107 protein-coding genes, 1 tRNA gene and 2 riboswitches (2 of these 110 only partly in view) are annotated in these 113,353 nt (G+C 61.3%); of the genes, 48 read left to right on the top strand and 60 right to left on the bottom strand.

The genetic code is table 11. From position 1 onward, the window contains the following. The 6 genes in view from cutD to ACB032_RS14160 are tightly spaced (at most 19 nt apart) and all read left to right on the top strand, a layout consistent with a single transcriptional unit that may run on beyond the window. Nucleotides 1-231 carry the final stretch of a choline TMA-lyase-activating enzyme gene (cutD, locus tag ACB032_RS14185; RefSeq protein WP_371138149.1) on the top strand. The gene continues 717 nt to the left of window position 1, outside the view, so the window shows 231 of its 948 coding nt (coding positions 718-948); its start codon lies off the left edge, out of view; it ends in the stop codon at nt 229-231. 12 nt (nt 232-243) lie between these two features. Continuing rightward, complete coding sequence (locus ACB032_RS14180; RefSeq protein ID WP_371138148.1) at nt 244-696, top strand: BMC domain-containing protein; 453 nt, start codon at nt 244-246, stop codon at nt 694-696. After that, nucleotides 693-1,313 carry a phosphate propanoyltransferase gene (locus ACB032_RS14175; RefSeq protein ID WP_371138147.1) on the top strand — a complete coding sequence of 207 codons (621 nt, stop codon included), beginning with the start codon at nt 693-695 and terminating at the stop codon, nt 1,311-1,313. The genes ACB032_RS14180 and ACB032_RS14175 overlap by 4 nt, the downstream gene beginning before the upstream one ends. An 11-nt stretch (nt 1,314-1,324) precedes the next feature. Then, entirely contained in the window at nt 1,325-2,017 is a 693-nt protein-coding gene (locus tag ACB032_RS14170; RefSeq protein ID WP_371138146.1) for a hypothetical protein, read from the top strand. Between the two features lie 19 nt (nt 2,018-2,036). Beyond that, nucleotides 2,037-2,450, top strand: coding sequence for a multidrug efflux SMR transporter (locus ACB032_RS14165; protein ID WP_016350021.1), 414 nt, complete (start codon nt 2,037-2,039; stop codon nt 2,448-2,450). A gap of 17 nt (nt 2,451-2,467) precedes the next feature. Continuing rightward, complete coding sequence (locus tag ACB032_RS14160) at nt 2,468-2,797, top strand: multidrug efflux SMR transporter (protein WP_011705235.1); 330 nt, start codon at nt 2,468-2,470, stop codon at nt 2,795-2,797. Between the two features lie 107 nt (nt 2,798-2,904). On the opposite strand, the gene ACB032_RS14155 is transcribed toward ACB032_RS14160, so the two are convergent. After that, nucleotides 2,905-2,994 (bottom strand) — tRNA-Ser (locus ACB032_RS14155). Nucleotides 2,995-3,415: 421 nt separating this feature from the next. Between ACB032_RS14155 and ACB032_RS14150 the strand changes: the two genes are divergently transcribed. Both ACB032_RS14150 and ACB032_RS14145 read left to right on the top strand, forming a co-directional pair. After that, nucleotides 3,416-4,333 carry a L,D-transpeptidase family protein gene (locus ACB032_RS14150; protein WP_371138145.1) on the top strand — a complete coding sequence of 306 codons (918 nt, stop codon included), beginning with the start codon at nt 3,416-3,418 and terminating at the stop codon, nt 4,331-4,333. 27 nt (nt 4,334-4,360) lie between these two features. Beyond that, nucleotides 4,361-5,359 carry a DUF481 domain-containing protein gene (locus tag ACB032_RS14145; RefSeq protein WP_371138144.1) on the top strand — a complete coding sequence of 333 codons (999 nt, stop codon included), beginning with the start codon at nt 4,361-4,363 and terminating at the stop codon, nt 5,357-5,359. A gap of 149 nt (nt 5,360-5,508) precedes the next feature. On the opposite strand, the gene ACB032_RS14140 is transcribed toward ACB032_RS14145, so the two are convergent. From ACB032_RS14140 to ACB032_RS14130, 3 genes are all read right to left on the bottom strand, one after another. Next, nucleotides 5,509-6,228, bottom strand: coding sequence for a MaoC family dehydratase (locus tag ACB032_RS14140; RefSeq protein WP_371138143.1), 720 nt, complete (start codon nt 6,226-6,228; stop codon nt 5,509-5,511). 270 nt (nt 6,229-6,498) lie between these two features. Then, on the bottom strand, nt 6,499-7,455 hold the full coding sequence (gene rlmF, locus ACB032_RS14135) for a 23S rRNA (adenine(1618)-N(6))-methyltransferase RlmF (protein ID WP_371138142.1): 957 nt from the start codon (nt 7,453-7,455) through the stop codon (nt 6,499-6,501). Nucleotides 7,456-7,603: 148 nt separating this feature from the next. Continuing rightward, on the bottom strand, nt 7,604-8,092 hold the full coding sequence (locus ACB032_RS14130; protein WP_005298673.1) for a C40 family peptidase: 489 nt from the start codon (nt 8,090-8,092) through the stop codon (nt 7,604-7,606). Nucleotides 8,093-8,367: 275 nt separating this feature from the next. On the opposite strand from ACB032_RS14130, the gene ACB032_RS14125 reads away from it, so the two are divergent. Continuing rightward, complete coding sequence (locus ACB032_RS14125) at nt 8,368-9,090, top strand: 4'-phosphopantetheinyl transferase superfamily protein (RefSeq protein ID WP_371138141.1); 723 nt, start codon at nt 8,368-8,370, stop codon at nt 9,088-9,090. Next, the gene (locus ACB032_RS14120; protein WP_371138140.1) at nt 9,087-9,935 is read left to right on the top strand and encodes a tetratricopeptide repeat protein; all 849 of its coding nucleotides are present in this window, start codon (nt 9,087-9,089) and stop codon (nt 9,933-9,935) included. Before ACB032_RS14125 ends, ACB032_RS14120 begins: the two co-directional genes overlap by 4 nt. A gap of 142 nt (nt 9,936-10,077) precedes the next feature. Here the strand turns inward: ACB032_RS14120 and ACB032_RS14115 are convergent, their stop codons facing one another. After that, nucleotides 10,078-10,320, bottom strand: a complete 243-nt coding sequence (locus ACB032_RS14115; RefSeq protein WP_010634682.1) for an Lpp/OprI family alanine-zipper lipoprotein — start codon at nt 10,318-10,320, stop codon at nt 10,078-10,080. A 224-nt stretch (nt 10,321-10,544) separates the two neighbouring features. Next, nucleotides 10,545-11,198, bottom strand: coding sequence for a 3,4-dihydroxy-2-butanone-4-phosphate synthase (ribB, locus tag ACB032_RS14110; RefSeq protein ID WP_011705223.1), 654 nt, complete (start codon nt 11,196-11,198; stop codon nt 10,545-10,547). A 102-nt stretch (nt 11,199-11,300) separates the two neighbouring features. Further along, nucleotides 11,301-11,458, bottom strand: a riboswitch (FMN riboswitch). A 198-nt stretch (nt 11,459-11,656) separates the two neighbouring features. On the opposite strand from ribB, the gene purU reads away from it, so the two are divergent. Then, nucleotides 11,657-12,493 (top strand): formyltetrahydrofolate deformylase, encoded by an 837-nt coding sequence (purU, locus tag ACB032_RS14105; RefSeq protein ID WP_011705222.1) that lies wholly within the window; start codon nt 11,657-11,659, stop codon nt 12,491-12,493. Nucleotides 12,494-12,562: 69 nt separating this feature from the next. Here the strand turns inward: purU and ACB032_RS14100 are convergent, their stop codons facing one another. Beyond that, the gene (locus ACB032_RS14100; RefSeq protein WP_371138139.1) at nt 12,563-13,825 is read right to left on the bottom strand and encodes a DUF945 family protein; all 1,263 of its coding nucleotides are present in this window, start codon (nt 13,823-13,825) and stop codon (nt 12,563-12,565) included. Nucleotides 13,826-13,920: 95 nt separating this feature from the next. Next, nucleotides 13,921-15,402: a cardiolipin synthase gene (cls, locus tag ACB032_RS14095; protein WP_139391041.1), complete on the bottom strand. Its 1,482-nt coding sequence runs from the start codon at nt 15,400-15,402 to the stop codon at nt 13,921-13,923. Nucleotides 15,403-15,499: 97 nt separating this feature from the next. Here cls and ACB032_RS14090 point away from each other — a divergent pair, with 97 nt between their 5' ends. After that, nucleotides 15,500-16,042, top strand: coding sequence for a DUF1439 domain-containing protein (locus tag ACB032_RS14090; RefSeq protein ID WP_026080151.1), 543 nt, complete (start codon nt 15,500-15,502; stop codon nt 16,040-16,042). Between the two features lie 4 nt (nt 16,043-16,046). Here the strand turns inward: ACB032_RS14090 and ACB032_RS14085 are convergent, their stop codons facing one another. Beyond that, on the bottom strand, nt 16,047-16,526 hold the full coding sequence (locus ACB032_RS14085) for a GNAT family N-acetyltransferase (protein WP_011705218.1): 480 nt from the start codon (nt 16,524-16,526) through the stop codon (nt 16,047-16,049). Between the two features lie 428 nt (nt 16,527-16,954). Between ACB032_RS14085 and ACB032_RS14080 the strand changes: the two genes are divergently transcribed. The 3 genes from ACB032_RS14080 to ACB032_RS14070 all read left to right on the top strand — a co-directional run bounded on the left by ACB032_RS14080 (nt 16,955) and on the right by ACB032_RS14070 (nt 20,647). Then, the gene (locus ACB032_RS14080; protein ID WP_371138138.1) at nt 16,955-18,118 is read left to right on the top strand and encodes a M23 family metallopeptidase; all 1,164 of its coding nucleotides are present in this window, start codon (nt 16,955-16,957) and stop codon (nt 18,116-18,118) included. Nucleotides 18,119-18,348: 230 nt separating this feature from the next. After that, complete coding sequence (locus tag ACB032_RS14075) at nt 18,349-19,710, top strand: alpha-amylase family protein (protein ID WP_371138137.1); 1,362 nt, start codon at nt 18,349-18,351, stop codon at nt 19,708-19,710. Nucleotides 19,711-19,897: 187 nt separating this feature from the next. Beyond that, nucleotides 19,898-20,647 carry a lytic transglycosylase domain-containing protein gene (locus ACB032_RS14070; protein ID WP_371138157.1) on the top strand — a complete coding sequence of 250 codons (750 nt, stop codon included), beginning with the start codon at nt 19,898-19,900 and terminating at the stop codon, nt 20,645-20,647. Between the two features lie 125 nt (nt 20,648-20,772). Here ACB032_RS14070 and aqpZ read toward each other — a convergent pair whose 3' ends face one another. The 3 genes from aqpZ to ACB032_RS14055 all read right to left on the bottom strand — a co-directional run bounded on the left by aqpZ (nt 20,773) and on the right by ACB032_RS14055 (nt 23,488). Then, complete coding sequence (gene aqpZ, locus ACB032_RS14065; RefSeq protein WP_371138136.1) at nt 20,773-21,459, bottom strand: aquaporin Z; 687 nt, start codon at nt 21,457-21,459, stop codon at nt 20,773-20,775. Between the two features lie 325 nt (nt 21,460-21,784). Continuing rightward, nucleotides 21,785-22,306: a crossover junction endodeoxyribonuclease RuvC gene (gene ruvC / locus ACB032_RS14060; RefSeq protein WP_005298649.1), complete on the bottom strand. Its 522-nt coding sequence runs from the start codon at nt 22,304-22,306 to the stop codon at nt 21,785-21,787. A gap of 273 nt (nt 22,307-22,579) precedes the next feature. Next, complete coding sequence (locus ACB032_RS14055; RefSeq protein ID WP_371138135.1) at nt 22,580-23,488, bottom strand: Gfo/Idh/MocA family protein; 909 nt, start codon at nt 23,486-23,488, stop codon at nt 22,580-22,582. 187 nt (nt 23,489-23,675) lie between these two features. Between ACB032_RS14055 and ACB032_RS14050 the strand changes: the two genes are divergently transcribed. Continuing rightward, nucleotides 23,676-24,209: a DinB family protein gene (locus ACB032_RS14050; RefSeq protein ID WP_371138134.1), complete on the top strand. Its 534-nt coding sequence runs from the start codon at nt 23,676-23,678 to the stop codon at nt 24,207-24,209. After that, a complete protein-coding gene (locus ACB032_RS14045) occupies nt 24,206-24,640 on the top strand; it encodes a hypothetical protein (RefSeq protein ID WP_371138133.1) in 435 nt (144 codons plus the stop codon). Before ACB032_RS14050 ends, ACB032_RS14045 begins: the two co-directional genes overlap by 4 nt. Nucleotides 24,641-24,716: 76 nt before the next feature. On the opposite strand, the gene ACB032_RS14040 is transcribed toward ACB032_RS14045, so the two are convergent. Next, nucleotides 24,717-24,932: a hypothetical protein gene (locus tag ACB032_RS14040; protein ID WP_371138132.1), complete on the bottom strand. Its 216-nt coding sequence runs from the start codon at nt 24,930-24,932 to the stop codon at nt 24,717-24,719. 309 nt (nt 24,933-25,241) lie between these two features. Between ACB032_RS14040 and ACB032_RS14035 the strand changes: the two genes are divergently transcribed. Continuing rightward, nucleotides 25,242-28,508, top strand: a complete 3,267-nt coding sequence (locus ACB032_RS14035; RefSeq protein ID WP_371138131.1) for a hypothetical protein — start codon at nt 25,242-25,244, stop codon at nt 28,506-28,508. 116 nt (nt 28,509-28,624) lie between these two features. On the opposite strand, the gene ACB032_RS14030 is transcribed toward ACB032_RS14035, so the two are convergent. The 4 genes from ACB032_RS14030 to ACB032_RS14015 form a co-directional block, all read right to left on the bottom strand. Then, on the bottom strand, nt 28,625-31,054 hold the full coding sequence (locus ACB032_RS14030; protein WP_371138130.1) for a YgiQ family radical SAM protein: 2,430 nt from the start codon (nt 31,052-31,054) through the stop codon (nt 28,625-28,627). Between the two features lie 137 nt (nt 31,055-31,191). Next, a complete protein-coding gene (locus ACB032_RS14025) occupies nt 31,192-31,560 on the bottom strand; it encodes a hypothetical protein (protein ID WP_011705202.1) in 369 nt (122 codons plus the stop codon). Between the two features lie 93 nt (nt 31,561-31,653). Then, the gene (locus tag ACB032_RS14020; RefSeq protein WP_371138129.1) at nt 31,654-34,773 is read right to left on the bottom strand and encodes an efflux RND transporter permease subunit; all 3,120 of its coding nucleotides are present in this window, start codon (nt 34,771-34,773) and stop codon (nt 31,654-31,656) included. Further along, complete coding sequence (locus ACB032_RS14015; protein ID WP_024944721.1) at nt 34,773-35,822, bottom strand: efflux RND transporter periplasmic adaptor subunit; 1,050 nt, start codon at nt 35,820-35,822, stop codon at nt 34,773-34,775. Before ACB032_RS14015 ends, ACB032_RS14020 begins: the two co-directional genes overlap by 1 nt. Before the next feature lie 208 nt (nt 35,823-36,030). Here ACB032_RS14015 and ACB032_RS14010 point away from each other — a divergent pair, with 208 nt between their 5' ends. Together ACB032_RS14010 and ACB032_RS14005 are read left to right on the top strand one after the other, a co-directional pair. Continuing rightward, nucleotides 36,031-37,584, top strand: coding sequence for a diguanylate cyclase (locus ACB032_RS14010; RefSeq protein WP_371138128.1), 1,554 nt, complete (start codon nt 36,031-36,033; stop codon nt 37,582-37,584). Nucleotides 37,585-37,617: 33 nt separating this feature from the next. Beyond that, on the top strand, nt 37,618-38,484 hold the full coding sequence (locus tag ACB032_RS14005; protein ID WP_371138127.1) for a patatin-like phospholipase family protein: 867 nt from the start codon (nt 37,618-37,620) through the stop codon (nt 38,482-38,484). An 86-nt stretch (nt 38,485-38,570) separates the two neighbouring features. On the opposite strand, the gene ACB032_RS14000 is transcribed toward ACB032_RS14005, so the two are convergent. Both ACB032_RS14000 and ACB032_RS13995 read right to left on the bottom strand, forming a co-directional pair. Then, nucleotides 38,571-39,932 (bottom strand): sodium-dependent transporter, encoded by a 1,362-nt coding sequence (locus tag ACB032_RS14000; RefSeq protein ID WP_044799479.1) that lies wholly within the window; start codon nt 39,930-39,932, stop codon nt 38,571-38,573. Between the two features lie 205 nt (nt 39,933-40,137). Beyond that, nucleotides 40,138-40,404, bottom strand: coding sequence for a DNA-binding transcriptional regulator (locus ACB032_RS13995; RefSeq protein WP_005298604.1), 267 nt, complete (start codon nt 40,402-40,404; stop codon nt 40,138-40,140). A 258-nt stretch (nt 40,405-40,662) separates the two neighbouring features. On the opposite strand from ACB032_RS13995, the gene ACB032_RS13990 reads away from it, so the two are divergent. The 4 genes from ACB032_RS13990 to ACB032_RS13975 all read left to right on the top strand — a co-directional run bounded on the left by ACB032_RS13990 (nt 40,663) and on the right by ACB032_RS13975 (nt 45,298). After that, nucleotides 40,663-41,259, top strand: coding sequence for a hypothetical protein (locus tag ACB032_RS13990; protein ID WP_323963373.1), 597 nt, complete (start codon nt 40,663-40,665; stop codon nt 41,257-41,259). Nucleotides 41,260-41,567: 308 nt separating this feature from the next. Beyond that, nucleotides 41,568-42,602 carry an OmpA family protein gene (locus ACB032_RS13985; protein WP_011705194.1) on the top strand — a complete coding sequence of 345 codons (1,035 nt, stop codon included), beginning with the start codon at nt 41,568-41,570 and terminating at the stop codon, nt 42,600-42,602. A 431-nt stretch (nt 42,603-43,033) separates the two neighbouring features. Next, nucleotides 43,034-44,035 (top strand): porin OmpA, encoded by a 1,002-nt coding sequence (gene ompA, locus ACB032_RS13980; RefSeq protein ID WP_016349943.1) that lies wholly within the window; start codon nt 43,034-43,036, stop codon nt 44,033-44,035. Between the two features lie 210 nt (nt 44,036-44,245). Next, complete coding sequence (locus tag ACB032_RS13975; protein WP_201354540.1) at nt 44,246-45,298, top strand: OmpA family protein; 1,053 nt, start codon at nt 44,246-44,248, stop codon at nt 45,296-45,298. 140 nt (nt 45,299-45,438) lie between these two features. Here ACB032_RS13975 and ACB032_RS13970 read toward each other — a convergent pair whose 3' ends face one another. Next, nucleotides 45,439-47,133 (bottom strand): NAD-dependent malic enzyme, encoded by a 1,695-nt coding sequence (locus ACB032_RS13970; RefSeq protein ID WP_371138126.1) that lies wholly within the window; start codon nt 47,131-47,133, stop codon nt 45,439-45,441. Between the two features lie 68 nt (nt 47,134-47,201). Beyond that, complete coding sequence (locus tag ACB032_RS13965; RefSeq protein WP_024944726.1) at nt 47,202-48,059, bottom strand: AraC family transcriptional regulator; 858 nt, start codon at nt 48,057-48,059, stop codon at nt 47,202-47,204. Nucleotides 48,060-48,179: 120 nt separating this feature from the next. Between ACB032_RS13965 and ACB032_RS13960 the strand changes: the two genes are divergently transcribed. Then, complete coding sequence (locus ACB032_RS13960; RefSeq protein WP_371138125.1) at nt 48,180-49,559, top strand: MATE family efflux transporter; 1,380 nt, start codon at nt 48,180-48,182, stop codon at nt 49,557-49,559. 150 nt (nt 49,560-49,709) lie between these two features. After that, nucleotides 49,710-49,958, top strand: a complete 249-nt coding sequence (locus ACB032_RS13955) for a YciN family protein (RefSeq protein WP_005298586.1) — start codon at nt 49,710-49,712, stop codon at nt 49,956-49,958. Nucleotides 49,959-49,992: 34 nt separating this feature from the next. Here ACB032_RS13955 and ACB032_RS13950 read toward each other — a convergent pair whose 3' ends face one another. Beyond that, on the bottom strand, nt 49,993-51,132 hold the full coding sequence (locus tag ACB032_RS13950; RefSeq protein ID WP_371138124.1) for a diguanylate cyclase: 1,140 nt from the start codon (nt 51,130-51,132) through the stop codon (nt 49,993-49,995). 246 nt (nt 51,133-51,378) lie between these two features. Here ACB032_RS13950 and ACB032_RS13945 point away from each other — a divergent pair, with 246 nt between their 5' ends. Together ACB032_RS13945 and ACB032_RS13940 are read left to right on the top strand one after the other, a co-directional pair. Beyond that, entirely contained in the window at nt 51,379-52,776 is a 1,398-nt protein-coding gene (locus ACB032_RS13945; protein ID WP_041218248.1) for a nucleobase:cation symporter-2 family protein, read from the top strand. Between the two features lie 99 nt (nt 52,777-52,875). Next, the gene (locus tag ACB032_RS13940; protein ID WP_076361161.1) at nt 52,876-53,577 is read left to right on the top strand and encodes a protein ligase; all 702 of its coding nucleotides are present in this window, start codon (nt 52,876-52,878) and stop codon (nt 53,575-53,577) included. A 109-nt stretch (nt 53,578-53,686) separates the two neighbouring features. Here the strand turns inward: ACB032_RS13940 and ACB032_RS13935 are convergent, their stop codons facing one another. After that, a complete protein-coding gene (locus ACB032_RS13935) occupies nt 53,687-55,063 on the bottom strand; it encodes an alanine/glycine:cation symporter family protein (protein ID WP_371138123.1) in 1,377 nt (458 codons plus the stop codon). Between the two features lie 249 nt (nt 55,064-55,312). Beyond that, nucleotides 55,313-55,423, bottom strand: a riboswitch (glycine riboswitch). Nucleotides 55,424-55,919: 496 nt separating this feature from the next. On the opposite strand from ACB032_RS13935, the gene ACB032_RS13930 reads away from it, so the two are divergent. Next, nucleotides 55,920-57,071 carry a type III PLP-dependent enzyme gene (locus ACB032_RS13930; protein WP_371138122.1) on the top strand — a complete coding sequence of 384 codons (1,152 nt, stop codon included), beginning with the start codon at nt 55,920-55,922 and terminating at the stop codon, nt 57,069-57,071. Nucleotides 57,072-57,140: 69 nt separating this feature from the next. Here the strand turns inward: ACB032_RS13930 and ACB032_RS13925 are convergent, their stop codons facing one another. Both ACB032_RS13925 and ACB032_RS13920 read right to left on the bottom strand, forming a co-directional pair. Continuing rightward, nucleotides 57,141-58,109, bottom strand: coding sequence for a calcium/sodium antiporter (locus ACB032_RS13925; RefSeq protein WP_371138121.1), 969 nt, complete (start codon nt 58,107-58,109; stop codon nt 57,141-57,143). A gap of 124 nt (nt 58,110-58,233) precedes the next feature. Further along, on the bottom strand, nt 58,234-58,707 hold the full coding sequence (locus ACB032_RS13920; protein WP_194760164.1) for a peroxiredoxin: 474 nt from the start codon (nt 58,705-58,707) through the stop codon (nt 58,234-58,236). Nucleotides 58,708-58,832: 125 nt separating this feature from the next. Here ACB032_RS13920 and ACB032_RS13915 point away from each other — a divergent pair, with 125 nt between their 5' ends. Next, the gene (locus ACB032_RS13915; protein ID WP_187268171.1) at nt 58,833-59,759 is read left to right on the top strand and encodes a phenylacetate--CoA ligase family protein; all 927 of its coding nucleotides are present in this window, start codon (nt 58,833-58,835) and stop codon (nt 59,757-59,759) included. 60 nt (nt 59,760-59,819) lie between these two features. On the opposite strand, the gene yfcD is transcribed toward ACB032_RS13915, so the two are convergent. Then, nucleotides 59,820-60,323 (bottom strand): NUDIX hydrolase YfcD, encoded by a 504-nt coding sequence (gene yfcD, locus ACB032_RS13910; protein ID WP_029301531.1) that lies wholly within the window; start codon nt 60,321-60,323, stop codon nt 59,820-59,822. 188 nt (nt 60,324-60,511) lie between these two features. Here yfcD and ACB032_RS13905 point away from each other — a divergent pair, with 188 nt between their 5' ends. Then, entirely contained in the window at nt 60,512-60,727 is a 216-nt protein-coding gene (locus tag ACB032_RS13905) for a DUF1107 domain-containing protein (RefSeq protein WP_016349931.1), read from the top strand. A gap of 56 nt (nt 60,728-60,783) precedes the next feature. On the opposite strand, the gene ACB032_RS13900 is transcribed toward ACB032_RS13905, so the two are convergent. The 15 genes from ACB032_RS13900 to ACB032_RS13830 form a co-directional block, all read right to left on the bottom strand. Beyond that, nucleotides 60,784-61,110, bottom strand: a complete 327-nt coding sequence (locus tag ACB032_RS13900; protein WP_029303666.1) for a DUF2845 domain-containing protein — start codon at nt 61,108-61,110, stop codon at nt 60,784-60,786. Continuing rightward, nucleotides 61,095-62,108: an ABC transporter permease gene (locus ACB032_RS13895; protein ID WP_371138120.1), complete on the bottom strand. Its 1,014-nt coding sequence runs from the start codon at nt 62,106-62,108 to the stop codon at nt 61,095-61,097. The genes ACB032_RS13900 and ACB032_RS13895 overlap by 16 nt, the downstream gene beginning before the upstream one ends. Nucleotides 62,109-62,181: 73 nt before the next feature. Beyond that, nucleotides 62,182-63,063, bottom strand: a complete 882-nt coding sequence (locus ACB032_RS13890) for an ABC transporter ATP-binding protein (RefSeq protein ID WP_201974921.1) — start codon at nt 63,061-63,063, stop codon at nt 62,182-62,184. A 129-nt stretch (nt 63,064-63,192) separates the two neighbouring features. Then, nucleotides 63,193-63,804 carry an FKBP-type peptidyl-prolyl cis-trans isomerase gene (locus ACB032_RS13885; RefSeq protein ID WP_005298548.1) on the bottom strand — a complete coding sequence of 204 codons (612 nt, stop codon included), beginning with the start codon at nt 63,802-63,804 and terminating at the stop codon, nt 63,193-63,195. Nucleotides 63,805-64,005: 201 nt separating this feature from the next. Then, entirely contained in the window at nt 64,006-64,731 is a 726-nt protein-coding gene (locus ACB032_RS13880; RefSeq protein ID WP_371138119.1) for a copper homeostasis protein CutC, read from the bottom strand. A 42-nt stretch (nt 64,732-64,773) separates the two neighbouring features. Next, complete coding sequence (locus ACB032_RS13875; protein ID WP_017408554.1) at nt 64,774-65,676, bottom strand: ROK family protein; 903 nt, start codon at nt 65,674-65,676, stop codon at nt 64,774-64,776. Nucleotides 65,677-65,785: 109 nt separating this feature from the next. Further along, nucleotides 65,786-66,292 carry a GNAT family N-acetyltransferase gene (locus ACB032_RS13870; protein ID WP_011705172.1) on the bottom strand — a complete coding sequence of 169 codons (507 nt, stop codon included), beginning with the start codon at nt 66,290-66,292 and terminating at the stop codon, nt 65,786-65,788. Further along, nucleotides 66,280-67,086, bottom strand: coding sequence for a M48 family metallopeptidase (locus tag ACB032_RS13865; RefSeq protein ID WP_011705171.1), 807 nt, complete (start codon nt 67,084-67,086; stop codon nt 66,280-66,282). The genes ACB032_RS13870 and ACB032_RS13865 overlap by 13 nt, the downstream gene beginning before the upstream one ends. Nucleotides 67,087-67,249: 163 nt before the next feature. Next, entirely contained in the window at nt 67,250-68,224 is a 975-nt protein-coding gene (locus ACB032_RS13860) for a PstS family phosphate ABC transporter substrate-binding protein (RefSeq protein WP_011705170.1), read from the bottom strand. Between the two features lie 376 nt (nt 68,225-68,600). Next, nucleotides 68,601-69,896, bottom strand: a complete 1,296-nt coding sequence (gene phoR / locus ACB032_RS13855) for a phosphate regulon sensor histidine kinase PhoR (protein ID WP_011705169.1) — start codon at nt 69,894-69,896, stop codon at nt 68,601-68,603. A gap of 8 nt (nt 69,897-69,904) precedes the next feature. Beyond that, nucleotides 69,905-70,594 carry a phosphate regulon transcriptional regulator PhoB gene (gene phoB / locus ACB032_RS13850; RefSeq protein WP_005298527.1) on the bottom strand — a complete coding sequence of 230 codons (690 nt, stop codon included), beginning with the start codon at nt 70,592-70,594 and terminating at the stop codon, nt 69,905-69,907. Between the two features lie 102 nt (nt 70,595-70,696). Beyond that, a complete protein-coding gene (locus ACB032_RS13845) occupies nt 70,697-71,107 on the bottom strand; it encodes a VOC family protein (RefSeq protein ID WP_270799397.1) in 411 nt (136 codons plus the stop codon). A 126-nt stretch (nt 71,108-71,233) separates the two neighbouring features. Then, entirely contained in the window at nt 71,234-72,388 is a 1,155-nt protein-coding gene (locus ACB032_RS13840; protein WP_060388798.1) for a CaiB/BaiF CoA-transferase family protein, read from the bottom strand. Beyond that, entirely contained in the window at nt 72,388-73,563 is a 1,176-nt protein-coding gene (locus ACB032_RS13835; protein ID WP_371138118.1) for an acyl-CoA dehydrogenase, read from the bottom strand. Before ACB032_RS13835 ends, ACB032_RS13840 begins: the two co-directional genes overlap by 1 nt. Before the next feature lie 86 nt (nt 73,564-73,649). After that, nucleotides 73,650-75,326, bottom strand: a complete 1,677-nt coding sequence (locus ACB032_RS13830) for a sigma-54-dependent Fis family transcriptional regulator (protein ID WP_371138117.1) — start codon at nt 75,324-75,326, stop codon at nt 73,650-73,652. A gap of 236 nt (nt 75,327-75,562) precedes the next feature. Here ACB032_RS13830 and ACB032_RS13825 point away from each other — a divergent pair, with 236 nt between their 5' ends. Continuing rightward, nucleotides 75,563-77,080: an aldehyde dehydrogenase family protein gene (locus ACB032_RS13825; RefSeq protein WP_077096213.1), complete on the top strand. Its 1,518-nt coding sequence runs from the start codon at nt 75,563-75,565 to the stop codon at nt 77,078-77,080. A 60-nt stretch (nt 77,081-77,140) separates the two neighbouring features. On the opposite strand, the gene ACB032_RS13820 is transcribed toward ACB032_RS13825, so the two are convergent. Beyond that, a complete protein-coding gene (locus ACB032_RS13820; RefSeq protein WP_254200820.1) occupies nt 77,141-77,947 on the bottom strand; it encodes a helix-turn-helix transcriptional regulator in 807 nt (268 codons plus the stop codon). A gap of 103 nt (nt 77,948-78,050) precedes the next feature. On the opposite strand from ACB032_RS13820, the gene ACB032_RS13815 reads away from it, so the two are divergent. The 3 genes from ACB032_RS13815 to ACB032_RS13805 all read left to right on the top strand — a co-directional run bounded on the left by ACB032_RS13815 (nt 78,051) and on the right by ACB032_RS13805 (nt 80,380). Continuing rightward, complete coding sequence (locus ACB032_RS13815; RefSeq protein WP_219254606.1) at nt 78,051-78,950, top strand: DMT family transporter; 900 nt, start codon at nt 78,051-78,053, stop codon at nt 78,948-78,950. A 133-nt stretch (nt 78,951-79,083) separates the two neighbouring features. Further along, nucleotides 79,084-79,845 carry a hypothetical protein gene (locus ACB032_RS13810; RefSeq protein ID WP_371138116.1) on the top strand — a complete coding sequence of 254 codons (762 nt, stop codon included), beginning with the start codon at nt 79,084-79,086 and terminating at the stop codon, nt 79,843-79,845. Nucleotides 79,846-79,963: 118 nt separating this feature from the next. Continuing rightward, entirely contained in the window at nt 79,964-80,380 is a 417-nt protein-coding gene (locus tag ACB032_RS13805) for a hypothetical protein (protein ID WP_371138115.1), read from the top strand. A gap of 81 nt (nt 80,381-80,461) precedes the next feature. On the opposite strand, the gene ACB032_RS13800 is transcribed toward ACB032_RS13805, so the two are convergent. The 5 genes from ACB032_RS13800 to ACB032_RS13780 form a co-directional block, all read right to left on the bottom strand. Further along, a complete protein-coding gene (locus ACB032_RS13800) occupies nt 80,462-81,022 on the bottom strand; it encodes a hypothetical protein (protein ID WP_124252991.1) in 561 nt (186 codons plus the stop codon). 312 nt (nt 81,023-81,334) lie between these two features. Further along, complete coding sequence (locus ACB032_RS13795) at nt 81,335-82,027, bottom strand: response regulator (protein ID WP_011705161.1); 693 nt, start codon at nt 82,025-82,027, stop codon at nt 81,335-81,337. Nucleotides 82,028-82,030: 3 nt separating this feature from the next. Beyond that, entirely contained in the window at nt 82,031-83,599 is a 1,569-nt protein-coding gene (locus ACB032_RS13790) for a sensor histidine kinase (protein WP_042065405.1), read from the bottom strand. A gap of 17 nt (nt 83,600-83,616) precedes the next feature. Continuing rightward, a complete protein-coding gene (locus ACB032_RS13785; RefSeq protein WP_371138114.1) occupies nt 83,617-85,167 on the bottom strand; it encodes an NAD-dependent malic enzyme in 1,551 nt (516 codons plus the stop codon). A gap of 11 nt (nt 85,168-85,178) precedes the next feature. Continuing rightward, nucleotides 85,179-86,486, bottom strand: coding sequence for a 2-hydroxycarboxylate transporter family protein (locus ACB032_RS13780; RefSeq protein ID WP_039213362.1), 1,308 nt, complete (start codon nt 86,484-86,486; stop codon nt 85,179-85,181). A gap of 1,056 nt (nt 86,487-87,542) precedes the next feature. Here ACB032_RS13780 and slyA point away from each other — a divergent pair. From slyA to ACB032_RS13755, 5 genes are all read left to right on the top strand, one after another. After that, on the top strand, nt 87,543-88,016 hold the full coding sequence (gene slyA / locus ACB032_RS13775) for a transcriptional regulator SlyA (protein ID WP_010634735.1): 474 nt from the start codon (nt 87,543-87,545) through the stop codon (nt 88,014-88,016). Nucleotide 88,017: 1 nt separating this feature from the next. Then, the gene (locus tag ACB032_RS13770) at nt 88,018-89,073 is read left to right on the top strand and encodes an HlyD family secretion protein (RefSeq protein WP_371138113.1); all 1,056 of its coding nucleotides are present in this window, start codon (nt 88,018-88,020) and stop codon (nt 89,071-89,073) included. Nucleotides 89,074-89,083: 10 nt separating this feature from the next. Next, the gene (locus ACB032_RS13765; protein WP_011705154.1) at nt 89,084-90,112 is read left to right on the top strand and encodes a DUF2955 domain-containing protein; all 1,029 of its coding nucleotides are present in this window, start codon (nt 89,084-89,086) and stop codon (nt 90,110-90,112) included. 141 nt (nt 90,113-90,253) lie between these two features. Further along, on the top strand, nt 90,254-91,015 hold the full coding sequence (locus tag ACB032_RS13760) for an ABC transporter substrate-binding protein (RefSeq protein WP_029301550.1): 762 nt from the start codon (nt 90,254-90,256) through the stop codon (nt 91,013-91,015). A 127-nt stretch (nt 91,016-91,142) separates the two neighbouring features. Further along, the gene (locus ACB032_RS13755) at nt 91,143-91,502 is read left to right on the top strand and encodes an MliC family protein (protein WP_371138112.1); all 360 of its coding nucleotides are present in this window, start codon (nt 91,143-91,145) and stop codon (nt 91,500-91,502) included. Nucleotides 91,503-91,533: 31 nt separating this feature from the next. Here ACB032_RS13755 and ACB032_RS13750 read toward each other — a convergent pair whose 3' ends face one another. From ACB032_RS13750 to nrdD, 5 genes are all read right to left on the bottom strand, one after another. Then, nucleotides 91,534-91,926, bottom strand: coding sequence for an energy transducer TonB (locus ACB032_RS13750; protein ID WP_043161294.1), 393 nt, complete (start codon nt 91,924-91,926; stop codon nt 91,534-91,536). Nucleotides 91,927-92,070: 144 nt separating this feature from the next. Then, complete coding sequence (locus tag ACB032_RS13745; protein WP_005303354.1) at nt 92,071-92,241, bottom strand: YqaE/Pmp3 family membrane protein; 171 nt, start codon at nt 92,239-92,241, stop codon at nt 92,071-92,073. 64 nt (nt 92,242-92,305) lie between these two features. Next, nucleotides 92,306-92,815 carry an anaerobic ribonucleoside-triphosphate reductase-activating protein gene (gene nrdG / locus ACB032_RS13740; protein ID WP_371138111.1) on the bottom strand — a complete coding sequence of 170 codons (510 nt, stop codon included), beginning with the start codon at nt 92,813-92,815 and terminating at the stop codon, nt 92,306-92,308. Beyond that, nucleotides 92,816-93,130, bottom strand: coding sequence for a hypothetical protein (locus ACB032_RS13735; RefSeq protein WP_270799421.1), 315 nt, complete (start codon nt 93,128-93,130; stop codon nt 92,816-92,818). A 51-nt stretch (nt 93,131-93,181) separates the two neighbouring features. Further along, nucleotides 93,182-95,299, bottom strand: a complete 2,118-nt coding sequence (gene nrdD, locus ACB032_RS13730) for an anaerobic ribonucleoside-triphosphate reductase (RefSeq protein WP_371138110.1) — start codon at nt 95,297-95,299, stop codon at nt 93,182-93,184. Nucleotides 95,300-95,742: 443 nt separating this feature from the next. On the opposite strand from nrdD, the gene ACB032_RS13725 reads away from it, so the two are divergent. Beyond that, nucleotides 95,743-96,720: an ABC transporter substrate-binding protein gene (locus tag ACB032_RS13725; RefSeq protein WP_017787821.1), complete on the top strand. Its 978-nt coding sequence runs from the start codon at nt 95,743-95,745 to the stop codon at nt 96,718-96,720. A 63-nt stretch (nt 96,721-96,783) separates the two neighbouring features. Here the strand turns inward: ACB032_RS13725 and ACB032_RS13720 are convergent, their stop codons facing one another. From ACB032_RS13720 to ACB032_RS13705, 4 genes are all read right to left on the bottom strand, one after another. Continuing rightward, nucleotides 96,784-97,095, bottom strand: coding sequence for a hypothetical protein (locus tag ACB032_RS13720; protein WP_279699910.1), 312 nt, complete (start codon nt 97,093-97,095; stop codon nt 96,784-96,786). Further along, entirely contained in the window at nt 97,085-99,448 is a 2,364-nt protein-coding gene (gene ligA / locus ACB032_RS13715) for an NAD-dependent DNA ligase LigA (protein ID WP_371138109.1), read from the bottom strand. The genes ACB032_RS13720 and ligA overlap by 11 nt, the downstream gene beginning before the upstream one ends. 99 nt (nt 99,449-99,547) lie before the next feature. Then, entirely contained in the window at nt 99,548-100,660 is a 1,113-nt protein-coding gene (zipA, locus tag ACB032_RS13710) for a cell division protein ZipA (RefSeq protein WP_011705144.1), read from the bottom strand. 15 nt (nt 100,661-100,675) lie between these two features. Beyond that, entirely contained in the window at nt 100,676-104,050 is a 3,375-nt protein-coding gene (locus ACB032_RS13705) for an AAA family ATPase (protein ID WP_371138108.1), read from the bottom strand. 109 nt (nt 104,051-104,159) lie between these two features. Between ACB032_RS13705 and cysZ the strand changes: the two genes are divergently transcribed. Together cysZ and ACB032_RS13695 are read left to right on the top strand one after the other, a co-directional pair. Beyond that, nucleotides 104,160-104,924: a sulfate transporter CysZ gene (cysZ, locus tag ACB032_RS13700; protein WP_011705142.1), complete on the top strand. Its 765-nt coding sequence runs from the start codon at nt 104,160-104,162 to the stop codon at nt 104,922-104,924. A 142-nt stretch (nt 104,925-105,066) separates the two neighbouring features. Beyond that, a complete protein-coding gene (locus tag ACB032_RS13695) occupies nt 105,067-105,681 on the top strand; it encodes a trimeric intracellular cation channel family protein (protein WP_011705141.1) in 615 nt (204 codons plus the stop codon). A 94-nt stretch (nt 105,682-105,775) separates the two neighbouring features. Here ACB032_RS13695 and ACB032_RS13690 read toward each other — a convergent pair whose 3' ends face one another. From ACB032_RS13690 to ACB032_RS13675, 4 genes are all read right to left on the bottom strand, one after another. Beyond that, the gene (locus ACB032_RS13690; protein WP_206819552.1) at nt 105,776-106,027 is read right to left on the bottom strand and encodes a DUF3862 domain-containing protein; all 252 of its coding nucleotides are present in this window, start codon (nt 106,025-106,027) and stop codon (nt 105,776-105,778) included. Nucleotides 106,028-106,119: 92 nt separating this feature from the next. Further along, nucleotides 106,120-106,665 carry a DUF882 domain-containing protein gene (locus ACB032_RS13685; RefSeq protein ID WP_029301559.1) on the bottom strand — a complete coding sequence of 182 codons (546 nt, stop codon included), beginning with the start codon at nt 106,663-106,665 and terminating at the stop codon, nt 106,120-106,122. Nucleotides 106,666-106,815: 150 nt separating this feature from the next. Continuing rightward, nucleotides 106,816-108,300, bottom strand: a complete 1,485-nt coding sequence (locus tag ACB032_RS13680) for a murein L,D-transpeptidase (protein ID WP_017408576.1) — start codon at nt 108,298-108,300, stop codon at nt 106,816-106,818. An 81-nt stretch (nt 108,301-108,381) separates the two neighbouring features. Then, nucleotides 108,382-109,152, bottom strand: a complete 771-nt coding sequence (locus tag ACB032_RS13675) for an ABC transporter substrate-binding protein (protein WP_016349903.1) — start codon at nt 109,150-109,152, stop codon at nt 108,382-108,384. A gap of 326 nt (nt 109,153-109,478) precedes the next feature. Between ACB032_RS13675 and ACB032_RS13670 the strand changes: the two genes are divergently transcribed. From ACB032_RS13670 to ACB032_RS13650, 5 genes are all read left to right on the top strand, one after another. Beyond that, on the top strand, nt 109,479-110,024 hold the full coding sequence (locus ACB032_RS13670; protein WP_016349902.1) for a hypothetical protein: 546 nt from the start codon (nt 109,479-109,481) through the stop codon (nt 110,022-110,024). Nucleotides 110,025-110,080: 56 nt separating this feature from the next. Further along, entirely contained in the window at nt 110,081-111,142 is a 1,062-nt protein-coding gene (locus ACB032_RS13665; protein WP_029303690.1) for a glycosyltransferase family 2 protein, read from the top strand. Continuing rightward, nucleotides 111,139-111,510 (top strand): GtrA family protein, encoded by a 372-nt coding sequence (locus ACB032_RS13660; RefSeq protein ID WP_005303379.1) that lies wholly within the window; start codon nt 111,139-111,141, stop codon nt 111,508-111,510. Before ACB032_RS13665 ends, ACB032_RS13660 begins: the two co-directional genes overlap by 4 nt. Continuing rightward, entirely contained in the window at nt 111,510-112,673 is a 1,164-nt protein-coding gene (locus ACB032_RS13655) for a membrane protein (RefSeq protein WP_011705134.1), read from the top strand. The genes ACB032_RS13660 and ACB032_RS13655 overlap by 1 nt, the downstream gene beginning before the upstream one ends. Before the next feature lie 208 nt (nt 112,674-112,881). Next, nucleotides 112,882-113,353: the 5' end (the start) of an alpha-amylase gene (locus tag ACB032_RS13650; RefSeq protein ID WP_371138107.1), read on the top strand. The gene runs 1,640 nt beyond the window's last position; the window shows 472 of its 2,112 coding nt (coding positions 1-472); its start codon is at nt 112,882-112,884; its stop codon lies beyond the right edge, outside the window.

The following is a 113,353-nucleotide window of genomic DNA, read 5'->3' as shown; positions in this document are numbered from 1 at the left end:
TCATGGGATGCCATTACCGGCGCCATCGAATATGTACAGAAATTGGCAAAGCGGGGAAATATTCTGCGGATCGACATGCTGCCGTACCACCAGCTGGGCCGCAAGAAATATGAGCGGCTGGATATGCCCTACCCGATTGCGCAGGACCCCTCTTACACGCCGGACGAATTGGATCGGCTGGAGGCCTTCTTTGCACAATTTGATTTCGATATTCGCTTGGTCCGCCATTAACAGGAGTCGACGATGAAAAGTTTGGGCGTAATTGAAACGCGAGGGTGGGTCGCCGCCATTCAGGCGGTGGACGCCGCCTGCAAAGCGGCAGGCGTCAGCTGCATCGGCTATCGCAAGGTGGGTTCCGGGCTGGTGAGTGTCTGCTTCGAAGGGGAGATCAGCGCCATCCACACCGCCATCGAGCGTGGCGCCGCGGTGGCCGCCACCATCGACCAGCAGGTCCATTCCCTGGTGATTGCCCGTCCGGAGCCAAGCGCGGTAGCGGCGCTCGGCAACCTCAAGGGCTACCCGCCGCGCGCATCGGCCAGCACCAAGAAGGAGATGACTACCGCAACAAGCGCTGTGCCGGCCCTGTCACCGGAAAGCAGTGCCGATGCCGAACCGGCCACTCCATCGACCAGCCAGCCAGCCGCGGACCAGGCGGAAGACCGACAGGGCGCGGCAAGAAAAGGGAAGAAAGCATGATCGATCCCCAGCTGCATCAAAAGATCGCCGCCCGTCTGAGCCTGGTCAGCCCGGCGATCCCGGTCGGCATCTCGAATCGCCACGTCCACCTGGCACAACAGGATGTGGAGGCCCTGTTCGGCAAGGGCTACACCCTGACGCCGCTCAAACCGCTGCGCCAGCCGGGCCAGTTTGCCGCCGAAGAGTGCGTCACCGTGGTCGGCCCCAAGGGCTCGCTGACCCGGGTACGGGTACTCGGCCCGACCCGGCCGGTTTCACAGCTGGAGATCTCCCGCGCCGACTGCTTCACCCTCGGCATCAAGGCACCGGTCCGTGAGTCAGGCCAGCTGGAAAATACCGGCAGCGCCCTGCTCATCGGCCCCGCCGGCCACGTGGAGTTGTGCTCCCAGGTGATCTGCGCCTGGCGCCATATCCACCTCTCGCCACAAGACGCTCGCCAGCTGAACGTGACCCACGGCCAGAAGGTGAGCGTGCGCAGCGACGGTGAGCGCCAGTTGACCTTCGATGAGGTGGTGGTGCGGGTGCGCGACGATTTTGCGCTGGAATTTCACATCGATACCGAAGAGGCCAACGCCGCCGGCTTGAAAAACGGCGCGCAGGTCAGGCTGCTCGGCTAACGGAGATCCCCATGACCGACCAACAGATTGAACGCCTGGTCGAACAGATGCTCAGGCGCCTGCAGCCGCCACTGCTGGTGATGGTGACCGCGGCCCAGGGCTATCGGCAGGCCATTCGAAACCGTCTGGCCGGCTGTGGGCAGCTCCTGCAGCTTGCGCTGGCAGCAGACATCGAGGATGGCGCGCTCTGGCAACCGCTGGGGGAGACAGTGCCGGCCAGCATCTGGCAACAGGCCCTGCCGCCCGCCCCCTATCGCGCGCTGGTGCTGCCCTTTCTCGACTACCCGCTGGCGATGGACCTGCTGAGCGGCTCGCTGCAAAGCCCCGTCGCCCGGCGGCTGCACGACGCCCTGCTGAGCGGCTTGCCGGTGCTGGCGCTGCGCTATCACTGCGATCCCGCCAGCGAGCTGAACCAGCTGCTGGGGGCGCAACCGGGCACGCCATACGCCGGGCACATGCAGGCGGCGCTCAGCCGTCTGGGCGAGATCGGTGTGGTGCTGTGCACCATGAATGAACTGCTGGAGAAGCTGGCTCCGGCGAACGACGCGGCTACTGTGCCGGCGGGCACGGCGCGCCGTTATCTCACGGTCAGCGATGTAGAGAAGGATCCGGCGCTGGCACAGACGGCCGAGGCCCAACTGACCGATGCCGCCATCGATTTTTTGAAAAGCAGAAGAAAAGAAAAACAACCTTACCTTAAATAACAAACCCGGAGTTTAACTTATGTCTTCAAAAACAAAATGTTGGCTATGGATGCTGCTGGTGATCGTGTCCGAAACCTCGGCCACCTCCACCCTCAAGATGTTTGGCAGCAGTGAAGGAACCACCAAGATGCTGTTGCTCGGTCTGCTCGTGCTGCTCTATTGCACCTGCTACTACTCCCTCTCCCGCGCGGTAAAAGACATTCCCGTTGGGCTTGCCTACGCCACCTGGTCCGGCACCGGCATTCTGGTGGTCTCCACGCTGGGGATGGCGTTTTACGGCCAGCACCCGGACACCGCCGCCATGATCGGCATGGCCGTCATCGCCAGCGGCATCGTCATCATGAACCTGTTCTCCAAGATGGGCAGCGAAGAGGGCAGCGATGCCTCCGCCGAGCCACTCACTCCCCCCATGAACAACAACATCGCCAACTGACAAAAAAGGAATGACCCATGTTTAATTTCGGATTTTTATGGCTGGCGCTCTCTATCGGCTCTGAAATCACCGGCACCTCGATGATCAAGAAGACCAACGGTTTCAGCAGACTGGGGCCATCCATACTGGTCGTCTGCGCCTACAGCCTGTGCTACTTCGCCCTCACCCGCGCCATGAGCACCATTCCGGTCGGGGTGGCCTATTCGCTCTGGTGCGGCTTCGGCATCGTCGGGGTCACCATCTGTTCGATGATCCTCTACAAGCAAAAACCGGATCTGCCCGCCATCCTGGCGATGGCGCTGATCATCTCGGGCGGGGTGATCATGAATGTCTTCTCCAGCATGTAACACCGTGACAAGACCCTGGTAGTGGCGCTCTGCCCCTGCCACCGGCATGCCGGCAAACGTGCAAATAGAGAAAGGCCCAAGCTGCTTGGCAGCTTGGGCCTTGAAGATGGCGGAGAGACAGGGATTCGAACCCTGGGTGGCATTGCTGCCACAATTGATTTCGAGTCAATCCCGTTCGGCCACTCCGGCATCTCTCCACGGGGCATCATTGTTACCGGAGCCGCCTCTGGAAATCAACTTGAATCTCTTTAAAGATCAAACAACTGCACATAAAACAAGCAGATGAACGCATGCCCGGTGGCGAGATGTTCTCTGCTATCGTGCCTGCTGTCGATGCAGCACTCACGCCGATACACTCCCCCTACACCGGTGCTGCCAGCGTTACTCACCACTCATCCCCTCTCCCACAACCCGCCAAGCATGCTGTTCATTGCAGGTTATGCTGCCTTGCATTAAAAACGGGCAAGAAACAGTCAAAATGATGGATTGCCATGTCGGGACCCGGCTGTAACCCTGGCCGGCCAAGCTGGCAATCGTCACCCGTTTGACTGACAATTTCCCCCTTTTACTCAAGGCGGTCGCCTCGCGGCCCCCTCATCTCAATCAGACAGGAAGTACATGTTCATAGCACGAACCCTCTCATTGCTGGCGCTGGCCGCCAGTCTGCTGACGGCTCCCGTCCTCGCCACCACCTATCCACTGCCCCCGGCTGGCAGCCGCCTGATCGGCGAACTGGAGGACTACATAGTCCAGCCAGATGAACATCTTGAGCTCATCGGCAAGCACACCCAGATTGGTTTTTTGGCGCTGCTCGAAGCCAATCCGGGGGTCGATCCCTATTTGCCCAAGCCGGGCACCCGGCTGACCCTGCCGACCCAGATGCTGCTGCCGGACGTGCCTCGCGAGGGCATCGTCATCAATCTGCCGGAGCTGCGCCTCTACTACTTCCCGAAAGGCAAAAGCGAGGTGATGGTGCTGCCCATCGGGATCGGTGACATAGGGCGGGAGACGCCGGAGATGACCACCACCGTGATCGCCAAGAATCCCAATCCGACCTGGGTGCCCGGCCCCATGGTGCGCAAGTCCTGGCTGGAGCAAAAGGGGATCACCCTGCCGGCGGTGGTGCCACCCGGTCCCGACAATCCCCTCGGCAAATTCGCCATGCGCCTCGGTTATGGCAAGCAGGACTACCTCATCCACGGCACCAACAAGGATTTTGGCGTCGGTCTGCGGGTCAGCGCCGGCTGCATTCGGTTGCGCCCCGACGACATCGAGGCCCTGTTCAAGATTGTCCCCATCAGCACTCAGGTGCGGGTCATCAACCAGCCGGTCAAAACCGCCATCGAGCCTGATGGCCGCCACTGGCTGGAAGTGCACTCCCCGCTCTCCCGTACCGAACTGGAGCTGGAGCAGGGCGCCCCGCTGATCCTCTCCCCTGAGGTGGAAGCCTTCATCGCCAAACCGGAAGTCGATGGTGACAAAGCCGCCAGCGTGCTAAACAGCAAGAACGGTATCCCCCGTCCCGTCAGCGGCTGATGGCCAACCATGTTCACGAGGATCTTCATGAGCTACCGCATTTTTTGTCTGCTGGCCCTGCTGCTGAGCCCAGTGGTATCAGCCGACATCCTCTGGATGGACAACGGTGACCGGCTGACCGGCACCATAGAGGAGATAGGCGACCAGCAGGTGCGCATCGCGCTCCCTTACAGCGCCCCTGTCACCGTCAAGCGCGAAGCGGTCAAGCGCTGGCGCATCGAGAAGCAGGACAAACCCAAACCGACCGTCAAGACCGGCATTACCCTGCTGGCCCTGACGCCAGATGACCAGAAAGCCTGGTTGTGGAGCGGCAGCAGCGATCTGAACGTCAAGCTCAAGCACAGCGACAAGCAGACCAACAACGTCAACCTGAAAGCCTCCACCGAGGTGGCCAACCTCGACTGGCGCTATACGCTGGATGGGGAGTACATCTACGAGACCGCCAACAACGTCACCAACAGCCATGAGTACCGGCTCAAGCCCATGCTGGACTTCTTCTTCGATCAGCGCTGGTTTCTACGCTCCGCCGTCGACTTTGAATACCAGATGCTGAGCCCCGAATACATGGATGTGGGTTATGTGGCCGGACCTGGTTACCGGTTCTGGAACGACAAGCGGCGACGGCTGGAGCTGATCAGCCAGGCCGGACTGGAGCGTTCCTACTTCCGGCCGGATGACATCAACACCATCTTTATCATCGATCTGTTCAACGACAGGATCATCAACTATCCCCTGATGGGCCTTGGCTGGGACTACCGGCAACCCATCGCGCTCTGGTCGGAGCAACTGGAGCTGTTCAGCAAGGGTAACTACAAGCGCTATCTGGACCAGCCATCCCCCTACATCACCCGGGAGCAGGCCGTGCAGGGCAGCCTGGGGATGCGCTACTACTTCAACGATCACCTGCGCCTCTCCTGGTCGAGCGAGCTCGATTGGGAAGACTCCAGGTTGGACTATCAAGGTGTGCAAACACCCTTATCAGGCAAAGAGTGGCGGCATCTGATAAGCCTGGGGGCCAGCTTCTAGCCCTCGGGGCAAGCCATGGATGCGCGAGCGGCGCCTACATAGAGGCGACATAGGCAAGTGCAACAAACGCCATCAACAAAACAGGCTCACCGAGGTGAGCCTGTTTTTTTTCAATACGATTCGTGCCAGCAAGTGACACCGTCACCCCGTCAGAAGTAGATCCGGGTGACCGATTCAATGACGCAGCCTGGGCGGCGAATACCCTCGATCTCGACCTTGATCTCCTTGAGCAGCTCCAGCCCCCCCTTGATCGGGGTAACCCGAGCCAGCTTGGTGCGGGCGCGGATGTTGCTGTCCACCTTGATGGGGTACGGGAAACGCACCTGATCCAGGCCGAAGTTCACCACCATGCGGGCGGTCGGAAACTCGGGAGAGGCCTCGTTGATGCTGCCCGTCAACCGCGGCAACAACGCCAGGGTCAGGAAGCCATGGGCAATGGTGGTCTTGAACGGTGACTCGGCCGCTGCGCGCTCCGGATCGGTGTGGATCCACTGGTTGTCGCCAGTCACGGCGGCAAACTCATTGATCATCTGCTGGCTGACCATCAACCACTCACCGACATGGATCTCTTCGCCGATGCGCTCCTGCAAGGTGGAAAACAGAGCGGCTGCCTCGCCGCTGAGTTCGACGGCAGGGGTATCCAGCGGCATGGGCTGGCCGTTGACGGCTTGCGCCGCGCCCTGCTGTTGCTGCGTCGACTGGCTGTCGCTCTGCAAGTCCAGCACCCGGCCCAGCAGAGGGTGGAGGTGTGCCTTTTGCTGAAACTCACGCCAGTAGTCGCGGATCGCCGGAGAGAGCCAATCCTTGAGCTCAAAGGGGTGCTGCGCCAGTATTTCGCGCTTGCGCTTCAGAAAATCGACAACTTTCATGTACCGATCCCTATTCGATTCAAAGCCTGTAAAGAGGTCTAACCAGTCCTATTTTATGAAAGTTTCAACTGCAAGTGCAAAAAAATCTCAGCGTACAACTGTACCGAGGATGAAAGTGATCACTAACATGCAGGCGCCAGCCCATATGCCACAAGGGGAAAAACGATTGTCATGGGTGCCGGGTATCGACCCAGACTGGCCACTGACGCCCACCAAAAAACAGGGGCATACCATCGGTATGCCCCTTGTCGTCGTCCCGCTTCAGCCGGCTCAGGCGTTATCCTGCGCCATTGGCGACCACCACTGCCTGCTGGCCGCCTTGTCTTGGAAAGACCAGGCCAGGACCCGGCTGATCTTGTTGCCCTGGGTCATCTCAAGCACCCGCACCTGACGGGCCCCGACCCGGCTCAGCCCCTGCTTGGCCGCCGGCAGGTTCTCTTTTTTTGACACCAGCGAGCTGAACCAGAGGCACTGGCTGGCGAATGCCTTGCTCTGAGTGATCATGCTCGCCAGAAAGGCCGCCTCCCCCCCTTCACACCAGAGCTCGGCCTTCTGACCGCCGAAATTGAGCACCGGCTTGGCCGTCGCCTCCTTGCCCAGGTTGCGCAGCTTGCGCTCCGTTCCCTTGCTCGCCTCTGCCAGTGAAGCATGAAAGGGAGGATTGCAGAGGGTCAGCGCAAAACGCTCGCGCGGTGCCACAATCCCCTGAAAGATGTCACCAGCCTTGCCCTGCAGACGGCATTCGATCTGGCTGCCCAGCCCGTTGCTCTTGGCCAGCAGGGTAGCGGCCTTGACCGACACCGGATCGATGTCGGAGCCGACGAAGCGCCAGCCATATTCGCGGGCACCCAGCAGCGGATAGATGCAGTTAGCACCAACCCCGATATCCAGCACCCGCACGCCCTTGCCGGTCGGCACCTTGCCGGCACTCTCGGCCAGCAGATCGGCCACCCGATGCAGATAATCCACCCGCCCCGGAATGGGCGGGCAAAGATAGCCGGCCGGCAGATCCCAGTGCGCAATGCCATAGTGCAGCGCCAGCAACGCCTTGTTCAGCGCCTTGACGGCAGCCGGATCGGCAAAGTCCAGGGTCTGGGTGCCGTGCTCGTTGACGAACACGAAGGGTTGCAGCTCGGGGGTGCGCTGACAGAGCGCATCGAAATCATAGGGAGCCTGATGGCGATTGCGTGGATGCAATCCGGATTTGCGGTCGGAATGGGTCTTCATGCTGGGCCTGCCGAGGAAAACGGGCCCACACTATAGTGACTTGGCCCCGGAAAGTCTAAATGACGGCCATAAAAAACCGGGCTGTCGAGCCCGGTTCAAGTGAGGTTGGAAAAACAGTCCGTACTGCGAGCCGTTTGTCCAGCCTGACTCAGATGTCGATCCGGCGTGCCTGCCAGAATTTGCTGCGCCAGTAGGAGCTGTCGAGCTTGGAGCGCGTTACCCCGGCGCGGGTGGAGGCGTGAATGAATTCACCATTGCCCACATAGATGCCGACATGATTGAGACGGCGATTGATCTTGAAGAAGACCAGGTCACCTTCGACCAGATCCTGCTTGGAAACGCGGGTGCCTTCATGGACTTGGGAGCGGGTATCACGGGGAAGTTCGATGCCGACGGCGTTGCGGAACACTTCACGGGCGAAGGCGGAACAATCGATGCCACGCTGGCTGCTGCCGCCCATGCGGTAAGGAACACCGCGCCACTCTTTGTATACTGTCAGGATTTCGTTTACATCTGGGGTTTGCGAAGCTTCCGGTTCAATAACGGGTTCCATCATGGAAACTTCGATCTTGCTCGCGACCTCGGGCTGGGGTGCCGAGGCACAACCCACCATTCCGAGCGCGACCAGCAGTAGCATCAGGTGGCGCAATCCTTTATCCCCGCAAAATAGTAAAACTTGTTAAAATACGGCCCGAACGGGCAATTTATAAGGCAACAGCACCCGACTATATCCAAGAATTCTATCGAGGCAAGCGAAAATCCCTATCGACCTCACATTTCTGCAAGGAAATGCATTATTTTTCCTGATTAATGTGATCGTGGCCAAACAATATACAATCCCGAAAGGGCGCCTTGGGCTCATGGAAAACTGACTTTTATCGCTGCTTCGCCCTCTTTTTTAAGTGAAAAATTATGATCTATACGGATCTCTATTTGTTAAAACCGGCCAACACGGACGCCGACCAGCTGAGCCTGCTGCAAACCCTGCTCTCCCCCGAAGAACGGCAGACATGGCAGTCCATCGGTCAGCCGGCACGCCGCCAGGAGTACCTGCTCAGCCGTGGCTTGCTGCGACGGCTGCTGGCCGAGCGCCTGCAGTGCCGCCCCGATGCGCTGCAGTTTTGCAGCAACCCGCACGGCAAGCCGGTACTGAGCGACGGGCGCTGGCAGTTCAACCTCAGCCACAGCGGTGACTGGCTGGCGATCGCCCTCTGTGCCGCCGGCCCGCTCGGAGTGGACATAGAAATGGGCCAGCGGCGCCGCCAGATTCTGCCACTGGCCCGCCGTTTTTATGCGCAGAGTGAATATGAGTGGCTGCTCGCCCTGCCCGAGGCGGAGCAAGAGCCGGCTTTCTATCGGTTCTGGTCGCGCAAGGAGGCGGTATTGAAGGCCCAAGGCGCTGGCATCGCCGCCGGCCTCGACAAGGTGCGCTTCGTGCCAGAGGAAGCGTGGCAGCTCGACAACCAACTCGATGAACAGGATTACCAAGTACAGGATTGGCCCATCGGCCGAGGCTGGCTCAGCCTGGCGGCACCGACCCTCGCCGTCAACGGCTGGCTGCTCGACGGCAGCTTGAATTCTGTGCCCATCAACCCCATGTTAACTCACACCATTTTCCAAGAGTCAGCCTCATGATCGTCGACATCAATCCCCAGAATTTCCAAAGCGCCCTGATCGATGCTTCCATGAAAAAGCCGATCGTCATCTATTTCCACGCCCCCCAGATGCCGGAGTGTCAGGCCATGACCCCGCAGGTGGAAGCGCTGGTCGGCCCGGCCAATCCCCAGGTGACCCTGGCCAAAGTGGACATGAACGATCCGCAGCTGCAGCCGTTAGCTGGCCAGCTCGGCCTGAGCGCCCTGCCGGCGCTGGTGCTGTTCCATCAGGGCCGCCCTGACGAGCAGGCCATTCTGGAAGGCCCGCAGGACGAAGCCACCCTGCGCCACTACTTTGCCGCCTTCGCCCCCAAGGAGGAGGAGCTGCTGTTCGAACAGGGACAGCAGGCGCTGGCGGAGGGTCAGGCGGACCTTGCCTATGCCCGTCTCGGCAAGGCCCATCAGCTGGCACCGGAGCGCCACGACATCAGCCTGTGGCTCATTCAGGCGGCGCTCGATCTCAATCTGCTGGACGAAGCGCAGGAGCGGCTGGGCAAGATCCCGATGATCGCCCAGGACGATCACTACCAGACCCTGACATCCCGGCTGGCACTGGCCCAGCAGGCCGCCGACAGCCCGGAGCTGCGGGCGCTGGAAGCCCGTCACCAGCAGGAGCCGGACAACTTTGCCCTGGCCCAGGAGCTGGCGGTGCAATACAGCCAGGCCGGCCGGCAGGAAGAGGCGCTGATGCTGCTGTTTACCATCCTAAAACGGGATCTCGCCTTCGGTGATGCCAAGAAGACCTATCTCGACATCCTGACCACCATGGGCAGCAACCCGGCGGCGCAGAGCTACCGTCGCAAGCTCTACAGCCTGCTCTACTGATCGATACGGGAATGAAAAACGGGGTGATGCCGAGTGTTCGGCATTGCCTTGTCAGGCGGGTATCAGAGGGGAAAACGCGGGAATTTGACGAATTTCAGGCAAAAAAAAATGGCGCATAACTGCGCCATTTTTTTCGCATGGATTACTTCTTGTAGGAAGTAGCCATGTTGTCGATGCGCTGGTTAGCACGCATAGCTTCTTGCTTGGCTTCTGCAACATCAGCAGCGATCTTGGATTGATCAGCACGAACAGCGCTAACATCTTGAGCCAGTTGGTCAACTTTGTTAGACAGATTCTGAACGGAAGTTTCCAGTTCGCTGGTGTTTGCACAACCGCCCAGCAGAGCGGACAGACCAACAACACCTACCAACAACATTTTTTTCATTTTAAAAGCTCCCTTTAACTCGCCAGACGTTTAGCAAGCGGCGTGATTATGGCACAAAAAAATCAGAGTTTGGATAGGCCCCATCACAGATAAATGCATTAAAACCCTCATTTTTTTTTAAACGTACACTTTTTGTGCAAAGTTAAGCCAAAAATGAGGGTCTCTGGATGAGGTTCGCACAAAGCGTAACCAAATTTTGGGCTTATTACAATTTCGTATGAGGCTCAGGCTGAACGTTCTGACAGCAATTGACGATATTGCACCAGATCCTCGATGGTCAGCACCGGCATCTGATGCTGGCGACCGAATGCCACCAGATCCGGCAGCCGCGCCATGGAGCCATCTTCCTTGGTCAGTTCGCACAACACGCCGAACGGTTTGAGTCCGGCCAGCTGCATCAGATCGACCGTGGCTTCGGTGTGGCCGCGACGGGTCAACACCCCGCCGGTGCGAGCCCGCAGCGGGAAGACGTGGCCCGGACGGTGCAGGTCGGACGGTCTGGCGCCGTCGGCGATGGCGGCCCGGATGGTGGTGATGCGATCGGCCGCCGACACGCCGGTGGTCACCCCTTGCGCCGCTTCGATGGTCACGGTGAAGGCGGTCTGATAATGGCTGGAGTTGGCCTCCACCATCATCGGCAGTTCGAGCTGGCGTACCCGCTCATCGGTCAGGCAGAGGCAGACGATGCCGGAACACTCGCGGATCATCATCGCCATCTGTTCGTTGGTCATGGATTCGGCGGCGAAGATGAGATCCCCTTCGTTCTCCCGATCTTCATCGTCGGCCACCAGCACGCCGCGGCCGGCGCGCAGAGCTGCCAGCGCCGCTTCGACACGGGCAATGGGATCACCAAATTCACTGAGAAGAGACTGATTCATGGTAAGACTCCTAAACAAGACAAGGACCAGAATCAGGGCATGGAAAGGCAGACAGAGATAGGTATGCAGCGGCCGGCCCATGGGGCTTGCCTGCAATATCTGTCTTATCCTCTTTCATCCGGACTATGACCGTCGGCTCCGGCATCTCACCGGATCTGCTGACCCCGACCCGGTGCAATACCGGGTCGGGCGCTCGCGGGCTCCCCGAGTCACATCGGGATACCGCCGGTGGGGAATTTCACCCCGCCCTGAGAATAAGCGCAGACAGCGTAAAGAAAAAAAACGCCGGATACCAGCCCAAAACCCATCAAAGATGAATAGCGTACCGCTTGTGGCCGCATTGCATCAGGGCGCACGGCGCACTGTCTTTTCTGATTTTGTTTGTGGCATAGTGCCTGAAAAAACGCGCAGCCTGCGCAGACTCAGGCGCCAACAACACAAACGGAATCATGACAGAGATGGAAAAGAAAATACTGCTGACGGACTGTCCGGACGCCAAGGGCCTCATCGCCAAGATCACCAACATCTGCTACAAGCACCAGCTCAACATCAACAAGAACGACGAGTTCGTGGATCACGAAAATGGCCGCTTCTTCATGCGCACCGAGCTGGAGGGACGCTTCAACGACGAGACCCTGCTGGCCGACCTCGATGATGCCCTGCCCGCCGGTGCCCAGCGCCGCCTGGTCAAAGCCGGCAAGAAGCGCATCGTCATCCTGGTGACCAAGGAGACCCACTGTCTCGGCGACATCCTGATGAAGAACTATGCCGGTGCGCTGGACATGGACATAGTCGCGGTGATCGGCAACTACGACACCCTCGCCGAGTTGACCGGCAAGTTCGACATTCCGTTCCACACCGTCAGCCACGAGGATCTGAGCCGCACCGAACACGAAGAGCAGGTGCGTGCCATCATCGACGGCTACCAGCCCGACTACGTGGTGCTGGCCAAGTACATGCGGGTGCTGACCCCGAGTTTCGTCGAGGCCTATCCGCGCAAGATCATCAACATTCACCACTCCTTCCTGCCCGCCTTCATCGGTGCCCGCCCCTATCGCCAGGCCTTCGATCGCGGGGTCAAGCTGATCGGCGCCACCGCCCACTTCGTCACCGACGATCTGGATGAGGGCCCCATCGTCGAGCAGGACGTGATCCACGTCGATCACACCTTCAGCGCCGACGACATGGCCAAGGCAGGCCGCGACGTGGAGAAATCGGTGCTGAGCCGGGCACTGGAGCTGGTGCTGAACGAGCGGGTGTTCGTCTACGGCAACAAGACGGTGGTATTCAAGTAATCCCGGCCACTGAAAACAACAAAGGCTCCCGCGGGAGCCTTTGTTTTATGTGCACGAAAGCAACGTCAATCAGAGCGGCAGACCGTTGACGGTCATGGCACCCTTGTCGAGCTTGAGCTCGGCCGTCAGTTGCTCCTTGTCCGCCTTGAGGTAACCCATGGCGGCGAACTGATCCAGCATGGGCGCCAGCTGCGGCACCGCCTTGCCCAGCTTGCCGCTCAGGTTGGCGTGCAGCAGGCCGGAGAGGGCGTGCATCCCCTCTTCGCTGTTGAACAGCTGCTCGAGCGAGGTAGCCGCCAGCTTGATGTCACCCTTCATGGCCACCGGCTCGCCATTGAGATGGGAGCTCAAGTCCACCAGCTCCAGCGTGGCGCCACGCTTGAGCATCTTGTCCAGCGCCTGCTGGATCGCTTCCTCTTCCACACCCTGGCCGCTGGAGGCCTGCAGCGCCTGATAGCCTTCCAGATCCAGCCCCTTCAGATTGAGGGCCAGCTTGCTCTGGGTCAGCGCCAGGTTGTCGGTCTCGTTCTCCAGATTGAGGGTGTCCACCTTCATCTGGTAGCTGCTGGAGAGGGTCTGGGCATCATCCCCCGCCAGCTGGGTTTCGGTGGTCAGCCCCTGCAGGGAGACCTTGACGCTGTCCGGCAGCTGTACCGACAGCGCGGAGAGAGTCATGTCGCTGCGGGGAGAGAGCCAGATGCCGCTAATTTCGGCCATGTCGGCACTGCCCTTGAGCTCGGCCAGCACCATGTCCATCTTGTTCTGCTCTTCATGCACCGTCATGCCCTGCCAGTGGAAGGTGACGTGACCATTGCCTTCCAGATCGCCGTGATAGTCGCCCTTCATCGGCAGGAAGTTCAACTCGTCGAGCCCCTGCTTGATCTTGAACTCGTTGGCCCAGAAGCGGCTGCTGTTGCTGGCGGTCCACAGGCTGCTGACCGACTCGATGCCGAACTGCCACTGCTCCATCTTGAAGGCGTTGAACACCGGCGCCAGCGAACCCTGCTTGGTGTCGAGCAGCATGTGGCTCTTGATGTAGAGCGGCAGGATGCGGCTGTTGACGATGAACTGCGCCTCGACCGGCTCGCTCCCCTCCAGCTGACCATCCAGGCTGGCCAGGGTCTGCGGGGTGACCACCACCTTCAGCACGCCATCGCGGGCAAACAGGTTGCTCGAGCTCGGCTGCCAGCTCAGTTCGACGCCGCTCTCCTGTTTCACCTTGGCGATCTGCTCGGCCATGATGCGATCGAACGTGTTGCCCGTGTACCAGCAGGCACCCAGCCCACCCACCACCAAGGCCGCCGTGACGGCCAGCGCTACTCGCTTCTTCATCTTCTTCTGTTTCTCCAGGGAGTGATTGCCGCACTCTACGGGGCCAGCTTGGGGCTAGGCAAGCGCAATTCGGCGCCTGCCGCAATTAAGTGATGTCACAACAAGGGGCTGAACAGGTAGAACATGTTCTCCATCATCTTCTTGTACCAGGGGCGGGCCCGCCACTTGGCCAGCGACATGGGGGTCGCCTCTATCATGTAGCCCTGCACCAGCTGGGTCATCTCGGCGACGAACACCGGGTTGTCGATGAGCAGGGTCACCTCGAAGTTGAGCCAGAGGCTGCGCCGGTCCAGGTTGACCGTGCCCACCAGGGCGAAGTCGTCATCCACCAGTACGCTCTTGGTGTGCAGCAGGCCGGCGTCGTAGCGATAGACCTCCACCCCCGCCTCCAGCAGTTCCTCCATGAAGGCGTTGCAGGCGTAATTGGCCATCAGGGAGTCGTTGCGCGCCGGCAGCACCAGTTGCACCTGCACGCCGCGGGCCGCCGCCGAGGAGAGCGCCGCCGCCAGCGGATCGTCCGGCACGAAGTAGGGGGTGGTCAGCACCAGATGGTGGCGGGCCTGGTAGATGGCCAGCAGCAGGCTCTGCTGGATGCAGTCGCCGCCGACGAAGGGGCCGGACGGAATGAGCTGGGCCCGGTAGTTGCTCTGGGGCCAGGCCTCCGGTTCGTGCTGCAGGCTGTCGAGCAGCCGCTCGCCGGTCTCCATCTCCCAATCCCAAACGAAGATGGACCACATCAGCGGCACCATGGGTCCCTGCACCCGGATCATGATGTCGACCCACTGGCCGACCCCGGCGTTCTGCTTGAAGAAGCGGGGATCCACCATGTTCATCGAGCCGGTGTAACCGACCCGGTCGTCGATCACCACCAGCTTGCGGTGCATGCGCAGGTCCTGGCGCTGGAACGGGATGCGCCAGGCACCGACCGGCAGCACCTCCACCAGCTTGACCCCGGCCTTGCGCAATTTTTTCGGCCAGGACGAGCGGAAGAAGGTCTTGCTGCCCATGGAATCGAGCAGCAAGCGACAATCCACGCCGCGCGCCGCCACTTCCATCAGCGCTTCGCACACCTCGTCGGTGTCACCGCCCGGGTGCCAGATATAGAACTCCAGGTAGCAGGACTGGGAGGATTGGCGGATGTCGCGCACTATCTCGCGCAGGATGGCTTCCGGCTTGCTCAGCAGCGTCATCCGGTTGCCGGAGAGCATGGGCATGGCCAACCGGCCCTGGATCAGATCGTGCAGCGGCTGGGCCTTCTCCCCCACCTCGCAGCAGTGTTGGGGGAAGAGCCTAGCCAGCTGGCGAATCCAGATGGCGTAAGGGCGGTACATGGCCTGCGCCCGCTCGGCGCGGCGCCGGCCGAGGCGGATCTCGCCGAACAGCACGTAGAAGCCGACACCGGCAAACGGGATGGCATAGATGAGGGCCAGCCAGGCCAGCGAGACCCCGATGGGGCGCCGCTTCATCACCACCCGAAAGGAGACCCCCGCCACGATCACGGTGTGAAACAGCAGCAGCAACCAGCCGAGGAACTGGGAAAACAGCAGTTGGATGTCGTGCTCCAGACCGTTGATCACGAGAACTCCTTTTACAGACGAGTGAAATGCGGTGGGCAGATCCCGCGAAGCCAGGATGGTATGCTGTAAAACACACCCATTCTATCAGGTCGTTAGCATGATCCTGCAATCTATGCTGCTCAGTCTGGCCATGCTAGGTCAAGGCTCATATGACATCAATGAGCAACAGATAAACCAGTACCTGCAATCCCAGGTGCAAGTGAACAAACAGCTGGAGCTCCCCGGCATCATCAAGGCCCATGTGCAGCTCGAGCAGAGCGACGTCCAGATCGGGCGCCAGAGCCCGGACACCGCCCGGGTCTATGGCAAGGGCAAGCTCAAGATCGCCCTGCCGGATCAGACCGAGTACGACGCGCGGCTGAACATGACCTATGAGGCGAGACCGCGTTACGACAAGGCGCAGAGCGCACTGTTCCTCGACAACATGAAATTGATTGAATACAAGCTGGAGCCGGAGGCGGCGCAGCAGAAGTTCGGCTTCATGCTCGGCATGCTGCTGCAGAGCATGGAGAAGCGGCTGGAGACCCAGCCGGTCTATCGGCTCAACGACAAGGATCCGAACCAGGCCTGGCTGAAGGAGAATCTGTTGGGGCTGGAGTTGTCACCGGGCAAGATCCATCTGTTGACCAAGCCCCAGTGAGTCGTCAGTTGTAGACCGGGGCCTTGGCCTGGCGCACCAGCAGCTCGATCTGGTAACCCTGTTCGCGCTGCTGGTCATACAGCGAGAAGAGCGGCCCCTCCAGTTCATGCAGGGGCAGGTCGGCGAAGCCGGCCTTGAGGTAGAACGGCTTTTCAAACGGCAAGGCCTGACACACCACAGGTTTGTCCTGCAGATCGTTGCAGGCGTGCTGCAACAGGCGCGAGCCCAGCCCCAGCGACTGGTAGTGGGGCAGCAGACGAAAACCGCACAGGTGGTAGTAATCCTGTTCGTCGCGCAGGCGCACGGCCCCCACCAGCCAGTGGGCGTCGCGTACCACGAAGATCCGCTCGGCCAGATCCGGCACATAGTGGGAGAAAGTGGTTTCGTAGTAATCCCTGATCAGGGAAAGGTCTGCATCACAGTACTCTTCGAACGTGAGTTCCATCGCCCGCTTGCCTATCACACCCGTTCCATCCATGGCCATTCGGCCCGGTCCTCATACATTGATGTCGGTCGCAGAGATCCGACCAGATTGACGATATCACGGCTTTTAATAACAAAAAAGCCAATAACCACACCGAGTTGCATAATTTTTAACATGCCGTCAGCCGGTCTGGCCAGTGGCGATCCTATCACGGCAAGCCAGTGGCAGACACTGTTTGCGCCTCTTCCCCGCCCTTTACGGCAGCCCGCCATTTCTTGGCCCGCAACTCACTGATTTGGCTCTACAAACCCTTTTTGTAAACATTTATTAACAAACAAATGCCGCTATCCTTCTGCATAAAAAGCCCCATTTGAATAGCAACTTTGGCATTTGCCCCTATGGTGAAGCCTTGGCATAGCCTCGCGCTGTTGTTGCCCGCGTGGGTCCATCCCCACACCGACACCTCACCACTTTGCCAAGGAGTTATCATGTCCAGACCGATCCCCTCCCTGCTGATGCTGGCCCTGCTTCCCGCCGCCGGCTGGGCTGGCGACATCCATGCCCCGCTTGCCCCCTATCACTTCACGGCGCAGCAGCTTGCCGCCAGTCAGACCCCGGTCCTCCCCCTGGATGAGGCCCACTTCGTGTTCGGCGAGGCAGCCATGGCCTTCGATCTGCACGACTTCTTGCTGCAACAGGCGCCCCACCTGCTGCCCAAGGAGGAGGTGATCCTGCACTGGAGCGGCATCACCAGCCTCAACCCCCAACTGCTGCTGGCCCTGATGGAGGCGAGCAGCCAGCTCATTTCGGCTCCCTCCGAGCAGGCCATGGCGGCGCCGTTCGCCAAACTGGTCAAGGCCAAAGGCTTTGACAATCAGCTGGAGCTGATGGCGCGCCAGCTCTCCGAGCGCTTCTATCAGGCTCGCGCCCAGCAAAAACTTATGCAGCGCAGCGCCCCCGCCCTGGCGCCGCAGGCCGCGCACCAGGCCGCCATTGCCAGTCTGCTGAGCACGTCGGTACAGCGCCAGCTCGGTGAGCAGTGGCGGACCCTGTTCGGCCAGGACACCATGACCTCCCCCAGGGGCGGCGCGGCCGCGCCCGCCGCGCCGCTGGCCGGCGGCCAGTTCCAACTGCCCTGGCGCCAGGGCTACAGCTGGAAGGCCAATGGCGCCCACTCCCATACCGGCTCCGGCTACCCCTACTCCTCCATCGATGTCTCCTACGACTGGCCGGGCTGGGGCGGCGCCACCTACACTGTCACCGCCGCCAACAGCGGCACCGTCACCGTCTTCTCCCGCTGCCAGGTGCGCGTCACCGCCCCCAACGGCTGGGCCACCAACTACTACCACATGAGCGGGATCTCGGTGCGCAGCGGCGACTACGTGGCCGCCGACACCCCCATCGGCACCTATGCCGGCAACCGCAACGAGGCGCTGTGCGAGGGCGGCTCCTCCACCGGCCCGCACCTGCACTTCTCCCTGCTCTACAACGGGGTGTTCCAGTCCCTGCAGGGGCAGAAGCTGAGCAGCTATGCCGTCAACGTCGGCGCCAGCAACTACGACGACAACTGCAACCGCTTCTGGCTCTACAACCAGCGCAATAGCCAGCGCTACTGCGCCTGGCAGCCGCTCTACAACAACGGGATTGACTGAGCCGAACACAGCCCGGTGAAGTGATTGAAAAGTCAGTAATGACGCGGCCTGCGCGGTTTTTTGCAAGCCGTCACAGATCCGCACAGTCCGCTTTGAAAGTGCTCACAAAATCGCCGCCCGGCGATTGCTGGCAAGACAGGCCGGTGTGAGGCTCTGGGTGCCCATCTGGGCACCCAAAACAAGGACTGACAATAATGAAACACACAGCGGGAATCTGGGCGATCGCAGGTATGTTGATCGCTCCTTTGGCACATGCCGACGTCATACTGCACGCCTTCAACTGGAAATACAGTGAAGTCACCGCCAAGGCCGATCTCATCAAGGCCGCCGGCTACAAACAGGTGCTCATCTCGCCGCCCCTCAAGTCATCGGGCAACGAGTGGTGGGCACGCTACCAACCCCAGGATCTGCGCCTCATCGACACCCCCCTTGGCAACAAGCAGGATCTCGAGCAGCTGATCGCCGCCATGCAGGCGCGGGGCATCGCCGTCTATGCGGACGTGGTGCTCAACCACATGGCCAACGAGAGCTGGAAGCGCAGCGATCTCAACTACCCCGGCAGCGAGCTGCTGCAAAGCTATGCCGCCAACCCCGGCTACTTCGAGCGGCAGAAGCTGTTTGGCGATCTGGGCCAGAACTTGCTCGCCGGCCAGGACTTCCACCCGGAAGGGTGCATCAGCGACTGGAACGATCCGGGCAACGTGCAGTACTGGCGGCTGTGCGGCGGCGCGGGTGACAAGGGTCTGCCGGATCTTGACCCCAACAACTGGGTGGTGAGCCAGCAGCAGGCCTACCTCAAGGCGCTCAAGGGGATGGGGATCAAGGGCTTTCGGGTCGATGCGGTCAAACACATGAGCGATTACCAGATCAACGCCGTGTTCACCCCCGAGATAAAGCAGGGGATGCACGTGTTCGGCGAGGTAATCACCACCGGCGGCGCCGGCAGCAGCGATTACGAACGCTTCCTCAAGCCCTACCTCGACAGCAGCGGCCAGGGCGCCTATGACTTCCCGCTGTTTGCCTCCCTGCGCGGAGCCCTTGGCTATGGCGGCAGCATGAACCAGCTGGCGGATCCGGGGGCCTACGGCCAGGCGCTGCCGGGCAGCCGGGCGGTCACCTTCGCCATCACCCACGACATCCCCACCAACGACGGCTTTCGCTACCAGATCCTGAACCCGACCGACGAGAAGCTGGCCTATGCCTACCTGCTCGGCCGCGACGGTGGCTCGCCGCTGGTCTATTCGGATCATGGCGAGACCCAGGCCAAGGACGGGCTGCGCTGGCAGGACTATTACCTGCGCAGCGACCTCAAGGGGATGATCCGCTTCCACAACGCGGTGCAGGGCCAGCCCATGCAGCTGGTCGGCAGCGGCGACTGCTTCGTGCTGTTCAAGCGTGGCAAACAGGGGCTGGTCGGCATCAACAAGTGCGACTACGAGCAGGAGTACTGGCTCGATACCGCCAAGTTCGAGATGAACTGGTATCGCAACTACCGGGATGTGCTCGACCAAAACGCCGTGGTCAACGTGCAGAGCCAGTGGGTGCGGGTCGCCATTCCCGCCCGCAGTGCCCGCCTCTGGCTGCAGGAGTAAACCGGCAGTTGCCACGCGAGGCCGCCACGGGGCGGCCTCTCTATTTGGTCTGCTGCTATTTTCTCGGCCGAGTGCACGGGTCGGTCAGGGCGGGCTTGTTCTGCCCGCGCCGTGATGCTTTACTCAACAAGGCTAACAAGGCTAACAAGGCTAACGAGGCTGAAGGAGCAAGCCGTTGAAAGCATGGATGTTGATTGGATTGATCCCGCTGTTTTCCGCACCCGGCTGGAGCCAGACACCCGCCCCGGCCGAGGTGGTGATCCTCACTGCCGAGCCGCCGGCACCGCCCCCCGCGGCGCCCCCCGTCACCATGCACACCCCGGGGGTGCTGCCGCCACCCGAGCCGGCCAGCCCTCCGCTGCCGCCCGGCACCCGCCAGATCCAGGTCTACAAGTCGGTGCAGAAAAATGGCGTGGTGCGCTACTCCGACATGATGCCGGAGCAGGGTCACTACGAGCTGCTGCTGTTCAACGACTGCTACGCCTGCGACCCCGACTCCAAGGTCAACTGGCACACCACGGGGCTGTTTCTCTATGACTACGCCAGCACCATCCAGGCGGCGGCCAAAGCCTATCAGGTGGAGCCGGCCCTTATCCGGGCGCTGATCCACGCCGAGTCCGCCTTCAACCCGCTGGCTGTGTCCCGCAAGGGGGCCATGGGGCTGACCCAGCTGATGCCGGCCACGGCGCGGGAGCTGGGGGTGGGCAACGCCCTGCTGGCGGAGCAGAACATCTTTGGCGGGGTGAAATACCTGGCGGGGCTGCTCAAGCAGTATGGCGGCAACGTGGCACTGGCCACCGCGGCCTACAACGCCGGTGCCGGCGCGGTGCAAAAGCATGGGGGCATCCCCCCTTATGCTGAAACTCGCGCCTACGTGGAGCGGGTGCAACTGCTGCGCCAGCGCTACAAAGACATGTTGAGCGCCAAGGGGTTGTAAGCCTCTCCCCTCTTGGCCAACGACCAAGCAACCCTGCGGGCCCTTGCGGCCCGTTTTCGTGCCCGCCAGAAACGAAAAAACACGCCCGGGGGCGTGTCGATACCACACTTTGTTGCCCTGACGGATCAGGCTTTAGTCGCGATCGCGCGATAGGCCAATGCACCCAGAATGGCACCGACGATGGGCGCAACCCAGAACAGCCACAGCTGGCCCAGTGCCCAGTCCCCTACGAAGAAGGCCACGCCCGTGCTGCGCGCCGGGTTGACCGAGGTGTTGGTCACCGGAATGCTGATGAGGTGAATGAGGGTCAGGCACAGGCCGATGGCGATGGGAGCAAAGCCGGCCGGGGCCCGGCTGTCGGTGGCGCCCATGATGACGAACAGGAAGAAACCGGTCATCACCACTTCACACACCAGCGCCGCCAGCATGCTGTAGCCGCCCGGGGAGTGCTCGCCATAGCCGTTGGAGGCAAAACCGGCGCTTAAGTCAAACCCGGCCTGACCGCTGGCGATCACATAGAGCACGGCCGCTGCCGCAATCCCGCCCAATACCTGAGCGACTATGTAGGGCAGCACGCCGGAGGCCGGGAAACGACCGCCGGCCCAGAGCCCCACGGTCACGGCCGGGTTCAGGTGGCAACCTGAAATGTGGCCTATGGCATAGGCCATGGTCAGCACGGTCAGACCGAACGCCAGCGCCACGCCGAGCAGGCCGATGCCGACGTTCGGAAAGGCGGCGGCCAGCACGGCGCTGCCGCAGCCCCCCAGCACCAGCCAGAAGGTGCCCATGAATTCAGCTGCAAAAGGTTTCACTTCTCAACTCTCCCAATGATGGATGAAGCGGGAGCCTGCGGCTCACCGGGCCGCACCACGCGGCCGGCGCACATTATGGGAGTCCCGTTCGGGCAAGCGAAGGGAAGCGATGAAGGCCAAAAAACGTGACCTTTGTCACAAGTCGTTGATTAACTGAGAGGATTGTCGGTAGCGCCCGAGTGGGCAGCAACATGGGGCGGAAAGGCTGTGCGACAGCTTGTGACTCTGTTGAGGCTTTTGCCGACAACCGCCGCTGCCAGAGGGGCAACCAGCCGGCACATGGCCGCTTGCCTGAGATTGCCGGTATCACACCGGCAATGTCGGCTCAGCGGTAACGACCGCGCACCGATCCCGTGCTGCGCCCGGCCATCTTGATCAGGATCTGGCGGGTATGGAAGTGGCAGAGCGCCACCCCGAGGGCATCCGCCGCATCCGCCTGGGGGGTGGCCGAGAGCTTGAGCAGGTGGGTCACCATGTGCTGCACCTGCTCCTTGGCGGCGCCGCCGGTGCCCACCACCGCCTGCTTGATCTGGGTGGCCGAGTATTCGCTCACCGGCAGCAGGGCATTGACCGCCGCCACGATGGCGCTGCCGCGAGCCTGGCCCAGCTTCAAAGCCGAATCCGCGTTGCGTGCCATAAAGACCCGCTCGATGGCGAACTCGTCCGGCTTGAACTGGGTGATGATCTCGCTCACCCCGTCATAGACCTGCTTGAGGCGCGACGGCAGCTCGCCCAGGTCGGTGCGGATGCAGCCCGAGCCCAGGTACTCCGCCTTGCCCGCCACGATGCGAATGACCCCGTAACCTGTGATGCGTGAACCCGGGTCTATCCCCAAAATGATGCTCATGGACGGGCCGCCCTGGCCATCATGGCGGGGATCCGCTCCCGTTTGGCAAGGGCAGCCAGCCGGCCACCCCGTTTCAATAGCTGGTTCATCACACTCTGTCGCTCTGCTGGCAGTTCATGGCCGCCAAGATAGCAAACAAGCGCCCGCTTGGCTTGCGCGGCAGCGCCCCCACCAATCAACTGCGCAGGGATGCGCCATCTCATACAGTGGTCCGGCGATTTTTTCGCCCACCGCTCCGCCCATGGCCCGGGCAAACCGGCGCGGCGATCCCCCTCACTCCCCCGCCAGTGTGACCAGTTGCTCTGCCAGCCGGTGGCCATGCAGGTAACTCTCAATCAGCGCCCCGTCGGCCCGCCCCGCCTCAATCTGCTGATACCAGTGGGTCAGCATGGCGGCAAAGCCCCGTTGGGTAAGCACCGACTGCCAGTCGTCGGGGGCCAGGGTCTGCACGGTTTTATCGCGGGCCAGGGTGCCCCGGGTGCAGTTCTCGATATGCAGGGAGAGGTTGTCGCCATAGGCATCGATACGCTCCTCGGTGAGGCCGGCGCTGCGGTTCATGCTGCCGCTCACCGCCACCTGCCCGCTCTGCCAGGCCACGCTCACCCCGGCCAGCAGCGCCGGCTGGCGGGCACAGCGCCGCAGTACCGCATGCAGATCCCCATCAGGTGCACCGCCGTAGTAGCAGAGGCTGTCGAGCACATGGATGAAGTCGTCGAACAGAAACGAGCGCGGCGCCCCCGGCAGGGCGTGGCGGTGTTTTTGCCAGTTGAGCTCGGTGAGCGGCTGGCCGCGGGCTTCGCTCATGGCGGGCAGATAGCGGCGGTTAAAGCCAACAAACAGAGGACGGTTCTGCGCCAGCGCCAGGTTGGCGAGCTCCTCTACCCCGGCAAGAGTGTCGCACAGCGGCTTGTCGACAAAGGTGGGGATGCCGGCGCGCAGGCACTGGGCAGCCAGATCCAGGTGCACCGCGGTGGCGGCGTGGATCATCACCGCATCCGGGCGGCTTGCCAACAAGTCGCCCAGCTCGGTGAAGCACTCGGCGATCCGGTACTGACGGGCCAGCTTGTCCAATACTGCCGAATTGCGGGTACAGAGCAGCGGGGTGATTCGCTCGTCACTGGCAAGCAGCGGCAGATAGGCTTTCTGGGCGATATCACCAAGACCTACGAGGGCAATGCGCATGGGGACTCCTTGTGGCGGCGGGTTATGGGCGCCGTTTTATCCGGCAACGGCTGACAGGGTAGCATCCCCGCCGACCCGGACACAGCCGATGACTGGCCCACCCCCGCCCTCTGCTCGGGGAGTGTCATTTTTGGCTCCATCTGGCTAAGATGCCCGCTTTTGGACACAAGAAGCGCCAAGGAGTGCCATGCCAAGCTCAACCCTCCTCTCGCTGTTTCGCTACAAGGCCTGGGCCGATGGCGAACTGCTCGATGCCCTCGCCACCCTGGATGCCGCACAAGATGGCGAGGCGCATCACACCGCCCTGCGCATCTTCAACCATATCCATGTGGTCGATGCCATCTTCAAGGCCAATCTGCTGGGGGAACGCCACGGCTTTACCGCCACCAATACCCCGGAAACGCCGACCCTGGCGATGCTGCGCAGCGCCATCGGCCAGCTGGATGCCTGGTATCTGGAGTACGTTGCCGGCCTGAGCCAGGCAGATGGCGAGGCCGTGCTCTCGTTCAACTTCGTGGATGGCGACCAGGGGCAGATGAGCCGCGCCGAGATGCTGCTGCATCTGGTGACCCACGGCGGTTATCACAGGGGGGCGATCGGCCGGATCCTGGTGCAGTGCAGCATCACGCCGCCACGCGATACCCTGACCACCTTTTTGCATCGCAGTGAACCTGGGCGGCGGGGCGATGCGCCCCAGGGGGATGGCAGGGCCCGTCCATGAAGCGCGCCTGTTTGCGGCTCACACCGCTGCTGCTGATTTGGCTGCTAAGCGGCTGCGCCGCCGCCATCGATCACTACTCGGGGCGCTTTCGCAACACCCTGGCCGCGGGGGAGACCCGCGCGGCCATTCGCGCCGAACTGGGCGAGCCCCAGCTCTGCCAGCAGGCCGCCTTTCTGACCGAGGATAAGGTGCAGAGCTGCGATCGCTTTACCGTGCTCGGCAAGATCCACAAGCGCGGTGACGGCAATGGTCAAGCCACGGCAAGCGCCGTGACCATGGGGCTGGGGGAGCTGATCCTGATACCCATGACGGTGGCCGGCGTGGCGGCGGATTACACCCAACGCCACACCCTCACCGTCTATTACGATCGGGACGATCACTATCTCTTTCACACCCTGCTCAACGCCAAGGGGCAGGAAGTGTGGCAATAAGGGGCGATAAAGCGGAACGCTTTGCTGCCCCATGGCAATGTGACAGCCGTTTGCTGGATGACTCTGGGAGATCCCGTCAAGATTGCTCCCGGCAATCCAGCCACTTGCCCACTCTGGCCCCCAGCTCGGAGCAGACCAGCGCCGTCACGGCGGCCCAGAGCATCTGGCTGCCATCAAAACCCGCCTGCTTTTCAAACAAAAAAGGCACCAGCAGATTGGAGCCGATGATCCCGAGCAGCAGCCCAAGGCCGCTGCCCACCTTCTCCCTGCGGGATCGCGTTTTTATTGCCATCTATTGCTCCTGTTGGAATGAGATAAAGGAGCGCCTATCGCCCCTGCCCACATTCCCGGCAAGATAACAAAGCCTCCCACAATAGGAACAGCCATCTTTTTTGGGGGGTGGTAAGAATAGCTACATATGCCCCTTATAAATCCATTTGCTGATCCAGCTCAAAAAAGCGATCAGATTTTGATGGTTACAGCATTTTAAGGCTCGCCTAGGCAGTTTCGTTTGGCTTACCATGGCTATCTGGATTTTAATACTGATTTTAATGCTAATGGTGTAGTGCAATGAGGCATATCTGGTGCTGGAGGTATTTAAGTGTTTTTGAAAATTGAGAGATTGTTAAATTCACTTGAGTATCAAGTACATAAAAACATTGATGAAACTCTTTATAAAAACAAAACTTTTTTATCTAGTAAATGGAGCTTCTTAGAATATAACGTATTACGTTGGTCTAAAAAGCATAGTTATTATATTCTATTGATGTTTATTCTTGCCACTTTATTAATCTCAAACTTATTACTTTGGAAAAGTCAGATTGCTCCTCTTGCTATCATTTATCTTCCTAATTGGAAAAATCTCATTGAATGGCAAGATGGGTTCCTAGCTGGACAGCTAACAATTGTTGGTGTTGTTTATCCCCTTGTTATAGGTTTAGTTGGCGTTTTATTTCAAAACAAATCGGCAAAAAAAATATTATTCCCTATATACCAAATGTACTCTGGCTTTATGTTTGCCGGTTTGAGTGGACTAAGCCTCTCTATTTTTATTATTGTTGGATATTTTTTAAAGGCTGGTGTTAATACATCAACCTATCTGGCAATATGTATAGCAACAGCTCTTTGGTTAACGTTCAATCTGCTGTTAACGTGTTGGTTTTTCGTTTCTACTTTTCTAATGCTTGATGAAACAAAACGGGACAGATTAGTTATCCGATTCACAATTCATGAGTTATGTGAAATTGATATTAGGAATAGAATGCGTGCCTTGCTATTAATTAATAGCATTAAAAATCCTCTCTTAGCAAACCCCAATGAAAACATCCTTAAAATTAGCACATATGACTATAATGATGATAAATATAGTGAAATTACATCATCTTCAAAAGATCAAGTCCATGTTAGCAATGTCTATTTTTCAATAATAAATAAAATCATTCAATACTATTACTATAAAATAAAGTTTTCTCACTTTATAAAAAACCATCACATTGGCAAATGGCTAACAAATAATATTGGTATCTCTTGGCCAGATATAGATTTAAACGTTGAAAGAAAATTTGTTCTGCAACCTATCTTCACTACTAAGAATAAGAGAAAACTTGTTCTTTTTAGATATACAGGAATGAAAATTGGATGGCTATCAAAAGCATTAATAAAACTCAGTTTTAAAACAAAAAAACACGATGAGAGCCTTGATAAAAGCCTTACATCGATGATGCTTGGTTTTGTTGGCACCACAAAAGATTCAATTAGAGAGAAAAATTTCAGTGAATTTAAAGATTCATTATCAAACATTGTAAAATGGCATATAGAAATAGCTTCCGCCTTAAGTTTTTTTTATGATGATAATAAAGATGACAATTGGATTTTATTGCCTACGGCAAGTTTTTTAAGTCGAAGCTATCTAGACGAAATAATGATTCAATACTATGAGGTCGCAAAATCAGCTGTTGAGTTAATACCAGATAACATTGATTTTTTTGATGAGATTATTTATCTACACAAACGTATATTCTGGGGTCGAGAAAAATTAGTAGATCGTGAAGGCCATTCCTTAATTCAAGGAAGTTACTATACTTGGTCGCTATTAATGGAATGGCGATCATACAGTTCATCATCATCAGATATTAGAATAGCTAATAAGTATGAGGATGTACTATTTCATTTTATGGGAGCATGGGAGTCCTGGCTTGATCATCTTGAGCCTAAAAACAAAAATCTCGATGACCTCAAAGATTCACTGCCCCTATTACTTACTCACCTAGAATTCACAGCTCATACGATCATATCAGCTTTGAGATATAACAATATTGAGGCTACAGGTTGGGGCGTTGATATGCTAAACAACTGGTATGAGAAGCTGTCGGTCAGATCTTATGATCAGAACTATTTAGAGTATACGTGGATCTCAGAATTGGTTACTCACAACTTTTTATTTAAGGACCAAGATGAAGAGCCATGGATAACAATTTTGAATAATCGTGATTTTAATCTTCAGTCAGCATTCTATATCGCACTTAAAAATGCAGCATTCGACCTTAGAATAATCACGGCTTGTTATATACTACTCAAGCCAAACTTGAATGACGATATTAAATTAAGGGGTTTTGTCAAAGCACTGCTTTCAGGTGATCCTATTCATCCAACAGGATCAATACGTAATAGGGAGAAGTCAATATCTAGTGCTAGTGATATCCTTATGGCCTATATTAGACATCGAGACTATCCAAATTATGGTGTTGATAGTTATGGATCATGGCTTTCTAAAAATCTTGAACTCTTCAGCCGCGTGAATGAGCAGCGAAGAGTATCAGGCCGTATCTATTCTGGCTGGGGGCGCGATGATGTTAATAGCATGACTAGTGCTTATGTAGAAATCGCTGTTTCATTATCAAATAACCAATGGCAACTAAGTCATAAATTCTTCGAAGTTGTTTTTTCAAATATATTTCGCCATCATGATAAAGACTCTCTTGTTCGTGACTTAAATAAGTGGATTAGTATTTCCGATACAATAGATAAAACATTTCTCATCTCTAAAGAAGAATTTAATAAAAATCTAGACAACTTTAAAGTATCAATTAAAAATGTCATTTCTCAAATAAATCAACGAAAAAATAAAATTGTCGCAGAAGCCGAAATTGATGAAGAACTGCTAATAAAATTAGGTTTAGTTTGTTCCGAAGTGATTATACATAAAGACTATGCCACAGAATTCCCGATGAATTTATTTGAATCTGTTAAATTCAATGGGAGTCGTTTAAATAACAACCTATTAAAATTGAATATAAATGGCTATTTAAAAGAAAATATCGCTAAGAACATCGATGCAAACAGAGTTATGAATGAGGAAGATTGGTTAAAAACATTAACCAACAATGATATAAAAACCAACATCTTAAGAAAGATACTACAATGCAAAATATCCAATTCAATATCTTATGATAGTGCAGATGACAATATAAGATATATTTTGGAACAGAGCAAAAGCATTAATAACCCCATATTGCTTTCAGGATGCTCAGAATTAAACAATTTAATTTTCGAAGCCAGATACAATAAAGAAACATCTGAAAAACTTAGTATCTCATTTGTTGATGGTTATGGAATGGATTATATATGCCATATAGGAAAAATTATTGTATATAGAATTCATTTCTCGGATTTAAATTGCAGTTTCCTGACATCCCATAACTCATTCAAATATATTGAGTTTGGGAAGGTAGATGAATCACAATATGTTGAAGTACATTACGAACCATCTGAAGTCGAGAATGTTGGAATTTTATCTATAAATTATTGGATGGATATTGTTTTCTCAGATAAATTGGAATTTATCCAAACAGAAATAAAAAACATTTAATAGAATGACATTAAATAAAATAACTTATTAGATAGTTATAGTTTAAATTTCCCTCCTAATAAAAAGGCGACCATCTGGTCGCCTTTTTATTTCTATCACTTCCCCAATCAGGAATATCACCGAGCCGGTCGCTTGGCGCCATTCCCTTTGGCCACAGGATTGCCGCCTTGAGTGGCAGGTTTAGCACCCGGCTTGGCAGAGCCGGCGCGGGTCGGGGCCTTGCCCTTGTGGGCGGGTTTGCCAACCGGTTTGCTCTTACCAGCACTCTGGCCTGCACCCTGACCTGCCCCTTGTGAACTGGGCTTGCCGTTGCCAGCCCCTTTCTGGAGCTGAGATCCCACCGGTTTACCATTGCCCGCCTTGCCGCCATTTCTGCTGGCTGCCGGGGCATTCCCTGCACCGGCCTCGCTGCGGGCGGCCTTGTTGCCAGCCCCATTGCTGCGCTGATGGGTGATGGCACTGTGGCGGGTCAGGGCAGGCTTGAGGCCCTTGCTGCGGCTGCGCTCGGCCTTGGCTTCGCCACGGCCTTCCGGCGGCACCAGGCAGTCGGGGCCGTTGCCGATCAGGTGACCTTTGCCCATCTCCAGCAGGGCTTCGCGGATCATCGGCCAGCCGGCCGGATCGTGATAGCGCAGCAGCGCCTTGTGCAGGCGACGGCGACGCTCCCCTTTCACCACGAACACGTCCCCGCCCTGGCGGCTCACCTTGTTGAGCGGGTTTTTCTCGGTGTAATACATGGTGGTGGCGTTGGCGAGCGGCGACGGGTAGAAGTTCTGCACCTGATCGAGCTTGAAGCGGTTGGACTTGATCCAGAGCGCCATGTTCACCATGTCTTCATCCGTGGTGCCCGGGTGGGCGGAGATGAAGTAGGGGATCAGGTACTGCTGCTTGCCCGCCTCTTTGGAGTACTTGTCGAACAGCTCCTTGAAGCTGTAGTAGCTGCCCATGCCCGGCTTCATCATCTTGGAGAGCGGGCCCTCCTCGGTGTGTTCCGGCGCGATCTTGAGGTAGCCACCGACGTGGTACTTGGCCAGCTCCTTGATGTAGCGCGGATCTTCCACCGCGATGTCGTAGCGCACCCCGGAGGCGATCAGGATCTTCTTGATGCCCTTGAGGTCGCGCGCCTTGCGATAGAGGTTGATGGTCGGGCTGTGGTCGGTATCCATGTGCGGGCAGATGGTCGGCCAGACGCAGGAGGCGCGCCGACAGGTCTGCTCGGCCTTGGGGCTCTTGCAGCGCAACTTGTACATGTTGGCGGTGGGGCCGCCCAGATCCGAGATGACGCCGGTAAAGCCCGGCACCTTGTCGCGGATCTCTTCGATTTCTTTCAAGATCGACTCTTCCGAGCGGCTCTGGATGATGCGCCCTTCGTGCTCGGTGATGGAGCAGAAGGAGCAGCCGCCGAAGCAGCCGCGCATGATGTTGACCGAGGTCTTGATCATGTCGTAGGCCGGGATCTTCTCGTTGCCATAGGCCGGGTGCGGCACCCGCTGGTACGGCAGGCCGAACACCCCGTCCATCTCGTCGGTTTCGAGCGGGAAGGCGGGCGGGTTGACCCAGATGATGCGATCGCCGTGCGCCTGAGAGAGCGCGCGGGCACAGCCCGGGTTGGTCTCGTGGTGCAGAATGCGGGACGCATGGGCGTAGAGCACCTTGTCTTCCTTCACCCGCTCGAACGCCGGCAGCTTGACGTAGGTCAGCTCCCACGGCTTTTGCTTAGGGGGCTGCACCAGGATGGGCTTGGCCTCCTGCTCCACCGGCGCGGTGCCCTCGTCATCGGAGCAGGGGGCCCCTTCCATATAGGGGTTGGGGATGGGATCGATGCGGCCAATCTGGTCGAGCTTGCTCGAATCCACCCCGCGCCAGCCCGGCAGCGGCTCCTTGCGGATGACGGCGGTGCCGCGAATGTCCTGCATGGTGTCGATGGTCTCGCCGCCTGCGATGCGGTGGGCCACCTCGATCAACGGCCGCTCGGCGTTGCCGTAGATGAGGATGTCGGCCTTGGCATCGATCAGGATGGAGCGACGGATGGTCTCGGACCAGTAGTCGTAGTGGGCGATGCGGCGCAGGGATGCCTCGATGCCGCCGATGACCACCGGGACCTCTTTATAGGCTTCTTTGCAGCGCTGGGTATAGACCAGGGTGGCGCGGTCCGGCCGCTTGCCGCCCACGTCCCCCGGGGTGTAGGCGTCGTCGTGGCGCAGCTTCTTGTCGGCGGTGTAGCGGTTGATCATGGAGTCCATGTTGCCCGCCGTCACCCCGTAGAAGAGGTTCGGCTTGCCCAGGCGCATGAAGTCATCCTTCGATGACCAGTCCGGCTGGGCGATGATGCCGACCCGAAAACCCTGGGATTCGAGCATGCGGCCGATCACCGCCATGCCGAAGCTCGGGTGATCCACGTAGGCGTCGCCTGTCACCAGCACGATGTCGCAGCTGTCCCAGCCGAGCTTGTCCATCTCCGCGCGGGACATGGGCAGGAAGGGCGCCGTGCCGTAGCACTCGGCCCAGTAACGGGGATAGGAGAAGAGGTTGGTAACCGGCTGCATTTTGACCACCTGGAACAATTCGGGTCGCGCATTATACCGGCAGAGCAAGGCGGGGGCGACGGCTTTTTGCCCCTACGATAGATGCGGAAAAGGCGAGCCAGCGGGGCTCGCCTGAAAAGTGCGAGTTGATTGTCGGCTCAGGCCAGGACCCGGGCCAGCACGATGCGGTTGTAGTGGCGCTGCAGCAACTGATAGCCGCCAAGCAGGCACCAGACCAAGGCGGGCGCCAGGAACACCGGGTGGGTGGCCAGGCGCAGCATCAGCAGGCCCAGCAGGATCAGCGCGAACGGCCGGCTCTCGTAGAGCCACAGCGGCCAGCCCTGCTTTCGCAGCTGCTGCTTGTCGGGCCGGCGATAGGCGCCACGTCGAAACCAGGCCAGCGAACCGGCCAGATAGAATGCCAACCCGGCCAGCAACAGCCCCGGCTGATCGGCAATCCCCAACAACAGCAAACCGCTGCCCATATAGGCAAAGGGCAGCGGTTCATAAATGGCTGATGGCAACATAGCTCACCTCAACGTTAAACTGGCTATATATTAACCCGCTTACCCGAGGATGCCATCAGCTTGCAGTGCTTTTCACCTATATGGGTGTAGGCATCAGGCCGCCGGTTTGTCCCGCTGCGAGGCGGCCTCGCTGGCCGCCAGCGCTTCATCCACCTGTTGATCCCGCGCCCCGGTCATGCCGGCCCGCTTGGCCAGCAGATGGTAGATGGCGGGCACCAGCAGCAGGGTCACCAGCGTCGCAAGCGATAACCCGAAGAAGACCACGGTCCCCACCGACATCCGGCTTTCATACCCCGCCCCCATGGAGAGCATCAGCGGCACGGCCCCTATGATGGCGGTGAGCGAGGTCATCAAGATCGGGCGCAAGCGGCGCACCGAACCTGCGATGATCGCCTCGTCGAACCCCTCGCCGCGCTGGCGCAACTGGTTGATGAACTCGACGATCAGAATGCCGTTCTTGGTCACCATGCCGATCAGCATGATCATGCCGATCTGGCTGTAGATGCTCATCTCCTGCCCCGTCAGCCAGAGGCCAAGCAGGCCGCCGAAGATACCGAGCGGCACCGTCACCATCACCACCGCCGGGGTCAGCATGCTCTCGAACTGGGCCACCAGCACCAGATAGACCACCAGCAGGGCCAGACCGAACACCATCACCATCTCGCCCTGGTTGTCGCGATAGTCCTTGGACTCGCCGGCATAATCCACCGTCATGCCGCTTGGCAGGTTGGCGCTGGCCCAGCCGTCGAGGTAATCCAACGCCTCGCCCAGGGTGTGGCCCGGCGCGAGATCCGCGGTCAGGGTCACTGCCTTCTGACGCTGGTAGTGGTTGAGCCGCTGCGGGCTCGCCACCTGCTTGACGGTAGCCAGGGTCGAGAGGGTCACCATCTCGCCGTTGGCCGCCTTGAGGTAGATGCGGCTCAAGTCGGAGACGCCGTTGAAGTCACGCTGGTTGGCGCGCAGGTAGACATCGTACTCCTCCCCTCTGTCGACATAGGTGGTCTGGCTGATGCCGCCGAGCAAGGCCTGCAGGGAACTCGCCACGGTGGAGACCGGGATGCCGAGCTGGTTGGCCCGATCCCGCTCTATGGTCACCTGCAGCTCCGGGGTCTTCTCGGCATAGTCGAGATCCGGCGTTTCCATCAGGCCACTCTGGGCTGCCGCCTCTTTCAGGGCCAGCCCTTGCTGATAGAGCTCGGCGTAATCGGAGCCCTGCAGCACGAACTGCACCGACGCGGTGGAGCCGCCGCGAAAGCCCGGCTGGAAGGTGCGGATCATCACGTCCGGAATGCCGGCCAGCCGCCCGCTCAGGGATTTGGCGAACTCGGTGGCGGTCTCATCCCGCTCGGCCCAGTCGGTGAGCTGGATGATCGCCATGCCGGTCTGATCGCCGCCGCGGCCGAAGGCCGGGGTGCTGAAGCTCATGGCCTGCACCACCCCCTTGCCGAGCAGCGGCATGATGGCCGCCTCCACCTGCTGCATGTTGCGCTTCATCCGCTCGATGCTGGTGCCCTCGGCCCCCTTGACGAACACGTAGAGCACGCCCCGATCCTCGGTCGGGGTCAGGCTGGTAGGCAACTGGGCAAACAGGGCGCCGATGCCGCCTAGGCAGAGCACCAGCACCAGCGGGGTCCAGCGCGAATGGTGCAGCATCCAGCCGAGCAGCCGGCGGTAGTGGGTCTCCACCCAGCCGAGGCCGCGATCGAGCGCCGCCGTCAGCCGGTTGGGCCGATCCACCGAGCGCATCAGCCAGGAGCCCATGGCCGGGGTCAGGGTGAGCGCGATCAGCGACGAGAAGAGCACCGCCAGCGACAGCAGGATGGCGAACTCGGTAAAGAGCCGGCCCACCATGCCATCCATGAAGGCGATGGGCACGAACACCATCACCAGCACGGCGGTGGTGGCGATCACCGCAAAGCCCACCTCGCGGGTGCCGTGCCAGGCGGCCAGCAGGGGCGGTTCGCCGCGCTGCAGATGGTGGTGAATGTTCTCCACCACCACGATGGCGTCATCCACTACCAGACCGATGGCGAGAATGAGCGCCAGCAAGGTGATGAGGTTGATGGAAAAGCCCAGATACCAGGCACCGATAAAGGCGGAGATAAGGGAGACCGGCACCGTGATGGCCGGAATGAGAGTGGTGCGTCCCTGTCCCAAGAACAGGTAGAGCACGGCCACCACCAGCACGGCGCAGATGGCGAGCGTTTCGTACACCTCGTCGATGGCCTGCTTGATGAAGATGGTGGAGTCGTAGTCGACCTCCAGCGTTGCCCCCTCCGGCAGGAAACGCTGCATCTCGGCCATCTTCTGCTCGACCCCCTGCGCCACCGCCAGCGGGTTGGCGGTGGACTGGGCGACGATGCCGATCCCCAAACTCTCACGACCGTTGCGCTGGTAGGCGCTGTCTTCGTTCTTGGCCCCCACCTCCACGTCGGCGATATCCGCCAAGTAGATGCTCTGGCCATTGGCGGCGGTGCGCACCTGCAGCGCCTGGAAATCGGCGGCGGTGTGATAGAGCCGGGCGATCTGCACCGCCATGGTCATGCTGTTGTTGCGGATCTCGCCGCCCGGCAGCTCGATGTTCTCGCGCTTGAGGGCGTCCTGCACGTCCGCCACCGTGACGCCGCGCGCCGCCATGTCGGATGGGCGCAGCCGCACGTACATCACCTGGGTCAGATCGCCGGAGAGCGACACCTCGCTCACCCCGTCCACCAGGCTTAGGGGATCCACCAGTACCCGGTTGGCGTAGTCGGTCATGGCGGTGCGGTCCATCTGGGTGCTGCTGAAGTTGAGCCAGACCGCCACGTCACCGTTGCCGTTGTCCTTGGTGACCAGGGGTTCATCCACCTCGTCCGGCAGCTTGGGGCGGGCGCGGGAAATGGCATCGCGCACATCGGAAATCCCCTCCACCATGTTCCAGCCGAGCTTGAACTCCACCGTGATGACAGAGCGCCCCTTGCGGGTCACCGAGTTGATGTTCTTGATGCCGCTGATGCCGGAGAGCTGATCCTCGATGGGCTTGGTGACCTGGCTCTCCATGACGGCGGGGGCGGCCCCCTCGTACATGGTGGTGATGGAGACGGACGGGGTCTGCACGTCCGGCATCTCCCGCACCGTCAGCTTGGAAAACGCCACCAGACCGAACACGGTGAGCAGCGCGCTCAGCACCACCGCCACCAGCGGGCGGCGGACAGAGATATCGGAGAGCCACATCAGCCTTTAACCTCCGCCAGATCGTGCACGCTGACGCCGTCACGCAGGTTGACCAGCCCCTCGACCACGATGCGATCGCCCACCTTGAGTCCTTCGGTCACCCACACCTCTTCGCCATGGGTATCCCCCAGCACCACCGGCACCCGCTTGACCTTGCCATTGGGTTCGAGACGATAGACGAAGCGCTGCTCGCCGGCATACTCCACCGACTGGGCGGGGATCAGGGTCATCTTCTGTGGCGGCAGGGAGAGCTCGACGTTGAGCAGCATGCCGGGGCGCAGCTGGCCGTCAGGATTGGGGATGATCACCCGCGCCTTGATGTTCTGGGTATCGTTGGAGACGCGGCTGTCCAGCGTCTCTAGCACGCCGCGGAAAGATTGATCCGGCCAGGCCGAACTGGTCGCCGTCACCGCCATGCCGGGGCGCAGCAGCGAGAGGTAGCGCTCAGGCACCGCCAGATCGAGCCGCAGCTTGGCCAGCTCGTCCAGGTGGAGCAGGGTGTCGCCGCTGTTGACCAGGGCCCCTTCGCTCAGATCGATGAGGCTGACCGAGCCGTCGAACGGCGCCAGCAGGGTGCGCAGGGAGAGCTCGTACTTGGCGGCATCGGCGCGGGCCTGAGCCTGGGCGACCGTGGCCTCCTGCCCTTCCAGCTCCGAGGTGGTGATGGCACCGCGCGCCACCAGCCGGCGCATGTCCCGCAGCTTGCGGCTCTCGTCGCGCACGCTGGCGCTCTGCTCGGCCAGCTCCGCCTGCTGCTTGCCGGCGTCGAGGGCGATCAGCACATCCCCCTGCTTGACCTGCTGGCCGGAGCGCACCGCGATCTTGACGATGCGGCCGGTCACCTCCGGGCTTATCACCACGGAGCGGTTGGCGGCCAGCTTGCTCACCAGCTTGATGGAGGGCTCGGCCAGGCTCTGGCTGACCGTCTGCGCCCTGATGTTGACCTGACGTGGCTGGGGTTTGCCGGCAGGGGCGGAGTGGCGGTAATACCAGCCGGCGGAAATCAGCAGAGAGAGGCAGGCAAGCACCAGCCATATACGCATTTTCATCAAGCAATCCATGAAATTAAGAGAAAAGAGGGCTCTTCATCAATGATGGTCACCATGTTACCCCCTGACTATGCCGTGACTATGTATAAATGTGACAAAACGTAACAGAAACGGCGATATTTGATTGAAATAGCAGTAGCAGAAGACGGGCTTCACGATTGTGCCCTAAACTGATGCTCCGAACCTGTCCGGATCCCGCCTAACGCCTATGCCTGAACCCAGATCTCATTTTGTTACCTATCGTCTGCAATGGCTGCTCTGCGCCTTCGTCGCCCTGCTGCTGGCCATCACGCTCAAGCTGACCCTGACCCAGGTCACCGACCATTATCAGAGCGACACCCTCAGCACTGCCTCCCGTCTGAAATCCCAGTTTCAGCAGATGGAAACCTTTCTCGAGGCCATGCGCGGTCAGGCAGAGGAGCGGCTGCGCAGCAACCCGCAATCCGCCCTCACCCAGCAGCTCTACGGCGCCCTGCGGGAGAATGGTGACCAGGGTTTTGCGCTGGATCGGGTGCCTGCCAATCTGCCCAAGGGGCTGAGCGGCAACCTGACCGGACTGGGGCCGCTGCCGGCCCCCGGCAGCCCACGTGCCGCCAGGTTGCACCTGGCGCTGAGCCTCTCCCCCCTGCTCTCCACCGCCAGCAAGCTGCTGGGGGACAAGGTCGGCTGGCTCTACTTCACCGGGGTCGATGATTTCGTCTATCTCTACCCCTGGGTCCCCGCCAGCCAGTTTCACTTTCAGCGCAACATCTATCTCAAGTCCTACTGGCAGGATGCCCTGAAACAGAAGGAGAAGAGCCTGCACGCCACCGTCTCGCGCCCCTACGAGGACTTTGCCGGCGCGGGCCAGATGATCACCCTGTCACAACCCATCGTGAAGGATCAGGTGCTGGTGGGCGTCATCAGCATCGACGTGCTGCTCTCCCGGCTGGAGCAGCTGCTGCGCGAATCTACTCCAGGTATCGGTACCCTGTTTCTGGTCAACCAGCATCAGCAGATCCTCGCCAGCAGCAATCAGGAGGTCGACTTCGTCCCAAAGCCGTCAAAGGCTCGGGATGGCTACCGCTGGCAGCAGGGGGCGTTTCAGTTCCAGTACGCCATTCCTGACACCGAGCTCACCCTGCTTCACCGCATCCCCCTGTCCTCGCTGCTGTGGGCCCTGCTCTGCCAGTCCGCCCCGACCCTGATCGCCCTGTTCTTCATGGCCTGGGCCGTGCTTGCCAATCTCAAGTCCCTCCGCCTGAACCGGCAGCTGGACTACCTCTCTCGCCACGATGCCCTGACCGGTGCCTTCAACCGCCACTACTTCGATGAGTTTGAGCGCCGCCATCAGCAGCGCGGGGGCAGCGTCGGGGTGATCATGTTCGACTGCGATCACTTCAAGCAGGTCAACGACCGCTTTGGCCACGAGGTGGGCGATCAGGTGCTGATCCAGCTGGTGCGCCTGTGCCAGCAGCACCTGCGCCGGGACGACGCCCTGATCCGCTGGGGCGGCGAGGAGTTTCTGCTGCTGGCGGCCAAAGGGGGCGAACCACTCGACCAGCTGACCGAGCAGCTGCGTCTGCGCATCGCCCGCCACCCCTGGCAGGAGCTGGCGCCGGCCCTGGCGGTGACCGTCAGCCTGGGTTACCACCACAGCACTACCGATACCCAGTTGCAGGAGGCCATTCGGCGGGCCGACGTGGCGCTCTATCAGGCCAAGGCCAACGGTCGCAATCGCAGCGAACGCTGGCAGGATGACGGCGCCGGCAACTGCGGGTAAGCTGGCGTTCTCACTCACTCCTGGAGAGACAAAGTGGCACGAAAACCCCGTGTGGGACTGGCTCTTGGCAGCGGCGCGGCCCGTGGATGGGCACACATCGGCATCATACGGGCGCTGGAGCGGCTCGGCGTCAAACCGGATCTGGTGGCGGGATGCTCCATCGGCAGCTTTGTCGGCGCCGCCTATGCCGCCGGTGAACTGGATAAATTGGAGAGCTGGGTACGCGGCTTCAGCCGCTTGCAGGTGGTCAGCCTGCTCGACCCGGCCCTCTCCGGCGGCCTGTTTCGCGGCGAGAAGGTGTTCGGCATCGCCGCCAACCACCTCGGCGATCCCGCCATCGAAACGCTGCCGCTCCCCTTTGCCTGCGTCGCCACCGAGCTCGATACCGGCCGCGAGATCTGGCTGCAGCAGGGGCCGCTGCGCCAGTGCGTGCGTGCCTCCTGCGGCATGCCCGGCATCCTGACCCCGACCCGGGTCGAGGATCGCTGGCTGGTGGACGGCGCCGTGGTCAACCCGGTGCCCATCTCGCTGGCCCGCGCCATGGGGGCCGAGGTGGTGATCGCCGTCAACCTCAACGCCGACATGCACCAGCCCTGGACCGACGAGCCGGATGAACCGAGCGGCGGCAACCGCTTCAGCCAGTGGTTCAACCGGGGCGACAGCCCCAACACGCCGGGCATGTGGAGCGTGATGACCGGCTCCATCAACATCATGCAGGAGCGCATCACCCGCGCCCGGATGGCCGGCGACCCGCCCGAAATCCAGCTATGCCCGCGCCTTGGCAGCTTCTCCATCATGGATTTCCACCGCGCCAGCGATGCCATCAACGAGGGCGAAGCCTGCGTCGAGCGCAGCCTCGACCAGCTCAAGGACGAACTCGGCCGCCTCGGTGTGCTCTAGTACGGTTCACCGGATCGTCATTACCAACAAAAAGAGCGCCTTGCGGCGCTCTTTTGCTGTGGGAACGGTGACCCCAGCACTGCTGGCTAGAACAGCCCCAACCCTTTGAGCATCACGATCAGGATCAGCAGCGGCGACACGTAACGGATGATGAAGAACAGCGGCTTGAGGATCGCCAGCTCCAGCTCGCCACCGTTGGTCAGCGCCTCCTTCATCCGCTCGAAGCCCCACACCCAGCCCACGAACAGGCAGAGGAAGATGCCGCCAAGAGGCATCAATACGTTGGAGGAGACGAAATCGAACAGGTCGAAGAAGGTCTTGCCGGCGATATGAACCTCCGCCAGCGAGCTGTTGGAGAGCGCACAGGTCGACCCCACCGCCCCCAGCACCAGCAGGTTGAGCAGGGTCGCCTTGGGGCGGCTCATGCCAAATCGCTCTGACACCACCGAGACTGGCACTTCCAGAATCGAGAGCATGGCGCCGGTGGCGGCGATGGCGGAGAGCACGAAGAACAGCACCATGAACAGGTGGCCGAACGGAATGCTGGCGAAGACCGCCGGAATGGTGATGAACAGCAGGGAGGGACCGGCAGTGGGCTCAAAACCGAAGGCGAATACCGCCGGGAAGATGGCGATGCCGGCCAGCATGGAGACGAACAGGTCGGCGCACATCACCCGGAAGGTGGTCAGCGGGATGTTCTGATCATCCCGAAAGTAGCTGCCATAGGTCATCATGCAACCCATGCCGATGGAGAGCTTGAAGAAGGCCAGCCCCATGGCGGTCAGCACCACCCCGGCCGTTATCTTGGAAAAATCCGGTGAGAACAGAAAATGCAGCCCCTGGCTCGCACCCGGCAGGGTCAGACTGCGGATGCCGATAACAAGCAACAGGATAAAGAGCACCGGCATCAACTTCTTGGTCACCGCCTCGATCCCCTTGGAGACCCCCATCAGCAGGATGCCGCCCATCAGGGCCAGCACCAGCCACTGCCAGAGCAGGCTCTGCAGCGGGTCGCTTATCAGCGCCCCGAAGGCCGCCCCGGTCACCTTGGGATCGGTCGACAGGATGGAGCCGTCAACGGCCTTGAAGATGTAGGCAAAGACCCAGGCCGCCACCTCGGAATAGAAGGACATGATAAGGAAGGCGGCCAGCACCCCCATTGCCGCGATCAACCACCAGGGCTGCCCCTTGGGGGCCAGCTTGCTGAGGGTGGTGACGGCATCGGACTTGCCTTTGCGCCCCAGCATGATCTCGGAGATCATCACCGGCAGGCCAACCAGCAGCGTCGCGATGACATAGACCAGCAGGAAACCGGCGCCGCCGTTTTCGCCCGTCAGGTAGGGAAACTTCCAGATATTTCCCAGCCCGACGGCTGAGCCCAGGGTGGCGGCAAGGACGCCGAATTTGCTGGTAAAGCCATCTCTGGCCTTGGGGGTGATTTGACTCATGCTTGTCTCACTGTGCGCATCATGCGAGGGATACCGCTAATTTTAGCGGTCAGAATTTTCTGAGGATTAATCCGGCTTGCCAAGGTATTTTCGTGAAAAGCCTTGGTGAGAGCACAATTGGCCAAATTTAATTAATTTAGTGGGTTATTTGATGGATAAAAAAATGCCGCCTCGATGGCGGCATTTTTGTCAAAGCTCAATCAAATCAAGCCTTGGCAATATCGTCCGGGCCGATCTGACCGATTTCGGCGACTTTTTTGTCAGCCAGCAGCCAGAGGGTGAACTTGTGCAGTTCCGGGTGATGAGCCAGTGCCACCAGGAAGGCGCCACCAACTTCACGATAACCCAGTTCGTAGTTCTTCAGGGTGGTCGGGGGAACGCCCAGCAGATCTGCAAACTTGGGACGGCTCAGGCCGACCGCTTCACGGATCTGACGGATCTTCTTGCCAACAGTTACGATATTTGAATTCATGTGTTCCATACTCCGTACGGCGGATTGACTCCACCTTTATTTTTCGCGACGACTCGTAGTCAAGTGTATCAGTTTTGAACGGACTCGTTATGGTCGAGCCTCTATCTTTAATCAGCGTCTTTCGACGACAACCCTTGCAAACATCGGGGATGGTAATCGCTCAACCGCCTCAGGTAAACAGTCTCGAAAAGAAACCTTTATTGTTGCCACAGGAATAACTCGTATAATTCGCCGGCTATCCCTTAAGAGTAAGAACTCATGGCGCTTCCCGGCATAATCTCCTGTTTACACCCTGTCACCACCCCCGCAGAACTCGCTCGTCAACTGCAGCAAGGCCAGCAGACTCGTGCCGAGGCCTTCTGGTTGCCCGCCGCACTGCACGATCAGGCGGCAGCAGTTTTGGCTGCGCTCGATGACAAGAGCAGCCTGTTTCTTGAGCGGCCCGCAACCGGGCTGCCATTGCGCAGTCACGATGGCGTCATGCAGGAAGATGGAACCCTGCTGCTTGGCAATGGCCAGCATCTGGCACTGGCCAAAGAGCCGGGTGATGGCGGCCTGGTCCCCGTCAACGGGCTGGCCGAGATGGCCGACTGGCTCGAAGCAGGCCACCTGCATTTTTGCTGTTCAGCTGCAGTACAGCCTGTGGCGCGGGCCATCCTCAACATCTGGCCGCTCGATCCCTACCTGGCCCGTCATTTTTTGTGCAGTTTTACACCCTTACTGTGCGAAGCAACCGAGGCCGATTACCTGGCCGTGTTCCAGGCGAGGGAATTTCCCGCCATGGCGCAATCTGACTGGGTTCAGGCCTATATGAAACTCGAGAAGAGACTGCACCGAGCCTATTTGGATCACTAATTAATTTGGATAAACAGCCAGTTATCCACACGACACAATTTGCCATATGGATTATGTGTGAGCTTGATCATGTTTTGAAATCGGCATAGAGTGCGCCACGTCATCGGAATGACATCGGCTGTTCGTGAAGGGTTGAAGGCATTGCTTACGCTGCCACCCGCTCGCTTGTGCACCAGGAATGTGTGCCTCCCGGATGGATCCGGGATCCCTGCCAGACTCAACGCTGTTGTTCGGCAGAGCCTGCAGCTTACATAAATTAAAAAGTGCGAAGCACGTGAACAACGTGCCATCTCAACGAGGATTTTTTTATGATGAAAATGGCTCCTTCCCTGATCGCCATCGCCATGGCTGCCATGGGTGCAACTGCAGCTCACGCCGCTGACGACATCTACTTCGGTGCCGGTGCCGGTGCTGCCCACTTCAACGGTCTGAACAAGATTGGTGGTGGCGGTTACGCTGGTACTGAAGACGCTGCTGCTGCCAACGCCTTCGTCGGTTACAACTTCACCGAAAACTTCGGTACCGAGTTCGGCTACCAGTACGCTGGCCGCGGCAACACCGACGGTCTGCGTTACGAGAACCAGGGTGCCACCCTGTCCGGTATCGCTCGTCTGCCGCTGGGCGGCGACTTCTCTGCCTTCGCTGAAGGCGGCGCCTACTGGGCTCACACCGACGGTCTGGGCACCAGCGACACCAAAGTATCCCCGCTGGCCGGCCTGGGCGTGACCTACAAGGTTAACGACGCGCTGGATCTGCAAGCTCGTTACCGCTACATGTGGGACGTGGCTGACCTGCACGCAGGCGATGCCCCGGACGACGTACGCTACAAGTCTAACCAGAGCGTTGCGACCCTGGAAGCCGTATACCACCCGTTCCGCACTTCCTACGTAGCCCCGGCTCCGGCCCCGGTTGTTGAAGAAGCGCCGGCTCCGGCTCCGCAGGTTGTCGAGAAGAACTTCGCCCTGAACTCCGACGTGCTGTTTGCCTTTGGCAAAGACAGCCTGAAGCCGGAAGGCGTTGCTGCCCTGAACGGTCTGTACCAGCAAATCGTTGAATTCCAGCCGAAAGATGGCAACGCTGTTGTCGTTGGTTACACCGACCGCATCGGTTCCGACGCTTACAACCAGAAGCTGTCCGAAGCCCGCGCTCGCACTGTTGCCAACTTCCTGGTCAGCAAAGGCATGGCCGCCAGCAAGGTTGCTGTTGAAGGTCGTGGCGAAGCCAACCCGGTCACCGGCACCAAGTGTAACGGCGTGAAAGCCAAAGCTCAGCTGATCTCCTGCCTGGCTCCGGACCGTCGCGTTGAAGTTCGCGTATCCGGCGTACAAGAAGTTCAGAAGTAATCTGACTCCGTTCAGATGATGCGAAAAGGGGATGCCACGGCATCCCCTTTTGTTTATCTCCCCGCCGCCAACTGACCAAAAACACAGCAAGACGCGTCACTTTCTGTCAAATCATTTCCCTCCGCCAGTTTTCTAGCCCCCCGTGCAGAGCCGCGCCAGCGCTGGATATCTGTACAGAAACTTGATCAACGCGAGTCAAAAGAATACAGTAACTCCGCTTGTAAGGCATTGGATGAACTATTAAAAGTGCTTCCGGCCCGGTTAGTTGTCCATGGAGCCAAGGCTTCGTGAGTATCCAGGAACCATCTCTTTTTTCATTCAGGCCAACCGTGGTTCACCATGGCGGTCGCAGCTGAATTGTCACTTGTGACCGGTATAACTGAAGAGTGCGCAGTACGCCCTAGCACGGCAAACTCAACGAGGATAAAACGATGAAAATGAAAATGGCACCCGCCCTGATTGCTCTGGCCATCGCGGCCATGGGGACTTCCACCGCTCAGGCTGCCAACGACTGGTACACAGGTATTGGTGCTGGTTGGGCTTATGGCCACGACCTGAACGACTTTGGCAAAGATGCCGACAAGGATGCCACCGCGCTTTCCCTGTTTGGCGGCTACAACTTCAACGATAACTTCGGCGCCGAGCTGGGTTATCTCTACGCCGGCAAGGGTGGCGTCGATGGCGTTGACTTCAAGACCCAGGGCGCAACCCTGTCCGGTCTGGCTCGTCTGCCGCTCGGCGACATCTTCTCCGTGTTTGCAGAAGGCGGCGCCTACTTCAACCACGTCAACGGCAACGGCAGCAGCGACAACGGCACCGCGCCGCTGGCCGGTCTGGGCGTGACCGCCAAGCTCTCTGACCTGATCGATCTGCAGGCCCGTTACCGCTACATGTGGAACCTGGGTGACGAGCAGAAGACCTGGGAAACCAACATGAGCGTCGCCACCCTGGAACTGGTGATGCACCCGAACCGTTCCACTTACGTGGCACCGGTAGCGGCACCGGCCCCCGAGCCGGTTCCTGAGCCGGTCGTGGTCGACAAGAACTTCGCCCTGAGTTCAGACGTGCTGTTTGCCTTCGGCAAATCCACCCTGAAACCGGAAGGCGTTGCCGCCCTGAACACCCTGTATCAGCAGATCGTCGACGTACAGCCGAAAGATGGCAGCGCCGTGGTCGTTGGTTACACCGACCGCATCGGCTCCGACGCCTACAACCTGAAGCTGTCTGAAGCCCGTGCCCGCACCGTGGCCGACTTCCTGGTCGGCAAGGGTCTGCCTGCCGGCAAGGTAGCCATCGAAGGTCGTGGCGAAGCCAACCCGGTTACCGGCACCCAGTGCAACGGCATCAAGGCCAAGGCCCAGCTGATCGCCTGCCTGGCCCCGGATCGTCGCGTAGAAGTGCGCGTCACCGGCGTACAGCAAGTCACCCAGTAAGTCACCTTGGTGACCGAAAAGGAGGCCGTCAGGCCTCCTTTTTTATTGCCTTGCGCTCACCCTGAGCCCCTCGGCTGACCCGCAGATCCCGCTCATTGCCATCCTCGATACCACCTAAGTGGTTAAAAACCCTGCATCGCCTATAAATAGTGGTGGTTGTACACAACAGGGCTTGCGCCCTACTACACCAGACATCGACGAGGATACGCGATGAACATAAGAGTAAAACCTGTTTGGATTGCATTGGCACTGGCAGCCACGGGCGTACAGGCGGCGCCGGACAACGACTGGTACGCCGGGGTGGGGGGTGGCTGGGCCATTGCTCACGATCTGGGTGACTTTGGCAAGGATGCGAGCAAGGACGCCACCGCACTCTCCCTGTTCGGCGGCTACAACTTCACCGAGAATCTGGGGGCTGAGCTCGGCTACCTGTCGACCGGTGACTGGGACGTGCAGGGCAACGACTTCAGCAGCCAGGGCGCCACCCTGTCGGTGATTGGTCGGTTGCCACTGGGGGATATCTTCTCGGTGTTCGCCGAGGGCGGCGGTTATGTCTACCACGTCAAGTCCATCAACGGCGGCGACAACAACCTGGCTCCGCTGGCCGGCCTCGGCCTCACCGCCAAGCTGCACGACTGGGTCGACATCCAGGCCCGCTACCGCTACATGGTCCGGGTCGGCGACGATCCCGACAATGACAAGGTGGGCAGCGGCACCCAGCGCTGGGTCAGCGACATCAGCACCGCCACCCTGGAGCTGGTGATCCACCCCAACCGCAGCAAACCGGTCGAGCCAGCCCCAGCCCCCATGGTCGTTCCCCCGCCACCACCCGCTCCCGAGCCGGTGGATCAGACCTTCAACCTGAGTTCGGACGTGCTGTTTGCGTTCGGCAAGGCGGAGCTGAAACCGGAGGGGATGCAGGCGCTGGAGTCGCTCTATCAGCAGATAGCCGACGTCAAGCCCAAGGATGGCAACGCCGTGGTGATGGGCTACACCGACCGCATCGGGTCGGATGCCAACAACCAGGCGCTGTCGGAAGCCCGCGCCAGCACGGTCGCCAACTTCCTGATCGGCAAGGGGCTGCCCGCCGACAAGGTGAGCATCCAGGGCAATGGCGAGAGCAACCCGGTCACCGGCAGCCAGTGTGATGCCATCAAGGCCAGGGCCGCCCTCATCGACTGCCTGGCACCGGATCGCCGGGTGGAAGTCAGGGTCACCGGTACTCAGGGTGCCCCCGAGGCCGCCGCCCCGGCCGAGCAGTAATTCCAGCTACGAAGAGAGCACAGCGCCAGACGTGTGAAGAGGTGCAGATAACAACAGGTGGTGAGCAAGCCCACCCACAACGCGATGCACAAAAAAGGGATGCCGAGGCATCCCTTTTGCTTTGCGTCTTCCCGCAGAGATCAGAAGGAGGTGCGGCGATAGCGACGATACTCGGGGCGCCAGAAATTGGCCTCGATGGATTGATCGATCACCTCGTCAGGAGTCTGTACCGCCTTGCCCTGCAGCATGGCGGTCTTGGCCACCATCTTGGCGATGTAGCGGGAGACCTGGTGAATATCCGCCAGATCCGGCAGCAAGGAGCCCTCCTCCCCTTTCACCAGCGGCGAGCACTCCGCCAGCGCGCGGCTGGCCGACATCAGCATGGCATCGGTCACCCGGGTGGCGCCGGCGGCGATGACGCCAAGGCCGATCCCCGGGAAGATGAAGGAGTTGTTGCACTGGGCAATGACGTAGCGCTTGCCCTTGAACTCCACTGGTGCAAACGGGCTGCCGGTGGCCACCAGCGCCTGACCGTCGGTCCAGCGGATGAGATCTGCCGGTGTCGCCTCGACCCGGGAGGTGGGGTTGGAGAGCGGGAAGATGATGGGACGGGCACAGTGCTTGTGCATGGTCTTGACCACCTCTTCGGTGAACAGCCCCGGCTGCCCGGAGACCCCGATCAGGATGTCCGGGCGACCGTGCTCCATCACCTCCAGCAGGGAGATGTTGTCCCCCACCGGCCAATCGGCGATGCGCTCCACCGGCTGGGAGAGGCGGCGCTGGAAGTCGAGCTGGTTGGGGATCTTGTCGGTGATGAGGCCGAAGCGGTCCACCATGAAGACCCGGCTGCGAGCCTGGGCATCGGTCAGCCCCTCGGCTTTCATCTGCGCCACGATCTGCTCGGCGATGCCGCAACCGGCGCTGCCGGCGCCGAGGAAGGCGACCCGCTTCTCGGAGAGCTTGGCGCCGGAGGCCTTGCAGGCGGCGATGAGGCTGCCCAGGGTCACGGCGGCGGTGCCCTGAATGTCATCGTTGAAGCAGCAGAGCTCGTTCTTGTAACGATTGAGCAGCGGCATGGCGTTGTTCTGGGCGAAGTCCTCGAACTGCAGCAGGATGTCGGGCCAGCGGCGCTTGACCGCCTGAATGAAGGCGTCGACGAACTCGGCATACTCTTCACCCGAGATGCGCGGATTGCGCCAACCCATGTAGAAGGGGTCATTCAGCAGCTGCTGGTTGTTGGTGCCCACGTCCAGCACCACCGGCAGGCAGTAGGCCGGCGAGATGCCGCCGCAAGCGGTGTAGAGCGACAGCTTGCCGATGGGAATGCCCATGCCGCCGATGCCCTGATCGCCGAGGCCCAGGATCCGCTCACCGTCGGTGACCACGATCACCTTGACGTTCTGCTTGGTGGCGTTTTGCAGCATGTCATCGATCCTGTCCTTGTCCGGATAGGAGATGAACAGACCGCGGGCACGACGATAGATGTTGGAGAACTCCTCGCACGCCTTGCCGACGGTCGGGGTGTAGATGACCGGCAGCATCTCGGTCAGGTGGTTGGTCAGCAGCCGGTAGAACAGCGTCTCATTGGTGTCCTGGATGTTGCGCAAATAGATGTGCTTGTCCATGTCGTTGCCGAACGCCATGAACTGACGGTAGGCCCGCTCGGCCTGCTCTTCGATGGTCTCGATATTCTGGGGCAGCAGGCCTTCGAGGTTGAAGTTGCTGCGCTCTTCGCTGGTGAAGGCACTGCCCTTGTTGAGCAGCGGGGTCTCCAGCAGGGCCGGACCGGCATAGGGGATGTAGAGGGGACGTTTCTGGTTATTATCTTCAAACATGGATCGGGTACCTAAACGATGACCTGGACGAAGGAGTCCGCCGATCCTATGGGCTTGCGCCATTAATTTCAAAGAGTTTGCACATCCGTTGCAAAAGGTTTGCGACCCAGGCGACGAAAGGCGCCGGGGGTCAGACCAGTGAGCCGGCGAAAGCGGTTGGCAAAGTTGGCGCCGTCGCTGTAACCGACCCGGCCGGCCAGCTCGCCCAGGGGCCAGTTGGTGTAGAGCAGCAGCTGGCGCGCCTTGTTCATTCTGAGTTCGGTCACCTTGGCCATGGGCCCCATGCCAAACGCCTGCTGGCAGAGCCGATGCAGATGGGGCACCGAGCAGGCCATCTGGTCGGCCAGCAACGCCACGCTCCAGGGCTCGTCGAGGCGCGCCTCCACCCGGCGAAACAGCGCCTGCAACCTGAGCTCCGGGGTGCCGCGCACCTCCCCCTGCAGGGTGCGCTCCAGGAGCGCCAGCAGCAGGCTCAGCAACTGGGGCTGCAGCGGGGAACGAGTGCCCTCCCCCTGCATCAGGCTGAGCAGGTGGTAGAGCTGCTCCCCTTCCTCCCCCTGCCAGATGCGGTGGCCGAGCCGGTGCAGGTGCTGCCAGCGCGGCACGTCATCCAGCAGGATCCAGCTGGTGCGCCACTGTGCCCCCACCAGCTTGAGACCACCGGGCACAGCCGCCGGCAGGAAGATGAGCGAACCGGCCGGAATGGGCTGCTCGCCACCATCGGTGAGCAGGGCGCCCCCCTCGTCGTGGCTCACCATCAGGATGTGAAACTCCGGCCGGTTGCGACGGATCAGGTAGTGATCGCGGATGCTCGAGAGCCCGGTCAGGAAGATGCCCGCCTCGCCGAGCAGCGGCAACCCTTCGCGCCCCAGCATTCGCTCCTCGCAGGCCGGGGCGATTTCCAGACACTCGCTGACAAACGGCATAACACCTCAACAGGATAGTTTTACACAAGAAAGCCGAGAGAGGCTCACAGTGAAGCCGCCCGCCACTCCCCCTATCATACCCATGACGAACCTTGCTTTTTATCTACCCGGTTAACATAAATGAATTATTGGCAAGCGATTTTAAAACAAACCACCGATCGTGAGTTCATGACCCGATTGTGGCGGCTGGCCCTGCCGGTCTCGCTGCAATCCATGATGTTCTCCCTGCTCGGCCTCATCGACATCATGATGGTGAGCCAGCTTGGCACCACGGCTGTGGCGGCGGTCGGCTTGGGTAACCGGGTCTTCTTCTTCAATCTGCTGGTGATAGCGGGACTCTCGGGCGGGGTCTCGGTCTTGGCGGCACAGTATTACGGTCGTGGCGAGATGGCCGGGGTGCGCCGCTCGCTGGCGCTGGCGCTGGTGGGGGCCCTGCTGGTGAGCCTGCCGTTTGCCCTCGTCTACGTGCTCTCACCAGGCAGCGTGCTCGGCTTTGCCAGCCAGGAGCCCGCGCTGCGCGAGCTGGCCGATCAGTTTCTGATGATCACCGGCGCCACCATCCTCTGCACCGCCGTGGTGGTGCCGCTGGAGTCGGCCCTGCGCTCGGTCGGCAATGCCGCCGCCCCCACCCGCATCGGCATCATCACCATCATCGCCAACGTCATCCTCAACTACGCCCTCATCTTCGGCCATTTCGGCTTCGAGGCGATGGGGGTGGCCGGCTCGGCCTGGGGCACCACCCTTTCACGGCTGCTGCAAACGACCCTGCTGCTGCTCTACGTGAGACGCTATGAGGCGCGCCTGATCCCGCGAAAAGATGACTGGCTGGCCGCCTTCAAGCGCAAGGAGGTGGTGCGCTTCACCCTGATCGCCCTGCCGCTCTTGTTCCACGACGGGCTCTGGGCCTTCGGCATGCTGCTCTACGGCTTTCTTTACGCGCACCTTGGCACCGACTCGCTGGCCATCATGACCACCCTCGGCACGCTGGAGAGCATCCTCATCTCCCTCTTCTTCGGGCTGGCGGTGGCCTGCTCCACCCTGCTCGGCCACCGGCTCGGGGCGGAAGAGTACGAGGTTGCCTGGCAGCACTCCCAGCTGTTCCTGCTGCTCGCCCCCATCGGTGCCCTGCTGGTGGGGATCGCGGTCTGGCTGCTGCAGACCCACCTGCTGCAGTGGGTCGGCAACCTGCCGGGCGAGCTGATGACGGAGGCCGGCCAGGTGCTCGCCATCATGTGTCTGGGCATGCTGCTCAAGGTGTTCAACATGGTGGGCATCATAGGAGTGCTGCGCTCGGGCGGGGATGTGAACTACAGCATCTTCATCGACATCGTCGGCATGTGGTGCATCGGCCTGCCGCTTGCCTGGGGTGCCGTCAACCTGCTCGGCTGGCCCCTCTCCTGGGTGGTGGCGGTGGTGTTGCTGGAAGAGCTCAGCAAGGTGTTGCTGGTGCAGCGTCGCATTCGCCAGCGCCGCTGGCTCAGAAATCTGGTGCTGGGATAAGGGGACAGAGCAAAGCGGGAAAATGCGGGGTCATATCAATGACAGAAAATCCCTGTTTGCAGTATGCTGGCCCCCTCTTCAATCAGAGGCAGGGCGCACCGCGTGCACCGACATTATGCCCCTGCCCAGTAGTCGTTTAAGGAGACGAGCATGCAACCACAAAAAGAGCTGATCACCGAGACTGCCCTGCTGGAGATGGCCAACAAGATCATCAAGGAACACGAAGACTTCATCCACGGCATGCGTGCCGACTCGGTGGAGCAGAAGGGGGAGATCCTGGTGTTCAAGGGGGAGTTCTTCCTGGCCGAAGATGGCACCCCGACCGGCAAGACCATGGCGGTGTTCAACATGTTCAAGCTGCTGGCCCAGCAGCTCTCCGGCAAGTACCAACTGGGCTGAGCTCGCTCAACCCCGCTCAAGCAAGATGCCGCCCTCAGGCGGCATCTGTCTGTATGACGGCAGGCTGTGCCGGCTTGCCACCCAGCTCCCCCACCACGCAGTTGCGCCCGGCCATCTTGGCCATGTAGAGACACTCGTCGGCCCGGTTGAGCAGATCCTCCACCCCCTCGCCGCGCAGGGCCAGGGTCAGGCCGATACTCACCGTCACCTCCAGCAATTCGTCCGAGGTGGGGCTCTTCACCAGCCGCGCCTCCACCGCCACCCGCAGCCGCTCGGCTACCCGCTTGGCCTGGGCCAGCTCGGCGCAGTTGGGCAGCAGGATGGCAAACTCCTCACCGCCGTAGCGGCCCAGCACCATGCCGGGCTCCAGCTGCTCCGCCAGGGTCGCCGCCACCTCCTTGAGCACCGCATCCCCCGCCAGATGGCCGAAGGTGTCGTTGATGCGCTTGAAGCGGTCCAGATCCAGCAGCAGCACCGCAAACGGCGCCTGCTTGCGGATCATGCTCATCCGCGCCTTCTCCAGCTGTTTCATCAGCAGCCGGCGGTTCATCATGCCGGTCAGCTCGTCGGTGGTGGACTCCCGGTAGAGCTGCAGCAACATGTTGAGCTGGCCGCACTGCACCCAGCTGCTGGCCAGGGCAAACAGCCCCAGCAGCCAGACCTGGTTGAGGGTCTGCACGCTCCAGAGCGGCTGCCCCACCAGCAGCCAGTTGCCGGCCAGCATGGTGACCAGGATGCCCCCCGCCAGTTGCAGGCCGAGGGAGAGCGGAATGGGGAAGATGGCGAACAGGCTGATGAGCAGGTAGGGGAAGGCCATGTAGCCCGCCTGCAGCTCCTGATCCGCGCCGAAGCTGTGCAGGCAGATGAGGGAGAAGAGCATCATTACCGCCATCAGATAGCCGAGCGCCAGCTTCATGCGTTCGCGTCTGAAGTGGATGAGGTAGGAAAAGGGAATCAGCGGGGAGAGGGCGAGCAGGCAGAAGATCCGGGCCTGAAACAGTTCATCGAACTGGGCGGAGGGCAAGGTCAGCCAGTCCACCACCGCCCAGGCGGGCAGGCCCACCATCAACAGACAGGTGAGCAGCCGAAGACGCACCGTCATAAAGCCCATGCGGGTCAGGGTAAAATCTTCGGAGTGGGCACGGGCACTCCAGAACTCCGACAGCTTCAGCATCCAGAGCCTCCAAATCGCAACAGAGGGCTCATTCTACGCCGTGCGGCGGCAAAATCCTATGCAACCGGCGCCATTTCCGGGCGAGCGCCGTCACACAAACCGGCGGATCATAATCGCCACGCGCAAACGTTTCAACCCATCGAAAAATAAACCCGTTGCAACCCGAATTAGCGCTGGTCAGCCCGCTCTCAATCACTAAAATAGCGCCCAATTTTCTGCCCCCTCCCCCACACATTCGAGGTATTTATGGAACAGGCTGCCGCCGTACGCGCAACCCGAGAGGCCCATCCCCCCAGGCGAGCCCATAGCGAACTGGTCTATGGCATAGAGGATGTCCCGCCCCTGCCCCAGACCCTGTTCGCCGCCCTGCAGCATATGCTCGCCATGTTTGTCGCCATCATCACCCCGCCCCTCATCATCGCCAACGCCCTCGGCCTCCCTGCCGCCGACACCCGCTATATCGTCTCCATGTCGCTGGTCATGTCCGGCATTGCCTCCTTCATCCAGACCCGCCGCTTCGGCCCCCTCGGTTCCGGCCTGCTCTCGGTACAGGGCACCAGCTTCAACTTCCTCGGCCCCATCATCGCCTCCGGCCTCGCCCTCAAGCAGGCGGCCATGCCCACCGAGGATCTGCTGGGCACCCTGTTTGGCACCATGCTGGCGGCCGCCCTCACCATCGTGGTGATGAGCCGCTTCCTCCATCTGGTCAAACGGATCATCACCCCGCTGGTGACCGGCATCGTCGTGCTGCTCATCGGCCTGACCCTCATCAAGGTGGGCCTCATCAGCATGGGGGGCGGCTACGGCGCCCTGTCAGACGGCAGCTTCGCCAGCCACACCAACCTCTTCCTCTCCCTGCTGGTGCTCGGTCTCATCGTGTTGTTGCAGCGCAGCCGCAACCCCTGGCTGCGCCTCTCCGCCATCATGATCGCCATGTTGGTGGGCTATGCGGTGGCGCTGCTGCTGGGCAAGGTCAACGCCCCCACCTTCGACGGCCCGCTGCTGATGGTGCCGATCCCGCTCCATTACGGGCTCGGCTTTGACTGGCAGCTGTTCGTGCCGCTCGCCATCATCTTCGTGGTGACGGCGCTCGAGGCCATCGGCGACATGACCGCCACCTCCGACATCTCCGGCGAGCCGCTGGAAGGGCCGGTCTACATGGAACGGATCAAGGGCGGCGTGCTGGCCGATGGCGCCAACTCCATGCTGGCGGCGGTCTTCTCCACCTTCCCCATGTCCACCTTCGCCCAGAACAACGGCGTCATCCAGCTGACCGGGGTGGCCAGCCGTCACGTCGGTCTGTTCATCGCCGCCATGCTCGCGCTGCTCGGCCTGTTCCCGGCGGTGGCGAGCCTGGTGCAGCAGATCCCCGAGCCCGTGCTGGGGGGCGCCACCATCGTCATGTTCGGCACCATCGCCGCCGCCGGCGTGCGCATCATCTCCCGTGAGGAGCTCGACCGCCGCGCCCTGATGATCCTGGCGGTATCGCTAGCCATGGGCCTCGGAGTGGCACAGGTGCCGGAAGTGCTGCAGCACCTGCCGGACCTGGCCAAGAGCGTGCTCTCCTACGGCGTCGCCACCGGCGGCCTCACCGCCATCATCATGAACCTGCTGCTGCCCAAGCGCGCCGCCGCACAGGCCTGACACTCCGCCATCCTTGCACCAAAGCCCCGCCATGCGGGGCTTTACCTCCTTCGCTGCCACGGGTAGTGTGCTGGGCAGCCTCTGCTCAGGATGCCTTTCATGCCCTATACCCTGCTTTCCCCCCTGCCCAGCAGCCACACCCCGGATCAGATCCTGGCCGAGGAGCAGCGCTGGCTGCGAGAGTGTGCCCATGACCGCCAGCCCCGCGCCCACCTCTGGCAGGCGCCCCAATGCCTCATCATCACCCGCAAGGACACCCGTTTGCCCCGCTACCAGGCCGCCTGCGAGCAGCTTGCCGCCGAGGGCTGGCCCGTGCATGTGCGCGACAGCGGCGGCACCGCCGTGCCCCATGGCGCCGGCATCCTCAATCTGTCGCTCATGCTGCCTCGCACCACCACGGATCTGGCTCACTACTACCGGCTGCTGGGGGCGCCGCTGCTCGCCCTGCTAGGGGAATATGGTCTTGAGGGCAGCTATGACTTCGTGCCCGGCTCGTTTTGCGATGGCCAGTACAATCTGGTGATCGGGGGTCGCAAGGTGACCGGCACTGCCCAGCGCTGGCTGGCACCGGGCCAGGATCACAGTGGTGCCGTACTGGCCCAGGCCATGCTGCTGGTGGCCGGCAACGTGGACGAAGGCACCCGGATGGCGAGCCGCTTCTACGAGCTGGCGGGCGGCGAGCTGCGCTTTCTCCCCAGCACCTCCACTACCATCGCGCAAGCCATCGCTTGGCAAGAGAGCGAGGACGAGCTGGTGGAGAGGGTGCGAACCCGACTCACCGCACTGCTGACCCAGGAGTGAACCCAGCGCCCTGCTGCCGGGCACCACAACCGGCCCCCTCATCAAAAACACCCATATAAAAAGCCACGACCCGGGTCGTGGCTTTTCGTTGGAATGGATGGTTGCGGCATCAGGCCGTCTGCGGCTCGGGCTCGGACTCCGTATCCCGGTCCCGGCTGAAGTAAGCGCGGGTCTCGGCAATCACCACGTGGCGCAGGCCGATGAGACCGATGAGGTTGGGCACCGCCATCAGGCCGTTGACGATGTCGGCCAACAGCCAGATCAGATCCAGATGCAGGAAGGCACCGCTCGCCACCAGCACCAGATAGATGAGGCGGTAGGGTTTGATTGCCTTCACCCCGAACAGGTACTCGGTGCAGCGCTCGCCGTAGTAGTTCCAGCCAAGGATGGTGGTAAAGGCGAAGAACAACAGGCCGATGCTCACCAGATACTGGCCGACATGGGCATCAAGCCCTTGGGCAAAGGCCAGACTGGTCATGGCAGCGCCGCTCGCATCGCCGCTCCACACCCCGGTGACCACCAGCGTCAGGCCGGTCATGGTGCAGATGATGATGGTATCGATGAAGGTACCGGTCATGGAGACCAGCCCCTGCTCCACGCACGAATCGGTCTTGGCCGCCGCCGCCGCGATGGGCGCCGAGCCCAGCCCCGACTCGTTGGAGAAGACCCCGCGCGCCACCCCGGACTGAATGGCCAGCATGATGCCGGCGCCGACGAAGCCGCCGGTGGCCGCATGGCCGGTGAAGGCGCTCCCGATCACCAGGGCGATCGCCTCCGGCAGAGCACTGGCATTGTTCACCAGCACGCCCAGACAGGCGACGATGTAGAAGATGGCCATGAAAGGCACCACCTTGCTCGACACGCTGGAGATGGACTGGATGCCCCCCAGGGTCACCAGCGCCACGATCAGGGTCAGCACCACGGCGGCCACTTCACGGGGTACCGAGAAGGAGAGGCTCATGGCGTCACTGATGGCGTTGACCTGCGGGAAGGTGCCGATGCCGAAGAAGGCGACGCCGATGCCGAACAGGGCGAACAGCTTGGCCAGTGGCTTGGAGCCGAGCCCCTTCTCCAGATAGTACATGGGGCCGCCGGCCATCTGGCCGTTGGCGTCCTGCTGGCGATATTTGACCGCTAGCAGGCACTCGGCGTACTTGGTGGCCATGCCGAACAGGGCAGCCATCCACATCCAGAACAGGGCGCCCGGCCCCCCCAGCTTGATGGCGGTGGCCACCCCGACGATGTTGCCGGTGCCGATGGTGGCGGAGAGGGCGGTGCAGAGCGCGCCGAAGCTGGAGACATCCCCCTGCTTGCCCTGACCCTGATCGCGGCCAAAGACCAGCCGCAGGGCAAGCGGCAAGCGCACCACCTGAAGCAGACCCAGACGCAGGGTAAGGTAGATACCGGTCCCGACCAGCAGGATCAGCAGGGGTGGACCCCAGATAAAGCTATCGATGGCGGCGAGCGCCGATTGAATTGATGACATGCATCCTCCTTAAGAAACAGAAATTAAGGAGGAGAAGGATGATCTTCCCATAGGTGTCGCGATCCCCAAAGGCGATCGGATGCAGGCAAAGAACGTGTTCACACTCTTGCTGCGAGGCCGTGATCAAGGCTCACGTGCGGTTCGGAAGCCTCATGTATTTACATACACTCCGGTTCCTGCGCTGCTCTTTGCCTTGCTGACGACCTCTCGCTACAGATCGTGAACAGTTCCAAGCTCAGGTACAACCATCCCATCCCCTCTGTCCTTTTGCCTGAGAGTTTCCGGCGCCAGATTGCGATGCAATCACGGTGCCTTGCTCCTTCGGCGCCCGATTAAACGGGTCTCTCCAGAGTATCGTCCAGTAGCAGTCCACACCGGTTGCCCGGTACCTGAAAGATTCACTTCTTCGGTGGATGGTTGCCCATCGCTCTCCTGCTACCTTCATCCGAACTAGTTTGGATTAGGAAGCGGGCATGGTAATCCAAAAAGTGTGAGCTGTCTCCCACTCGGCCACCCCGGCCGCCGTTTTTTTTCGTACCGAACCATCTGTTATTTGTTCGTTAACTATCAATAAGTTATTCCCACTTGCCACAGATGGCCCAGCTTCACTAGCCGATACGGCCGCCATATCAAGATGATATTTCGTCTCGACCAGAAAAACTTGCCGACATATCCAATCAAAAGGGTTGCACACAAACGCAATAAGCCGATAATCCCGCGCATAACTAAGCACTTTGTAATGGAGTTATGCAATGTGCCTGGTTGGTCCCTCCGGACCGCTCGCCTGAGCCGGCCGTCGCCGGTTCAACCCATATGGCTTGGGCATATCACGCCCCCTAAGGATGACCAAAAGAGAATGAACGAGACCCTGGTAGCACAAGATTACCGTCAGCTGGTTGAACAGTTCGGCTCCCCCCTGCTGCTGCTCGACAAGGCAGCCGTCCGCAAACAGTATCGGGCCCTGGCGGCCGCCCTGCCCGATGTACGATTGCACTATGCACTCAAGCCCCTGCCCCACGAGGCAGTGGTCTCTGTCTTGAAGGAAGAGGGGGCCTGTTTCGACCTGGCCACCAATGGCGAAGTGGATCTGGTGCGCAGTCAGGGTGTCCGCCCGGGACGCTGCATTCATACCCATCCCATCAAGCGCGACAGCGACATCCGCTATGCGCTGGAGTACGGCTGCACCGTGTTTGTCTACGACAACCCACTGGAGCTGGAGAAGTTCATCCCCTACAAGGACGAAGTGAAACTGCTGCTGCGGGTCAGCTTCCCCAACCCCGAGACCAAAGTCGATCTCTCCAAGAAGTTCGGCTGCACCCCGGAGCAGGCGCTGCCGCTGCTGCAACTGGCCCACGCCAAGGGCATCAAGGTGATGGGGCTGTCGTTCCACGTCGGCTCCCAGGTGCCCCACGCCCGTCGCCACGTGCAGGCCATCGACGCCTGCCGCGAGATCATGGAGCAGGCCTGGGCGCTCGGTCTCAAGCCCTGGGTACTGGATATCGGCGGTGGCTTCCCGGTGGACTATGACGGCGGTGAGTTCGACATCGACGGCTTCTGCGCGCCGATCCGCGAGGCACTGGCCAAGCTGCCGGCCACGGTGCAGAAGATTGCCGAGCCGGGCCGCTTCATCAGCGCGCCGGCCATGACCTCGGTCTCCAGCGTGATGGGCAAGGCCCATCGCGGCGACAAGATTTGGTACTACCTGGATGACGGTCTCTACGGCAGCTACAACGGCCAGCTCTACGACCACGTCACCTATCCGGTGAGCACCCCGCTGGCTCGCGGCGAACTGCACAACTCGGTGCTCTCTGGCCCCACCTGCGACAGCGTGGACGTGATCCGTGACGGCATCATGCTGCCGGATCTGGCCATCGGCGAGCTGGTGGTGGGCCGGGTGATGGGGGCCTACACCTGGGCCTCGGCCTCCACCTTCAACTTCTTCCCCAAGGCGAGCATCCTCATTCTGGACAGCAGCCAGAAGGGACAGAAGCTGGTGGCAGTCGCTTAAGCGCCATCAACAGAATGCAAAGAGGGGAAGCCATGGCTTCCCCTCTTTCGTTTCATCCAGCACAAACGGCTAGATGAACTGGCTGGCCAGCAACCAGCCGGTGTAGCCGACGAAGCAGGCGAGCAGCAGGCCCCCCTCCAGCCGGTTGATCCGCCCCTGCCCCTTGCGGCCCAGGCACATCAACAGCAGCAACAGAGTCAGCCCCATCATCACGCTCCAGTCGCGGGAGAGCACTTCCGGTGCCACGTCGAGCGGGTGGATCCCCGCCGCGATCCCCACCACCGCCAGGGTGTTGAACAGGTTGGAGCCGAGCACGTTGCCAAGGGCCAGGTCGTGCTCGTTCTTGCGAATGGCAATCAGCGAAGAGGCGAGCTCCGGCAGCGAGGTGCCGACGGCGACGATGGTGAGGCCAATCACCAGATCGCTGATGCCGAGCGCCTGGGCGATGGTCACCGCCCCCCACACCAGCAGGCGGGAGGCCGCAATCAGCAGCACCAGTCCGACGATGAGCCAGCAGATGGCCGCCTTGAGGGACATCCCCTCGCTGTCGATGCTCTCCTCGGTTTCCACATCCAGCGCATCCCCCTTGCCGCGCATGCCGGCCCGGATCGACCAGCCCATCAGGCCGACGAACACCACGCCGAGGATGACGGCGTCCGTGCGGTCCAGATGACCGTCCAGCAGCAGGGCGCCGGAGAGCAGGGTGATGCCGAGCAGGATGGGGATCTCCTTGCGCACCACCTGGGAGGCCACCGCGATGGGGCTGATCAGGGCGGTCAGCCCCAGGATCAGCGCAATATTGGTGATGTTGGAGCCATAGGCGTTGCCGAGCGCGAGGCCGGGGTTGCCCTGGGAGGCCGCCAGCGCCGAGACCACCATCTCGGGGGCCGAAGTACCAAAGCCGATGATCACCATGCCGATCAGCAGCGGCGGCATGCCGGCGTAACGGGCGGTGGCGGCGGCGCCATCGACAAACTTGTCCGCACTCCAGACCAGCAGCGCCAGTCCGGCAATCAGGGCAACAAAAGCCAAGGTCATATTGTTCTATCTCATCCACGGCAAACACGAGAGCCAGGCAAGTTGCCTGGCTCCATCCAAACGCGGCCTCAGTGTAACGGGGCCGCTTGCTATTTCAAGGTGTAATCAAACACCGATTGATATTTTACAGCGCCGCCAGCAGGCTCTGGGCATCCGACACCTCGAACTTGCCGGGCGCCTCCACGAACAGCTGCTCGACCACGCCATCGTTGGCGATAAGAGCAAAGCGCTGGGCGCGCACGCCACCGAAGGCCCCGGTCTCTTTGGCCAGACCCAGTGCCCGGGTCCAGCTGCCGTCGCCATCGGCCAGCATGGTGATGGCCTCGGCGTTCTGGGCATCCTGCCACGCCTTCATCACGAAGGCGTCGTTGACCGACAGACAGCAGATAGCATCGACGCCCTTGGCCTTGAACTTGTCCGCCAACACCACATAACCCGGCAGGTGGGCGTTGGAACAGGTGGGGGTGAAGGCGCCGGGCACCGCAAACAGCACCATCCGCTTGCCGCCAAACAGGCTTTGGCTATCCCGCTGCTGCTTGCCCTCGGCGGTGATGAAGGTGAATTCGCCCGCAGGCAGGGCTTGGCCAATCGCTATCATGATCTCTCGTCCTCAACTGGATGGCAGGGGCTCCAGTCTACCCCACTCCCGCCATGTGACACAGACCCCGATCCCGTCCGCCTTTTGGACTAACCTTGAGCAGGATCAGCGACCAAGGAGGCCTCATGCAGCACTATTACGATGGACTGGAAATTCGCCCCTCCGCCTTGCGAGAGCAGCAACAACTGGATCAAATCAATCACCTGCTTACCCATGTCGGCCAGTATTGCGCCGGTTATTCCAGTGCCTACCGCCAGCGTCGCCTGCAGGATCTGGGCGAGCTGACCAGCCTGCCCCTGCTCAATGCCAGCGAACTGTTCGCCGCCCAGCAGGCTCACCCGCCCTTTGCCGGCCTCACCGGCCGCCCCGCCAGCCAGGCGTTGCGGGTCTTTGCCTGCCCGGGTCAGCTGGCCATTCCCGAGTACGCCGGTGCCGACTGGTGGGGGGCGGCACGCGCCCTGTTCGCTGCCGGTTTCAAGGCCGGGGAGGTATTGCTCAACGGCCACGACTACCACATCAGCCCCACCGCCTTCATCTTCGACAACGGCGCCCGCCAGCTGGGTGCCCCCGTGGTGCCCTGCGGCCCCCACGATACCGGGCGCCAGCTGGAGGCACTGCAGCGCTATGAGCCGACCGGCTTCGTCGGGCCGCTGGCGGTGCTGCTGGATCTGCTGGAGGCGGCAGAGCGAGCCGAGGTACCGAGCAACAGCCTGCGCTGCGCCCTGCTGTGCGAATCCTCCCACCCCGATACCCGGCCGCTGCAGGCGGTGCACGGTATCCGGGCGCTCAACTGCCTGTTGCTGCAGGATGCGGGGGTGATCGCCTATGAGAGCCAGCCCGGCCAAGGCTTCATCGTCAACGAGAACTACATCATCGAGATCATCGATCTGGCCAGCGGCGAGCCGGTCATCGGCGATGGCGTCGGTCAGCTGGTGGTGACACGGCTCGATCTGGAATACCCGCTGCTGCGTCTGATCACCGAGTGGCAGGGCCACTGGCTCGCCGGCGCCAGTCCGTGCGGGCGCACCAACCGCCGACTCAGGCTGGTCTAACATCCCCCCTGAAACAAAACGGGCAGCCACTGGCTGCCCGTTTTACATGCTGGGTACGCGTCAGCGCCGCGCCTGCCAGGTGGCGATGGCGAGCAGGGAGTCGGGGGTAAATTCGGCGGCCCGCGCGGCGATCTCCGCCTGGCTCATCCAGCACACCTCGCTCACCTCTTCGGCCTGCAGTTGCAACGGCCCCTGATAGCGGCAGCTGAAGAGACCGCCCCAGACCCGATACCCCTCCCCTTCGGCATAGAAGTCACCGAATGCCTGCAGCGGCACATCGCGGATCCCCAGCTCCTCGGCCAGCTCGCGGCGAGCGGAGGGCTCCATCTGCTCGCCCGTGGTGACCACACCGCCGGCGCAGGCATCCAGCATGCCGGGGCAGAAGTCCTTGCTGAGGGTGCGGCGCTGTACCAGGATGCGGTCAGCCTCGTCGAGCACCAGGATATAGCTGGCGCGGTGGCAGAGGTTCTCCCGCCGCACCTTGGCACGCTCGGCAACCCCGACGACCTGATTGTTTCCATCCACCACATCCACCCATTCCACACGCAGACCCTTCTTGTTCATGGCGTTAAACTGCCCGCAGTATATCGGGGCAACGGCTTGTCATGGCAGCCTTTTTTCACTCCCGCCCCACATGGACGGCCAGTGCGGGCAGAGAACAAACTGGATTCATACAAACCTCCACAAACTGTCACATCCGTGTCACCTGGCAACGCCATAGTGTGCCCTGTCCACGCAACAGGTGTTTTGTGATGAAGGTGTTCAAGAACTTGTCTCCCCGCCAGATTGCCCGCTACATCAAGAGCTTCCATCACGGCAGCTTCATGGTGGAGGCCCACGGGCGGTTCGAGTTCAGCGGCGGCGAGATCAATCTGGAGAGCCTGACCTGCCGTCAGACCCTGAGTCTGGCCCGGCAGATCAATCTGGAGGTTCGCGGCCTGCGTCATACCACCCTGCTGTTGGGGTAACTTCCATAGTCCTTTCTGTTTTGTAGTCTGCGTCCATGCACGTCTTTGCCCGCCGGCTACTCGCCGCGCGGGCCGTTTTCGATGTCGGTGATCACCCCGTTGCGCACGGTGACGAAGCGCATGAACTCGTTCTTGCCGAAGTTGTAGGTCCAGCGCTCCCCATACTTCACCTGCATCAGGTTGCCGAACTGATTCTCCTCGTTGCGGGTCAGCTCCTCGCGCAGCATGGGTTCGCCGCACTTGAGCAGCATCTCGGCGGTGCTGTCCCCTTCGGTGATCAGCGCATTCTTGCAGCGCATGGCGCCGGCACTGGCCGGCAGACTCAACAGCAGGGCCAGCAGGGCCCCGCCAACCAGCGGTAGTGACTTCATCGGTGACTCCATTTGAACAGGGCACTGCCCAGGGTGATGCAGCAGAGCGTAAACAGCAGGACCCAGCCCAGTGGCGCCGCCACCTCGGCCCAGCCTGCCCCTTCCAGCATGACGGCACGGGCCGCCGCGATGATCTGGCTGAGCGGCAGCCAGGCCGCCAGCTGCTGCAGCCAGGCGGGGGCCCCTTCCAGCGAGAACCAGACGCCGGAGAGAAACATCATCGGCATGCTGATAACGTTGAGCAGCCCGCTCGCCAGCTCCTCGTTCTGGATGCGGGCCGCCACCAGCAGGCCGAGGGACGCCATGGACGCCCCGCCCAGCAGGGCGATCAACAGCAACAGCCAGCCCGAGCCCAGCAGCGGCACCCCGAGCAGGCCGTAGGCCACCAGAAACACCAGCAGGCTCACCACCAGGGTGATCAGGATGCGCGACAGCAGTTGGGCGCAGAGAAACTCGGCGGCCGAGAGCGGGGTGGCCCGCAGCCGCTTGAGCACCCCGTTCTTGCGGTAGCGGACGATGACGAAGCCCACCCCGAACAGGCCGGAGAACATCAGGTTCATGCCGATCACCCCGGGCAGCAGCCAGTCACCGTAGCGAATGGCGCGCCCGCTCAAGGTCTCTCGCGTGAGCGGCACCGGCACGGCCTGGCGCAGCAGGTACTCGGCCATGGCTCCCTGGGGGGCGTCCGGATTGATCCAGTAACGGCCCGTGCCGGGCGAGAGCAGCAGATCCAGCTGATGGTGGCGCACCTTGAGCCGGCCCTTCTCCTCCTCGTCATAGGGGATGATTTTGAGCAGCGGCACGGCGCGCAGCGGGGCATAGGCCGCGGGCAGCCCCCCCACCACCCCCATCTGCACCAGCGGCTTGGGCGGGCCGGAGAAGATGAGGGTGAACCCCAGCACCAGCAACAGCGGAAAGGCCAGGTTCCAGACAAGCGCGGCCCGATCTCGCACGAACTCCAGGTTGCGGGCATAGAAGAGCGCGCCGATGCGCTTGAGGGATCCCGTCATCTGGTGCTCCTTGGGCTGGCAGGCTGGGACGGCATGCCGGCAGGCACCGCTGCGGGGTGCCACGAGGCCGCGTTCATGAGCCGCTCCGCAGGCTGTGGCCGGTCAGGTGGAGGAAGAGATCCTCCAGATTGGGGGAGCGCACCTGCATGCCGGTCAGCGGCACGCCCAGGCTCAGCAGCCGTGGCAGCAAGTCCGCCACGTCGGGGCAGCTCAGCTCCACCTGCTCGCCAAGCGGGCGCAGGGGATAGCCGAGACTGGCGAGGGCCGGGTGAGCCGCAAGGCGCACCAGCACGCCGTCAAAATGCTGGGCCAGCAGGGCGACCGGGGTATCCAGGCTCAGCAGATGGCCGTGATCGACGATGGCAATCTGATCGCACAGCTGCTGGGCCTCGTCCATGTAGTGGGTGGTGAGCACCACCGTCTTGCCCTGCGCCTTGATCGCCTCGATGCGCTGCCAGAAGTGGTGGCGGGCCTGGGGATCGAGCCCCGTGGTAGGCTCGTCCAGAAACAGCAGCTCGGGGTCGCCGAGCAGCGCCAACGCCAGCAGCAGCCGTTGCCGCTGACCGCCGGAGAGCTTGCGACTGTCCCGATCGATAAATTCTCCCAGCGCACACAGCTCGATGAGCTGGGCCTGGGGCAAGGGGGCCGGGTAGAGGCTGGCAAACAGGCGCAGGGTATCGCGCACCGTCAGGAAATCCTGCAGCGCAGTGTGCTGGAACTGGATGCCGATGCGGGAGCGGTAGTCGGGGCCGCGCGGGGCACCGTGAAACAGGATCTGGCCGCTGTCCGGGGTGAGGATCCCCTCCAGCAGCTCGATGGTGGTGGTCTTGCCCGCCCCGTTCGGGCCGAGCAGACCGAAACAGCTGCCGGCGGGAATGGCAAAGCTGAGCCCGTCCACCGCCTTGACACCGGGGAAGTGCTTGACGAGATCGACGACTTCAATGATGGCAGCCATGGGCGCTCTCCCAGCAGGAGCCATGACTATATCCAAAAGCGCAGGCGCTGCCCATGCCCCGCCGCGTGCGGCGCAAAAAAACAGACGGCGACCCGAGGGTCGCCGTCTGTATCAATCAAGCCAGCCGGATCACAGGATGTCCAGCAGCTCCACTTCGAATACCAGGGCGGAGTACGGCGGGATGGAACCGGCACCGCGTGCGCCGTAAGCCAGATCCTGCGGAATGTAGAGCTTCCACTTGGAGCCAACCGGCATCAGTTGCAGCGCTTCTACCCAACCGGCGATCACGCCAGTTACCGGGAATTCGGCCGGCTGGCCGCGGGCGACGGAGCTGTCGAACACGCCACCGTGGGTGAAGGTACCGTGGTAGTGCACACGGACGGACTGACCGGCTACCGGTACGGCACCGTTGCCTTCCACCAGCACTTCGTACTGCAGACCGGACTCGGTGGTCTTCACTTCGGCGCGCTTGGCGTTGTCGGCCAGGAAGGCTTCGCCTTCGGCGGCGGCAGCCTTGGCGACGGCTTCCTGCTCTTCCTGCATGCGGGCAGTGATGACCTGGAAGGCATCGTTGATATCGTCACGGCTGACCGCGAACTCCAGACCATTCAGGGCATCTGCCAGACCTTGCTGCAGGGCCGGGATATCCAGACCGGCGAAGGCTTGCTGCGCCAGTTGATCACCCATGTTGCGGCCGATGCCATAGCTGGCCTTCTGTTCGATAGAGTCGTATTGGGACATTGAGAAGTTGCTCCGGGTCCTGAGGGTAAAAAGAGACGGGATAATATCAGACTTTTACGCCGGGTGCTGCCGGCCCGTCCCCGGTTTTGCCACTAGGTGGGAGGTGTCTCACATCAGCCCCCTCATCCCCACCCCTTCTCCCGCAAGGGGAGAAGGGAGGGAAAACAGAGCACCATCACCCCAGCTCACATTCAAGCCGTATCAGGCCCTGTCCAGCAGAGCCCGCACCGCCGCCACCTTGGCGCCATCGGTGATATTGACCCGGCCATCGTCCGAGGTGCCCATGTTGACACCATGGGGCACCATGCCGCCGCGCCAGCCCATGCCGGACATGTGCACCTCGTTCACCCCGGTGAACTCCACTATGGTGCGCACGTTGTCGGCATTAACCCCGGCGCCCGGCATCAGGCTGGCCCGCCCCGCCAGCGCCTGCTGCATCGCCTGCAGGGTCTCGAGGCCCGCCAGCGCGGTCGGCGCGTGGCCAGAGCTCAGAATGCGCTCGCAGCCGGCGGCGACTATGGTCTCCAAGTCGAGGCGCCAGTCGGAGGAGAGGTCGATGGCGCGGTGGAAGGTAACGCCAAGGGGCCCTGCCGCCTCGATCAGCTGGGTGAGTTTGGCGGCAGGCACCCGTCCCTGCTCGTCCAGCAGACCGACCACCACCCCTTGCAGGCCGGCGGCGCGGGCCGCCGCGATGTCCTGCAGCATCATCTCGAACTCCCCTTCGCCAAAGCAGAAGTCGCCGGCCCGGGGCCGGATCATGGCGTAGACGGGAACGGTGGCATGGCGCGCCGCCAGCTGCATGAAGCCATAGGAGGGAGTCAGGCCACCCAGCCCCAGCGCAGAGCAGAGCTCAATGCGATTCGCGCCGGCCTCCTGGGCGGTAAACAGGGATTCCAGATTGTCGATACAGATTTCAAGAGAGGTCATGATGGACTCCTTTATTGGGGAGATCAGACCCCGGATCTGATCTCATAAATTGAGCAAGGCGGCCCCGCGCACCCCGCCGGCGCCGCCGAAGCGGGCCTCGCGGATCTCGGGCAGGGCGACCCCGGGCAGCAGATGGCCAGGCAGGCGCAGCGGCAGCTGTTCGTAGAGCGCGGGCAGACCGCTCAGGCCGCCCCCCAGCACCACCACGTCGGGGTCGACCACCGAGATGGCGGTGGCAAGCCCGGCGGCCATGATTTCGAGCCAGCAGTCGACCGTGGCCACCGCATGGGGCTCATGCGCCTCGAAGCGCCCCACTATCTGGTGGCCGCTGGCACGCTGACCGTGGAAGTGATGGTAGAGCCGCTCCAGCCCGGTGCCGGAGGCATAGGTTTCAAAACAGACCAGACGGCCGCAGCCGCAACGGGGACGAGGCAGGTCGGGGTACTTCATCAGCATGGTGGCCGGCAGCGGGTAGTGGCCTATCTCCCCCGCCAGCCAGTTGCGGCCCTGGATCAGTTTGCCCGCCAGATAGACGGCGCCACCGATGCCGGTGCCGATGGTGACGCCGAGGGCGCTGTCGGCTCCCGCCGCCGCCCCCTGATGTACCTCGGACCAGAGGAAGCAGTTGGCATCGTTGTCCACCTTGACCGGACGCTCCAGCAGCTCGGCCAGATCGGCGCCCAGGTGGCGGCCATTGATGGAGGGCAGATTGGCCGCCACTATGCTGTGGTCGTGCCGGTTGAGAATGCCGGGGAAGCCGATGCCCACCGCACCACGGGCGCCGAAACGGGCATCCGCCTGTTCGACCCGCGCGCGGATGAGCTGCTGCAGCCCTTCATAATCATTGCCGGGAGTGCTCATGCGCTCCTCGTGACAGAGATTCAAGGCGCCGTCATACACAGCGAACGCTATCTTGGTGCCACCAATATCAAAGCCGTAATACATGCCACACTCCCTTGTCGATGAGTCGCCTCACCTCAGCCTGTCCAGAGGGGGACATTGTATTAATTCGCAAAAAAAATAAAGTGACCAGAGGCGAAAAACGGGAGAGAGATCAAAGCAAACGAAACATTTGTCGCTGCAGGCAGGGCTGGCCGAGGCTCATCAGGGTGCGCTCCTGACCATCGAACATGAAGCCGCGGCGCAGGTAAAACCCCTCGCCGATGTGGTTGCCATCGAGCAGCCACAATCTGACGCCTTCACAGCCGGCGCGCCGCATCTGCATCGCCACCGCCTGCCACAGCCGCTTGCCGTGGCCCTGGCGCCAGTGGTCGGGATGCAGGTAGAAGGCGCGGATCCAGGCGGTGGGGTACTCCCCCGTCGTCTCCGGCTGCCAGTAGAGCAGGCCGATGACCACTTCGTCCTGGCACAGCAGCATGGGCCTTGGGCCCGTCTCCGCCAGCCGGCGCTGCCAGATCTGCAGATGCTCGGTCACCGCCAGCTGGGCCAGCATGTCGGCACCGAGCACGCCGCCGTATGCGGCGAGCCAGCTGGCCCGCTGCATCACCGTCATGGCGGCGGCATCATCGGGCCGCGCCATGCGCAGGCTTATGCCTTGCATTGGGGTACCAGCCCAGAGGCACGGGCCTGCTCGTAGAGCGGCACGGCTTCAGCCTGCTGGGCCTGCAGCTCGGCGATCCGGTTCTCGTTGCTGGGGTGGGTGGAGAGCAGCTGGGGCGGTGCATTGCCGCCCGCGGCCGCGCTCATGTTCTGCCACAGCGGAATCGCTTCGGCGGGATTGAAACCGGCGCGGGCCATCAGGTCCAGACCCAGCCGGTCCGCCTCGCTCTCCTGCTCGCGGCCATAGGGCAGCATGACGCCGACCTCCACCCCAAGCCCCAGTGCCGCCATGGTGGCGCCGCGGTATTCGCTGCTGCCCATGGCGATGTCGGCAGCCGCCAGGCCAAGGCCGGTCAGCTGGCTGCGGGAGAGCCGCTCGTTGGAGTGCTGGGCCAGCACGTGGGTCAGCTCGTGGCCGATGACGGTGGCGAGCTGATCCTGGTTCTTGGCCACCTTGAGCAGGCCGCTGTAGACCCCGATCTTGCCGCCAGGCAGGGCGAAGGCGTTGACCTGCTTGGAGTCAAACACCACCACTTCCCAGCTGGTGATGCCGTACTGGCTCGGCACCTGGGCGGTCACCGCCTTGGCGACGCAGGAGACATAGGCGTTCATCTTCGCATCCGTGCTCACCTTCTCCTGCTTCTTCATCTCTTCGAAGGAGTCGGCCCCCAGCTTGCTCATCTGCTGGGGCGAGAACAGCAGCATCTGGCTGCGGCCGGTGGGAGACTGGGCACAGCTGGCGAGCAGGGTGGAACAGAGTGCCGCCAGGCCAAGCTTGAACAGGGGAGATGTCATGGAGGTGTCCTTCACCATAAAGATGCCCTATTTTCGGAAATGCGGGCGTCCGGTGCAAGTCGGCAAATCACCCGGTCTGGCGAAAGCGGTCACATACCGCAATCGGACTGCAACCAAAAAACAAAACGGGCCCCGCAGGGCCCGTCTGGCAAAGGAAACCGGCTTACATGATGCCCAGTTTCTTCAGGTCGGCTTCGACCACCTTGGCCGGTACCGGTACGTAGCCATCTTTGGCAACGATGTTCTGGCCCGCCTTGGAGAGCACCATCTTCAGGAACTCTTGCTCCATCGGAGAGAGCGGCTTGTTCGGGTGCTTGTTCACGTAGACGTACAGGAAGCGCGACAGCGGGTATTTGCCGGTGATGGCGTTGTCAGAGGTCGCTTCGATGAAGGTCTTGCCATCCTTGGAGAGCGGTACGGCGCGCACGCCGGAGGTGACGTAACCGATACCGGAGTAGCCGATGCCGTTCAGGGAGGAGGAGACGGACTGCACCACGGAGGCAGAACCCGGCTGCTCGTTCACGCCGCTCTTGAAGTCACCGTTGCACAGGGCGTGTTCCTTGAAGTAACCGTAGGTACCGGACACCGAGTTGCGACCGAACAGTTGCAGATCCTTGGAAGACCAGTTGCCGTCCAGACCCAGATCAGCCCACTTGGTGGCCGCCTTGGCTTCGCCGCACTTGAGGGTGCTGGAGAAGATGGCATCCAGTTGCGGCATGGTCAGCCCCTTGATGGGGTTGTCCTTGTTGACGAACACCGCCAGGGCATCGACCGCGACGCGGATGGCGGTCGGCTTGTAACCGTAGCGCTTCTCGAAGGCCTCTTCCTCGCCGGATTTCATGGCGCGGCTCATGGGGCCGAACTGGGCAACGCCTTCGGTCAGTGCGGTCGGTGCGGTGGAGGAACCGGCAGCCTGGATCTGCACGTTGACGTTGGGGTACATGCGCTTAAATTCTTCGGCCCACAGGGTCATCATGTTGGCCAGGGTGTCCGAGCCGACAGAGGACAGGTTGCCCGAGATGCCGCTGGTCGGAGTGTAATCCGGCAGGTTTTTATCCACACCGGCAGCCAGGGTGCTGACGGAAAACAGGGTAGCTGCGGTGAATCCGATTACACCAGCCAGTTTGTTGAGTTTCATCCAATCTCTCCAAGGTTGCAGAACGCAGTCCATCAAAACACGGGTTAACTTGGCTCACCGCCGGTCACGCCGGACGATTCGCTGAGTGTCATTTCCTGCCCTCTTCCCCCAGTCCTGTGGTGGCAGAAGGCAAGCGTCAATCTGAGGCCGAAAGTGGTCACATCCCGAGCACTGCGATCGGCTGGTCGCGTTTCGTGCTCTCCCTGCGCCAAACCGGCGACAGGTCCGTTCTCAAGACGGCGCCAGTATCTGACCTGGCAGTGACAAATTTATGGATTTAATGTGACACTTTAATGACATGGCGGGCTTGTTGAACAAATGAAAAAAGGGCCGCCATCGCCGCCCTCTTTTGATGCCAACCCCTTGCCGGCAAAGACTATTTAACCACTACCATGCGGCCGGGGATGAGAAAGCTGAAGCGGCTGCCGAGGCCGACCCGGCTCTCGATGTCGAGCTGGCAGTCGTGGTGACTCAAAGCATGCTTGACGATGGCAAGCCCCAGCCCCGAGCCGCCGGTGTGACGGGAGCGGGCCTTGTCGACCCGATAGAAGCGCTCGGTGAGCCGCGCCAGGTGCTCGGGCGGGATCCCCTCCCCCTCGTCCTGCACCGCAAACAGTGCCATCGCCCCCTGCTTGCGCCACTCCACCGTGATCTTGCGCCCCGCCGGGGTGTAGTGGATGGCGTTGTAGACCAGGTTGGAGACGGCGCTGCGCAGCTGATCCTGATCGCCGCGCACCAACAGATTGGGCTGCACCATGAACTCGATCTGGTGGGCCCGCTCGCCGGAGAGCGCCCGCGCCTCCTGCTCCAGCAGCCCCAGCATGGCGGGCATGTCCACCAGGTGGGAGAGATCCACGGTCGGCGCCGCCTCGATGCGCGACAGAGTGAGCAGCTGATTGACCAGGTTGTCCATGCGGATGGTCTGCTCCATCATCACCTTGTGCGCCTTGGCCCACATGGCGGGCGGCGGCGGCTCCTCGGTCATCTCCAGATAGCCCTTGAGCACGGTCAGCGGGGTGCGCAGCTCGTGGGAGACGTTGGAGACGAAGTGCTTGCGGGTCTTCTCCAGGCTGCGCAGCCGGGTGACGTCCCGCACCACCAGCATGGCCTGATCCTCGGCGTAGGGCATGATGCGAAACTCGAGAAACTTCTCCTCGTTGATGGGTGAGGTCATCTCGAACGGTTCGTCATACTGCCCCTTGCCGAGGTAGGCGCCGAAGGCGGGATTGCGAATGAGGTTGCCGATATGCTGACCGGCATCTTCCGGCCAGCGAAAACCGAGCAGCTGCTCGGCCAGCCGGTTGCACCAGAGGATGCTGCCGTCGGTGCGAAACACCACGGCCGCGTCGGGCAGTGCCTCCGCCCCTTCCCGAAAGCGGCGGATCAGCCCCGCCAGCTCGCGGCGGCGGGCCCGGTGGCGCTGCTGCAACTTGTAGATGCCGTTGAAGATGTACTCCCAGCTACCGCTGCCGTTGGGGGGCACCAGGCTGCGATCGTGCCACAGCCAGTCCGACAGCCGCTTCTGGAAGCGATAGTGCCAGCCCAGGTGCAGCACGGTGGCCGCCAGCAGGCAGAGGGCGAGGGTATTCGTCAACCAGCCGACCAAGGCGAAGGGCGCATAGAAGAACGCCATTCGCCACAACTGGCGCCGCCAGGCATAAGGTTGCAACATAACTTCCTCTACAGACGGGTTGAGAAGCGATAGCCTGCGCCGCGCACCGTCTGGATCAAGCGATCGTGCCCCGTCTCTTCAATGGCCTTGCGCAGGCGACGGATGTGCACATCCACGGTTCTGTCCTCGACGTACACATTGGTACCCCAGACATTGTTGAGCAGCTGCTCGCGACTGTAGACCCGCTCCGGGTGGGTCATGAAGAAGTGCAGCAGCTTGAATTCGGTCGGCCCCATGTCGAGCGCCTTCTCCTCGGCGCTGACCCGGTGGGAAACGGGGTCCAGCTTGAGCCCCTGCACCTCGATCACCTCGTCCACCGAGGTGGGAGAGACGCGGCGCATCACCGCATGCAGGCGGGCGGTGAGCTCCTTGGGCGAGAACGGCTTGGTGATGTAGTCATCGGCCCCCGCCTCCAGCCCGCGCACCTTGTCCTCTTCCTCGCCGCGCGCGGTCAGCATCACCACCGGGATCTGGCGGGTCACCTCATCCTGCTTGAGCTGCTTGATGAACTGGATGCCGCTGCCGCCCGGCATCATCCAATCCAGCACGATGAGTTCGGGGTAGGGTTCGCGCACCTTCGCCAATCCGTCGGCAAAATCTTCAGCTTCTACTGTTTCATATCCCTTCTGCTCGAGCACGAAGCAGAGCATTTCGCGGATCGGTGCTTCGTCCTCGACCACCAGAATTCGCTTAGCCATATCCCTTCTCTCTCCTCTGTGAAGATGGGTGCGCCAATTATTAGAACTTTCTGTGACACTTTTATGACTTTATGACAGGCGGGATGATAAACGTTTTCAGATTCAGTTGGCAGCAGCGAGTTGCAGCAGATCCCAGCGGTTGCCACTGATGTCCTCGAACACCACCACGGTGCCGTAAGACTCAGTTCGCGGCTGTTCACAAAAGTGGACACCGTACGCCTGCATGCGCTGGTAATCGCCCCAGAAGTCGTCGGTTTCGAGGAACAGGAAGACCCGACCGCCCCCCTGCTGACCGATGGCGGCCCGCTGCTCCGGGGTGGCGGCACGCGCCAGCAACAGGGCGGAACCCGGGGCTCCCTTGGGGGCAACCCGCACCCAGCGCTTGCCCGGTTTGCCCGGCTCATCGAGGGGCGTGTCTTCCAGCAGCTCGAACCCCAGTCCCTGGGTAAAGAAGGTGATGGCCTGGTCGTAGTCGGCCACCAGCAGGGCCAGGGCGCCAATGTGTTGTGCCATGGGAAGTTCCTCAACAGATGAATGGACGGGGCGCATCATAACGGGGGACGGCCCCGGGCTCCAGCGCCGGGGCAGATGAGAGGATAAAGGGTAGAAGACGGGTGCATCCCGTCTAAAGCAACCGGTTCAGCCCTGCCCGAGCCAGTCGCGCAGCACGCTATCCCGGTCCCCGTCCAGCGCCGGCGAAGCGCGCCCGTAGCGCACCGGGGTGGCCGACAGATGCAGCGGATTGGCCAGGGTGGGCAAGCACTGCTCGCCGCGTTGCACCTGCTGCACCCAGCCGCGCACCGCCCCCTGCTCGAGGGCGAACAGCGCATCCAGGGTGAGGATGGGGCCACCCGGCACCCCGGCCGCCTCCAGCATGGCACTCCACTCGGCGCTGCTGCGCGCCAGCAGCCGCTCGGCAATCAGGGCATTGAGCCGGTGACGCTGGCGCACCCGGCCACTGTTGCTGGCAAAGTCGGGGTCCGTCGCCCACCCAGGTTCCCCCAGCAGGGCCGCCAGCGCGGCAAACTGGCCGTCGTTGCCCACCGCGAGGATCAGATGGCCATCCCGGGTGGGGTAGACGTCGTAAGGGACGATATTGGGGTGGCCATTGCCAAGGCGCCCGGGCGCCTGACCGGTGGCGAGATAGTTCATCGCCTGGTTGGCCAGCACCGCCACCGACACGTCGAGCAGGGCCAGATCGATCTGCTGCCCCTCCCCGGTTCGCTCCCGGTGGCGCAGGGCCGCCTGGATGCCGATGGTGGCGTAGAGGCCGGTGAGGATGTCGACGAGCGCCACCCCCACCTTGACCGGCCCGCCGCCGGGGGCCTCGTCCGGCTGGCCGGTGATGCTCATCAATCCGCCCAGCCCCTGGATCAGCAGGTCGTAACCGGGTCGCTGAGCCCAGGGACCGTCCTGGCCAAAACCGGTGATGGAGCAGTAGATGAGCGCCGGACGGCGGGCCTTGAGGCTCGGGTAGTCGAGGCCGTAGCGTGCCAGTCCCCCCACCTTGAAGTTTTCGATCACCACGTCGGCACAGTCCACCAATGCCAGCAGGGTGTCTCTGTCGCGCGCTAGATCCAGGGCGATGGAGCGCTTGCCCCGGTTGGCGGCATGAAAGTAGGCCGCCTCCCCCGCCACCAGCTCGGGCGGGCCCCAGTGGCGGGTGTCGTCACCGCGCCCGGGGGCCTCCACCTTGACCACATCGGCGCCGAGATCGGCAAGCAGCTGGCTGGCCCAGGGGCCGGCCAGCACGCGGCTGAGATCCAGCACGCGCACGCCGGCAAGGGGCCCCATCACTCAAACGCCTGCAGGTCGGTCTGGGCCCGCCCCAGGATCAGGGCGTGGATGTCGTGGGTCCCCTCATAGGTGTTGACCGCCTCCAGGTTCATCACGTGGCGAATGACGTGAAACTCGTCGCTGATGCCGTTGCCGCCGTGCATGTCGCGGGCGACCCGGGCTATCTCCAGCGCCTTGCCACAGCTGTTGCGCTTGATGAGCGACACCAGCTCCACCGGGCAGCGCCCCTCGTCCATCAAGCGCCCTGCCTGCAGGCAGCCCTGCAGGCCGAGGGCAATCTCGGTCTGTATGTTGGCAAGCTTGAGCTGAAACAGCTGGGTGGCGGCCAGCGGGCGGCCGAACTGCTGGCGATCCAGCCCGTACTGGCGGGCGGCGTGCCAGCAGAACTCGGCGGCGCCGAGCGCACCCCAGGCAATGCCGTAGCGCGCCTTGTTGAGGCAGCCGAACGGCCCCTTGAGGCCGCTCACCCCCGCCAGCCGGTTCGCTTCTGGCACGAAGACCCGCTCCATCACTATCTCGCCGGTGATGGAGGCGCGCAGGGAGAACTTGCCCTCGATCTTGGGGGCGGAGAGCCCGGCCATCCCCTTCTCCAGCACGAAGCCGGTGATCTCGCCATCCAGCTTGGCCCACACCACGAACAGATCGGCGATGGGGGAGTTGGTGATCCACATCTTGTTGCCGGTCAGCAGATAACCGCCGTCGACCCGCTCGGCCCGGCTCTTCATGGAGCCAGGGTCGGAACCCGCGTCCGGCTCGGTGAGGCCGAAGCAGCCCACCAGCTCGCCCCGGGCCAGTCCCGGCAGCCAGCGCTGGCGCTGGGCCTCGTCGCCATAGGCGTGGATCGGGTGCATCACCAGGGACGACTGCACGCTCATGGCCGAGCGGTAGCCGCTGTCGACCCGCTCCACCTCCCGGGCGATGAGGCCGTAGGCCACGTGATTGACCCCGGCGCAGCCGTACTGTTCCGGCAGGGTGGCGCCGAGCAGCCCCAGCTCCCCCAGCTCGTTCATGATGGTGCGGTCAAACTGCTCGCGGCGGTTGGCCTCCAGCACCCTGGGCATCAGCCGTGCCTGGCAGTAGTCGCGGGCGGCGTCGCGGATGAGCCGCTCCTCTTCGCCGAGCTGGCTGTCGAGAAAAAAGGGGTCTTGCCAATCAAATCGGGTACGCGTCATAAAGCACTCCATGCCATGCAAAAGAATCATCAAAGGGCCTCTTTTGGGTCCACCTTAACCACGAAAAAGCTCGGGTAACAAACCCCTCAGCCTGCCTCCCGCAGCGCCCGATAGAGGGTAGTGCGGCTGATACCGAGCCGGCGCGCCGCCTCGCTCACATTGCCATCGCACTCTGTCAGGGTCTGCTGCACCCGTTGCCGGTTCTGCTCGCGCAATGTGCTGCCCGCCAGCGCCGTGGTGGCGGCCGGCGCCACCGCCACGGTCGGCAGATGCAGGTGGGCAGGCTCAATCCAGCCCAGCCCTTCCGCCAGCACGCAGGCCACTTCTAGCGCCTGCTTGAGCTGGCGCACGTTGCCGGGCAGCGGGTGGGCCAGCAGTTGGCGCTCGGCCTCATCGGTCAGGCGCAGGGCAGGATCCATCTCGGCCAGCAGCCGCTGGAGCAGCGCCTGCCGCTCGCGGGTCGGCCAGTCGCGCAGCGGCGCCAGCTGCTGGCGCCAACCGCAGATACGGTAGTAGAGATCTTCGCGAAAGGTGCCGGCCGCCACCATGGCCGCCAGATCCCGGTGGCTGGCGCTGACCAGCCAGAAATCCACCGCCTCGGGTCTGTGGCTGCCGACCGGGGTGACGGCGCGCTCCTGCAACACCCGCAGCAAGCGGGTCTGGGCCAGCAGCGGCAGCTCGCCGATCTCGTCCAGCATCAGGATGCCGCCGTGGGCGGCGCGCAGATACCCCTGGCTGCCCTGGCTGCGGGCACCGCTGAAGGCCCCGCCGACATAGCCAAACAGCTCGGCCTCCACCAGCTCCGCCGGCAGGGCGCCGCAGTTGACGCACACCAGCGGTTGCGCCCGCCGGCTCGACTGCCCGTGCAGTTCGCGCACCAAATGCTCCTTGCCGCTCCCAGTCTCCCCCTCGATGAGCAGCGAGATGCCGCGCTCCAGCATCTTGAGCGGCACCTGCTGGCCGTGCGAGCCGCCGGCATCGGCCGGCAGGCCGGGCAGGGTCGCCACGGGATGAGCCTCCGGTACCAGCCGCAGCCCGCGCCGATCCCGCAGCAGCTGCTTGCCGTCGAAGGGGTGCTGGCCGAGCCAGAGCCGACCGGCCCGGTTGGCCCCGAGCAGCTCACCCTCCTCCCCCAGCAGCAGACGGGCGGACCAGAGACTCTGGGGCTCGAGATCCACCAGCCAGCCCGGCTGGCGCGCCAGCAGCGCGTTTTCCAGGGTCATGGCCAACAACCGCACCGTGCCCAGCATGTCGCCATCGTGATGGGCCGCATCGGTGGAGATGTCGAGCACCCCGAGCAGTTGACCGTCCGGCCCGAGCAGCGGGCAGGCGCTGCAGCTCAGAAAGCTGTGCTGGGCGAAGAAGTGTTGATTGCCGAGCACCTGTACCTCGCTCTGTTCGGCCAGCGCAGTGCCGATGGCGTTGGTACCCTTGCTCGCCTCCCCCCAGCGGGCACCGCTGCGCAAAAAAATGCGCTCGGCGTGGCGGGCAAAGCCGTCGTCACCGCTGGCGGCCAGGATGGCGCCCTCGCCATCGCACAGCAGCAACCGACAGGGGCGCCCTGCCAGCAACTGGCCAAACAGCGGCAACACGAAGCGCTGGAAGCTGGCGATCAGCACCCTGTGCTGCTCCTGACGGGCCGACAGCTCCCCCTGGGGCAGCAAGTCCAGCTCGGCGCTCTGCCGGCGGCTCAGCCCCTGATGCAGGCAGCGCTGCCAGGAACGCTCGATCGGGCTGGCACTGGATTGAGATAATTCGCTCATCACGCCTCCTGTTCACAAACGGCACGACTGTCACGGTCACTGTCCAGAATCGGCACAGTTTCCTCACCTTCGCCCTGGTCATTGGTTAACCAAGATACGCTGCCGCACCCCGTTTGATAACGTTTTTGTAACTTTTACTGTGCTGGTCAGACCCTCTGGCACGTCCCTTGCGATAGACAGCTGCAACCGGGTTGCCCGCCAGCCCGGTCAGGACCACACACATAAAGGATGATGAGATGATTTATACCGCTCCCGGTCAGGCAGGTGCCCTGGTCAGCTTCAAGTCCCGTTACGACAACTTCATCGGTGGTGAGTGGGTGGCGCCGCGCGCCGGCCGCTACTTTGAAAACATCTCGCCGGTGGACGGCAAGGTGTTCTGCGAGGTGGCCCGCTCCGACGCCGCCGACATCGAGCTGGCACTGGACGCCGCCCACAAGGCGTTCGCGAGCTGGAGCAAGACCAGCGTCACCGAGCGCAGCAACCTGCTGCTGCGCATCGCCGATCGCATCGAACAGAACATCGAGGTGCTCGCCATCGCCGAGACCTGGGAGAACGGCAAGGCGGTGCGCGAGACCCTGGCCGCCGACCTGCCGCTGGTGGTGGATCACTTCCGCTACTTCGCCGGCTGCATCCGCGCCCAGGAGGGCTCGGCCGCCGAGCTGGATCAGAACACCGTCAGCTACCACTTCAAGGAGCCCATCGGGGTGGTCGGCCAGATCATTCCGTGGAACTTCCCGCTGCTGATGGCGGCCTGGAAGCTGGCCCCGGTGCTGGCAGCCGGCTGCTGCAGCGTGCTCAAACCCGCCGAGCAGACCCCGGTCACCATCATGCTGATGATGGATCTCATCAAGGACATCCTGCCTGCCGGGGTGGTCAACGTGGTCAACGGCTTCGGCGCCGAGGCGGGCCAGGCGCTCGCCACCAGCGACCGGATCCAGAAACTGGCGTTTACCGGTTCGACTGAAGTCGGCGCCCATATCCTGCGCTGCGCCGCCGACAAGCTGATCCCCTCCACCGTGGAGCTGGGCGGCAAGTCCCCCAACATCTACTTCGCCGACGTGATGCAGCACGAGAGCAGCTACATCGACAAGGCGGTGGAAGGGATGCTGATGACCTTCTTCAACCAGGGCGAGGTGTGCACCTGCCCCTCCCGCGCCCTGGTGCAGGCCAGCATCTATGACGACTTCATGGACAAGGTGCTGGCCCGCGCCCGCACCATCGTCCAGGGCAACCCCCTCGACACCGCCACCCAGGTCGGTGCGCAGGCGTCGCGCGAGCAGTTCGACAAGATCCTGAGCTACATGGAGATCGGCCGCGGCGAAGGGGCCAAGATGCTGATCGGCGGCGGCCCGGCCAGGGTGAGCGGGCTGGAGGGGGGCTTCTACATCCAGCCCACCATCTTCTCGGGTCAGAACAAGATGCGGGTGTTCCAGGAGGAGATCTTCGGGCCGGCACTCGGAGTCACCACCTTCAAGGACGAGGCGGAGGCGCTGGCGATTGCCAACGACACCCAGTACGGGCTGGGAGCGGGCCTGTGGACCCGCGACAGCAACCTGGCCTGGCGCATGGGTCGCGGTATCCAGGCCGGCCGGGTCTGGGTCAACTGCTACCACGCCTACCCGGCACACGCGGCCTTTGGCGGCTACAAGAAGTCAGGGATCGGCCGCGAAACCCACAAGATGATGCTGGACCACTACCAGAACACCAAGAACCTGCTGGTGAGCCACGACATCAATCCCCTCGGCTTCTTCTAAGCCCCCCATGATCAACAAGGGCGCCTGCGGGCGCCCTTTTCATTGCCAGAGCGCTCCTTGCTAGAGCACCGCCTGCCCGGCGCCTATGCCCAGCTGCTGGCGATAGCGCTGGGGCGAGCAACCCAGCTCCCGGTTGAACATGGCGATGAAGGCCGAGGTGGAGCCGTACCCGAGCCGCCAGCCAATCTCCTGCACCGGCAGCTCCCCCTTGAGCCAGGCCAGCGCCTTGAGCAGCTTGAGCCGGGCCCGCCACTGGCCGAAGTTCATCCCCAGTTCCCGCACGCAGCGCCTGGCCAGGGTGCGCTCGGTGGTGTGCAGCTGCTCGGCCCACTGGGCCAAAGTGCGCGGGTCAGCAGGGTCGCTGTAGAGTGCCGCCAGCATGGGGGCCAGCAGCTTGTCCTGGCTCATGGGCAGGTAGCTGTCCTGGCAGCGGGTGCGGGTCAGCTTCTCCACCAGCAGCTCGGCCTGGCGTACGTCCCACTCATCCGCCATATGGCCCAGCTTGCGATCGCAAAAATCGGCCAGGATGGCGCGGATCAGCGGGGTCATCTGCAGCAGCCTGGGCTCGGCCGGCAGCCGCGCCGCCAGAGCGTGATTGACGTAGATGGAGGTGTAGTCGAGGGCCTGCTGGTTGTAGGAGGCGTGCTCCAGATCCGCCGGCACCCAGATGAGGTAGTCGGCCGGCGCCACCAGCCGGTGATCGTCCAGCACTATCTCCATCACCCCCAGACTGATGAGGCTGAGCTGGCCCCAGGGATGGCTGTGGGGCGCACATGCGCTCTCAGCCTGGATCTGCTGGTAACGCAGATAGAGCGGATTGGGCTCTGGCAGATGCAGGTCCGTCGGATGGTAGTGACGTATGGCCATGGCGGGCTAATTGTCCTTTGCGCGGGATGATTTGTCAGTTTTACGTTACTTGATATCAGAAAGACAAGGGTAGACTGGCTACCTCGATAATAAGGAGTCTTTGATGCGTATCTTCTACCCGCTGATGTTTCCGCTGCTCGCCGTGCTGATCTGGGCCACCAATACCGTGGTGTCCAAGGCCGCCGCCGATGTGCTGGATCCCGCGGCCATCTCCTTCTACCGCTGGGTGATCGCCGCCCTGGCGCTGACCCCCTTCTGCCTGCCGCAGCTGTGGCGCCGTCGTGGCGAGATCCGCCCCTGGCTCGGCAAGCTGCTGGTGCTGGCGGCCCTTGGCATGGTGCTCTACCAGTGCCTCGCCTACTACGCAGCCCACACCACCTCGGCCACCAACATGGGGGTCATCGGCTCCCTCATCCCGCTGCTGACCCTGCTGCAGAGCGCCCTCTTCTTCGGCCAGCGGCCGGGCAAACAGGCGCTGCTCGGCATGAGTATCTCCCTGTTCGGGGTGTTCTGGCTGCTGAGCCTGGGCCAGCCGCTGGCACTGCTGCACGACGGCATCAATCAGGGCGACGGCCTGATGCTGCTCGGCTCCGCCAGCTACGCCCTCTATGGCCTGTTGATCCGCCGCTGGCAGCTGCCGTTCGGCCCCTGGCTCAACCTCTACCTGCAGATCCTGCTGGCGGTCTTGCTGCTGGTCCCGGTGGCCCTCTGCGCCGAGTCGCTGGCGGTGCCGGCCGAAGGCTGGGGCCTGGTGCTGTTTGCCGGCATCGCCTCCTCCCTCTTCGCCGCCTACTGCTGGATGCGCGGCCTCGCCTGCATGGGGGCGGAGCGCACCTCGGTGTTCATGAACCTGATGCCGCTGTGCACGGCGCTGATCGCCGTCATCAGCCTGGGGGAGCCGATACACGACTACCACCTGCTGGGGGGCGGTCTCATTCTGGCGGGGGTCATGCTCTCCCAGTTCAAACCGAAGGCCCGCCCGGCCCTGCTGGAAGAGGCCTGAGCGGCCGGCAGCACCGGTTTTTGCACTCAAATGGCAACAAAAAAGGGAGCGCAAGCTCCCTTAACTGTATCTTAAGGGTACCGGAGTAGACTCGAGAAGAACAAACGGACACTTAACCATCAGCAGGTGCTTTATGGGTACAAACACCGTCAACTTGCTCAACAAAGTGCCAGAGGTCACCTTGACATTCTGGTTGATCAAAATGATGTCGACGACTGTTGGGGAAACAGCTGCAGACTTCTTGATCTTTAATCTCCATCTGGGTTTAACGGTTACCTCCTTGCTGATGGGGGCCCTCCTCATCGCGACACTCTTGATACAAGTTCGAGCAACCAGCTATGCCCCCTGGAAATATTGGCTAGCTGTTGTGCTCGTGAGTATTTTCGGCACCTTGGTGACGGATAATCTGACCGACCAGGTTGGAGTACCGTTGGCGGTCTCTACCAGTGTGTTTACGGTTGTGCTATTGGCCACCTTCCGGGTTTGGTATGCACAAGAAAAAACCTTGTCCATCCGTTCTATCGATACCCGCAAACGCGAACTATTTTACTGGGCAGCCATTCTCGTAACCTTCGCATTGGGTACAGCTGCAGGCGACTGGGTATCAGAGGGACTGAATATGGGGTATATGAATGCCACATTGCTTTTCGGATCGCTGATCGCAGTCATCGCAATCGCGCATTATTGGTTCAGAATGCATACCGTGTTAGCATTTTGGATCGTTTATGTACTGACTCGTCCACTTGGTGCTTCAATAGGTGACTGGCTATCACAATCTGAAAAGCATGGCGGCTTGGGATTTGGTGTCACTAGTACCAGTTTGGTTTTTTTTGCCTGCATCATCATGCTGGTCATTTATCAGTCACTGCCGCAGCGAATGCCTAAAGGTGGTTGAAAGATACGATGTGAATAAATTCATGCCAGAACTCAGTTCATCAATAATATATTTTAGGATGCCATCAGCACATCACTACCAGGGGCCTTTGGCCCCTTCATCTTGATAGGAGGATTGGATGGGTTATGGGGATGTGGCAATTAAGGCAGTGTTGATATGTAAATCAGATGACCAATATAGTCCCTGTGACGCCTGGGTACTTGCAGCACAAGAGCACTATCCCTCAAGCCAGTCAGCTCAGTTAAAGGGGTGTCCAAAAGGGGCATTCTTGGAGTTGTGCAGTGAAGGCCTGGTACGAGGCATATCGAGACGGCGTTATTCGCGTGCGATTCAAAGTGGCAGCTATGCTGTCAAAGCAATACGTGTTCTTCAACACTATGAGGCTCAACATACTGAATTACCTAGCGCAGTACAACTTTGGGATATGGTAATGAGGACAGTTGGAAAAGAGATTGTGCACAATGGCCAGATGGATGTGGTTTTAGCTCTTTGGAAAAAAGAGCTGATAATGAAAAAGACTGTTGATTCCATATAGGAAAAATAGGAAAAATTCAATCAATCCATAAAATTGGAGGCCGCAACCTCCAATATCAATCAAGGTCATAAATGATCGGTCTTATGCCGTCGTATCAACCATGTATCCACTACCAGGGGATTCTTGAGGCAACTTGCTTTCCAGTGAACTCAAAAAATCCTGAAGTGATACCTTGTTACCATTTTGGCCTGCACCACTGCCAACAATCGAATTGAATTGATCCTGCAGTGTATTTAAAACAGGGTCAGAGCTGTTGCCGTTGCTCAATGCTGATATCAGTGTATCAAGCCCCTGCTTCATAGAATTACTGCCACTACTCGATTGCAAAGAGACTGCTTGTGCTTGGCCACTTTCGTCGCCGTCATTATCATTGCCATCTTCTTTTCCAGAGGCTCCTCGTACAGCCCCCATCAAATTGTGCATGAAAGATGATAACGCTGACTTTGTATCGCTATTAGAGGTATCGACGTTCACTCCTAGCGATGACAATGCAGACTTTACATCCCCCATCATTTTATCACCCCCACCCTCTCGATCATGGTGATGGTGGTGTTTTGCTGGTTGAGCACTGGCGGAAGACGCTGCGTTATTGTACGAGGCAGAGAGAGAAGAGCTACCGATTGAACTGACATCCGATGACATACGATGTTCCTTTCAAGGTTGGACAAACCCAGTGGCACTCATTGCCACTTTGACCATAGTGCATATACCTTGCCACTGTTTATCCATGAGAAAGATGCAGATAACTTATTGATATAGTTACATCGTTTAATGACACACGGTGAATTAGCCTCGGCAAAAAACAACCTGTGGCAACCTAGTATTGCCACAGGTTGCCAGGCCGACGAACAAATCGGTTCCAACAACGACCCTGTTTAGGATTGAGTTGCAAATTCAGACACAAAAAGCGCCTTCAACGGAGCTTTTTGGAAGAGCCATGATGACAGGTGCGGCTCAACTGCCCCGCCGCCAGTGGTAGCGGCGCTCGGGCCGGCCACGCTGGCCGTAGTTGAGATCCACGTCCACCCGGTCCTCCGACTCCAGATACTCCAGATAGCGGCGCGCCGTGGTGCGGCTGAGGGACAAGCGCAGCGCCACCGTGTCGGTGGAGAAGGCGCTGTCCGGCTCGCCCGCCAGCAGCTCCAGCACCTGGCGCAGGGTGATGGCGTCGATCCCCTTGGGGGTGTCGCGCACCTCGCGCCCCTGGGGCCTCACCTTGCCCATCAGCCGGTCCAGGTCGCTCTGCTCGAGGGAGCCGCGCTCGCAGATGCGTCGGTGCAGGGTGAGGATCTCGTCCAGGCTCTGCTGGATGCGAAACAGTCGCAGCGGTTTGATGATGTAATCCTGCACCCCCTGATTGAGGGCCTGCTGGATGGTCTCCACGTCGCAGGAGGCGGTCACCATGATGACGTAGGCTTCGCGGTTGTGGCTACGCAGCCGGTTCACCCACTCCAGGCCTGAGCCGTCAGGCAGCGAGATGTCCACCAACAGCAGTTGCGGCTGGGCCGCGCGCATCATGAGATCGGCCTGGGTCAGGCTCTCGGCCCGACCCAGCAGGGAAAATCCGGGGGTGGAGGAGACCAGCTCGGCCAGAATGGATCCTATCCGTTCGTCATCCTCGATCACCAGAGTGAAAATGGGCTCCATAGATCACACCAATTGGTTTTTATTCAAGTAGATACCGAACAGCGTCGTCTGTTCGGCGGTGCGGCGCCATTCTATCACACCCCCTCGCCTGGCCACCGTCTCCTTGACCAGGAACAGGCCGACACCGTGATCGCCGGTCTGGCGACTGATGCCGTAATCAAACAGATGGTCCGCCAGCGCCTCGTCCACCCCCTCGCCGCTGTCCTCCACCTCGATCACCAACCGGCGCCCGAAGTCGTTGAGGGAGATGAGCACCCGTGGCGGGCACTGCTTGCGCCGAGCCCAGGCGGCGCGGATGCCGTTGTCCAGCAGGTTGCCAATGAGGGTGATGAGATCCGCCGACACCGCCGCCGGGTACTCACCCAGCGCCGAATCGGGATCCAGCACCAGCTCCACCCCGAGCTCGCGGGCCCGGCTGAACTTGCCGAGGATGAGCCCGGCCACCGGCTTGTCCTCGATGGCCCGCAGCAGATCGTGCAGCATGGTCTGGCACGCCTCGCTCTCCTGCTGGATCAGCTCCACCGCCTGCTCCACGTGGCCGAGCTGCAGCAGGCCGGAGAGGCTGCTGAGCTTGTTGGCAAACTCGTGGGTCTGCATCCGCAGCATCTCGGCATACTGGCGCAGGTGAGTCACCTGCATGCCGAGGCTGCCGGTCACCTCGGGGCGACTGAAGATCAGCAGCCGACCGGGGATCTTGCCCTCCACCGCCTGCCAGCGCCCGATGAACGACTCGCCGTGCACGGTGAAGCCGAGCTCGGTCTCGAGCTGGGTCAGGGCGGGGGCGAGCGGCGGCGACAGCTCCGCCAGCGGCTGGCCGAGCAGGGAGTGGCGACCGGTGCCGGGCAGACGCAGCTGATAAAAGGCGGCGCTGTTGAGCATGCGGATGTGGCCCTGGCTGTCGAGGGCGATCACCCCCTCCGAGATGTGCTCCAGCACCAGCTCCTGCAGCACGAAGCGGTTGACTATGGTCTCCGGTTCCAGATCCAGCAGGGTGCGGCGCAGCCGATGCTGGATCCAGAGCGCCAGCAGCAGGCCGCAGCCCAGCACGGCGCCGATGGCGCTGATGAGCAGGGCAATCCGATCCAGATAGATGCCCTCCACCGTCTGCATCAGATAACCCACCACCACGGCGCCGATGGCGCGCCCGTCCGCCCCGATCACCGGGGCGAAACAGCGAATGGCCGGCCCCAGGGTGCCCACGTCCTTGGAACAGTAACTGCTGCGCTCGTTGAGAGAGGGCCAGATATCCTCGCCACGAAACAGACCGCCTACCAGCTCCGGGGAGGGGTGGCTCAGCCGGCGGGCGTGCTCGTCGGTCACCACCATGTAGGCGGCATCGGTGCGGCTGCAGATCCCCTGCACATAGTCGCGCAGACCCGGATCGCTGCCCCACTCCAGCGCCTGTACCACTCGGCTGTCCGCCGCCAGTACCCGCGCCAGATCGCCCCCCTTCTCCTCCAGGTTCACTTCCAGCAGGTGGCGGATAAAGAGCGCCAGCAGGCTGCCCAGGATGACGATCAGGAGCAGTGACAGGCCCAGGGAGAGGGTGACCAGTTGGTGACGCAGTTTCATCGATTAGCCTTGCAACATCAGGACGCGGACCAATAGTGCGGGCGCCACCAGGTCTGGTCAATCAAAGGTGCGGGATCGCCGGCAAAATCGGCCAGCCCCTCGGCACGGGCACAGAGTGCCACCGCCCTCGCCACGGCGCGGGCCACCTCCCCCACCTGCTCGATGGGGGGCAGCAGCCGCCCTTCGGCCAGCGGATAGGCGCCCACCGCCTGCACCGCCGCCCGCAACATGCCGTCACTGATACGCCGCGCCTTGACCGCGCAGGCACCGAGGCCGATACCGGGGAACACATAGACGTTGTTGCACTGGGAGACCACTCGCGCCTCCCCGTCCACCGCCACCGGCGGGAAGGGGCTGCCGGTGGCGAGCAGGGCGCGCCCGCCGGTCGCCTGCCACACCTGGGCCGGGGTCGCCTCGGCGCTGCGAGTGGGGTTGGAGAGCGGCAGGATCACCGGCCGCTCGCACACCTCCCCCATGGCCGTCAGCACCGCCTCGTCGAACAGGCCGCCCTGACCGCTCACCCCGATCAGCACCCCGGGGCGCAGCCACTCGATGAGTGCGACCAGGGAGTGGCACGCCTCCGCCGCCGGACGGGCAAACGGCTGCTGGGCCGGGGTGAGCCCGGCGCGGTCCTGGCAGACCAGGCCATCCTGATCGAACAACTGCACCCGCTCCGTGCTGCCCGCCAGCTGGGCCAGCATGGAGGCAATGCCACAGCCGGCCGAGCCGGCCCCGACGATCAGCACCGGGGTCTCGGCCAGTGTACTGCCCGCCTGCTGTAGGCCCGCCAGCACGCAAGCCGATGCCACCGCCGCCGTGCCCTGGATGTCGTCGTTGAACATGCAAAGCTCATCGCGGTAGCGAGCCAGCAGATTGGCGGCATGCTTGCCGGCAAAGTCTTCAAACTGCAGCACTACCTGGGGCCAGCGCTTGCGAATGGCGGCCACCACCTTGTCCATGAACTGGTAATAGGGCTCGCCATCCACCCGCGGCGCCTGCCAACCGAGGTAGGAGTCATCTTCCAGCAGCTCGGGGTTGTTGGTGCCCACGTCCACGCACAGTGGCAGGGTGCGCGCCGGGTTGATGCCGCCAGCGGCGGAGTAGAGCGCCAGCTTGCCGATGCAGATCCCCATGCCGCCGATGCCGAGATCGCCGAGCCCCAGCACCCGCTCGCCATCGGAGATGACGATGACGTCCACCTCCTGCTCCACCGCCGCGAAGATGTCATCCAGCTCGTCCCGATCGTGCCAGGAGAGGTAGAGGCCGTGGCTGCGCAGATAAAGGTCGCTGTGGCGCTGGCACGCCTCCCCCACCACCGGGGTGTAGATGATGGGTAACAGCTCGGGCAGATGGTGGCGCACCAGCTCGTAGAACAGCACCGGGTTGTCCTCCTGCAGCTGGCGCAGCAGCAGGTGCTGATCAAACGGGCTCTGCATGGCCGAAACCAGCCGGTAGATGCGGCGCCGCTGCTGGGCCAGCGACTCCTCCTTGTGGGGCATGCGCCCCATCAGCCCCTGTCGCTTGCGTTCGGCATAGGGCAGGCTGGTGCCCATCATGATGTCGTTCATTATCTTGTTCCTTATGCCAGCAGCGAAATGAGCAGGGTGGCCAGGATCAGCATGACGGCGCCCCCGAGACGAGATGAGATCTGGGCAAACGGCATCAGGGTCATGCGCTGGGCCGCCGAGAGCACGGCCACGTCGCCGGTGCCCCCCATGTTGGCCATGCACAGACCGCCAGTGATGGCCGCCTCGATGGGGTAAAAACCGATCATTCGGCCCACCAGCGCCGCCCCCAGGGCACCGCCGACCACAGTCACCAGTACCAGCACGAAGTAGCTGACCGAGAAGGCGCTGATGAGCTCGGGAATGCTGGTGTAGGCGACACCGATCCCCACCAACAGGGAGGGAGTCAGGTTGCTGACCACGAACTGGTACCAGTCGGCCGCCGCCTGCTCGTAACGGCGGGGCAGCAGGCCGCTCACCTTGATGACGGCCACCGCCAGGATCATCAGGGCGAAAGGATGCATGGGGATAAAGTTGCCGAGCAATGAGCCCAGCACGAACATGCTGGAGCTGATGAAGAGCCCAAGGCCAAGGCTCTCCAGTGTCGGCGCTTGCACCTTCTCTTCGGCCACGCCAGCGGCACTCTCTTTTATCATCAGCTTGCCGTTGCCGGTCAGGGAGGGGTAGCGGCGACCGAGGCGAGCCAGCAAGGTCCCCACCAGGATGGCCAGGGTGTTGGCGATCACCACCGCCGGCACCATGCGCGACAGCAGATCGGCGCTCGACATCTGCAGCGGCCCGGAGAGGATCTCCACCAGCGGTACGGCGCCGGCCCCCATGCCGCCCCCCATGATGGGCAGACCGATCAGCAGCACTGCATTCTTGAAGCCATACCCCATCAGGGCACCCACCAGACCGACGCTGAGCAGCGCCAGCGCGACGCCCCCCAGGATCACCGGCAGGTAGCGCATGGCGGCGTTCTTCAGCAGGGCGCCGCTCATGCCGAACACCGAGCCGGTCACCAGGCTGGCGATGAAGAAGTTGAGAAAGCCCCCCTCCTTCATGAAGCCGATGATCACCTGACCCGCCTCGACGGGCAGGATCCGGTATTCAAACAGGGCGGCGCCGCCGAAGATGGCGAGTATGGTGCCGCCGCCCAGGTATTCACGGATGGGGGTGATGCGCTCCCCCAGCTCGGTCAGCAGGGTGCCGAGCACGAACATCAAGGCCAGCGCACCGACCATGCCGAGTGGCAGAGAGCCGTTCCAGCCCGAGAAGAGTACGCAGGTGGCAAGCCCGAGGAAGATCATCATGGGCATGCCGGCAATCTGTCGGTCGCCAAACAGCGCGATCCGGGTCTGTGGGGTAGAGAGGTTTTTCATTGTTATGCTCCAGCGTGTGGTGTGGCGCCACTCTAGCCATCTCTCTCCCCCCTGTCGGTTAGCCTGTCTGCAAAGGCATATAAAAACATTAAATTCTTAAACGTTATGGCTGGCAGAGGATGCCGCCCGGCCTGTTATTGGCATTATTAAGACGCACTATCGTGCCGTGCCAATCAAACCGGTGGACACTCATCCCTCAATGCCAACAGGCTCTTGATGGGGCCATTATCAAATAACGATTAAATAATGGACGGCAATGCATCTCAATAATGGGAAACCATACTTGCCCCGCTCCATGCTATTTCGACTGATCACCGGCAAGGATTGAGTGGCGATCTCAAGATCGGCAAATCCCAATCGGACAAACCGCCGCAGACCGGAAGAGACAACTGGAAGATTGTGGGCGTGCGATCACGTCGAGGTCCGCAAAGATGATCTGCCCATGGCAGGCGGTGCCTGCCTCAGGGGCGCGTTTGAGCCGATACGAGCAGGCCCTGCAACAGACCGTCAAATGATGATGACGGCCTCATGACACCAACCGAAAAACTATTCGGCTAATAACAGTGGAATATTGGCAGGGTCAAATTCATGACAGGTTTCGGTACTTTCCAGGCTGAGCCCATAATGGCCATCGGCAACATATTCCACCTCCAGCAACAGACTCTCGATGGAAAAATGGGAGTCACCCGATTCATATCGTTCCACAGCTATCGTCTCCCTGTTTAGCTAACCCATCAATATTAGTGGATAAAAAACAGTCTGCCGAATGCAGATAATATTTTTCTGCTGCCAACATTCTCGGCCATGGCTATTCCAAGGCTATTTTCAGCACAATCGGTGACATGATTTGATTATTTCACCGGCCCATGGCGGGAATGGTTCACCCAAATAGTCTCGCGGCAGACACGGGTTGCTGCCGGCGGGGTGCTCAAGCCTAGCAAGCAAGCTCCACAAGAAGCCTACCTCCAATTTTCATAAACAAGATCGCGATCACACTATTTACTTAGCCTGCTAAACAACTACAATGCTTAGCAAGCTAAGTAAATGGAGAGCCTCATGATGAAGGATCTGGAAATGCTGCGCGAGCTGTCCCTCGCCGAACGGGTCGGCCGACTGCATCGGCTGTGGCGCACCGTGGCCGATCTCGAACTGGCCCCCCTAGGCCTCACCCATCCCCGCTGGACGGCGCTGTGGAAGCTGAGCCGGCTCGGTGGCCACCTCAGCCAGAAGACCCTGGCCGAAGCGCTGGAGATCGAACTGCCCTCCCTGATGCGCACCCTGGGCCAGCTGGAAGAGCAGGGGCTGGTGGAGCGCCACTGCTGCAGTCAGGACAAGCGGGCCCGCATCGTCACCCTGACCCCGGCCGGCAAGGCACTGCTCGACCAGATTGAAGATCGCATCATGGAGATACGCCGGGAGTTGCTCGCCGGCATCAGCCAGCGGGAGCTGGAACAGTTTGAAGATATCGTGCACCGCATCTGCGCCAATGCCCTCGGCAAGATAGGTGCACAGAGTGAAGAGAGAGAGTGAAATGACCCCGGATCAACAATTCAAGCGCTGGATAAAATGGGCCATGGGCGCCTTCGTACTGGTCTTTGCCTACTTCCTGCTGGCCGACCTCAAGATGCCGCTCACCCCGCAAGCCATGGCGACCCGCGTCGTGACCAAGATGGCGCCCCAGGTCAGCGGCAAGGTGGTCGAGGTGGCCGTCGGCAACAACCAGCACGTCAAGCAGGGCGACCTGCTGTTCGTGCTCGATCCCGCTCCCTTTGAGCTGGCGGTGGAGCAGGCTCGTCTCGCCCTGGCCCAGGCCGAGCAGCAGAATCGCCAGCTCGATGCCACCCTCAATGCCGCCAGCGCCGACTTCAGTTCGCTGCAGACCCAGGCTGCCCTCAAGCTGCGGGAGGCCGAACGCATCGACGCCCTCTATCGCCGCCACATGGTCTCCGAGCAGCAGAAGGATGACGCCGACAGCGCGTTTCGCACCGCCCAGGCCAACCTGCTGGCCAGCAAGGCCCGCATGACCCAGGCCAGGGTCAACCGTGGTCTGCCCGGCGATGACAACCTGCTGCTGCGCCAGGCCCGCAACCACCTCGCCCAGGCCGAGCTCAACCTCGCCTACAGCCGGGTCCACGCCAGCCAGGACGGCATCATCACCAACCTGCAGCTCAAACCGGGCAGCTTTGCCGCGGCGGGTGCACCGCTGCTGGCACTGGTCTCCGAGCAGGTGGACGTGATCGCCGATTTTCGCGAGAAGAGCCTGCGCCACGTCAATCAGGACAGCCAGGCACTGGTCGCCTTCGATGGCGAGCCGGGCCGTCTCTACCCCGCCCGGGTCACCAGCCTGGATGCCGGGGTCAGCGCCGGCCAGTTCGATGCCAACGGCCTCCTAGCCAGCCCTACCGAGTCGGATCGCTGGGTGCGCGATGCCCAGCGTCTGCGCCTGCACCTGGCGCTGGAGCAACTGCCCGCCCATCTGCCGGCCGGTGCCCGCGCCACCGTGCAACTGCTGCCCGACAACGCCCTGACCGGACTGCTGGCCCGCGCCCAGATCCGCCTGCTCAGCCTGCTGCACTACATCTACTAAGGTGACGGCAATGACTTTGTGGCACAGGCCCCTCACCGCCAACGAACTGCGCCAATGCCTGCGCATCGCCTTTGGCAGCACCACCGGCTTTCTGCTCTGCAAGCTGTTTGGCTGGAACTACGGCGTCTTCTACACCGTCACGCCGGTGCTGCTGCTGGGCATGGTGCCGGTGATGAACGGCCATGCCGCCCGCCAGCTGATCGCCGCCGCCGTGGTCTGCGGGCTGGAAGTGGGGCTGCTGGGGGGGCTGTTTGGCGGCCATCCCGGCCTGATGGTTCCCATCGCCTTCCTGCTGTTTCTCTACCGCTTCGCCGCCATGTCGCGGGGCAGCCTGTTCCTGTTCGGTGCCAACGGGGTGTTGAGTCTCAGCATCATGCTGCACTTTGCCAGTTACCCGCAGACCGATCTCAACGACCTCATCTTCAGCAACCTGTGGGCCAGCGTGCTGTCGGTGCTCATCGCCTACCTGATGACGGCGCTGATCCCGGACGTGGAGGAGCGCCCCAAACCGGCCCCCTCCCCCAAGGCACCGCACCGGATGCGGCACGAGGCGCTGCTTGGCGCCAGCATCGCCACCCTCTCCTTCATGGTGTTCCAGATCTTCGATCTGCGGGACTCCATGTCGGCCCAGGCCACGACCCTGCTGGTGCTCTTCCCCATGCATTGGGACGGCGCCCTGAGCTATGCCCGCAAACGGGCCATGGGCACCCTGCTCGGGGTGAGCTTCGGCCTGGTCAGCCAGCTGGTGCTCTACGACTGGTCGGGACTGCTGTTGCTGGTCGCCCCCATGCTCTGGCTCGGCGCCATGCTGTTCAGCCATGCCCACGTGAAGGAGGCGAGCGGTTCCGGGGTCGGCTTCGGCGCCCTCACCACCCTCGGCATCCTGTTCGGCCAATACCTGACGCCGGGCAACGATCTGGTGTTCAGCGCCCTCTACCGGGTCAGCAGCATCTTGTTTGCCATCGTCGCCACCCTGCTGGCCTGTTACCTCATCCACCGACTGCTTAACCGCTTCGAGGCCACTCGGTTCGGTTATTGACCCCCTGTTGTTAGCTCAAGGATGTGCTGCCTTTCGCCCCGCTATGCCTACCGGGGCGTTTTTTTGCCTCCCGTTTGGCAGCACCTGCGGCCAGCCCCAGCAACTATGCTTGCTAGGGCAGTCGGCAACAGGAGAGAGACCATGGCACGAGCAGCATACATCCACTGGTTGGCAATCACTCTGCTGCTGGGGATGACCTGTGCCCGGGCAGAGCAGGTGCTCATTGCCGCCGAGGATGACTGGGCCCCCTACTGCGCCCTCGACAAGCAGAGCGGCCAGCCGCAGGGGCTGGCCCCCGAGCTGGTGAAGGCGGCCTTCGCCGCCGAGGGGGTCGACGTCGAGTTTCGTACCATCCCCTTCGCCCGCTGCATGTACGAGGCACGCAGCGACAAGGTGCTCGGCTGCTTCGATGCCACCATCACCGAGGAGAACCGCTACCAGTACTTCTGGCACGAGACCCCCATGTTCGAGGAGGATCTCGCCATCTTCGCCCTGGCCCGCGAACCGCGCCGGGATCTCAAGCTCACCTCGCTGGAACAGAAAACGGTGGGCATCACCCTCGGCTACACCTACCCCACCGACTTCATGGAAAACCCCAGGATCACCCGCTTCCAGGCCAAGTCCGACGCCCAGATCATCGAGATGCTGGTGCGCGGCCGGGTCGACTACATCCTGATGAACGAGATGCCGGGCTACCTCAAGATCCAGCAAAAGCAGCTGAGCGGGAAGGTGGTCAAGGTGGGCAAGATCTCCACCGACGGTTTCTGGCTCGCCTTTTCCCGCGCCCACCCCCAGGGCGAGGCAATGGCCAAGCGCTTCGAGGAGGGGCTGCAAAAGATCCGCAACAACGGCACTTACGAGGCGCTGGTGCGCGCCTTCGAGGCCAGACTCGGCCTGCATTGAGCCGCTGCTCATTAGCGCTTCTTTTGACGCCCATGGACGCATATCGACGCAAGCCGGGTCGAGGCGCATTGCGCCCCTTTGGCAAGCTGTTAGGATCACGCCCGGATGACACCGATGGAGAATCAACATGAAGTACGCCAACCTTCTGCTGCTGGGCATCACGAGCCTGACCCTGCTGAGCGGCTGCGAACGCGGTGCCGGCACCCTGAGCGTGACCGGTGGCGACCCCGTCACCTACCTGTGTGAACAGGGCAAACGGGTGCAGGTACGCTACTTCACCCTCTCCGATCAGAGCCTCAACTTCGTCAAACTGGCACTGCCAGACGGCAAGGATTACACCCTGCCGCAGAGCGTTTCCGCCTCCGGCGCCCGCTACACCGACGACCATGAGGCCGTCTGGTGGAACAAGGGAGATGAAGGCTTTGTCGAGATGCGCGACAAGGATGGCGAGTGGCAGAGCGTCTACAACGACTGCAAGCAGCAGTAAACAACAACCCCGGCCAGGCCGGGGTTGTTCATTACTCCACTTCAATCTCGTAGCGACCCACCACTCGTACCGGAATGGCCTGCGGGTTCTGCTCCGACACGCGATAGCGGGTCTTGGCCAGCCCCGACAGGGCGATCAGGTCCAGCACGCCGGGCGGCTCCGAGGCCACAATCTCTGGGCTGAACAGATTGCCGTTGGAGTCGATGAGATAACGGATCTCCACATAGCCCTTGACGGGCCGCTTGGCTGGCGCACCGCCCACTGGTTCAAACGGAGGCACCTCGCCATCCTGCACCCAGTATTTGCCAAGCTCCGCCATGGTCACCTCCAGCGGCGGCTGGTTCAGTTTCACGGTGGGACTGGGGCTGGCACAGCCCCCCAGCAGACCGAGCACAATGCCCAGCAGCAAGACCTTCAAACCCATTCAACACTCCTTGTTGAGTCAGATCAGAGGGGTCACCCCTCCCCGGCAGGGTTGCCGGCCCGTTACTGTAACAATCGGAACCCGTTTGAGCAGCATAAAAAAAGCCAACCCCATCGGGTTGGCTTTTGGCAAAGCGGCTCAGCGTCAGCCGCGCTTGTCGCTGACCACCAGCCAGAGCGCATGCACCATGCCGGGCAGGCCGCCGAGCAGGGTCAGCACTATGTTGATCAGAAAATGCAGGCTGAAGCCCACCTGAAGAAAGGCACAGACCGGGGGCAGAAAGATGGCCAGCAGGATCTTGAGCAGATTGTTCATCTCGGATTTCCTCGTCAACGATGTCACAGGGATAGCAATGGGCTAACCATAAACATCCCTGGCTTCAACTGCAAACCAGACAGGGAATGCGCTCACCCCCTTCCCGCCAGGCGTTGAGGTCGTGGATGACCTGATTGCTGCTGCCGCGCCAGAGCAGGCCGGGATCCGCCAGCCCCTTCTCGAACTTGCCGTCCACCAGCACGTCCAGCAAGGCCACCAGCTCGCGCTGGGCCGGGCTGAGCTCGCCAAGCAGATAGCCGGTCCAGCACCAGATGTCCTTGCCGGGGCACTCGGCACGCACCCGCCGCACCAACGCCAGCACCTGGGTCACGTTGGCGGGGTGGAGCGGATCGCCGCCGGAGAGCGACAGCCCGCGCCGCTTGATGCGCGTGTCGTTGAGATCCGCGATGACGCGATCGCTCATCGCCTCGTCAAACGGCTTGCCGCCATCGAGCCGCCAGGTGCTCTGGTTGTAGCAGCCTGGGCACTGGTGTTCGCAGCCCGAGACAAACAGGGTGGCGCGGGTGCCGGGGCCGTTGATCACATCGACCGGGTAGTATTGGTGGTAGTGCATCTAGAACGTCACTTCACACTCAACTACATCAATACATGTCTGAGCCTGAGAGTGATTGGCCGCAGTAAACCATTCACCATCACGAACCTGAACATCATTTAGATCCTTCAACCGCAAACAGCGCCAATTGTAAATAGAGTTTGGAGTCACAATACCTTTGCTACTTGAACCACCGAACTGATAGAAAAGTGCTTGCTGGTACCCATTCTTGGTACCGATTGCATGAGGGCACATTTCACGATAATGCCCTTGGTATTCAGCAATAATTTGTTTTTTATTCAGAATTGCGTATTTGACTAATTCATAAGTACTCATACAGGCATCTCCTAACAAATTGCTACGTGAAAGAACTTCAGTTGGCTCTGTTTACATATGCTTGACGCGGCGCTTCACCTCCTCCTGCTTGCCCGCATTGAAGGGGCGCGCATCCGGGCTGCCGAGGTAGCCGCAGACACGGCGGGTCACCGATACCTTGGCCGGGTCGTGGTTGCCGCAGCGCGGGCAGGTGAAGCCCTTGGAGGTGCACTCGAACTCACCGGTGAAGCCGCAGTCGTAGCACTCGTCGATGGGGGTGTTGGTACCGTAGTAGGGCACCTTGTCATAGCTGTAGTCCCAGACGTTCTCCAGCGCCTCCAGGTTGTGCTGGATGTTGGGGTACTCGCCGTAGCAGATGAAACCGCCGCTGGCGATGGGCGGATAGGGCGCCTCGAAGTCCAGCTTGTCGTACGGATTGACCTGCTTCTCCACGTCGAGGTGGAAGCTGTTGGTGTAGTAACCCTTGTCGGTCACCCCCGCCACTACGCCAAACTCCTTGGCGTCGATGCGGCAGAAGCGCGAGCAGAGGTTCTCGCTCGGGGTGGAGTAGAGGCTGAAGCCGTAGCCGGTCTCCTCCTTCCACTCGTCGGTGGCCGCCTTGAGCCGCGCAATGATGGCGATGGCCTTCTGCTGCAGTTCGGCGCTGTCAAACAGGTGCACCTGATCGCCAAACAGGGCGTTGATGGTCTCGTGTACCCCGATGTAGCCAAGCGAAATGGAGGCGCGACCGTGCTTGAAGATCTCGCTGACATTGTCGTCCGCTTTCAGACGCACCCCGCAGGCCCCTTCCATGTAGAGGATGGGCGCGACCCGGGCCTTGACCCCGTCGAGGCGCTTGATGCGGTACATCAGTGCGGTCTTGGCTACCCGCAGGGCAGCGTCCAGCTTGTCCCAGAAGTCCGCTTCATCGCGGGATTTCAGGGCGATGCGCGGCAGGTTGAGGCTCACCACGCCTAAGTTGTTGCGCCCTTCGTGGACCAGCTCGCCGTGCTCTTCGTAGGCACCGAGGAAGGAGCGACAGCCCATGGGGGTCTTGAAGGAGCCGGTCACCTTGACCACCTGGTCGTAGTTGAGGATGTCCGGGTACATCCGCTTGGAGGCGCACTCCAGCGCCAGCTGCTTGATGTCGTAGTTGGGATCGCCCTGCTTGTGGTTGAGGCCATCCTTGATGGCGAACACCAGTTTCGGGAACACGGCGGTCTTCTTGTTCTTGCCAAGGCCGGCGATGCGGTTGCTCAAGATAGCGCGCTGGATCAGGCGTGACTGCCAGCTGTCGCCGAGGCCAAAGCCGAAGGTGACGAACGGGGTCTGACCGTTGGCGGTATGCAGGGTGTTCACCTCGTACTCCAGCGACTGGAAGGCGTCGTAACACTCCTTCTCGGTGCGGGCCATGGCGTAGGCATCCACATCGCTGATGCCCCACTCCTGGGCCACTTCCCGGTGTTTCTCCCAGCTGATGGTCACATAGGGGGCCAGCACTTCGTCGATGCGGTTGATGGTGGTGCCGCCATAGATGTGGCTCGCCACTTGGGCGATGATCTGGGCCGTGACCGCGGTGGCGGTGCTGATGGACTTGGGAGTGTCGATCTCCGCGTTGCCCATCTTGAAGCCGTGGGTCAGCATCCCCTTCAGGTCGATCAACATGCAGTTGAACATGGGGAAGAAGGGGGAGTAGTCGAGATCGTGGAAGTGCAGATCGCCGCTCTCGTGGGCCTGTACCACATCGCGGGGCAGCATGTGACTGGTGGCGTAATGCTTGGCGACGATGCCCGCCAGCAGGTCACGCTGGGTCGGGATCACCTTGGAATCCTTGTTGGCGTTCTCGTTGAGCAGGGCTGCGTTGGTCTGCTCCACCAGGCCGCGGATCTCCTGGGCCAGCCGGCCGCGGGCCTCGCGAGCCTGATCCCGGTCGTGACGGTATTCGATGTAGGCACGGGCGATGGCCTTGTCGTCGGAGGCCATCAGGTGGTTCTCGACCCGGTTCTGGATCTCGTGGATGTCCACTTCTCCCCGCCCTTCCAGCTCCTGGCTGACGGCGGCGGCAATGCGCTCTGCCAGCGCCGGACTGGCCTGATTGACCGCCTCCGCCGCTCGGCCCACCGCCTCGGCAATCAGCTGGGCATTGAATGGTGCGCGACATCCATCACGTTTGATCACAACCGGTTTCATGGAGTTTCCCCGTTAAAAAAGGCCAGGCTCTCGCCCTCGGCTTACCCTTGTTTGGCCCCCTTCTCCACGCCTCGTCCTGGGCGCAAATAAATTCAGCCGAGGCTTGACAAGCCTGGGCTGACGATGAGAAGGGAACAGCTTTTACACAGCTTAATAACACAACATATAGGGATTAAAAACGAATGCAGCCCTATATGTGGTGTCTATTAGGCACCAAAGCGGGGTCGTATTTCTTGATCCAGAACAGGTTTTGAGGCGAGTGGCGCAGTTCCCGACCAGCCATAAAAGGTACCACACGAGACCACCTTCAAGCCTGGTGCGGGCTGGCGCCCGATGCCGGCCAGCGAGAAAAAGATTTCCCCTCCGACAGTAATTGACCGGCACCGGCTGGCCCAGGAGTGAACATAATGAATGACAACACCCCTGTGCCGATGGGAAGCCATATGACCAAGCCTTTGTTGCTGCTACTGTTGCTGTGCCCCCTGTCGCTGCGGCTGTGGGCGGCCGAGATCCTGGTGATCAGCAGCTACCATCCCGAGTACCTGTGGGATCAGAGCTACAACGCCAGCCTGGTGGCCAACCTCAAGGGCGAACACCACATCAGCCACTTCTACATGGATACCAAGCGCCGCCCCGCCGAAGAGTTCGACCAGATCGCTGAACGGGCGCTCGCCTACTACCACCAGGTGAAACCGGATCTGGTGGTGCTTGGCGATGACAACGCCATCAACTACCTGGCCACCAGCATCGCCTCCCTCGGCACCCCGGTCGTGTTTCTCGGCATGAACGAGAACCCGCGCCACAAGGGGCTGGTCGGCCACCCCAAGATCACCGGCGTGCTGGAGCGCCCCCTGCTCAAGCGCAACATCAGCGAGATGAGCCAGCTGATGGGGGGGATCAAGAAGGCACTGGTGCTGTTTGATTCGAGCAACGTGGCCCTGACCGCCATCGAGGATGAGTTCAAGACCCAGACCGAGTTGCGGGTCGGCCAGACCCGGGTCAACAGCCAGCTGCTCGGCGACTACGACCTGTGGCAGGAGGCCGTGCTCAACGCCAGGCAGAACGGCTATCAGGCGATCTTCATCGGCCTCTACCACACCCTCATCGATGAGCAGGGTCGCCACGTGGATGAACGCCAGGTGCTGGAGTGGACCAGTGCCCACAGCCCGGTGCCGCTGTTCTGCTTCTGGGAGTTTACGGTGGGCAAGGGCAAGGCCATCGGCGGCCTGGTGCTGGATGGGCACGATCAGGGGGCCAAGGCTGCCGAGCTGGTCAATGCCATTCTGGAGGGAGCCCAGCCCAAGACCCTGGCGCCGCGGGCTGCCCTGCGCGGCGAGTATGTGTTCAGCAAGAGCGAGCTGGCCCGCTGGCAACTCACCCTGCCCGACAAGTGGCGCTACAAGATCCTCTGGCGTGATTGAGCACCTAAACCTCTAGAAAAAAGAACCCGGCATTAAGGCCGGGTTTATAGTCATCAATGATTTCTATCCAGCCATTATTCTTTCAAGACGAGCTGTCTTACGTTTAACATCTTTCTTTATCTGCTCTAACTCAGCTTCACTTTCCTTTAAGGAAACATAATGACTGTATAGCTCAGAACCTAAAAAGTCTGACTTTGAAATATCATCAACATGACCATTCAATATACTTTCAATGATTCCTGACTTATGCTTACACTTCTTACCATAAGAACCTGCAGCACAATCACAAGATAAATTGAATACACCATCATCCTCTTTAAGAATAACGGTATATACATTACCTTCACTTCCATTGACAGAATACTTATAGTCCATTTTCAGACTCCAGAAGAGAGCGTAATTCATCTTCATTGATTATTTTTATGCCTAGCTCGGTCGCTTTTTTCAACTTGCTACCAGCCTTTTCACCCATAATCAACATGTCTGTATTTTTTGACACTGACGTTTTAGATTCACCACCAAGTTCTTTTAACTTTGAATTTATTAGATCTCTCGACATAAACGTAAAACTGCCAGTAATCACAAAAGATTTACCTGCGATAAAACTATCTGTTTTTTGCTCTGGCTCAGAATCAAGTAAATCGTCAACATCCAATAGTGCATGTTTATCAACATAGTGCTTGATAGCATCGAGCAAGGGCTTCTTCTCTTTAATGCCTTTGACAACTGCATCAATCTTTTGCTTACTGATACTGGTACCAGCAGCCGTCGTGATACCAACCAAGTCACCATGTTGCAAACCATTGCACAACTGCTCCAAAGTTATTTCTTTAGAAATTGCTTCAGAGAATGTTTTAGCAATACCGTCAATATTTAAACCTTCAATGATTTTTGCCATTGAAAACTTTCGTTTATACATTCTGGATATTGATACTCCAGACCTTTCTACACGCATAACATCGGCTAGTTCCATAACTGCCTCACTTACTGAGGCAGCACTAAAATAGCTTGATATTTCCGCGTCAATATCTAAGCCGATACCATTTATCTGACTAATAATCCCTCTCGGCGCAGACATTATATTATCCAAACATCCCAGTTCAACTATCAGTCGTTCTGCAACAACTTGACCAACAGATGGAATTCCCAATCCAAATAAAAAATCTATAGAGGATGTTCTGCCAATTTTTTCTTGAATTGCGTCAAATGAATTTTTTGCTGAAATTTCAGCAAAACCATCTAGCGTTAAAAAATCATCAGTATTCAATCTAAATAGATCTGCAGGATGTTTAACTAATCCTCCATCTACTAACTGCTCAATGACCTTATCGCCAACACCTTCTATATCAACCGCATTACGGCTAACAAAATGTTTGAGAGATTCTTTGACTTGAGCTAGGCAATTTAACCCTCCCGTACATTTACGAGTTGCCAGTACTTTTTCGAAGGTTTGGGTCTTTTGTTGGACAATTTTTTTCTCTCGAACAATCTCCGAACCGCACACCGGGCACTCGGTCGGGAACTGGATCGCGCGGGCATCCGCCGGGCGCTGCGCCTCCACCACCGCCACGATCTGCGGGATCACGTCCCCGGCCCGGCGCACGATCACGGTGTCGCCGATCATCACGCCGAGGCGCTCGATCTCGTCGGCATTGTGCAGGGTGGCGTTGGAGACGGTAACGCCGCCGACAAACACAGGTTTGAGCTTGGCCACCGGGGTCACGGCGCCGGTGCGGCCGACCTGGAACTCGACGTTCTCAAGCTCCGTCATCTCCTCCTGGGCCGGGAACTTGTGGGCGGTGGCCCAGCGCGGCGCCCGTGCCACAAAGCCGAGCTCCTCCTGCAGGGGAATGGCATCCACCTTGTAGACCACGCCGTCAATCTCGTAGGGGAGCGCGCCGCGGCGCGCCAGGATGTCGTCGTGGAACGCCTGGCAACCGGCGGCCCCCTCCTTGAGCTTCACCTCGGGGCTGAGCGGCAGCCCCCACTCTTTGAGCTGATTGAGGCGACCGAAGTGAGAGCCACCGAGCTGCTCGCCGCCCACCCCCACGCCATAGGCGTAGAAGGCCAGCGGGCGGCTGGCGGTGATGCGCGAATCGAGCTGACGCAGGCTGCCGGCGGCGGCATTGCGCGGGTTGACGAACACCTTCTCGCCGGCGGCCAGCGCCTTGGCGTTCATCGCCTCGAACCCTGCCTTGGGCATGAACACCTCGCCACGCACCTCCAGCCTTGCCGGCCAGCCCTCGCCACGCAGGGACAAGGGAATGGCCTTGATGGTACGCACGTTCTCGGTGATCTCCTCACCCGTGGTGCCATCGCCCCGGGTGGCGGCCTGCACCAGCTGGCCAGCCACATAGAGCAGGCTCACCGCCAGCCCGTCCAGCTTGGGTTCGCAGCAGAAGGTAAAGCTCACCTCCCGCTTGAGGCGATCGCGCATCCGCTGCTCGAAGGCCTGCAGCTCCTCGCCGCTGAACACGTTGTCCAGACTCAGCATGGGGATCTCGTGGCGCACCTGTTTGAAGGCGGTCAGCGGCTGGCCGCCCACCCGTACGCTCGGCGAGGCCGGCGTCTTCAGCTCGGGATGCTCGGCTTCCAGCGCGATCAGCTCGCGCATCAGGCGATCGTATTCGGCGTCCGGCACCGTGGGGTTGTCCAGCACATAGTACTGATGACCGTACTCGATCAGCAGCTCACACAGTTGACGGTGGCGGGAGAGGATATCGCTCATGAAAAAGTCTCGAAGTGTGATGGAAAAACCGGCCAGCGGACCAATAAAAATGCGGCACCTGGGTACCGCACTTTTTATTCATTCGACCCGCATGGCGTATTAGTCGCGACTGGCCTCGTAGGCGGCCAGCTCATGCCGGTAACGAGCGATGGTCTCGTCGCTCAGCGGGCTGCGATCCATATCGGTCAGCATGGCATCGAGATCGCTGGCCAGCTGATCGGCGGCCTGCAGCATGTCCTCGAAGGCAAACGCAGCGTTGCTGCGCAGCGGCAGCTGCATGAAGAGCGACACGCCCGGGGTGGCGAACTGCTCCATCCGGTACGGGTTGAAGGTGCCCGGCTTGACCATGTTGATCATGGAGAAGAGCACTTCACCCTTGCCGTTCGGATCTTCGTGACGGTGGAAAATATCCATCTCGCCAAACTTGAAGCCCAGCGCCAGCAGGGAAGAGAGCAGGGTGGCCCCTTGCAGATCGTGACCCGGACGGCCCATCAGGTTGATGACATAGACATCCTGCCAGATCTTCTCGACCGGTGCGGCACGCACCGGCTCTTCATAGACGGGCTCCTCGTAGGCAGGCTCGGGGGCTGCATGACGGGGCTGCGCCTGATATTCGGGAGCGGCGACCGGGGCCGGCTCGCGGGCACCGAAAGTGGGTGCGGTCGCGTAGGCGGGCTCGACCAGCGGCTCCTCGTCCAGCGGTTGCAGCAGCGGCTCGCGCTGGGGACGGGAACGGTGGACCGGGGTACGGCGAATGACCTGGGCGGGCTTGCGCACCGGCGCGGCAGGCACTTCCTCGACGGCAGCGGCAACCGGCTCCTCGAACTCCTCCTCGTCTTCTTCATAGACGGGGGGCGGCGGCACGGGGCGGGCGGCAGGCTTGCGTACCACGGGCGGCGGCAGATCGGCGTCGTCATCTTCATCATCGAAGGCGGGCGCAGGCGCACGACGGCTGACTTCCGGCTGGCGGGGCTCATCATGGTGGAGTTTGGGCTCGGCACGACGGCCACCGCTGACCACTCGCACCTGACCGATGCCATCGCTGTCGAAGGCATCGTTGTCACGATCCCGTGATTTGGATTCCATCCGGCCCAGAGGTTTCTCTTTGATCGGTGCCTGACGATTCTTTCTGTTGCTCCACAACCCGTGAATGAGCAATGCCGCGATGGCAATACCGCCCAGGGCAACCAAGATGTAACGCAATTCCTGCATTAGCTGCTTCTCTTTCTAGTTTTGCTCAGCCAAAGCGACGGCTTCACCGATATCGACCGACACTATGCGCGAAACCCCGGGCTCTTGCATCGTGACGCCAACCAGCTGCTCAGCCATCTCCATGGAGACCTTATTATGACTGATGTAAACGAACTGTACTGTGCTCGACATCTCTTTGACAAGAGAACAGAAGCGACCGACGTTCACTTCATCGAGCGGTGCATCCACCTCATCCAGCAGACAAAATGGTGCTGGGTTGAGTCTGAAGATGGCAAAAACCAGCGCAAGTGCGGTTAACGCCTTCTCCCCCCCGGAAAGCAGGGCAATGGTAGCATTCTTCTTACCCGGAGGTCTCGCCATGATGCTCACTCCGGCCTCCAAAAGATCATCGGAGGTGAGCTCAAGCCAGGCACTGCCCCCCCCGAATACTTTCGGAAAGAGGGATTTTAAATCTTCATTGACCTTATCGAAAGTATCCCGGAACCGTATTTGTGTCTCTTTATCAATTCTTTTAATGGCTTGGCTCAAGGTTTCCAGCGCCTGCTCCAGATCCTGACACTGGTTTTCCAGGTAGCTTGAGCGGGTTTTCGCCTCTTCATACTCCTCGAGAGCCGCCAGGTTGATGGCGCCAAGTGCCTCCACCTGTGCCTCCAGCGTCTGGATCTCCTGGCGCAGCTTGCCGCGATCAGCGGCAATCAGCACCGCCTGATCGAGATCTACCAGTCGCACGCCCAGCTCTTCGAACTGCTCGTGCAGCCCCTGCCGGCGCGTCAGGTTGCGTTCACGCTCAAGGCGCAGGGTCGCCAGTTTCTCCTGAATTTGCACCAGCTGCTTGTGATCGGCGCTTCTGGCCTGCTCCAGCTCGGTCAGCTGACGCTCCAGTTCTGCGAGCCGCTGATGACAGGCGAGCTGCTGCGCCTCAAGATTGCGCTGCTCGGCCAGCAGGGGCGACAGATCCTGACCCGGCGCAGCCCCCGGCTCCTTGAGCTCGGCCAGCTCCAGCCCGAGGCGGGCCAGCTCCTGTTCGCGCAGGGCGATGAGCTGGCGCAGGTTCTGCTGCTCCAGTTGCAGCCGCTGACAGGCGGCCTGCTGCTGCTCCCGACGCAGGCGCGCCTCCTCCAGCGCCCGCTCCGCCCCGCTCGCCTGCTCCTGGGCGAGCAGCAGTGCCTCGGCAAGCGCCTCGCCCTGCTCCTGCAGCTCGCCAAGGGCCGCTTCACCCTGCTCAAGCCGCTCCCCGGCCGACGCCAGCCGCTGCGCCTCCTCGACCTGCTCCTGGTCGAGCCTGATCAGCTCTTCGCCCAGCTGGCCGAGGCGCTGCAACCGTTCCTGCCGCTGCCCCTCGCGCAGGCTCCAGGCTTCGCGCAGTTGCTGCCACTGCTGCTCCTGCTCGCGCAGGGTACGCTGAGCCAGCTCATGGGCGCCGTGCAGCTGGGCCCGCGTCGCATCGGCGGCGGCAAGCTGCTCATCGAGCCGGCGCAGCGCCTCCCGGCTTGCGCTCTGCTCGGTGTGCAACCGCTCACGTTCACCGAGCAGCGCCAGGGTACCGAGGGCCATGCCCTCCCCCAGATCCGCCCAGTTGGGACCAAACCAGTCGCCCGCAGGAGTGAGCAGCGACTCACCGGCCGCCAGGCTCGGCTGGCGGGCCAGTGCCGCCTCCCGGCTCTCCACCAGCCAGATGGCATTGAGGAAGGAAGGGATGTGCTCGCCGCCCAGCTGCGCCGCCAGGGTACCGGCAACCGCTGGCTGGGCCGGGCCGATCCAGAGCCCGGACTGCGTCAGATTGCACTCATCCGCCGGGGTGGCGGTGAGCCAGCGGCCGAGCACCTTGTCCAGCCCTCGGGCCCACTCGGGGGGCACCTGCAGCCGATCCGCCAGGGTGGCGCCCGCCATCTGCTCTCCCAGGATCTGATCCAGGGTGGCGAGGCGAGCCTCCAGCTCGCGCAGCGAGCCCTGCTGGTGACCCTGCTCTGTCTTGAGGGCTTCGTGACGGGCCACGGCAGCCTGCCACGAAGCCTCGGACTCCTCATGGCGTGCGCGGGAGAGCGCAAGCTCCGCCGCCAGCGCATCAAACGCCGGTTGCAGGTCCTCCCCTTCCCCGCCGAGGGGCCCGGCCTGTTCATCTTCCAGCTTGAGACGGGCCAGCCGGGTCTTGGCCTGCAGCTCCTGCAGACCGTTCACCTCGGCGCGGGTCTGGTTGAGCCGCCCCTGCAACTGACCCAGCTGCTGCTGCCACTGCTGCTGGCGCTGGCGCGCCTGCTCGAGCCGCTCGGTCGCCGCCGCCCGCACGCTCTGCTGGTCGGTAAGCAACTGCTCACACTGCTCGAGGCGCGCAGACGCCACCTCGCCCTGCAACGTGCTTTCGCTCAGCTGTTCCAGCTGGCTAGCCAGCTGGGCCTTGAGCCCCTCGATACGCTCGCCGAGGGCTTGCCGCCTTGCCTGCCAGTCGCGGCCAAGCTCGCTCTGGTGCAGTTGCTGCTGCTCGAGACGGGCGATGGCCTGCCCGCCGAGAAAAATCTGTTGCTGGCGGCTCGCCTGCTCGGTCTGCGCCTCCTGGCGGGCCACCGACAGGGTGACGTGACGCCCCTCGTCGGCGGTGCGCTTGACATCGAGCGCCGCCAGTGCCTGCTCGGTCTGGGCCAGCTCGGTCTTGGCCTCGCCGAGGCGCGTCTCCAGCGCCCACAGTTCCGAGCCGATCAGCTCGGCGCGGGCGGCGCGCGAACGGCTCTTGAGCTGCTTGTAGCGCTCGGCGGTCTCGGCCTGGGCCTTGAGATGCTCGAGGCGTGAGCCCAGCTCGCCGCGGATGTCGCCGAGGCGCTCCAGGTTCTCCTGGGTATGGCGAATGCGCTGCTCGGTCTCGCGGCGCCGCTCCTTGTAGCGGGAGACCCCGGCGGCCTCTTCCATGAACAGCTTGAGATCGGCGGGGCGGGACTCCACCAGCCGACTGACGGTGCCCTGTTCGATGATGGCGTAGCTGCGAGGCCCGAGGCCGGTGCCGAGAAAGAGGTCGGTCACGTCCTTGCGACGGCACTTCTGGCCGTTGATCTGGTAGTGGTTGGAGCCGTCGCGCAGCACTTCGCGGCGCACCGAGATCTCGGTAAAGCGGCCGAACTCGCCGGGCACCCGGTTGTGGGGATTGTCGAACACCAGCTCCACCGAGGCACGGCCGTGGGCGCTGCGGTTGACGGAGCCGTTGAAGATGACGTCGGTCATGTTTTCGCCGCGCAGATGGCGGGCGGAGCTCTCCCCCAGCACCCAGCGCACGGCGTCGATGACGTTGGATTTACCGCAACCGTTGGGGCCCACCACGGCGGTCATGTCGGCGTTGAGCTCGATGCGGGTCGGCTCGACAAACGACTTGAAACCGGCGAGTTTGATCAATTTCAGACGCATGGCGGCCTATGTGGGTAACGAAATAAAGAGGAGGCGGGCAGGCGACTTTACCAAATCAAAAGCTTGTTTGTAATATGCAGGCAGTTTCCCATGAACAGATGGAGCTCAGATGAGCCACTCACCCCGTATGGTAAAAGACTCGATCAGCGGCGCAGACTACTTCCTGCGCGGCTTCTCGCTCATTCGCCAGCCCGGTATCCGCACCTTCGTGCTGATCCCCCTGCTGGTCAACTTCGTGCTGTTTGCCGGCGCCTTCTATGCCCTGCTGCTGCAGCTGGACGGCCTGTTCGGCTGGCTGCACCAGCAGATCCCGAGCTGGCTCGACTGGCTGGACTATCTGCTCTGGCCCATCGCCCTCATCACCATCCTGGTGGTCTTCTCCTTCCTGTTCAGCTCGGTGGCCAACTGGATAGCGGCCCCCTTCAACGGCCTGCTGGCGGAGAAGGTGGAACAGGCCCTCACCGGCGAGACCGTCAGCGATACCGGCATGCTGGACATCGTCAAGGACGTGCCACGCACCTTCGGCCGCGAGTGGACCAAGCTCAAATACTACCTGCCCAAGGCCATCGGCTGCCTGATCCTGTTCCTCATTCCGGTGGTGGGCCAGACCCTGGCGCCGGTGCTCTGGTTCCTGTTCAGCGCCTGGATGATGGCGATCCAGTACGTCGACTATCCGTTCGACAACCACAAGATCGACTTCATCACCATGCGCGACGCCCTCAAGCAGCGGCGCGGCAAGTGCCTGAGCTTCGGTGCCCTGGTCACCCTCTTCTCCGCCATTCCGGTGGTGAACCTGTTCGTGATGCCGGTGGCCATCTGCGGCGCCACCGCCATGTGGGTCGATCACTACCGCGCCGAACAGCTCAGACGCTGAGCCGGTCGGTGGTGACAGCGGGGCTCCCTTGGGGGCCCCGTTTCATTTTTGCATTATAAAAAATAATGCATAGCCTTCATTGCTTGTCCCCTATAGCGCGAGTTGATAGGATGCGGAGCTTTCTCGCACCCTGGGATATCTCATGTTACATGCACTCTTCTTGCTGGGCCTGGTGGCCGAAGGGATGACAGGCGCGCTGGCCGCGGGCCGGCGACGGATGGATCTGTTTGGCGTGGTGATCATCGCATCGGCGACTGCCATCGGGGGCGGCACCATTCGCGACGTGCTGCTGGGCCATTACCCCCTGCTCTGGGTCGAACACCCGGAGTATGTGCTGCTGGTTGCCGGCGCGGCCATGGCCGGCGTCATCTCGGCGCCGCTGATGCGCTACCTTGGCAAGCTGTTCATGGCGCTCGATGCCCTGGGGCTGGTGGTCTTCTCCATCTTCGGCGCGGCAAGGGCGCTGGAGATGGGCCACGGCGCCGGGATCGCCTGCATCATGGCGGTGGTGACGGGGGCCTTCGGCGGCGTGCTCAGAGACCTGCTCTGCCAGCGCATTCCGCTGGTGTTTCGCCGCGAGCTCTATGCCGCCATCTCGCTGGTGACGGCCGCCATCTACTGCCTAGCGCTGGATCAGGGCCTGCCCAACGACTGGGCCGCCTTCGGTGCCATCGGCATCGGCTTCGTGCTGCGGCTCCTGGCGGTGCGCTTCAAGTGGGGGCTGCCGACCTTCCACTACCAGTACGCCACGCACTGAGCGCGCCAGCTTCTGGCAAGCCGGTACGGATTGCAGCCAACAAAAAAGCGCCGGTCAGGCGCTTTTTTGTATGGGCAACGGGGCTGTGGCTGCCTCAGTTGATCCCTTCCGAGCTGAAGAAGGTCGCCTTGTCGGCGATGAAACGGATCTTGATGTTCTTGCCCTCGTCGCCCCAGAGGCAGCTGGTGGTCCCCAGCGCATCGTCACAACGCTCGGCCTTGCCGAGGATGCTGCTCGCCTCGGCGTAGCTGATCCCCATCTTGAGCTTGTCGTAGTTTTCACGGTTGAGCTTGCCACAACCGGTCAGCAGCAGGGCAATCAGCCCGCCAAGCAAAATATGTTTCATCTGGTTCTCCTCTGCATGGTGTCCAGAGCCTACCAGTTCGGCCACCCCGCTGACCAGTCACCCGCCGGGCAGGAGTGGCCAGCAGCCGGCCGTTACCAGCTGCGCACCGGCCCGGTGTCGAGGTGCACGAAGTTGTCGCTCGGGTAGTAACCGACGCCGCCCACCTTGAGATGGAGCGCCGCCTTGCGCAGGTGCGCCAGCTGTACTCCGGGAATGCGCACATCCACCGCCTGCCCCAGGGTATGGTAGCTGTGCTTGGCCACGGCGCGGCTGCGGCTGCGCTTCTGGCGATTGGTCACGGGGGAGCGATAGCCCGAGATGAGCTGGATTTCACCGTGACGACCCAGCTTGTGCTGCAGCAGGTAGAGCTGGTCGAACAGCTTGCGGTCGATGTTGAATACTTCGTTGCGACGGTAGTCGCGAAAGATGTGGTTGAGCTCGGCCAGCCCGTCTTTCAGGTAGCGGCCGTCTTCCCAATAGCTGGCGCGCACCCGCTCGCCGGTATTGAGATTGAAGAAACTGAGTTCACGTCCTGCCGTACTGCGGCTCGCCGTGGCGGGGAAGGACAGCAGCGAGCCCCCCAGCAGGCAACCAGCACCCAGCAGCAGGCGACGTCGGCTTATCTCTTGATCAAGCATCCCTTGTCCGTCCATCGCTATGTTGAGGTGAAACCGTTGAATGAATTTGATACAGGCGCTTGAAACTACCCGCCGAGCCGGCCGCTGTCAAACCGCAAGGGGCCATGAAAAAGCCCGGCGCAGGCCGGGCTTTTCACTCTGTGGCGAGGATCACAGCAAGCGACTCTGGTAGCTGACTCGATCAAATCCATAGATGTCGTTGCGCAGTTGCTGACGTCCATCCTCGTCGATCCAGCTGCTCCAGTAGACGGTGAACACCGGGATCGGGGTGGTCAGCGGCAGCCACTTGGTCTGGGTCTCTTTCAGGATACTGGCCACCTTGTCCGGCTGATAGCGGGAGTCCGCCAGCAGCAGCTCGGCCAGATCGTCGGCATGCTCCACCCGGATGCAACCTGAGCTGAAGGCGCGCGCGCCCTGCTCGAACAGCGCCTTGCGCGGCGTGGAGTGCAGGTAGATGGCCTCGTTGTTGGGCAGATAGAACTTGTAGCGGCCCAGTGCGTTGTGATCGCCCGGCTTTTGCCGCAGCCGGTAGGGGAAGCCGGACGCCAGCGCCTGCTGCCAGCCCTCTTCGGTGAACTGCACCGGATTGCCCTCGCCGTCGATCACCTCGAACTGCTCGCGATTGAGGTAGGCGGGATCCCGTCCCAGCTTGGGCAGAATGTCCTTGCTCAAGATGGAGCGCGGCACGTGCCAGGCCGGGTTCAGCACGATGGAGCGGATCTCGCTGGCGAGGATCGGGGTCGCCCGCTGCTCCTTGCCCACGATCACCCGGCTGGTGAATACCTCGTTGCCGGACTCCACCACGCTCAACCGATAGTCGGGGATGTTGACCAGCACGTAGCGGGCGCCGGAGAGCTGATCCACCAGATCACGTCGCCACAGGTTGCGCAGCAGCAGGCTGGCGCGCACCTCGGGCCCGGTATTGAGCCAGCTGCGGGTCTGCCGGCCTATGATGCCGTCGGCGGTCAGGCCGTGGCGGCGCTGGAACTGCTTGACTGCTTGCAGGGTCTCGGCGTCGTAGGTGGCGTCATCATGGCGCGGGGCCGTGTCGCCCAGCTCGTTGAGGATGGAGCGGATCTGGCCCAGCTCCGGGGAGACTTCACCGGCCCGCAGGGTCGGCATGGTCAGAGTCGGCCACTTCTTGGCCATGGGCAGCGCCAGCAGCTTGCGCACTTCTTCGCGCACCGCGTCATATTCCGCGACCTGGGGTCTGAGCTGCCTGACCTGCTCCAGCAGGTTGTCGCCGGCCGGCTCGTGGGCCAGCGGCTTGCTGAGGTTGAGCTTGAGGGTCTGCATCTGCTCGCGGGAGACCAGATCCATGGCCCGCCAGGCCTGCTGGAACCGGGCCAACTTGCCGAACGCCTCGTCATAGAGGGCGCCACGCTGATCCGCCGGCTTGGCCTGCAGCTTCTTCCAGAGCGTGTAAAAATCCGGGTGCAACTGGGCCAGCACGGCCTCCTGCAGCTGCAGCTCCAGCTCACGCCTGGCCTGCTCTGCCGTGCTGTTCTGATACCAGTCGTGCTGCATCGCAGCATTGCTCACCACCACCTGGCCCTCGCTGGCCTGTACCATGGCCGCCGGCCAGCAGCCCAGCCAGATCAGGTTTGCCAATGCCAGCCAATACTTCTTCCCCATGCTTACCTCAAGATCGGTTCACTTCAGCCTGTCAGACCCGGCGGTCAAGGCGCTCATGATGCGTGAATGCCCGCGACTTTACTAGCTGGCGGGCGCGTAGCGCCGCCAGATAATGTCATACTCATTTGTTGCTTTAAATTCAGCCAGTTCGCGATTGAACGCGCTGACAAATTCGGGTGACAGCCGCTTCTTGCTGAACATGAAGAAGGTCGGCGCTTCATATACGGCCATGGTGTGGGGGACGATCAGATCGCTCAGCCCCTCCTCCTTCAGGCCCCAGGGGGTGGCCAGCACATCGCCGAGAAAGCCGTCGATGCGCCCCAGCACCAGCTTGCCATAGTTTTGCTCGTCATTGACCACGCTCACCTGGGCGGCATAACGGCGCAGCAACTCGCTGATCTCGGCCCCATAGTAGTAGTCCTTGGTGATGCCCAGGGTATGGCCGCTGGCCAGCCAGCTGGCCAGATCGGTTTCGGGGTAGGAGGATGACTTGCGGATCCAGAGCGCACTGCGGCCTGGATTGTAGGCATCGGAGAACCAGGCATAGCGGGCGCGGTCCTCGTTGAAATAGGCCTCCATGGCGATGTCGACCGAGCCCAGCGACAGACCGTGCAGCACCCGCTTCCAGGGCATCTCCACATAGCTGGCCTTGCAGTCGAGCCGCTTGAGCATGGCGGTGAGCGCCTCGACGGCAAAGCCGCGCAGCTCTTTTTGCCCGGCCGCCGTGCCGGCGTAATAGTGATAAGGCGGCCAGTTGTCAAAACCGACCCGCAAGGGCGAGGGACACAGACTGTTTGCCGAGGCCAGCGGCGCCAGCAAGCAGAGCATCCAGCAGCATAGTTTCAGCTTCATGGGTCATCCTTGACTGCGTGATACGCCATCATAAATCGGCCTAGGCAAAATGGCGACAGATCCTGCCACAGCGATGCAGGCTCCCGGCCGTGTGAGCGGCACCCTCGTTTATGCTTGTCGAAGCCGGGCCTGAAATGCCCCCGGCCTGCGCAGGATCTCCGGCTCGCCAGGGCAGGTAAAATACGGGAACAGCAACATTTGGAACACCGGCCGGGAAGGGGTTAATATGTGACCAAATATATTTTTGTGATCCACTATGCTTTTTTTGCAATTGGATTAGCATATGCGCGAAATCAGCCTACAAACCGTGAGGCGCAGAGAGTGATATGACGTACAAAAAGTTTGGTTTTCTGACCGCCATCATGGCGCTGAGTGGTTTCTACCTTTATACCCTCTACCTGGCCGCCCACCCCAACGTGAGCCTGGCCTACAAGCTCTATTACCTGGAAGGCAAGACCCGCTTCTGGGAGCACAACTCCAGCATGACCTACCAGCCTGGCAACGAGCTCAATCTGACCAAACCGAGCCGTTTCCTTTCCAGCGAAGGCTGGGCCAAGAAACCGAGCGCGGACGGCACCGAACTGAGCGGCCAGGGTGGCCTCTACTTCGTGCTGCCCAAGCAACAGGCACAGCCGGAACAGCTGACCATCCAGGCCCGGGTCAACAGCCCGCAGGCCGGTGCTCTGCTCAAGGTGGCACTGGGTCACGATTTCACCACCACCGTCAAGCTGGCCAAGGCCGGCATCAACGAGATCCGTCTCAGCCTGCCGGGCGAGTCGCTGACCTCGGACCCCAAGCGTCCCAACTTTCTGGCGCTCTCCGCCCCGACTCCGCTCAATGTCCAGTCGGTGCGCTTGACCGTCGCCCAATAAGACGTATTCTCCAATACGCTGTTTTATAAAATAATTTTCCAAATAAGGAAGTTTTCATGTCGCATGCCGATTTTCGACTCTCTCTGATCGTTCCCGTTTACAACGAGGAAGAGAGCATAGATGCCTTCATCAACGCGATAGATAACGAACTGGCGCCGCTCAAGGATCAGCTGGAAATAGTATTCGTCAACGACGGCAGCCGCGACCGCACCCGTGAGGTCGTCGAACAGGCCATCGCCCGCGACCCGCGCGTCACCCTGGTCAACCTGGCCCGCAACTTCGGCAAGGAAGCGGCCATGACCGCCGGCCTGCATCACGCCAAGGGTGATGCCGTGGTGCCGATGGACGTGGATCTGCAGGATCCGCCCGCACTCATTCTCGAATTCGTCAAACTGTGGCAGACCGGCGACTACGACACCGTCTACGGCATCCGGGTGGATCGCAGCGCCGACACCCCGATGAAGCGCCTCACCGCCGGCGGCTTCTACCGCTTCTTCAACGCCCTCTCCACCAGCACCAAGCTGCCGGAGAACGCCGGCGACTTCCGCCTGATCGACCGCAAGGTGGTCGAGGCGATCAAGCAGTTGCCGGAGCGCAATCGCTTCATGAAGGGGCTGTTCGCCTGGGCCGGTTTCCGTGCCGTCGGCGTGCCCTATGAGCGCCCCGCCCGCCACGCCGGCGAGACCAAGTTCAACTACTGGAAGCTGTGGAACTTCGCCCTCGACGGCCTGATGAGCTTCTCCAGCTGGCCGCTGCGGGTATGGAGCTACGTCGGCGTCGGCGTCTCCTTCGTCGCCTTCCTCTACATTCTCAAGATCGTCACCCAGGTGGTCTTCTTCGGCATCGACGTGCCGGGTTACGCCTCCCTGATGTCGGTGGTGCTGTTCCTCGGCGGTATCCAGCTGCTGTCGCTCGGCATCATCGGCGAGTACATCGGCCGCATGTTCGTGGAAGTGAAGCAGCGCCCCGTCTACCTCATCGAAGGGGTATACGGCCAATATGCCAAGCAGGATGAAGAGCCGAAGCAGGATGCCACCACCGGCAGCAAGAAGAGCGCCGGCAAGAAGGCTGCTGCCGCGAAAGCCGCTGATGACCAGCAGGAGCAGGCTTCTCAATGATCTCCCGCGAGGAATTCTGGCGGCTGGTACGTTTCGGGTTTGTCGGCGGGGGGGCCACCCTCGTCGATCTAGGCACCTCCATCGCCCTGTTTCACACCTGGCCCACCATCTCGGAGCACCTGGTGACGACGCTGGCCTTTGCCATCGCCTTCTGGTTCTCCTTCTTCGGTCACCGTTACATCACCTTCCAGAAGCAGGGTGCCGCCAGCAAGTTCTTGCTGGTCGCTCTCTTCTCGCTGGCGGTGCGTAACCTGATATTGAGCGGTCTGCTGTTTGCGGGTCTTTCCGGTCTGTTGCCGGTGGTGATCGCCACCCTGACGGTCACCGTGCTCACCTACCTCCTCTCCAGGATCTGGGTATTTGCCTGATGAATGACATGACTACCTCCATCACCCCTGACAATGCGGGCCCCTATCGCCCGTCACTGGCCATCAGCAGCCGTGACTGGCTGATGATCATCGCCGCCTTCGTGCTGAGCCGGGCCGCCCTCTACGGCATGGGCTATTTCGGTGTCCAGCTCTACGGCTCCCCCGACATAGGCCCGCTGCAGGCCTATTGCCAGTTCGACTGCGTCTGGTTCCAGCGCATCATCGAGAACGGCTACGATCTCTACCCGCGCTGGCTGAGCAAGGGCAATGCGGCCAACTGGGCCTTCATGCCGCTCTATCCGATGATCTCCGGCACCATCTCCAACCTGCTCAACGTCGAGAGCCTGATCGGCCTGATGCTGGTGGCCAACCTGGCGTTCTTCATCAGCCTGCCGTTGATGTTGCTGGTGCTGCGTCAGCTCAAGCTGGGTGACGATACCGCCCGCTTCGGCGTCTGGCTGCTCGCCTTCTCCCCCTTCTCCGCCTACTTCGTCTCCGGCTATACCGAGTCGATGTTCATGGCGCTGATGCTGGGCATGTTCCTGTTCGCCTATCGCCAGCAGTGGCTGATGGTGGCGCTGCTCGGCGTGTTCATCTCCGCCACCCGCAACCTGGGGGTGATGATGGTGTTCCCGGTGCTGATCCTGGCGCTGCAGGCCTACGGCTGGCGCGAGTTCTTCCGCTTCACCGAGCGCGCCTTCAAGGTGGTGTTCACCCTCTGGATGATCCCGCTCGGCCTGTTCGCCTACATGTTCTACCTCTATCACCTCACCGGTGATGCGCTGGCGTTCAAGCACATCCAGGTAGCCTGGGGCCGTTACATGGACAGCCCGCTGGACTGGTGGCTGAGCGGCTTCGAGCTGGGCGGACGCAAATCCTACCTTTCCATCATGGTGATGTTCGGCTGGGCTCTGAACCTCTATCTGTTCAGCCAGAAGCGCTGGGCCGAGGCGACCCTGATGTTCATCTGCTGCACCATTCCGCTGATGACAGGGCTCAACGCCATGCCGCGCTACATGTTCGGCCTCTATCCGACCATGCTGGCCATCATCCTGCTGACCCATCGCTGGCCGGCCATTCGCCCAGCCGTGCTCTGCCTGAGCGGCATGGTGGCCTCCTTCATCGCAGTGGCCTTCGTCAACTTCAAGTTCTTCACCGTGTGACGAAGGTGGCAATGCAACAAGCCGGTCTATCGACCGGCTTTTTTTATGGGCGCGACACCCCGCTCACACTTTTCCATTCTTGAAAACGTAACCATTTGAACTGATGTCACAAATCGACGGTTTGCCTGTCCAAGCCCGCCCTCATGCCTCCTAGAATGAGCCCCATTGACGGCAATCTGGTCCGCTTAACCCCAGCAAGGAATGGCTTATGCGTCGCACTCCCTCGGTTTCTCCCCTCTGGCTCGCCCTGCTGGCCAGCCCCCTCTTCCTCCATCAGGCCATGGCCGCCGAGGTGCGCCTCTACGTGGATGACCAGCCGGTCGGCGCGCCGCTGACGCTGGACAAGGGGGCGGTGCAGCTGACCCATCCGCTCACCAAGGGGAGTCACCAGATCCGCATCAGCGACGCGGGCAACAGCTGCGGCACCAGCTTCGGCCCGAGCGAGGCCAAACCGCTCCCCTTCGGCACCGCCCAGCCCATGGACAAGTGCAGCAAGGGGCAGCACTTCAATCTGCGGGTGATGCTGGCGGGGGATTATCAATTCACCTTCAACCCCGATACCCCCAGCCTCAAGGTGCTGCGAGCCACCAAGAAGAGCGAGTTCAAGCGCCAGCCGCCAGTGGAGCCCTGCATCAGCTGGGATGGCGGCCCGGTTACCGTATCCCTGAAAGGGGTCTGGC

This window comes from Aeromonas sp. S5(2024) (genome assembly GCF_041403025.1).
Classification (GTDB): Bacteria; Pseudomonadota; Gammaproteobacteria; order Enterobacterales; family Aeromonadaceae; genus Aeromonas; species Aeromonas hydrophila.
Note: the sequence above shows the minus strand (reverse complement) of the source record. Positions and strands in the feature narration are given on the sequence as shown.

Coding starts and splice junctions, on each gene's coding strand:
- ACB032_RS13870 (WP_011705172.1), bottom strand. CDS start 66,292: ATGCAAGGCATAAGCCTGCGCATGGCGCGGCCCGATGATGCCGCCGCC.
- ACB032_RS14180 (WP_371138148.1), top strand. CDS start 244: ATGAAAAGTTTGGGCGTAATTGAAACGCGAGGGTGGGTCGCCGCCATT.
- ACB032_RS14175 (WP_371138147.1), top strand. CDS start 693: ATGATCGATCCCCAGCTGCATCAAAAGATCGCCGCCCGTCTGAGCCTG.
- ACB032_RS14090 (WP_026080151.1), top strand. CDS start 15,500: ATGATCCTGCAATCTATGCTGCTCAGTCTGGCCATGCTAGGTCAAGGC.
- ACB032_RS14150 (WP_371138145.1), top strand. CDS start 3,416: ATGTTCATAGCACGAACCCTCTCATTGCTGGCGCTGGCCGCCAGTCTG.
- ACB032_RS13685 (WP_029301559.1), bottom strand. CDS start 106,665: ATGCTTGATCAAGAGATAAGCCGACGTCGCCTGCTGCTGGGTGCTGGT.
- ACB032_RS13780 (WP_039213362.1), bottom strand. CDS start 86,486: ATGAAAAACCTCTCTACCCCACAGACCCGGATCGCGCTGTTTGGCGAC.
- ACB032_RS13830 (WP_371138117.1), bottom strand. CDS start 75,326: ATGAGCGAATTATCTCAATCCAGTGCCAGCCCGATCGAGCGTTCCTGG.
- ACB032_RS13840 (WP_060388798.1), bottom strand. CDS start 72,388: ATGGGGCCCCTTGCCGGCGTGCGCGTGCTGGATCTCAGCCGCGTGCTG.
- ACB032_RS13695 (WP_011705141.1), top strand. CDS start 105,067: ATGTTACATGCACTCTTCTTGCTGGGCCTGGTGGCCGAAGGGATGACA.
- ACB032_RS14085 (WP_011705218.1), bottom strand. CDS start 16,526: ATGGCCATGGATGGAACGGGTGTGATAGGCAAGCGGGCGATGGAACTC.
- nrdD (WP_371138110.1), bottom strand. CDS start 95,299: ATGAAACCGGTTGTGATCAAACGTGATGGATGTCGCGCACCATTCAAT.
- ACB032_RS13735 (WP_270799421.1), bottom strand. CDS start 93,130: ATGAGTACTTATGAATTAGTCAAATACGCAATTCTGAATAAAAAACAA.
- ACB032_RS13655 (WP_011705134.1), top strand. CDS start 111,510: ATGAATGACATGACTACCTCCATCACCCCTGACAATGCGGGCCCCTAT.
- ACB032_RS14045 (WP_371138133.1), top strand. CDS start 24,206: ATGAAGCGCGCCTGTTTGCGGCTCACACCGCTGCTGCTGATTTGGCTG.
- ACB032_RS14025 (WP_011705202.1), bottom strand. CDS start 31,560: ATGTTGCCATCAGCCATTTATGAACCGCTGCCCTTTGCCTATATGGGC.
- ACB032_RS13670 (WP_016349902.1), top strand. CDS start 109,479: ATGACGTACAAAAAGTTTGGTTTTCTGACCGCCATCATGGCGCTGAGT.
- ACB032_RS13890 (WP_201974921.1), bottom strand. CDS start 63,063: ATGGCTGCCATCATTGAAGTCGTCGATCTCGTCAAGCACTTCCCCGGT.
- ompA (WP_016349943.1), top strand. CDS start 43,034: ATGAAAATGAAAATGGCACCCGCCCTGATTGCTCTGGCCATCGCGGCC.
- ACB032_RS13970 (WP_371138126.1), bottom strand. CDS start 47,133: ATGTTTGAAGATAATAACCAGAAACGTCCCCTCTACATCCCCTATGCC.
- ACB032_RS14120 (WP_371138140.1), top strand. CDS start 9,087: ATGATCGTCGACATCAATCCCCAGAATTTCCAAAGCGCCCTGATCGAT.
- rlmF (WP_371138142.1), bottom strand. CDS start 7,455: ATGAAGACCCATTCCGACCGCAAATCCGGATTGCATCCACGCAATCGC.
- ACB032_RS13915 (WP_187268171.1), top strand. CDS start 58,833: ATGCAGCACTATTACGATGGACTGGAAATTCGCCCCTCCGCCTTGCGA.
- ACB032_RS14170 (WP_371138146.1), top strand. CDS start 1,325: ATGACCGACCAACAGATTGAACGCCTGGTCGAACAGATGCTCAGGCGC.
- ACB032_RS14140 (WP_371138143.1), bottom strand. CDS start 6,228: ATGAAAGTTGTCGATTTTCTGAAGCGCAAGCGCGAAATACTGGCGCAG.
- ACB032_RS13750 (WP_043161294.1), bottom strand. CDS start 91,926: ATGGGTTTGAAGGTCTTGCTGCTGGGCATTGTGCTCGGTCTGCTGGGG.
- ACB032_RS14055 (WP_371138135.1), bottom strand. CDS start 23,488: ATGCGCATTGCCCTCGTAGGTCTTGGTGATATCGCCCAGAAAGCCTAT.
- ACB032_RS13950 (WP_371138124.1), bottom strand. CDS start 51,132: ATGCTGAAGCTGTCGGAGTTCTGGAGTGCCCGTGCCCACTCCGAAGAT.
- ACB032_RS14015 (WP_024944721.1), bottom strand. CDS start 35,822: ATGAAAATGCGTATATGGCTGGTGCTTGCCTGCCTCTCTCTGCTGATT.
- yfcD (WP_029301531.1), bottom strand. CDS start 60,323: ATGAACAAGAAGGGTCTGCGTGTGGAATGGGTGGATGTGGTGGATGGA.
- ACB032_RS14125 (WP_371138141.1), top strand. CDS start 8,368: ATGATCTATACGGATCTCTATTTGTTAAAACCGGCCAACACGGACGCC.
- ACB032_RS13765 (WP_011705154.1), top strand. CDS start 89,084: ATGACTTTGTGGCACAGGCCCCTCACCGCCAACGAACTGCGCCAATGC.
- ACB032_RS14100 (WP_371138139.1), bottom strand. CDS start 13,825: ATGAAGAAGCGAGTAGCGCTGGCCGTCACGGCGGCCTTGGTGGTGGGT.
- ACB032_RS13705 (WP_371138108.1), bottom strand. CDS start 104,050: ATGCGTCTGAAATTGATCAAACTCGCCGGTTTCAAGTCGTTTGTCGAG.
- ACB032_RS13955 (WP_005298586.1), top strand. CDS start 49,710: ATGCAACCACAAAAAGAGCTGATCACCGAGACTGCCCTGCTGGAGATG.
- ACB032_RS14160 (WP_011705235.1), top strand. CDS start 2,468: ATGTTTAATTTCGGATTTTTATGGCTGGCGCTCTCTATCGGCTCTGAA.
- ACB032_RS14145 (WP_371138144.1), top strand. CDS start 4,361: ATGAGCTACCGCATTTTTTGTCTGCTGGCCCTGCTGCTGAGCCCAGTG.
- cysZ (WP_011705142.1), top strand. CDS start 104,160: ATGAGCCACTCACCCCGTATGGTAAAAGACTCGATCAGCGGCGCAGAC.
- ACB032_RS13785 (WP_371138114.1), bottom strand. CDS start 85,167: ATGAACGACATCATGATGGGCACCAGCCTGCCCTATGCCGAACGCAAG.
- ACB032_RS13940 (WP_076361161.1), top strand. CDS start 52,876: ATGCCCTATACCCTGCTTTCCCCCCTGCCCAGCAGCCACACCCCGGAT.
- ACB032_RS14040 (WP_371138132.1), bottom strand. CDS start 24,932: ATGGCAATAAAAACGCGATCCCGCAGGGAGAAGGTGGGCAGCGGCCTT.
- ACB032_RS14075 (WP_371138137.1), top strand. CDS start 18,349: ATGTTGATCGCTCCTTTGGCACATGCCGACGTCATACTGCACGCCTTC.
- ACB032_RS13900 (WP_029303666.1), bottom strand. CDS start 61,110: ATGGAGTCACCGATGAAGTCACTACCGCTGGTTGGCGGGGCCCTGCTG.
- ACB032_RS13975 (WP_201354540.1), top strand. CDS start 44,246: ATGAACATAAGAGTAAAACCTGTTTGGATTGCATTGGCACTGGCAGCC.
- ACB032_RS13935 (WP_371138123.1), bottom strand. CDS start 55,063: ATGTCATCAATTCAATCGGCGCTCGCCGCCATCGATAGCTTTATCTGG.
- ACB032_RS13725 (WP_017787821.1), top strand. CDS start 95,743: ATGACCAAGCCTTTGTTGCTGCTACTGTTGCTGTGCCCCCTGTCGCTG.
- purU (WP_011705222.1), top strand. CDS start 11,657: ATGGAAAAGAAAATACTGCTGACGGACTGTCCGGACGCCAAGGGCCTC.
- ACB032_RS14000 (WP_044799479.1), bottom strand. CDS start 39,932: ATGAGTCAAATCACCCCCAAGGCCAGAGATGGCTTTACCAGCAAATTC.
- ACB032_RS13660 (WP_005303379.1), top strand. CDS start 111,139: ATGATCTCCCGCGAGGAATTCTGGCGGCTGGTACGTTTCGGGTTTGTC.
- ACB032_RS13925 (WP_371138121.1), bottom strand. CDS start 58,109: ATGACCTTGGCTTTTGTTGCCCTGATTGCCGGACTGGCGCTGCTGGTC.
- ACB032_RS13835 (WP_371138118.1), bottom strand. CDS start 73,563: ATGACGCGTACCCGATTTGATTGGCAAGACCCCTTTTTTCTCGACAGC.
- ACB032_RS14115 (WP_010634682.1), bottom strand. CDS start 10,320: ATGAAAAAAATGTTGTTGGTAGGTGTTGTTGGTCTGTCCGCTCTGCTG.
- ACB032_RS13990 (WP_323963373.1), top strand. CDS start 40,663: ATGGCGCTTCCCGGCATAATCTCCTGTTTACACCCTGTCACCACCCCC.
- ACB032_RS13860 (WP_011705170.1), bottom strand. CDS start 68,224: ATGAAACTCAACAAACTGGCTGGTGTAATCGGATTCACCGCAGCTACC.
- ACB032_RS13800 (WP_124252991.1), bottom strand. CDS start 81,022: ATGTCATCGGATGTCAGTTCAATCGGTAGCTCTTCTCTCTCTGCCTCG.
- ACB032_RS13985 (WP_011705194.1), top strand. CDS start 41,568: ATGATGAAAATGGCTCCTTCCCTGATCGCCATCGCCATGGCTGCCATG.
- ACB032_RS13760 (WP_029301550.1), top strand. CDS start 90,254: ATGGCACGAGCAGCATACATCCACTGGTTGGCAATCACTCTGCTGCTG.
- ACB032_RS13720 (WP_279699910.1), bottom strand. CDS start 97,095: ATGGACTATAAGTATTCTGTCAATGGAAGTGAAGGTAATGTATATACC.
- ACB032_RS13880 (WP_371138119.1), bottom strand. CDS start 64,731: ATGACCTCTCTTGAAATCTGTATCGACAATCTGGAATCCCTGTTTACC.
- ribB (WP_011705223.1), bottom strand. CDS start 11,198: ATGAATCAGTCTCTTCTCAGTGAATTTGGTGATCCCATTGCCCGTGTC.
- ACB032_RS13805 (WP_371138115.1), top strand. CDS start 79,964: ATGGGTTATGGGGATGTGGCAATTAAGGCAGTGTTGATATGTAAATCA.
- ACB032_RS13845 (WP_270799397.1), bottom strand. CDS start 71,107: ATGGCACAACACATTGGCGCCCTGGCCCTGCTGGTGGCCGACTACGAC.
- ACB032_RS14010 (WP_371138128.1), top strand. CDS start 36,031: ATGCCTGAACCCAGATCTCATTTTGTTACCTATCGTCTGCAATGGCTG.
- ACB032_RS13930 (WP_371138122.1), top strand. CDS start 55,920: ATGAACGAGACCCTGGTAGCACAAGATTACCGTCAGCTGGTTGAACAG.
- ACB032_RS13745 (WP_005303354.1), bottom strand. CDS start 92,241: ATGAACAATCTGCTCAAGATCCTGCTGGCCATCTTTCTGCCCCCGGTC.
- ACB032_RS14165 (WP_016350021.1), top strand. CDS start 2,037: ATGTCTTCAAAAACAAAATGTTGGCTATGGATGCTGCTGGTGATCGTG.
- phoR (WP_011705169.1), bottom strand. CDS start 69,896: ATGTTGCAACCTTATGCCTGGCGGCGCCAGTTGTGGCGAATGGCGTTC.
- ACB032_RS13755 (WP_371138112.1), top strand. CDS start 91,143: ATGAAGTACGCCAACCTTCTGCTGCTGGGCATCACGAGCCTGACCCTG.
- ligA (WP_371138109.1), bottom strand. CDS start 99,448: ATGAGCGATATCCTCTCCCGCCACCGTCAACTGTGTGAGCTGCTGATC.
- ACB032_RS13770 (WP_371138113.1), top strand. CDS start 88,018: ATGACCCCGGATCAACAATTCAAGCGCTGGATAAAATGGGCCATGGGC.
- nrdG (WP_371138111.1), bottom strand. CDS start 92,815: ATGCACTACCACCAATACTACCCGGTCGATGTGATCAACGGCCCCGGC.
- ACB032_RS13960 (WP_371138125.1), top strand. CDS start 48,180: ATGAATTATTGGCAAGCGATTTTAAAACAAACCACCGATCGTGAGTTC.
- ACB032_RS13820 (WP_254200820.1), bottom strand. CDS start 77,947: ATGGCCATACGTCACTACCATCCGACGGACCTGCATCTGCCAGAGCCC.
- ACB032_RS13865 (WP_011705171.1), bottom strand. CDS start 67,086: ATGACATCTCCCCTGTTCAAGCTTGGCCTGGCGGCACTCTGTTCCACC.
- ACB032_RS13825 (WP_077096213.1), top strand. CDS start 75,563: ATGATTTATACCGCTCCCGGTCAGGCAGGTGCCCTGGTCAGCTTCAAG.
- ACB032_RS13945 (WP_041218248.1), top strand. CDS start 51,379: ATGGAACAGGCTGCCGCCGTACGCGCAACCCGAGAGGCCCATCCCCCC.
- ACB032_RS14070 (WP_371138157.1), top strand. CDS start 19,898: ATGTTGATTGGATTGATCCCGCTGTTTTCCGCACCCGGCTGGAGCCAG.
- ACB032_RS13965 (WP_024944726.1), bottom strand. CDS start 48,059: ATGCCGTTTGTCAGCGAGTGTCTGGAAATCGCCCCGGCCTGCGAGGAG.
- ACB032_RS13920 (WP_194760164.1), bottom strand. CDS start 58,707: ATGATAGCGATTGGCCAAGCCCTGCCTGCGGGCGAATTCACCTTCATC.
- ACB032_RS13665 (WP_029303690.1), top strand. CDS start 110,081: ATGTCGCATGCCGATTTTCGACTCTCTCTGATCGTTCCCGTTTACAAC.
- ACB032_RS13795 (WP_011705161.1), bottom strand. CDS start 82,027: ATGGAGCCCATTTTCACTCTGGTGATCGAGGATGACGAACGGATAGGA.
- ACB032_RS14020 (WP_371138129.1), bottom strand. CDS start 34,773: ATGTGGCTCTCCGATATCTCTGTCCGCCGCCCGCTGGTGGCGGTGGTG.
- ACB032_RS13790 (WP_042065405.1), bottom strand. CDS start 83,599: ATGAAACTGCGTCACCAACTGGTCACCCTCTCCCTGGGCCTGTCACTG.
- ACB032_RS13895 (WP_371138120.1), bottom strand. CDS start 62,108: ATGACGGGATCCCTCAAGCGCATCGGCGCGCTCTTCTATGCCCGCAAC.
- ACB032_RS14050 (WP_371138134.1), top strand. CDS start 23,676: ATGCCAAGCTCAACCCTCCTCTCGCTGTTTCGCTACAAGGCCTGGGCC.
- ACB032_RS13690 (WP_206819552.1), bottom strand. CDS start 106,027: ATGAAACATATTTTGCTTGGCGGGCTGATTGCCCTGCTGCTGACCGGT.
- ruvC (WP_005298649.1), bottom strand. CDS start 22,306: ATGAGCATCATTTTGGGGATAGACCCGGGTTCACGCATCACAGGTTAC.
- ACB032_RS13815 (WP_219254606.1), top strand. CDS start 78,051: ATGCGTATCTTCTACCCGCTGATGTTTCCGCTGCTCGCCGTGCTGATC.
- ACB032_RS14080 (WP_371138138.1), top strand. CDS start 16,955: ATGTCCAGACCGATCCCCTCCCTGCTGATGCTGGCCCTGCTTCCCGCC.
- ACB032_RS14030 (WP_371138130.1), bottom strand. CDS start 31,054: ATGCAGCCGGTTACCAACCTCTTCTCCTATCCCCGTTACTGGGCCGAG.
- ACB032_RS13885 (WP_005298548.1), bottom strand. CDS start 63,804: ATGTCCCAATACGACTCTATCGAACAGAAGGCCAGCTATGGCATCGGC.
- ACB032_RS13905 (WP_016349931.1), top strand. CDS start 60,512: ATGAAGGTGTTCAAGAACTTGTCTCCCCGCCAGATTGCCCGCTACATC.
- ACB032_RS13675 (WP_016349903.1), bottom strand. CDS start 109,152: ATGAAGCTGAAACTATGCTGCTGGATGCTCTGCTTGCTGGCGCCGCTG.
- ACB032_RS13995 (WP_005298604.1), bottom strand. CDS start 40,404: ATGAATTCAAATATCGTAACTGTTGGCAAGAAGATCCGTCAGATCCGT.
- ACB032_RS13875 (WP_017408554.1), bottom strand. CDS start 65,676: ATGTATTACGGCTTTGATATTGGTGGCACCAAGATAGCGTTCGCTGTG.
- ACB032_RS14130 (WP_005298673.1), bottom strand. CDS start 8,092: ATGCTACTGCTGGTCGCGCTCGGAATGGTGGGTTGTGCCTCGGCACCC.
- zipA (WP_011705144.1), bottom strand. CDS start 100,660: ATGCAGGAATTGCGTTACATCTTGGTTGCCCTGGGCGGTATTGCCATC.
- ACB032_RS13680 (WP_017408576.1), bottom strand. CDS start 108,300: ATGGGGAAGAAGTATTGGCTGGCATTGGCAAACCTGATCTGGCTGGGC.
- phoB (WP_005298527.1), bottom strand. CDS start 70,594: ATGGCTAAGCGAATTCTGGTGGTCGAGGACGAAGCACCGATCCGCGAA.
- slyA (WP_010634735.1), top strand. CDS start 87,543: ATGATGAAGGATCTGGAAATGCTGCGCGAGCTGTCCCTCGCCGAACGG.
- ACB032_RS13810 (WP_371138116.1), top strand. CDS start 79,084: ATGGGTACAAACACCGTCAACTTGCTCAACAAAGTGCCAGAGGTCACC.